We start from the raw sequence: 115,343 nt of genomic DNA on the forward strand, positions 1-115,343 counted from the left end.
GCGAAAGGACCTTCGGCTGCCAATGTTGTTGCCCTGTAAAGACAGGCAATAACGGCTAATTATCAGATTAGAAACCCCTGTTTTCTATCCGATAAGAATTGTCAAAAGAAAACCCGCCTTGTGCGGGTTTCCTGGTTTTATAGCAAATTAAATTACTTACGCGGGTTATGTATATAGCTGGAACGATAACACGTTAAGATTTTGTAGCAGAAACCAAAAATAACATTGGGCGCTCTTTTTCTTCATCCAATGCCGGCTGTTCTGCAATTTGCTGCGCCGTAGGCCCCCATTCTTCAAGGCGATGCAGAGTAAAACCGGCGTCTATCAACAGATTAATATAAGTGGCTAATGTACGATGCTGCTTAATCACTCCATTTGCCAGCCAATTGGTGACGCGGTTGCCTTCGGCCTGATAATGATTAACCGGCCATGATCTTTGGCCTTTATCATCCGTCAACCAACCCTGCTGCATTGGTGCGCTAAAAATAGGGTGCTCGGCAGAGAAAACAAATTTCCCTCCGGGTTTAAGGGAGTGAAAAATCGAATTGAACAGTGCCGATAGATTAACGATATAGTGCAAAGCTAATGAGCTGTAGACTAAATCGTAGTTATTTTCCGGTAACTTAAGCTGTTCCAAATCTTCACGGCAGTAGCTTATTTTGCTGTCGTCGGTCATTTCATTGGCTTTGGCCAGCATTTTGGCGGAAACATCAATGCCTCTCACTTCCTGAGCGCCTTGCTCGCGGGCATAACGGCAGAACCAACCGTAGCCGCAACCTAAATCAATGACGTTAAGATCGTGTAGGTCGGGCAGCATTTTGGTCATAGATGGCCATTCTGGTGCGCCGTCTAACCCCTGAGTTGAACGATTCAACTGTGCGTAGCCAGCGAAAAATGCCGGGTTATCATAAATATTCTGAGCCATATCTGCTCCAAAAGTCGTTAGGATAAACTGAAGTTTTTTATTAAGACGTTTTTTGATTCACAGGCAGTTTAACAGAAGGGGTTCATGTTATTGGGTTATGCCTGTGGGAACATAAGGATAGCGCCGAAGCAGACGGCGCTATCTAAGTAATAGGCTTATTAGGATTTCAGTAGAGGTGAAAGACGCAAACTGAAGGTTTACCAGCCAAAGCGAGCGCCACCATCAGTAGAATTGTCCTGTTGACCGCGTTGTTGAATCTGCTGCATTCGACGGTCAGCCTGGCCTCGTTCATTAATCACATGACCAGAGCTCATGTATTTTCCACGACATTCTGCCGAAGTCTTATCGTGACACTGATAGTAAGAATCAGTATCGGAAGAGCTTGAACATCCGGCAACTAATGTGGCGCAAGCCAGCACAAAAACTATTTTCAAGTCCATTCATTTACCCCTAAATTCCGTTTACGTTATTGTTGCCCAGTAAAGATAAATACATCCACAACGAGAATAATATTACCGCCAGTTTGCATTGAAATCTATGATTGATGATGAGTACCGGATTGATCTCGCGGAGCCTTACGCTATTTGAAAGCACAATCACAGTGTCCATAGGCGAAATAGGGCAATATACCTTGGTAGGACGACATTATTGAAAGGGGTGTTTATGCAGGTGAGAAAAGCCAGAGTAGAAGAAGCCGAGGCGCTATGGGCGCTAAGAAATAATGCCCTAAGAAATGGCTGTCGGAACGTTTATGATCAGGCCACGCTTGCAGCTTTTACGCCAGATGTCATGCCATCGGGATTTCCTCCGGTCATCGTGGCCAATCCATTTTTTGTTATAGATGATGAAGCGGGTATCAGCCCCGTTGGTTCAGGTTTTCTCGATCTTAAAAATCATTCTGTGGAAGCGATATTTACGCTGGATACTTATCAGGGAAAAGGCGTAGGTTCACGGATACTGGACGCTATTAAACAGGAGGCTATTGCGCGTGGTATTTATACCCTGAAACTTTCCTCAACCCCCAACGCTTTGGCATTTTACTTACGCCATGACTTTAAGTTATTGCGTGAGGGCGAGTATTTTTCACCGTCAGCTCAAAAATATTTGCAGTGTTTTGAGATGGAATGGCGGCGATAAAAATTGAATTAATCTAAAGGTTACATTTTACCCGTTGAACCGGTGTTTGAGCCGGCAAGTTAAATGCCTTGTGTGGTGTTTATCACGAAAAAAGATGTAGAGATAAAGGCATTTAACGCTGCCATATCCAAAATTTTAATTATTTTATTGTCAATTAATTAGTGCCGCTTTGGCAGCAGACTGCTTAATCAACTAATCATATTGCTTAAATAGACTATTTGGCATATACACTCACGCAATTTCATAAATTATTAAAAATTGCTGAGCGCTGAGGCTGATTGTTAAATGAAAAGTATAGGGATAGCCATATTAACCGGGATGTTGATGTTGGGAAGCGGTGCTCAGGCAACTGAAACTCAATCTTACTTCTTCGATGGCAAAGCGTTGGCTCACCCAGTTATTTATGGTGCCAGAGAAGGCACCGCCGTGATCGCCTTTATTAAGGAGGCCAATGGGGTTAACGGATATTATTGTCTGTGTGATGATGAGGCTAACCCGGATCCAACACAGCGTATGCTGGATCGTTTTGGTCATGCCAGTATTGAGTCGGTCTTTTTCTTCGATATGGATAATGGCGGTCCGCTGACTCTGGTATTAAGTAAAGCTGGCAAGGCCTATCAATTACGAGCTTATCGGTATTGGGGGAATGGACGCGGTTTTGTTAAAGTCGATAAATTGCAGTCTGCCCTCGATAAGATTATCAGCAATCAAAAAGCGCCGACGGCGGCGATGATTAAAACCGCATTAGCTAAGTTGACGCCGTTCGACCTCGCTATAACTTACCAGCCAACCGGGATTGCGGCATTTGACGCGATCGATCATTTACAGGGAAAATTGGTCAGCTACTTTAATGAAGACGAACAACCCGTACCTGACCCTAAAGATCTCTTCTCTACCGACGCGGTATTTTATAAAAAAACATACCAGCAAAAAAAAGGGCTTTTCCTGACCGTTACTTATATCCGCTGGGTATTTAGCGCGGAGGATGCGCGCCCAAGTTACCATATTGCCAGAATTAGCTGGGAAGCCGATCCTAAACAATATCGCGGTACGGAAGATGGCCCATATATTGTCTATCAAATGGGCGACATTATGACGCGCGGACAATATAAACAAGGGAAAGAAACCGGCGAATGGAGTATCAACAACGGCGAGCAGGAGCAATTATTCGGCACTTATGTAGACGGTAAACGCCACGGTAAATGGCAAATCATCGGACGTGAAGCAAGTCGCACCGGCATGATGGTGAATGACAAACGCGAAGGGCGTTGGGAAATTAGCGATGGTGAAGCCAGTGAGGACTATGGCCTGACGGGGTTCGATACTTTTGTTAACGATCGGCGCAATGGCCCAAGCGAGAGGCAGTTTAAAGGGAAAATTACTGAGCAGGGAAGCTATGTAAACGGTGAAAAAGAAGGTCATTGGCGAATGCCTGGAGCAGTCGGCAGCTATTTGCACGACCTCAGAACCGGCGATTGGCTTATTTTGACCGAAGACGGTGGTCGCGAACAGCTAGTGCTGAGCAAAGGTCAAAGAGACGGGGAATATCGTAAGTTTGATGCCCAAGGCCAACTGCGGGAATATTCTAATTATAAATCCGGTGAATTATCCGGTGATAAAGAAGTGTACAGCGAGCAGGGTAAATTGTTGTCTCGTGGTACTTATGCACACGGACAACTTAACGGACGAGAAATTGTTTATTACGAAGATGGCGTCACATTACGTGCAGATCGCGGATTTTTAAATGGAGAACTGCATGGCCCCTTCCGATATAACTTCCCTAACGGTAAGCCCCAAGAAATTGCTGATTACATTAGCGGTAGAAATACCGGTATCCGTCAGGTATTCAATGAGAAAGGCGTCTTGCTGATAGAGGCTAACATTTGCCAATTCAATAACGGTTTTGAAAAAAGCGGCTATTGCGGACATCAGCGTGAATTTAATCCCGACGGCAGTCCAGTGAGCGATAAAGATTATCTGTGGGGACGTCAGCAAACGAATAATAGCTGGTATGCAAACGGGCAGAAAAAAGATGAAACCCTGCTGGGTAAAAATGATTCGCGTATTCAGACTAGTTATTATCCGAACGGTCAGATTGAATGCCGCGTCCATCTGCAAGGCTTTGACGCTTTTGTTCTCGACGGAAAAGAGTACAAGGATAATCAGGGGGCTCATCGAGAGGGCGAGAATATCTGTTATTACCCAGACGGGCAGGTGAAAAGCCGCGGAATCTATAAACAAGGCGTTGTCGTAGGTGGTTGCGAAACAAAATTTGATGAAAATGGTAAGCAAACTTCCCCCGGCCCGCAGGGGTGTCCTAAACATACCTGGGTTTATGAAAGCTAATTATTGATGCGAAGAGCGGCGTTTTGCCCAAATTCACCTTTGGCATTTATCTTAGCGGTGACGGCTTATTGCTCGTGGCTCACCGCTAACGGATGTCGAGAACTCATTCAGATGAATGGACACTCCTTTGATTGATCAAAATTATCAGCGCTGGCTATTTACACTCTCTGCGCCTTTGGTTGCCCTGAATCAGGAACAGGGCGCGGCCTATGATTGCCCTAAATTCTATCCTTTTGATACTTCAGTAGATTTAACCGATAGCTGGGGCGTGAATAATCGCGAGGAACTGATTGCTATGGTCGTTCGGATGACCGATGACGGCCACGCGCCAAATTTGGCTGGTTATTATCATATGTGGCATCGATTTAGCCATAGTGAATGGCAGGATTACGTGGCGCAACGCACTGGGCGAGAGCAGATCTGGCTTAATCTGGTCGCTGAGACGGCGGCAATTTGCGGTGAAGGCGGAATTCAGGCCTGGGATTTGGCTCGCGTCAGTTTTTTATGCCGTATTGCGCAGCTCAATCGTTGGATTAATGAAGAGGAGAATCTGTGGTTCCATACCCAATTCGCCTCGCGCGCCAGACATTATTACGGTGATTGGGAAAGTTATTATAATGCCTTTCTGATCGGCCGAGCCTATTGGTTAACGCAAGATAACGAAACGTCGGAAACCCTGAATTTTGCCCTCAGTCAATGCAGCGGCACGGCGGCCAGCATTGAGTATGCCAGTGAATTGTATCTCACCCGAAACCCAACCTTTAAGCGCCTTCCTTGGCAAATCGAAATAATCGAAATGGAACGACCAGAATCTTTACAGGGAGTGGATCTGTGATGGAGACAAATTGCTGGGTACTGCTGGGCGTGGATCCAACGGAGGACCTGACGATTATTCAGGCGGCTTATCGTCAGCGTCTGCCTGATTTCCACCCGGAAAGCGATCCCGAAGGGTTTAAGCGGCTGCGTGCTGCCTATGATGAGGCGCGCCGCTGGGCGGAGAAACCGGTGATTTCCCGTTCCTTATGGAGCCAAGATAATGTCACCGAGAGAGAACAACGGATAAATCTCATCAATAATGAGCCAGATCCTGAAGACGGTGAGGACGACGAAGATGAGTTTATTGATGAGGCTTATCCGACGATTCAACGTCTGCTGAACGAATTCGATGAGCTATTAGTTAATCCGGCCGAGCGTTATCAGCCGGAGAGCTGGCATCATTTCATTTATCATCTTGATCAATACAGTGTGGCAATAGTCGATCGTTTACGTTGGTCGCTGTTAGGGCGTGCTTATCAGGGTTCTGCGCTCTCCGCCAACTGTGTCCGGCTGCTGGCAGAGCGCTTGCAATGGCGAAAGAGGCTAGATGAAATATCGTTACAAGCTGCGGCTGATATGGATGGATTTCTACATCATATCTATCGTGAAGATATGTTTGATTTTTCCTTGCTGTCGACGATGAGTTTGCCCGCACAGGTGGAAACCGTGGTTTATTTCCATCATGCGCGCCAGCTTTATTGGGAACAGCCTGCCGCGGCGTTACGGCGTTGGTTGTTGATGCCGGTAGCGATATTCTGGCCAGATTGTCAGCAATTACTACAGCAAATGGCTCGTTGGTTCAGTTTAGCCGAAATCCCCAGCCCGTGGCTGCGGGATCTTTGTCAGGCAAAACTGGCGGAATCTCCGCGAGATGCGGACTGGCTGTACCTCTGCGCTCGCCATGCCACTTTGCTGGGCGACGGCGAGCGAGCGATAGCTCACTGGATGGCCTTGTATCAGTTAGAGCAACATGCTGAAGCCGAGCAGGGCATATTGTCCTGGTGTCGCCGCGAGCAGCCGGAAATGTTGCCGTTGCTGATTCAGGCGTTGGATCGTCCCAGCTATCCGGCTGATACCGCGATGGAGATCGATGACGATGAGCAGCAATATCTGACGCCGACCCAATCGATTCAGACGCAGGTGCGTTGGGGAAATGCATCGCAGCTTACGTTTTCTCCGCAAGGGGAAGCGTTGGTGAAATGGAAATCGGGTGCGCATCGGTTAGAGAGTCTGTACCCGCATTTGCTGAATAATCACGGTGAGAGTGAGATCGATCGTTTGTATTGGCACGCCTGCATGTTAGCGCTGGGAAACGAAGCGTTATTACAGGATGTTCTGGATGAACCACAGCCGGATTCGCCGCTGGCATCCCTGATTTTACATGGATTACAGCGACAGGCTGCCCAGCGGTTGGATTGGCTAACTCACTCCAAAGTGATCGCCGGGTTAATTCATTGGTTGAATAGTCCGCAGGATCAACCCATGCCGTCAATATTGGGTCAGGAAACGGCGATCCGACAGTGCCAAATGTGGTTGTGGCAATGGCGTCATTTGCCTGCGTTGAATCTCGCACATTTATATGAAAGCGAGCTGTACCAGCCAAAACTGGAACCGATTAAGGATTGGCTCACATTCTTATCGGCAATGGATAAAATCGATCTTCCCGCGTCGCAAAATATTTCCCATCGTGATGATTTCCGACAGGGTATCTTGCTGATATTGATGCTGGGATTTGCTGATGATCAAATGGCGACGATCTGTCAGGCTGATTCACGCCTTCTACCGCCGCAGCATTTGGCTTTTTCGCTGTTTCGTGCGTTTAAACGAATCGATTTGACTCGGGGCGACGGGGTTGAACAGTTAAAACAGCAGTTGTGTATGGACGAGCGGCTCCACTACCTTTGCTGGACGCATTTACCGCTGACCGTGGATGATTATGTGGCTCACTATCAGTATTGCGCGCACGTTAGCGGTTGCGATTTTTATCAGGCTAAGTGGCAGTCTCTGATGGCACAATCGCCCATGCCCCATCAATCATTGCTGTGGGCTTTGTTCTCCTACCACGGCGTGCATGATTATGTGGCAGCGTTGCAAGAGCAACAGACGGAAACTCGCGATGAAGCGGCATTTAAAAAAATGATCGTGGATATCACACCACCGCATCTGGAATCTAAAACAGCGTTACTGAAGGACAATCCACGCTTATTGAGTTTGGCCACCGGTAATTTCCGTTTTTATGACAACCCGAACTATCTGCCGGAACAGTCATTGAGCGATGAATGGCTACTTTGGGCGCAAGATGAAGAGGAAGATCCGGCGCTGCGACTAACCGCCATTATGCTGGTGCAACTGGGGCGAGAGCGTTTAACCCGTTTCAAAAATGCGCCGCGTCAGGTGAGTCGTTTTTGGCAGTTCTGGCGTTTGAAAACGCGTCTGGGCCGCGGAGGATTAATTAAGCAAGTGGTGGGCGGAACCCTGCTGATTAGCTTGGTTGGCGATATAGTGCTGCTGGATACTTTGCCAAATACATTGCTGCTTGCTTTCCTGATGGTAGGGAATCTGTTTAGCGGTCTGACTCGTCGCGCCAACGATCTCAATCAGGAATCCCCGCGCCTTCAGGCTTTGGTCAGTATGCTAACAATATTCCCGTTGCTGCTGTTTTTCTTCGGTAAAAGTTACCCCGGCTTTACCCATAGCGGGCCGCCAGCGGGCAATGTCGAATAGCCGATGGGAGGCACCGTAACAGGGCACCTCCCACGTTTTAGTCTCAGCTAGCGCGGCATATGGCTTAAGTCGCAATGCGCTTACGTTAAAATCCATTAAGTCACAATCTGTATAAGTTACGATCGGTTTTAGCGATATATCTCGCTTGAGTCATGTGTGGTTTATAGCTGCATATCGTCGAGAAAATGCTCCAATCGTTGACGAATCGGCGCGATAATATCTGCATCCTGCCCGGCCAGCACTGTCTCGAACTCCCGTAACCAACTGCCAATTTGCCTACGTTGGTCACCCAACGTTTGTGCCCAAGCTTTATCAATACGCGCTAATAACGCACGATTGCGCAAACTATCACGAGGATGGATTTTCAGGCAACTGAGGCGTTGATGGCTTTCCCGACGCTGCTGCTCTGTCAGTCCGGTTGGGCTATGGTCGATGACCTTGCTAAAAGTGCCGCCGCTGTCTGGAATATTCACGTCCACCTCTAACAATCCGTTGATATCGTAACTGAAGCGCACATCGAGAGATTGCAGGCGTCCGTTAGGCTGAACCGGAACGTCAAACTCATCGATAAAGATATTGTTATCTACGTGAGGACTTTCCCCTTGATAAATGGCAATGCTGATGGCTTTTTGATTCGGATAACGAGTGGAATAAGTCTCCACCCGCGAAGTGGGTACTACGGTATTTCGTTCCAGAATCGGTGAGAAAATGCCGCTGCGTTTTTCCTCGGCGGTAGCAATACCCAGGGTATAGGGGCACACGTCCGTCAAAATCACTTCTTCGATATCTTCATTACGTAAACGACAGGCGGCCTGAGCGGCGGCACCTAACGCCACAATAGTGCTGGGATCGAGGTGCTGGTGTGGCAGCTTACCGAATAACCGGACCACGAGTTTCTGAATAATGTTCATTCGTGATGCGCCGCCGACCAGCACCAAATGATCTAACTGCTGTGGCTGCAAACGTGCATCATGTAATGCCTGTTCGATGGGCGCTCGCAGACGATTGATCAGCGGTAGCCAGATGTTTTCAATACGTAGCTCATCCAGCGCCATACACCAATGATTGTCTTGCCAGTGCCAGCTTAATTCGTAGCGCGCAGTTTGCCCATTGAACTGATATTTCAGCTGTTCGGCGTTGTGGTAGAGGCGAGACAAATCCGTTGCCGGTATCGATTCAGTAGACAATCGCCACTCTTTCAGCGCCGCGTTCATCAACGCCTGAGTGAAGTCTTCGCCCCCCAGATAATTGTCACCGGCTGAACCCTGAACTTCGATCAGCGGTAATGCGTATTCCAGAATAGTAATATCGAAGGTTCCACCGCCCAAATCGAACACTAAAGTACGCCCGTGATTCTGAGTATGCAAACCGTAAGCCATGGACGCGGCGGTTGGCTCGTTGATTAACCGAACCGCATTCAGCCCCGCCAGTTCAGCGGCAAAGCGGGTTTGCTTGCGCTGTTCATCACTGAAATAGGCCGGAACGGAAATCACAACGTCGCTGACCGGTTGGCCGAGATAGGTTTCTGCATCGGCCTTCAGGGATTTCAGCACCAGAGCCGACAGTTCGGGCGCACCGAAGTGTTGCTGAGCCAGTTTGAACGGCTTTTTACTGCCCATATAGCGTTTGAACACTGAGGCTGACCTTTCTGGATGAGTGGTCAGGCGAGAAAGCGCCGCGCGCCCCACCAGAATAGAGCCGTCCTCATCGATACTGACCACCGATGGGGTCAAAAACTCGTTTAAGGCGTTGGGAATCAGTACTGCTTGCCCATCTTGCCAGACGCTAATCAGGCTATTGGTCGTGCCTAAATCGATGCCAATGGCTAAAGGCGCGCACTGTGGTTCCATCATGTTGATCATCTCGCTGAAATATTAGCGTTAAATTCAGGGTGAAGTTTCGCTGGGCAAGACTGAATGCCCAGACGCGGTGCTGGCAAAAAGGGCCCTTCGTTAAAACGGATAAAAACTTAACGCTTTTTGAGGTACCGTATATTCTGTGCCGTTATATTTCAGCAGCATACTGTTTTTCCTCACACTAACTTCTTTATCGACACAGTTATCTTCTTTTACTAATTCGCTGCGACGGGACGTGGTGACCGAATTGATTTGCAGATCGTTAAAGCCGTGGGTCTGGGTTTTGGCGACGGAGATCGTGCGTTTATCTTCGGAGAATTCACCGGCACAGTTGCCGTCCCATTCGGCGCTATATTGATCCATCTGCAACGGCTTGGTTAATTTATTCAGTTTGCCATCCTGCAGGCTATATAAGGTTAATACGTAGTCTGCGATTGGATTAACGCGAGACGAACCGCGATGGTAAGTGCGTATGCCGAAGGCGCGGTTATCCGCCGTTAATTGATAGCGTGCGGTATCAATACTGATGTTATCGGTATAAATCGCATCATCGCTGATGGCGTTTTGATCATAGCGGTGAGCGATTAACTTGCCAGTAGTCGAATCGACCACTAATACATCGACATCATAAGTCGGTTGATCGGAGTACTGTTCGGGAATATCCGAAATCAGGGTCATCACGACAATAGTCTTATCCGGCGCATAGGGCCAGATTTTACATATGTTCAGATTTGACGGGGCTAGCGTTAATTCTGGATGTAGGGTTTTCGCCAGTTGAGGAATAAAGCTCTGACAGTCTGCCAACGAATAAGATGAAAACATAAGTGAAGAAAGAAGAAGGAAAATCCTGCGCATAGTCTGAGTCCCTGACGCTAGCCGAATAAAATAGGCAATGGAAGAAAGAGTGTGATAATTACCGACAAACGGTAACCCACTGAAATTAAGTCACTAAATGCTACCTATCTATGGATTATCACACGGATAAGGAGAGTTACCTAACGGCATAATTATGAAAGGTAAAATATTTTTAATCGAATTTTGACTGCCAGGCAGTTGGAAAGTAACAGGGTGATTTATTCACCTGAATACGTCAGATTGTGATCTGAAATTTATTAAAACGAAGGCAAGGTTGGGGCTAGTTAGAGCATTTCAGCCAGCAATAAGCTTTTTCAGTGTCAAGATGGTCTTATTCCGTGAGGAAAGACTTACGCAGAGCAGAAATCTGTATTAGTGTGATAAGCCTGCGGTTAAAGCACTGTATGGTCACATTTTAGCGCCCATTTATGGGGGTGGTATAGAATAACTAACGTGTCGGGATTACCCCAAAGCAGAATAACAATGTTGCTGTGCGAATTTTAGCATGACTTTACTTATCGGTTGGTAATGGTTTTAAGAAGGAATCTGGCGTGACGAAAATACGGGTTGGGGTCATTTTTGGTGGCAAGTCGGCTGAGCATGAAGTGTCATTGCAATCGGCTAAAAATATTGTTGACGCCATAGATACGGAAAAATTTGAAGTCACTTTGTTAGGCATTGATAAACAGGGCCAGTGGCATATTAACGACGCGTCGAGCTATCTGTTACATGCGGAAAACCCTGCGCTGATCGCCCTGAATCACTCGAATCAAAACGTCGCTTTGGTGCCGGGTCAACGACAGCATCAACTGATTGATGCGAGTAATGCCACAACGTTGACGCAACTGGATGTAGTCTTCCCGATTGTTCACGGTACGCTAGGTGAAGATGGCTCCTTGCAGGGCTTGCTTCGCATGGCGAATATTCCCTTTGTCGGATCTGGCGTAGTCGGTTCGGCAGCCAGTATGGATAAAGACGTAACCAAGCGCCTGCTGCGGGATGCCGGGCTGAACGTTGCGCCGTTTATCACTTTAACCCGCGCGAATCGTCACCAATACACTTTTGAGCAAGTGCAGGAGAAACTGGGTTTGCCACTGTTTATCAAACCGGCTAATCAGGGATCTTCCGTCGGGGTCAGTAAAGTTCGTAATGCCGTAGAATTTGCCCATGCGGTCGAGCTGGCTTTCAGTTTTGACCACAAAGTCTTGGTTGAGTCGGCTATTGTCGGCCGTGAAATAGAATGTGCGGTATTGGGGAACGATCGCCCGAAAGCCAGCTTGTGTGGCGAAGTAGTGATCAGCGATGAATTCTATTCTTACGATACCAAATATATTAGCGATAGCGGTGCCCAGGTTGTGATTCCAGCGGTTTTGGAGCCACACATCAGCGATAATATTCGCGCCGTAGCTTTGGAAGCGTTCCGGACTCTGGAGTGTTTGGGATTGGCGCGTGTGGACGTATTTCTGACGCCTGATAACCAAATTATCATCAATGAAATCAATACGCTGCCTGGTTTTACCAACATCAGTATGTATCCGAAGTTGTGGCGCGCCACGGGCATCAATTCCACCGAGCTGATTACGACCCTGATTGAGCTCGCGCTAGAACGTCATAAGCAGGATCAGGCGTTAAAAAGCTCAATTTCACTGAGTGAGCAAGCGAAATAGCATCTATTTAATTCACCTATGATTGATGTGCGATAGGTGAAATGAAACTCTGTAAAAGGCTGCCTGGTGCAGCTTTTTTTTTCCTAAAAATATGTGGACGGTCATTCCTGTGAGGTGTTGACATTTTGTCATTTGGTGACAATAATTCAAAAATGAAACTTACAGAAGATCAGCTCTTACTTCGAGAGAGCAAAAAAATTGTCGAAGCCTTAGGAAAAACTTTCGCGCCGCTGGTGGAATTCGTGCTGCACGATTTAACCCATCCGGAGCACGCTATTGTGGCAATTGCTAATAATTTGTCCGGGCGAGAAGTGGGGGAACTCGCTACAGAGCTGGGATTGAGCCGCATAGCCGATCCTAACTTTCCCGAAGTACTCCAAAACTACCCCAATCAGTTTCCCGATGGTCGTCCTGCAAAAAGTACCTCTATCGGTTTGAAAAACAGCAAAGGAGAGTTTATTGGTGCACTGTGCCTCAATATGGATATTTCTCTGTTCTCCGCCGTTAGCAGCAGTCTGGCTCAGCTGACGCAAACGTTGCCCAATGACATTCAGGAAAACCTGCAATCCCCGCGTCTGGAAACTCTGCGTGCGCGATTGGAACAATTCGCTACGGCCTTGAACACCACACCACGCGGCTTGACGCCGGCTCAGCGCCGCGAAGTGGTTCGTCAATTGGCCGAGGAAGGATTGATGGATTTGAAAAATGCGCAAACAGTCGTGGCCAGCAATTTGGGGGTCGCGCGATCCACGGTTTATACCTATCTCCCAACTGATGAAGGAAGTTGAACATGGCCCGACTCGCAATTGAATATGACGATATTGTTCAGGCACATCAACGTATTGCTGATGAAGTCGTCAAAACACCGGTATTCACTTCGGCTACGGCAGACGTCCAAACCGGAGCGTCGTTATTTTTCAAATGTGAAAATTTTCAGCACATGGGTGCCTTTAAGTTTCGCGGTGCTTATAACGCTTTGGCGCAGTTAACGCCAGAGCAGCAAGAGAGGGGCGTCGTTACTTTTTCTTCGGGCAATCATGCACAGGCCATTGCACTGGCCGCACGAAAATTGGGCATCCGCGCCACCATAATTATGCCTATTGATGCGCCAGCGGTGAAAATTGCCGCGACCAAAGGATACGGGGGCGAAGTCATTCTGTACGATCGCTATACCGAAGATCGCGATGCGATTGGAAAGCGATTGGCGGCTGAACGTGGTCTAACACTGATACCTCCTTATGATCATCCCCATGTGATGGCTGGGCAGGGTACGGCGGCGAAAGAACTGTTTGAGGAAGTGGGGGATCTGGATGTACTCATCGTTCCTTTGGGTGGCGGCGGTCTGTTATCCGGTTGTGCCACGGCTGCCAAGGCTTTGAATCCAAAGTGTTTGGTGATCGGCGCTGAGCCTGAAGCGGGTAATGACGGGCAGCAGAGCTTCCGTAGTGGGAAAATTGTGAAAATCGCTACGCCGCATACTATTGCCGACGGCGCGCAGACGCCATTTCTGGGAAACTATACTTTTCCGGTGATACAAGAACGAGTGGACGACATTCTTACTGCCAGCGACGCTGAGTTAATTACCACCATGAAATTTCTTGCTAGTCGGATGAAAATTCTGGCCGAGCCTACGGGATGTCTGGCGGCCGCGGTGGCCTTTGGGTCTGCTCTGAATCTGCGCGGTAAACGGGTCGGGGTGATTATTTCTGGTGGAAATGTCGATCTCAGCCGCTTTGCCAATTTCATTCAGCAGGAGAATTAATGTCTGATATTCAGCTGATAAATCTTAATGGAAATCCGCCGGTAGGCCATTACAGCCACGTAGCCTGCGCCGGTGGCCTGGCCTATCTCTCCGGCCAGTTGCCCATAACGGTTATAGGGGAACCGCTGACGAATCAGCCATTTGAATATCAAGTGGCACAGGTATTCGACAATATAGATCGCGTTCTGGCTAGTTGTGGATGCGATCGCCGCGCGTTGATACAGGTTCGAGTGTATCTGAACGATACCGGATTGTGGCTGCAATTCAATCAGCTATACGCTAATTGGTTAGGAGAACATCGGCCAGCGCGTTGCGTAGTACCAGTAGCCGAATTGCACTATGGATTAATGATCGAAATTGAGGCCATTGCTCAATTAGCTCACTAAATTTTGTACCGGTTAATAAATAAGATGGAGTGCCAGGCGCAGATGGCTAGGTCTGGCATTTATCTTTCTCATCATTTTATGTTATCTATCATCTGTTTTTCCTGAGTTGACAGCAAGACGACGCCCTCTCCCTTGGTCTTTATCACTAGACGCCAATCATCCGCCAATTCATAACTCATTGTAAATAATGACATATTATTTGTTTTTTTCAATGGCTGATCATAATGAAGTCAAAACCCTCTAATTTTGGCTGCCCTAAATGAAGAAAATAGTGAAAGTTTCATTAATGTAACTGAAGTGTTTTTTATGGGGTCTAATCGGAACTAAAAACATGATGCAGGTCATCTTGTACGTATTTCGCATTATTTTTCTGTTGAATTGTATTCGATACGCAAATACTGTGTATCCATACAGCGTGTCGTTGTATATATAATGAAAACTAATTCAAGGATGACTAATATGAAAACTTCAGCAAAAACACGATACCCTATTATTTTAGTACACGGCCTGTTTGGTTTTGACAAAATGTTGGGCTATCCCTACTTTTTCAAAATCCAGCCAGCGTTGGAAGCTGCCGGTGCAAAAGTGTTCACTGCGTCAGTTTCTGCAACCAATTCAAATGAAGTAAGAGGTGAGCAACTACTTGATTTTATCCAAGAGATTCTGAAGAAAACCGGAGCAAAAAAGGTGAATCTCATCGGCCATAGCCAAGGGCCTTTAGCCTGCCGTTATGCTGCCGCGATGCGTCCTGACTTGGTGGCGTCTGTCACTTCGGTGAACGGTGTCAACCACGGTTCAGAGTTTGCCGATCGGGTTCGTGAAGCCTTTGTCGAAGGTAGTCTGCCTGAATCAGTGGCTAATTTGCTTGTCTCTACATTCACAAATTTAATGTCTTTACTCAGTGGTCATCCGGAACTGCCTCAGGATGCTATTGCTTCACTGGATGCATTAACCACGAAAGGCGTTATGGAATTTAATGCCAAATATCCGCAGGGGCTGCCAGAGAAATGGGGTGGTGAAGGTAAGGAAGTTGAAAACGGCGTTCATTACTATTCATGGGGTGGATTTATCCAGGGCGGAATTCTTGAACAAGGGCTAAATACCGCCGATCCACTGCATATTGCGATGCGCGTTGGCTCACAATTCTTTATTAAAGAGACTGCGCAGAACGATGGCATGGTAGGGCGTTTCAGTATGCATTTGGGCAAAGTTATTCGTTCGGATTATTCAATGGACCACATGGATGCGGTCAACCAAACGGCTGGCGTGGTGCCAGTGCATCTTGACCCGGTAAAAATGTTCGTCGACCATGCGGTATTCTTAAAGTCTAAGTCGCTGTAGTCCACTCAGCCTGAGATGAAAAGGAGGATCGTTAATGTTGAGTCACGTAACACTAATTAGTGACGTTGTAACCTAACGGCTTAACTCTTCAACTCCCCTATAAAAGAGAGATAACAGAGACTCCCCGCGGCCGAGGCGGAGTCTCTGAAAACAATTACAGGTGTTTTTTTGCGAAGTTAACAATATCTTGCTTAAAGTCGCTGACCTTCTTCTCTGGTGATTTCTTACATAACTGAATCACCTTCGGCGTTACAACGGTATCAGTTTCTTGATAGTCAACGAAATCGCCATTTTTATATTGCGTATCGTCATTCAAAATCCAGAATACGACCGGAGTGAAGCTTTTCGGGTTCAGGTCGATAAACTCTTTACAGCTCATATCAGCTGGCGTAGTCGGGCTAGTAGCGGCAGCAAAGGACGCGGTGGCTGCGCACAGCAGTAAACCAGCCAATGGGATATTACGTAATGATTTAAATGACATGCCTATCTCCTTGCGGTTTCGGAACAATAATTTCCAATATAACTCAAGTTCTGGTTTATATTTCGAGTCTAAGCATGGACCAATAATTTAAATTAGGCCAGTAATTCACTTAAATTATCTGTTGCGCCATCCGACTACTAATCCCATGCTGTGACTATTCAACTTATGGTTATGAGGTGATATTATATTAATTCTCATGATTATTATTGTATTTATAATTTTATTTTTATTTCATAATTACCCCGGATGTCATTTTTATTTATCGGTAAGGTTTGTTACGTTATTTTCAGTATGATATTTAATTCGGATGGCCGTAATGCCGTCTTTCGGATGTTATTATTTCATCGTTTGATCTGAAGTGCGGGAAGTATGAGTGGTTAACGGAGGTTGTCAATATTAATAAACGGACTAAAGGTGAACTATGAATAAAGAAAAGCCTAATATGGCACTGATGTTTATCGTATTGTTAACAGTGAGGGTTCAGGCTGAAGATAACTACATTAATAATATTATCTCTCAGGTTGATAGCCGAGAATATTCATCATCGCGCGTATTGGAAGAAAACAACCCGGCTGTATCTCTCTATAATATCGGTAGTGGTACTTTACTCTACAGTTATGAATACAAACCAAAAAGATATCTATCTGCCGACTACGCATATAATCTTAATGGTAGGTGGAATGAGAATGCGAACTGGCATTCTATTTATAATCGGAATGGCACGGTGTCGTTTAAAAATATATACTCTGGGTTGTGCCTGCAACATTATGGAACAGAATACCAGGTAATAGAGAATACCTGTGATCCATTATTGGCGACGCAACAAATTAATCTGGAATTGGTCAGTTCTGGCGGGATGCTTATGCGGTTTAATAGTAATAATGAATGTCTTTATATTCATCCAGGGGTTAGGCATTACTATGTATACAGTGATAAATGCGAAGATATAGGTTTTTATCATTACTGGACCATCATCCCTCCACTCAATAAGTGAGTGAATGCACAGGAAGTGAATAATGAAGAGTGTTATATCCAGCATATTTGTGTTTGGAAGCCTATATTGGTCAACGTTATTATCAGCCTCAGTGACAGACTACAAATTAGCGACTTGGAATATTCAAGGGGCGGGCAGCGGTGCGGCCAGTAATTCTAAATGGGTTACTGGTATTGCCAATATGTTTTTGCGTGAAAATATCCAGATTGTTGCCATTCAGGAGGCCGGTGCTAGGCCGCCTTCGGCAAGCCCTTTAGCCATTCCGGGAACCACCGGAGGCATTGATTTACAAAGAATCGCCGGTGGGGCACAAAATAGAGTCAATCCACAACGGCGTGGTGTGGTCTCCGACGTCGAAGAATCGATCTGGCGACCCGGTGGGCGACGTGGCGGAGATATTTATATCTATCATATCAATCATGATACCAGCGCGCATCGAGTCAATATTGCAATTGCCTCGCGGATTCGGGCGGATGAAATCCTTATTATCCCTCCGTTGGAAAACGGACCTAACGCACGACCAACATTAGGGATTCGAATTGGGAATGACTATTTTTTTAGCCTACACGCTGGAGCGCATCAACATAATGAGGCGGCGATGATTGTGCAATTTATTGATAACTATATGGCCAATAGCGTATTACCGCAGCGTTCGGAGGCAACATGGATAGTCATGGGGGATTTTAATCAATCGCCGGATAGTTTACGCGCTAGCTTGTCATTGCCAGGAACTTTGATGCTGAATGCTTACCACGTTATTGATCCCAATGTGCCAACGCACCAGGGGGGGAATACATTGGATTACGCTGTGCTGGGGGCTGCAACTGGTACGGTTAGGCTGTTTGCCGTCCCGCTTATTGCTGCGATGATGACTTATATGTCCGATCATATTGCCGTTCGGTTTAATCGATAATACCGAATTAGTACATAAGGCTGTTGAGACAGGCGATTAGAATTTATGGGCTAATCTGCTTTAATATGGCGAGTAGCCCTTTTTTAAATTGAGAATTAGGGTTGTTAAAGTTAATAATGTTGGATTTACGAAACATATCACTACTGTAATTTTTAATGCTGTAATGAATACTGAAAATTCCTCAGTGATACTTATTCAAACAAGATGTAATAATAAGCGTGATGAAAAATGAGGTTAAATTAGGCCATATAAAAATGCGGCATTAGCCTGGATGTAACATATTGATTATAGCTATCATATTTATAGGTAAAAATAATCCTATTATTTTTCACAACTTACCTTGCTCCAAGCCCCCCTTTGGGTTCTATAAAAAAACGGCCACCCATGCTATCATTTACAGTAATTATCATTAATTAATTTAATGAAACGTTATTATTTTAGTTACATCTTTAAATATAGGTGAGTTAATTTTATGGGTTTACGTTATTTTTACCGAAATAGCCTGCGGCTCTTCGCCAGAAAGTTAGTGGGCAACTATCGTAAAAGTGATCGATCTCATAAGCATTCCGGTAATGTTCAACTGATTAATTTGCATTTGGAATCACTGCTTAATGCCGCAACTCAGGTAGCGATTATCACGACCGATCTGGATAATCGTATCCAGATTTTCAACGCTGGCGCAGAAAAGATGTTTGGCTATAAAAAGGAAGACGTTTTAGGCAAATTAGCGACGGAAGTTATCTATGTTGACTCCAATAAAGTCGAGCAAAGCTGCGTAAGAAATCTGTTGAAGAACCAACCTGAATCAAGCGAATGGCTTTATCGGCGCAAAGACGGTGACGCTTTTTGGGGAGATTTAAGCATACACGTTATTAATAATGAGTATAACGAGCCCATTGGTTATGTCAGCCTGATCTCCGATATTTCAGAGCGTAAAGAGCTATTGCTAAAGCTGGAAAATAGCAAAAGAATAATGGATAAGTTGACGCGAAATATCCCGGCGATGATTTATGCTTATCATCTCAGCGAAACTGGGGAGTCTTATTTCAAGTATTGTAGTGATGGTATCCATAAAGTATTCGGGTTGTCCCCTGAGCAGGTGACAAATATTCCGAGACAAAATAATCCGATATTCTCGCTGATTCATCCTGAAGATATGACCATGCTGCAAGAAGAAGTCGTGGTTTCACGCCGTGATTTATCGGTTTGGCGCTGTGATTTTAGAGTCATATTGCCGGATAGAGGAATGCGCTGGCTTCACGGCGAATCTTTTCCTACTCGCCATGATGACGGATCGACGATGTGGTATGGTTCGTTTTTCGATATAACCGAACTAAAACAGTCTGAATCTATTTTAAAAGCCTTAGCGCAGACGGATGTGCTGACCGGCGTTTCCAACCGTCGTCATTTCGATGAGGTTTACCATCAAACCTGGGAGGTCTGTCGAGTATCCGAAGAGTCTCTTTCCGTACTAATGATCGATTTTGATAATTTCAAAAGCTTTAACGATCAGTATGGTCATGCTCGCGGGGATATTTGTTTAAAACTGGTGGTGGAGACTTTGTCTTCTTCCATCAGAGAAAATACCGATATGATTGCTCGCTACGGCGGAGAGGAATTCATCGTTCTGCTATCGCCAAGCACCCATGAAGAAGCGCTTCTCGTTGCTGAACGGATGCGCGATTCTATTGAGCGGTTGGATATTCCTCATGCAATGTCGCCAAAAGGCAAGGTGACGATCAGCATCGGCGTGGCGACAATGGTTCCGATGAAGAATGGATTATCCGCCAGCGATGTGTCGGATATTGCAGATAAAGCGTTGTATCGGGCAAAACAGGCGGGTAAAAATCGGGTAGAGGCCGTGTCGCTCTGAGGTTAGCTGAAAATGCGAAACGGCTGAGAGAAAATATCGGTTTGTTTGACGGAAATAAATGGCAGAGCAACAGGGCGTGCTCTGCCCGTGGTATTAATCAGGATCCTGAGCGGCGCGCAGACGTTCCTGCTCTTCGGCAATGACCGCCTTAATTTCTTCCAGCACGGATTCGACATCTGCTGCCTGAGTACTTTCTGCAAACACGCCGGTTAGCTGAGTGTCAGGACGAAGTTTGCCATCTTCATACAGTGCCCACATTTCTTTGGCATATTTTCGCCCTAATAACTCAGGCGCATACTGCCCGTAATAGTGGGTCATGTTAGCCACATCACGTTCCAGCATAGATTTGGCATGGTTATTGGCAGCGGCGTTAACGACCTGTGGCAGATCGATGATCACCGGGCCTTCCGCATCCATTAACACGTTGAATTCAGATAAATCGCCATGAACTAACCCAGCGCACAACATACGGACCACGGATTGAATGATCAGTGCGTGATCGTGCACCGCCTGCTCAGGCGTGAGAGGGACGTCGCTGAGGCGCGGCGCGGCTAAACCGTTTTCATCGGTTACCAACTCCATCAACAATACGCCGTCCAGACAGGCATAAGGTTGAGGAACGCGTACACCGGCGTTGGCTAGCACATACAGAGCGTCAACCTCGGCGGTTTGCCAAGTTTCTTCTTGCTGCTTACGGCCAAACTTCGAGCCTTTTGCCATCGCTCTGGCATCGCGACTGTTTCTGACTTTGCGACCTTCCTGATACTGTACGGCCTGCTTGAAGCTGCGGTTTTCGGCTTCTTTATAAACTTTGGCGCAGCGAATATCAGAGCCGCAGCGAACGACATAGACGTCGGCTTCTTTACCACTTTTCAAACGGCGGATGACTTCATCAACCAAGCCGTCATCAACCAAGGGTTGGATTCGTTTTGGAATTTTCATGGCGTCCTTTTACCCTATTTAAGCCCGCGATGGAATGGCTTTGGTCGAATTTTCCTCCAGTTTACCACCCGCCATCTACCGCAGGTGGTATTTAGGGGATCAGGCCGCGTTAAATTGTGCATTGTGCAATCGGGCATAGGCACCTTGCTGTTCTAAAAGCTCCTGATGATTGCCTTGTTCAACAATGCCTTCTTTGTCTACCACGATGATTCGGTCGGCGTTTTGAATGGTGGCCAGACGGTGGGCAATCACTAACGTGGTACGACCACGAGATAGCTCAATCAGCGCTTGCTGAATTGCTTGTTCAGTGGCGGTATCCAGTGCCGAAGTTGCTTCATCCAAAATCAGAATCGGCGGATTTTTTAGGAAGATTCGCGCAATGGAAAGACGCTGCTTTTGGCCGCCAGATAGCTTGACGCCGCGTTCACCTACCAACGTGTCCAGCCCTTCGGGCAGGGCATTGATGAGTTCATCCAGCTTGGCCTGTTGGGCCGCGAGCATAATTTCGTCATCGTTGGCATCCAGTTTCCCATAGGCAATATTTTCGCGAATGGTTCCGCCAAACAGGAAGACATCTTGCTGAACAATACCAATATTATTACGCAAGGATTGTTGCGTCATCGTTTTGATATCTATGCCATCAATGGTTATCAGACCCGAATCTATCTCGTAGAAACGTGGCAGCAGAGAGCATAGGGTCGTTTTACCTGCGCCAGATGGCCCAACGAAAGCTACGGTTTCTCCTGCGTGAATATGCAGATTCAAGTCGGTAAAAATAGGACTTTGTGGCGTATAGCCGAAAGTGACGTTGCTATAACAGATATCGCCTTTTAAATGGCCCACCGGCTGTGCATCTGGGCTGTCCTGAATATCGGGCGCGGTATCAATCAACTGGGTAAAACGTTTAAAACCGGCAATCCCTTTCGGGTAGCTTTCTAATACCGAGGTGATTTTAGCCACCGGCCGGAAGAAGACTTCTACTAGTAGCAAGAATCCGACGAAACCGCCGTAGCTCAATTGCCCCTGAATGACGTACCAGGTGCCGAAAACCATCACGATTAACTGAACCAAACGAGTACTCAGATAACTGAGGGTCATGCTGGTGGTCATAATGCGGTAAGCGCGTAGCTTGGTGGTACGGTAGTTTTCGTTATCTTTAGCAAACAGTTTCTTTTCGTGAGACTCATTTGCAAAAGCCTTCACCACGCGAATTCCGCCGATGCTTTCTTCGATTCGCGCATTAAAGTTACCTACCTGTCCAAATAGTTTTCGCCATGTATCCGTCATTTGCGAACCATAGCGGCTGACCATGTAAGTCATACAGGGCACGATAACAATGGTGATGAGAGCCAGAGGCAAATGCACCATTGCCATCAGGATAAAGGCCCCGATAAAGGTCATGATTGCGATAAACAGATCTTCCGGACCGTGGTGTGCTATTTCACCGACTTCTTCTAGATCTTTAGTGACATGGGTAATGATATGGCCAGTTTTTGTATTGTCATAATAGCGGAAAGACAGTTTTTGCAGGTGGCTAAACGCTTGTCGCCGCATATCGGTTTCTATACCAACGCCCAGCGCATGACCCCAATAGTTAACGACGGCCATCAAAGCAGTATTCAGCAAATAAATTAAGAGTAAGCCGGTTGCAGCCCATAGAATCAATGACCAGTTCTGGTCTGGAAGCAGTTTATCAATGAAGGTTTTGACTGCCATAGGGAAGCCCAACTCCAGCAAACCGGCTAGAATAGCGCAACCAAAATCGAGGAGGAAAAGCCCTTTATACGGCGCGTAGTAAGTGAAAAAACGGCGGAGCATCAATGCTTCCTTAAAGTCGGAGAAAGATAAATGGGCGAGTTAGTGAATAAATGGCCCATTACCAGTTCGCAGCATAATAAATTTAAATGATTATTAATAGCATCGGTTCCCACAGAAGGCAGGTCAGACGAAAAGAGTGAGGCTGGATATGATCGCCGGGCAGACGAATCTGGGGGAATGTTGCTGAAAGTGGGGGAATACTGACGCGTAACCCGATATTATCGTGATGGTTACGCGATGGAATCATTAAGCTAAACTGTAAACAATAAATAGAATAAAAATGCTTATTTGCTTCCCACCCAGCTGTAAGGTTCGAGCTCTACGTTCAACGGCGGCTGGGCTAAGTTATTGGCAAAATTAGCCAGCGTTGCTAGGCTTACGCCGAAAATGACTTCCAACGCATTCTCCATACTGTATCCGGCTTGTAAAAATGCCTGGTATTCAGGCTCAGAGACATTTCCCCGGCTACGTATAATTGCCCGCGTAAATGCGGCAATCGCGTTTAAACGATCGTCAGCTAAATTATCGCCCTGACGTAAAGCTTGAGCAATATCTGGCGCAAGCAAATCGTTTCTATCAATAACCGCACAGTGTCCAGCAACGCAAAAATGGCATTCATGAGCCGTAGCTGAAGCTAATTTAACCACTTCGCGTTCACTTTGATTCAGGCTTGCGCTTCCATTTACTGCTGACATTTTAGTATAGGCATTCAATACCTTGGGCGCATGGGCCAAAACGCCAAATAAATTGGGAATAAACCCCAGTTCATTATTTACATGTTCAAAAATAGGGCGATTTTCTCGGCTGACGGTTTTAATGGTATAGGGCGTTAGGCGATTCATTATTGGCCTCCTGTCGTTTTTTAGATCTACTATTTTTCACATCTATTAATAGTAGATGAAGAATGCCTGTTCCCTTTTTAAATAAACCATATAAAGCATTTTTTCGGTGCTTTTCGTTATGAAGCTATTAGCTTATTAAAAGTCACCTTCCGTGATTGAATTTTGTCGGAGAAACTGTTTATTGGGATAAAGTGCAAATTAGATGACCATCGTCACGCATTGGCCCATTTTTATCCGTTGCACATTCTGACGATTATTGAGTATTGTTAATAGCTAATAATCAGGATATGAATAATGAAACTAGAATTAACCGCTGCACCCAAACCTGAAGATATTGAGGCCATTAGTGACGGTTTAAGCGTTTTTAATCGACGCTTTGTTGGTGCGCAACGCAGAAATCCACTGGCGGTATTTATTACTGATGACAGTGGCAAAAACCAGGGTGGATTGACTGGTTATACCTTAGGCCTATGGCTAAATATTGAAATGCTGTGGGTCTCCGATAGTGTGAGGCATTCTGGGATGGGCACCAGATTGATTCAAATGGCTGAAGAAGAAGCGATTAAACGAGGTTGTCAGTTTTCTCAGGTTGATACTTTTAGCTTTCAGGCGCGACCATTTTATGAAAAACAGGGCTATCAGTTACAAATGGCGTTAAAGAATTATCTGGATACCCATCATCGCTATTATCTCACTAAATCATTGTCGATTAGTCAGAGTAAATCGGTTGAGTGATCGAAATACGTTTTTGGCGTAATGAACGTGCCGACAGGGATCAAAACGATAACCATAACCATTGTGCTTCATCAGAACTTAAAGGTTATATAAGGTAAGTGATCCTGTCGGCATTAGGGTGAGATGCCGCTATTTTATCAATAGCCATGTTTGTTCGATAAGTCGTAATGCTGATTCTTAGCTAATTTAAGACTGAGGCGGCGTTTTTTCTATCATATGGAAATCGCGTAGAGCAACGTAGGGGTCCCAATATTCTTTAACGTGTTTTAATTGACCATCGGGTGAAACAGTCACGATACTGATAAAGTTCTGGTGATAAGGCTTTTTAGGACTTTTCGACTTTTTATCTTCGGATGTGGCGGAACGAATAAAACCTGAGCTGCTGTATTCGAACACATAGACTCCCGGTTTATCTGTCGCTAATTGGGTCCAGGTTTGAGGTTTGGAATAACGTAAGTCCTCCAGATAGGCACTTATTTTAGTGAAATATGCCGTCATAGCTTCGCGGCCTTTTGAACCTCGTGAAAACATCGGGAAATCATCCACCGGCGCATAAACCAATTCGAACTCTCCGGCTGGCGTAAAATATTTTGCAACGTTATCCGGTTGTTCTGACCAGCGATTCAGGCTTTGCCAAAAGAAAATGGCAACATCTTCAGTACTGTAGCCTGGGAGCAAATAGTATTTACCCTCTTTACTCACAATATGATCTGACAGTTGCTGTGCGGCCAGCGTGGTAGAACTGACTGATATTGCTGCGAAGATCAAGAAACATTTTATTAGCTTGCTCATGAGAAACCTCACTATTTTATTTAAACAGCCAGATGCTGCATTTTTATTACGGCTTTAATCGTGCTGCCAGACTGAGAATCGGCCATGGCCTGATTAATTTGATCCAGGCCGTAAAAACGTACCAATTTGTCGACAGGGAAACGACCTTGTTGAAATAGACAAGCCAATCGAGGAATAAATGACATCGGTGCGGCATCACCCATAATTGAACCTCGAACCAAACGACCACGTAATAGATGCATGATATTTAATGGTAAAGTGGCATTTTGTGCGACTACGCCGGTCAGGACGCATTGACCATTCTCTGCCAAAGCCGCAATTGCGCTTTCCATCACTGCCGGGCTACCTGCAGCCTCCACCACGTAGTCTACTCCTCGGCCATCGGTTAGCTCCTGAAGCAGCGTTGGGAGGCTATTTCGCGAGCGATCCTCTGAGGAATCGATACTGTGAGTGGCGCCAAGGCTTTTTGCCAGCGTCAACCGATGGGCTTTGATATCCACGGCGATAATTGTAGTACAGCCCGCTAAAACAGCGGCCATGACAGCGGCAAGCCCAACGGCTCCCATCCCGAAAATAGCTATCGAGGAACCCGCCTCAGGTTTCAGGCTATTTAAGACGGCACCGGCACCGGTCATCATCCCGCACGCCAGCGGCCCCAGATATTCCAGAGGAATGGTTTTATCCACGGGCACCACGCTGCGGACATTTACCGTGGCATAATTGGCAAATGACGATTGGCCAAAAAAATGGCTATGAATAGCTTCTCCACTCGTGGGATCCTGCAGAGAAACCGATTCATCGCTGCGTCTGGCGTGCCAGTTAAGTGGCCAGTGCTCACGGCAATAGGTCGGTAAACCGATATGGCATTTTTCACATTCTCCGCAGGAAGCCAGCGAAAGTACGACGTGGTCGCCCGGTTGGATATGCTGAACACCAGAGCCGACGCGTTCAACAATGCCAGCACCTTCATGACCTAAAACCGCAGGCAGAGGCACATTTATCAATTGTTGGTGCGATGCAATATCGGTATGGCATAGGCCTGTTGCAATAATTTTTACCAGAACCTCATTATCTCGCGGTTCCTCCAACCTTAATTGGCGGATCTGGAGCAAAGGGTTATTCTCAACGCTAACGGCTGCATAAATATTCATAGAGGTATTCCTAGGTCATCAGTATCTGATCAGAATTTTTCCACGTATGCCACCTTGGCGTATTTGCTCCAACGCGGCAGGGACCTGCTCTAAACCTATAGTTCGGTCAACCACGACCTGCAGCGTGTTGTTCGCCAGTTTCTCCATTAGCAGGCGTAGGTCCGATAGTTCGGGTTTCATCTCCAGATTCACCAAGCGAATATGTTGGGACATCTTGAGTGACGCAGAACCTATGGTACTAATTGCGGTACCCTGTGGCTTTAGCAGCGGAAGAAGCTGAGCAAAGGCATCTGGAGGGCTTGCAAGATCGATAATTCCGTCAATTCCTTGGGTGTAGCGTAGTAAAACTTGAGTGTTAACCGACCCCTTATGGCGATCGATAACATTGCAAGCACCGAGTTTATGTAACAAAGTTGTTGCCTCTGTAGCGGCGACAGCGATGACCTTGTAGCCGGCCTGAGCGGCAAACTGAATTGTAAAAGTGCCAACTCCACCGCTGGCTCCAACCAGAAGTACGCGGCTCCCGAAGGGAAGATTCAATGAGTTAACGGCCTGCCAGGCGGTCATTGCGGCAATCGGTAACGCTGAGGCCTGAACCAAATCGATAAGATTATTAACACGCAATAACGTCGCATCTTCCTGAATCACCTGGTATTCGGCAAAACTCCCGTGACCAATCTGTTGATGTAAAAAGTTGCCGATAACCGCATCGCCGACCAAAAACTTTGTCACGCCTTCGCCAACGGCTTCGACAATACCCGAGCCTTCCGCCCCTAAAATCAACGGAAAATGATGGGGCATTTTGCCATCCAGAAATCCTGTGGCAACGCGCCAATCTATGGGATTGAGACTAGCGGCTACCATTCGCAGCAGGATTTCACCTGCGCCAGGGGTGGGTTTATCTAGCGTGGCTAGTTTTGGTGTGTCAGAAAATGAATCAATCATGACCGCTTCCATAGCGCTCTCCTTTCGACTGTGACGAAGTTCTTTATGGTAAATGAGTATATTTGCTGGCTAATCGTGGCAGAAGAGGGGTAAATAGGAAGAACTGTCTCGATTTTAGGATAATGAAATGCAGAAACTGATGAATCTGGATTTGAACGATCTGTATTACTTCACTTGTGTCGCGGAGTTTGGCGGTTTTAGCGCCGCCAGTCGCGCTTTGGGTATTTCCAAATCCAGACTCAGCGCTCGCGTGTTAACGTTAGAAAAAAATCTTGGCGTATTGCTGTTTCAACGCACAACCCGACAGGTGCAGTTAACCGAAATTGGGCAAAACATTCTGGAAAACTGCAAAGCGCTGGTCGCAGAAGCTGAAGTGGTGCAAGGCGTAGTTTCCAATTCGCGGGCCGAGGTGGCGGGGTTGGTACGGGTCAGTTGCCCGCCGCTAGCTGCAAGACTACTGTTAGCGCCTTATCTCTCCGACTTTTTGCAGCAATACCCCAAGGTTAGGGTTCAATTGGTCACTTCAGATCAACGTTTCGATCCCATTAGCGATAATCTGGATGTATTAATTCGTCTGCGCTCTGCATCGCAAATGGACGAAGGATTGGTCTCGCGCGTGCTGGGTCACAGCCAGCGTATTCTGGTCGCCTCACCTGATTATCTCGCTCAGGCAGGTGATTTGAAGGTTCCAGAAGACCTGACCAAACACCAAACTTTAAGCCTGATTGATTCAGCGTCGGTACAACAATGGTCGCTCATTGGCCCGGATGACAAGTCGGAGAATATTCAGGTTCAACCTCGACTAATGTGCATGGAGTGGAGCGTCATGCTACAAGGCGTTTGTCAGGGATTAGGCATTGCTTTTGTGCCCGACATTGCCTGCCAAAAAGAAATTGCCAGCGGAGCTTTGGTGCGTGTATTACCGCAATGGGCATCAAATCCACTAGTGATGCATGCCGTATTTCCTACCCGACGAGGAATGCTGTTATCGGTGCGCGTATTTTTGGACTTTCTGATTGCCACTATTCCTAGGGCGCTTTCAACTGATAAGTAAGTTGTGAGGTTGCGTCGTGCGCTCTTTGACGTTACTGATATAGTTAATGATGAGGGTTCTATCAATTACGGTAGCCAGCCTTAATGCAGGTATATCTATATGTCAGCGTCGTCAATTAAAAAGCTATCTCTGTGGTCGTTAACGTCTTTGGTAGTAGGATCAATGATCGGGGCAGGTATTTTTTCGCTTCCGGCGACGTTTGGCCGAGCTACCGGCGGTTTAGGGGCAATTATTGCCTGGGTGATTGCCGGTGGCGGGATGTTAACGCTGGCCTTCGTGTTTCAAACATTGGCGCAGCGTAAGCCTGAACTGGATTCTGGCGTATATATTTATGCGCAAAAAGGTTTTGGTGATTACGCCGGATTTGCTTCCGCGATGGGTTTTTGGGCTGGGGCTTGTATTGGCAGCGTGTCCTATTTTGTACTGATAAAATCAACGCTGGGGGCTTTTTTCCCTTTGTTTGGCGATGGTAATACGCTATCGGCGGTGTTAATTGCTTCCTTAATCCTCTGGAGCTTTCATTTTATGGTGCTGCGAGGAGTGAAAGAGGCCGCCACCATTAATACCATTGCGACGTTCGCTAAAGTCATTCCTATCTTTATTTTTGTTGTGGTGCTGATTTTCGCCTTTAACAGCGATATTTTTATGCAGAATTTCTGGGGCGCGCCAGTGACGTCAATTACAGCAGATATCAGCCATTGGGATGATTACGGTTATGTCGGCCACGCGGCCACGGAAATAGACGCGTCTTCAACCTCATTATTTTCTCAAATACGCAGCACTATGTTAGTCACGGTATTTGTTTTTGTGGGAATAGAGGGAGCCAGTGTGTATTCGCGCTATGCCAAAGAACGCAGGCACGTAGGTATTGCCACCGTGCTTGGTTTTATCGGCGTACTGTGTTTATTAGTTTTGGTCACGATGTTGTCATACGGCGTGTTACTGCGCCCCGATTTAGCCAGTTTAAGGCAGCCATCAATGGCGGGCGTGCTGGAGCATATTGTTGGCCGCTGGGGCGCTATTTTTATTAGTATTGGTTTAATTATCTCGGTGATGGGAGCTTACCTTTCATGGACGTTGCTGGCTGCCGAAGCGCTGTATTCCGCAGCTAAAAGTCATATTATGCCAAAAATCTTTACCACGGAAAATAAGCATGGCGTGCCATCTGCGGCTGTGTGGATGTCGAATATTTTTATTCAATTTTTCTTAATTGTCACCCTATTCACAGAATATGCGTTCCAGTTAGCTTTAGAGTTAACCAGTTCTCTGGTGCTAATTCCTTACCTGTTGGTTGCGGCCTATGGCTTAAAACTGGCATGGCGTGGGGAAACCTATGAAAAGGATAGTCGGGAGCATAAAAAAGACTTTTTGATTGCCGCTATAGCTACGTTGTACGCCATTTTGATGGTTTATGCCGGTGGATTGAAATATGTATTACTGTCGGCCGTTATCTATGGACCGGGTACTTTATTGTTTATTTTGGCCAAGAGAGAGCAGCATCACCCGGTATTTACAGCCGTTGAGAAGGTTTTATTTGCCGTAGCCATTGCCGCAGCGGCGGGCGCAGTTTATGGATTGGTGACCGGTGCCATCAATATATAAATACAGGGCGCAAAATCTAAGATACTGCTACGTGGAGCATAGTGGTTTTTCTCGCTGCTATATCGCCTTTAGCAACTGTCCGTTATAACGACAGCCTCTGGGTGCGTTTGGAGCCTGAGTGTCACACGCATATAGCGATAGGAGAACCGCGGAATGTGTCAGATATCAACGGATAAACCGGCGCTGGGTATAGAGCTTATTCAGGATTTTTTTGTCCCACCAGAGTCTCTGGCGCAGGGGATTTCGGGGGGAAGTTGAACGTTCTCTTTACGCTCGCTTTGCTTTGGCGGTTACCTGAGCGTGCGGCCAACTGCGTTTGCAAGAGTCATCACCGATTGTGCTACCGTCGCTAATCTAGTGGATGTATCTGTATTACCTGAATTTCGCGGTCCAGGTTATAGTAAACTGCTGCTCAGTGAGGTGTTTTTTCATCCGGATTTGCAGGGGCTGCGCCGTTTTACTTTGGCTATGGCAGAGACCCATGGACTTTATGCTTAATTCGGGTTTACGGCACTGAGTTTGCCGCAGACTTTTATGCAACGTTACTCTCCCAATATTCATCGAGGGGAGCTCGCAGAGAATGGTTTGGAATGAGGAACGCATTCGCACTTAATCGGCGAGTTATGAAGAGTGAATGCATTACCATTATTAATGAGTTCCATTGTGCGCTGAATTTCGTTCCGGCAGGGGCTTGATCTGTCACCTAGACTACGACAGGATCTGTGACCATTAGGTGGTCAGCACCCGCGGGTCAATGAAAGAGGTCGTTACCACTTAAATAAAAAATGGCTGGTGAATAATACACCGGTAGGTGCTTTCTTGAAAAAACAACGAAACTCTGTCCCCACGGGTGATTACACGGGTGGAATAGGGGATGCGCAGTTTGCACTTGTCGTGTTGTTGGCGACTTCTGCGGCATTAGTGGTTGTAACGTTGGCTGTGATTTTATGGATAGTCTGAGCAATTGTTGAGTGATGGAGGATGTGTGGATAAGAGTTTGTTTGATGATAATAAAGTTATTGCCTTAGTAGGATTATTAACAGCGGCATTAATTGCCGTCAGCGTGATGTTTACTCTGACTTATATGACGGAACGCCAGCGCAATGAGGCCAAAGTTGTAGATATCCAAAACTGTTATATTCAAAACAAATAACCCCGTTTAGATGCCCGATCCATATAGCCGTTTTCTGAAGGCTGGGCTAACACCATTTCAGGGAGAATTACGCCTGTTTTTGATGGACGGTGTGTAGCGGCGGGGCAATTTTCAAATCAATGTCGGCATTTTGTCGAAAATCGTAGGGTGTAATGCCGTAACGCTTCCTGAACATATAGGTAAAGTGTGACTGCGAACCAAAACCAAAATCCAAAGCAATATCAAAAATAGGAGTGTCACTGCTTCTCAGTTGATAAACCGCGCCTGCCAGTCTTCTTTCCCGGATATATTTACCCAGAGAAATACGGGTCACTTCCTTGAATATTTTTTGCATATGCCACAGCGAATAGCCTGAGTAAGCCGCCAGCTCCTCAAGGTGGATGACTCTACCGAGGTGAGTTTCAACCCATTGGCTGAGGGCGCAGACTAACGAGAGATGGTTTTCTTGTTGCATTATTTAGTCTGTTCCGAAGATAAGTAGTGATGCAGTATACACAAGTTAAATCCAACAAGACAAAATCAGGGCATCTTCCTGATTAGCATATATGATTAAATGGCACGATTAAGTAAAAAATGTATCAGCTGCGAGAGTAAAAGGAGTAGTGTCGTTTGTGGGGGGATTTCCCCTGAGGGATTTGTTCATTCCCGTAAGAAAAAATCAAAATTGATGAGGTGATCGCATGTTGATAACGGTGATTATGACTCTGATAGCGGTAGTTGGTGTTGCGGTGTTTCTCATGATGCCAGTGATGATTTTGGATAAAGGCAAACGTGTTGGAGGTGATGAACTGTGAGAATAGGATTACTGTGATGATTTTCTTCTTCGAACCAGGCGAACTACTCATCTAGCGCCTGGTTTTTTTATGCTTTCCTTTTTATCCATCGTCAGTCTAAGGCATCCCTTTCGCAACAATGCTATTGATTTTGAGCAACCGCACGCAGGCTTAAACGCTGCGTCAAATATCCCGCTTCGAACTAATCTCAAAGGTTAACCGTGGTTAAACCCATCCAGATTATTCTGATGACGACACCCAGAATAAAGAAAAGTTGCTGCGGGCATGATATTCTTTGCTTATTGAGCAGCAAACTAGGAATTTTATTGTGTCTGAGATTTTAACAAACGATCAAGAATTGGTATCCGATCTGGTTGCCTGTCAGTTAGTCATCAAACAAATCCTTGATGTTATTGACGTTATCGCACCTACCGAAGTGCGCGATAAAATGTCTCATCAACTCAAATCCATTGATTTCTCTACCCATCCCGCAGGTGCCGATCCGGTGACTAAACGGGCAATTGAGAAAGCAATCGCGCTTATTGACCTGAAATTCACTCAAAACTGAAATAACAACCCGCAGTCTATGCGGGCTGTTAGACAATTACTCAATCACCGAGGTGGTTTTTTTCAGTAACGGGCAGTCGGTGATGCCGATAAAACCATTATCGCCATTCAGAAATTGTGCAGTAACAATACTTCTGGCTGTGAGGTACTTACACTGTAGGCCTAATCCAGCGGCGTTCTTTTCGCTGCCGATAAGGACACCATAGCCTGAAAAAAGCAGGGCCAGGTAAGCGACCAGCAAAATGAGTGCGAGTCTGAAAAGGGTCATAAAGCGCTCCATAAATTGAGATGTACTCAATCTGTTACAAGGTTGAACACAACTCTAGCTGAAAGATTAAGGTAAGTTTACGCTAAAAATCCTAAACTTGCGGAGTAGGACAAGGCGTTTAACCTGAAAAATAACATCCGTAGCCCTGGCAGGCAGAGTGATACAGAGACTGACCGTTCGGCTATGAGACTCGTTGATGCTCGCTGAAGTATAATTTATCAAAATAATTAAAAGGTGCCTGATGTGAACATTAAGAAACTTGTTGCAACGGTGGTACTGATAGCCGTTTGTTGCTTGTTTTATCTATTAGCGTTAGACAGTTACTGCGATCAAGGCGGTAATTTCTCTAATGGGATTTGTTCGATTACCTCTGTTGTCCCTTGGTAATGTTGAACTGCGAGAACGGGACAACAGAGGCATAATTATTGCCCGCTGCCGTCTTTCCTCTGAACAAGTGCACTAGGTTTCAGTATTAGTTTGTTTTCTGAACGCGCCATCGGGCACGGCGCAGTGATAAGATAGCGTTCTAGTCTCGCATGTAATAGGGTTGTCAATGTACGAAACAGGTATGGGCGCACTGAATATCGCCTCAATTGGATTCTCATCGCTGGTGGTCGTGTTCTTTTTGGTCGTCTGGTTCTTTTTAAGCCGAGCCAGCGTCCGCGCCAATGAGCAAATTCGATTGCTTCAGGAAATTGCTGAGCAGCAAAAACAACAAATTGAGTTACTCAATACGTTAGTGCGTAAGACCTCGGGAGACGGCAAGGATTTACCGGATGGTGATACGGTAGATGTGCTGGATTTTAAAGGCTTCATTCCTGAGCGTTAATGCTGTGAAGGCACTGTGACTGGGTTGCAGTGCCTGCCCGATGTGTTTGTTTTACTCCTTTTTTGTATTATCCCCCTCGCGACAAAACAATCTGTTTCGGCATTATTGTTTCTTCCATTTATACATTATTAGCTTTAATCTTAAACCGACGCTGATTGTCATAAATGTGTCTTATTCTTCCCCTAATGTAGCCGGAATATTCCAGTCCAAGGGTAAACCTAGATGATTAAATGGTATGAAGAAAGCGACACCGAAGTGAACCGAAATATTGCACTGTTGACCGGAGAGGATCCGGACAAATGGTACCCTTACGGCGGTGTAAAAGGTAAAGACTATTGCAAGAATCCCTCCGATGCCTGGCCGATTATCTGCGCCAATAAAATAGGCATTCACTCTCCTGATAATGGCAACGATAACCACTGGCAGGCGCGTATCGCCACAAGCCAAGGGGAATGGCTAGCCCGTAGCAGCAGCCCATTACGGGCGGCAATGATCTGTTTTTTATTGAGTCAAGATACTGAGAAAACCCTACTGTAGTTATCGAGTAAACCCACCAGAAAATCGGGTTGGGTGGTATGCGTTATCCATATTTTAGCCAATCATTTTCCGATGGAGCTGATCATGAAACGTATTATTAAAGGTGATATGAATTTATCCCACCTCGTTATTGCTCATACGGCGATTGATCGCCACCAACAGTCCTATGGCGATCGTCGTCAAGGCTGGCCCTCAACTTATCTCATCCGTTATAAAAATAATCGGGTCGCCGTTGAAGTTGTCACTCGTCGGCAGTCTTATGTTGCCACATTAATGATAGGTGCGCGTAATCTGAGTCGATTGTGCAATATTCCTTCGCTTCATCCTTAATTAATTGTATCAGTCACATCTTTGCCGTGGTTGATACTCAAACATCAATGGCATTGATATAACGAATTTTGCCGCCGGGGTTATCATCAATTTCAGACGGATAAACCCCAATTTCCCCCGCAATGAAATGCCTTAATCCTTGATGCTACCGGGTTTAAATGTTAAAAAGCCGCGCGGCTTCATTTACGGACAGTCAATTTTCTCGTTTAACAGGAGGAAATTGCGGCAGAGGATACAATGCAAGAGCAGTTACAAGATTCGACCCTAAAACGAGGGTTAAAAAACAGACATATTCAGCTGATTGCGCTAGGTGGCGCGATTGGTACCGGTCTGTTCCTGGGCATAGCGCAAACGATTCAAATGGCTGGGCCTTCGGTTATTTTAGGCTATGCCATTGGCGGGATTATTGCCTTTTTAATTATGCGTCAATTGGGTGAAATGGTCGTTGAAGAGCCGGTTGCCGGTTCATTTAGCCATTTTGCCTATAAATATTGGGGCGATTTTGCAGGCTTCCTGTCTGGCTGGAATTATTGGGCAATGTTCATTTTGGTGGGCATGGCTGAGCTAACGGCAGTGGGTATCTATATCCAATATTGGTGGCCGGAAATACCCACTTGGGTTTCTGCCGCAGTATTTTTTGTCGTAATCAATGCTATAAATTTAATCAACGTTCGAATGTATGGTGAAACCGAGTTCTGGTTTGCCATTATCAAAGTTGCCGCCATCATCGGAATGATTGTATTTGGCGCTTATCTGCTGGCCTCGGGCTCCGGTGGGGCGGGTGCATCCGTCACTAACCTCTGGGCACATGGCGGTTTTATGCCACATGGCATCAGCGGCCTGATTATGGCGATGGCGGTCATTATGTTTTCTTTCGGCGGGTTGGAAATGGTCGGTATTACCGCCGCTGAAGCTGAAGATCCGCGTCGCAGTATTCCTAAGGCGACAAATCAGGTGGTTTACCGGATTTTAATCTTCTACATCGGTTCTCTGTCGGTATTGCTTTCCCTGTATCCTTGGATAAAAGTGGTTGAGGGTGGCAGCCCATTTGTCATGATCTTCCATGCGTTAGACAGCAATTTGGTTGCCACTATTCTTAACGTGGTGGTACTGACTGCTGCCCTTTCGGTCTATAACAGTGGCGTTTATTGTAATAGCCGCATGTTATTTGGACTGGCAACACAAGGTAATGCACCCAAAATATTGACCAAGGTGAATCAGCGCGGCGTACCGGTGTTATCAATCGCTTTGTCTGCTTTGGCTACCTCCGCAGGCGTATTAATTAACTACATCATGCCTGGGAAAGCATTTTCTTTATTGATGGCGCTGGTGGTGTCGACCCTGGTGATTAACTGGGTCATGATCTGCCTAGCGCATTTAAAATTCCGCGCCGCTAAAGTGCGTGAAGGCGTAGAGCCAAGCTTTAAGGCGTTGTGGTATCCGTATGGTAATTATCTGTGCCTAGTGTTCCTCAGCCTGATCCTAGTAATTATGTATATGACCGAAGGTATCCGTATTTCCGTGCAGTTAATGCCTATTTGGCTTGGCGTGCTGTGGATCGGTTTTATACTGACCCGACGGAAGAAAGCCGAGGCTTAAGATGAAACCGGAAGTTTGGGTTTATTTTCCCATGTCTGCCGTGTGAATGTTTTGAAGCCTGACATAAAGCCCGCTCATTAGCGGGCTTTTTTTTGTGCGAAGTCGATAAATGGACGGTGCTGAATGCCCTTCAACGCTTTGTCACGCGGATAGGAAATAGAGACAAAGAAAGGCAACGGGAGAGGAAGAAAAGGCGTTAGAGGCGGTGCAGGAGGCTATTCCCCCTCCTTAATTTTCGATTAATTAAGGAGGAGTAAAGAATATTTTGCCGAGTATGGGGGCTAATAAGTCAGTGCACTGAGTTAGTGCGCCGCGATTTGAGAATTATTCCTGATAACGGCGTAGTTATCCATTAATAAATCTGGGGCAAATCGGTTGGAGATATTACGCCGCAACGGGAAGTATTATCTCCATATAATCAAATATGATTAGAACTGCCAACGAAGCCAGGCGAACAATACGTTACCGTTATTATAAGTCCCCGGAATGTAGGTGGCTTGCAGCGAGAGCTTATTATATTCGACGGAAACCAGCGGTAAAGGCAATGGCATCGGAATGTAATAGTACTCATGGCGCGCAGTGACGCTAAGAGTAAAGCCTGCGCCGAAACGCCACCCGTCCATTGCTCCCGGAATCCACATCTTCTGAAAGCCATAACCAATAATAGGCTCAACTTTATTGTGTGAATCCATAAAGGCCATGGCATACAGAGAGTGCCAGTCGTTATCTTCATCGTAACGATATTTGCCAAAGCCAAAGCCCCACGGATTCTCGTTATAAGAGTCTGTCTTTTCTTTGTCGTAGGTCCAGCGGTTATGCCATGTCAGCACAGGTAGGTAGAATTCACGCCCCGGCGCATCCCAGGTCCGCGAGACATTGCCCTTAAAACGCTCCCACAGACCGCCATCGTCAGCTTTAATGACATTAAGTTGATTGGCTACCGGTAATGATTCGCTGTATGCCGGAAAGGCTACAGACAACAGACTCGGCGCAAGGAGAGCAGCACCTATCGCTGCGACTTTATATTTCATAATGGAATCTCTGGTATCGATAAGTTGAAAAGGGGAGTTTCTGCCCCTTGCGCCTATCAAAGGTAAAACAAATTTTGCCGATTAGTTATTATTGAAAATAATCCGACTATTGGTCGTTTGTGATTACTTTCATAGGTGTCTTTATAGCTAATTTAATTAAGGTGTAAAATACATCGGGCTTTAAATAAAGGCGGGTATTGTACTGAAAAAAATGCTGATGAAAAGGAAGAAATATCCTATTTACCCGTTTCATTTAGCTAAGGTATAAGAATTGCTCGGTTTTTCAGGTGAGTTTACTTGATTAAATTAGCTCGATTTATGTGTATTTATGCCCCTGGTGATAACTTATTTGATTGCACCATAATGGTGCGCGTCTATTTTGAATAAATAGAATAATAAATTTACGTTAATGATTGAATGCTCGATTTCGATTAAATAGATTTCGATATCTTATTTATTATTTACATTTGTCTGTTTAAATAAATATATTTGTAGCCATTTATACATCGTAAGGTTTTTTGTGAAAACATGCGGTTTTTAGCTGTTATCGTCATCTTATTGTCATCAGCATGAGATTTCGCCAACCTGAGCATAAGTAAGGACTTAATCAACTAAAAGTTGAAGATTTCAACCAGGAGTGAGGTATGGAGGGGCTGACGGATGGCAGAGCAGACATATTCTATTTTTATATATCAAAGACCAATAGGCTTTATTAAAACAGATTTATTCCGCGTGACGTGGATAGAAAACCGACAACGCTTATGGCGTAATCGGTATTATAAAAATAGTTAGCAAGATTGTTAAAATTAAGCAAAAAAACGGGTCAAACAGTATAAAAAAATAGAGCAGAAAATACGATGACCTTCAACAAATTTCAGCATATTTAAGCAGTGTTTGTGATCGACTGGCCCAAATATGTGCGACAAGTACATCGTTGATTAAAAATGGCTTGCCAACGAATTCAGAGTATGTGATAACGCATATGGGTAAAACGAGGTACAGTTCTGTATATGTGTGGCATTTTCAGTAAAGAAGTTCTGAGTAAAGACGTTAGCGTTGAATACCGCTTCTCTGCCGATCCTTATCTTAGTGCCTCAAGCAGTAACGACTCTAGTTTGTCTATGTAACGCCTCCGGGCGAGTTAAACAATCCAAAGGAAATACTCAAGATGGCTAAGATTAAAGGTCAAGTTAAGTGGTTCAACGAGTCTAAAGGTTTCGGTTTCATCACTCCAGCTGACGGCAGCAAAGACGTGTTCGTACACTTCTCTGCAATCCAGGGTAACGGTTTCAAAACCCTGGGCGAAGGCCAGAACGTAGAGTTCGAAATCCAAGACGGTCAGAAAGGTCCGTCTGCAGTAAACGTTACTGCAATCTAATTCAGCTCTAGCTGAAAAAAACCCGCCTTAGTGCGGGTTTTTTCGTTTCTATAGCAACTCGTTTTATCACTAATTAAGGCAAGATGATTAAGCCGGAATATTGGTTTCTGCCGCTGATCCCTGGATGAGTCGGATCTATGGCTCGCTGCTGACTATTACGGCGGAAACTGGTGTATTTAAACGCAGGGACAAGCTCTTCTCGATTATCGTTGGGCAGACCGGCTGATTTAGGTGGCATGCAGTCTGCTGGTGTACAGATGGTGCAACTTCCAGTGCGGTCTATTTGATGAAAACCCAATGATTGCAATTGATGCTCAGCAATGGCGGTAAGGTTGAGATGCCGATAGCGGGGAGAAATAACTGTTTTTGGAACATCCATATTATCAATAAATCGTGCCACTAAATCTTCGGTTACCTCGTAACAGCAGGAGCGTGCCGCAGGGCCAATAGCCGCAACCCATTCATTTGTGGAATCATCTTGAGATATACGTTCAGCCATCCGAAGTAGAATGCCATCCAATAATCCGCGCCAGCCCGCATGCGCCACGGCGATAGCTTTTCCGTCGCGTCGGCTGAAAATGACCGGTAGGCAGTCCGCCGTAAGTACCGTTAACAAAATACCTGGTTGGGTGGTGTATAAACCATCGGTTTCACCGCAGGCTTGCTGGGGTTCGCGAACATCGACAATTCGCGTGCCATGTACCTGCTTTTTCTCCGGCATAGTGGTACGAAAGGGCTGTAAAGGCTCCGGCAGCAATGCGGATTTATTGCCAAAGCCATGAAGTATATGAGGAACACGGGTAAATAATCTGGATACGTCAGTCATGTGAATCACTTTGCCTCGGTGGCTGCGGAGTAGCTCAGTGTAGGCCGAATTTTCATTAGCTGGCTACTGTTGGTTGCTTTAATAACCTGAATGAGGTTCCCATTCGCGCTTTGTTGCAAAATAAGATGCCTTGTATCACTGTTTCTACCCTGTAACGACCAAGGTTCAGGTTTAATGATCGACCAGAGCGGATAATGCCTACAGGGAAACCGAATGATTTCTAAAGTAAATAATGACGCTAACAATTTTGTCCGTTGGCGTTTTAGCCTGCTGTGCGGTTGTATCCTGTTGTCACTAATAGGATTGCTTGGGAGAGTGGCTTGGCTGCAAGTGGTGGAACCGGAGCCGCTGGTAAAAGAAGAGAATATGCGTTCGGTTCGCGTGATGACTACCACGAATACTCGCGGCATGATTACCGATCGCAACGGTCATCCTTTGGCGGTAAGCGTACCGGTAGAGGCTATTTGGGCCGATCCTAAGGTTTTGCTGGAAAAAGGCGGCGTTGGGAATGATGCCCGCTGGCAGGCGTTGTCCCAAATGCTGCATGTACCGTTGACTGATATTGCCAGCCGTGTCAATCAGAATCCGGATGGGCGTTTTGTGTATTTAGCGCGACAGGTGGAGCAGGCGTCGGCTGAGTATATTCAACGGCTTAAACTGCCGGGAATCGCCCTGAGAGCGGAGTCGCGCCGGTTTTATCCTTCGGGTGCGACGGTGGCGAATCTGGTCGGTTTCACCAATATCGATGATCAGGGCATCGAAGGTATCGAAAAGAGTTTTAATCAGCTACTGAGCGGAACGGCGGGCAATCGGGTAGTGCGCAAAGATCGCTATGGCAACGTGGTGGAGGATATTTCCACCACCGATAGTCATCCTGGTCAAAATGTTCAGCTCAGTATTGATGAGCGCTTACAGGTCGAGGCTTCCCATGCTTTAACCAATGCGGTGCTGTTTAATAAGGCGGAGTCTGGATCGGCGGTATTGGTGGATGTGGGCACTGGTGAAGTGCTGGCGATGGCCAATTATCCGACCTATAACCCCAATAACCGAACCGATACGCCAAGGGAAAATTTCCGTAATCGGGCTATCAGCGATATTTTTGAACCGGGTTCGACGGTAAAACCTATGGTGGTGATGACGGCATTACAGCGCAAATTAGTGAAACCAGATAGCGTGCTAGATACGCACCCTTATACTTTGAGTGGACACCAAATTCGTGACGTCGGTTTTTACCCCGCGCTGTCTCTCACTGGCGTGTTGCAAAAATCCAGCGACATCGGCGTATCCCGCTTGGCCTTAGCGATGCCAGCCTCGGCACTGCTAAAAACTTATGGCTTATTTGGATTGGGTAAACCTACCGAATTGGGATTAACTGGAGAAAGCAGTGGGTTGATGCCGCACCGTCAACGCTGGAGCGATCTCGATCGCGCCACCTTCTCATTTGGCTACGGATTAATGGTAACCCCGCTGCAGTTGGCGCGGGTTTACGCCACTATTGGCAGTTATGGAATATATCGCCCTTTATCTATCACTAAGGTTGATCCGCCGGTGTTAGGGCAGCGAGTCATGCCAGCGGAACAGGTGGAAGAAGTGGAACATATGATGGAAAGCGTGGCGTTGCCCGGCGGCGGCGGGGTGAAAGCAGCGGTACGCGGTTATCGGGTGGCAGTTAAAACCGGTACCGCTAAGAAAATTGGCCCCAATGGACAATATATCGATAAATATGTGGCTTATACCGCTGGCGTGGCTCCTGCCAGTCAGCCGCGTTTTGCTCTGGTGGTGGTGATTAATAACCCGCAAGGAGGGAAATATTACGGTGGAGCAGTGGCAGCCCCGGTATTCAGCGAAATTATGGGGCAAATTTTGCGAACCATGAACGTGAAGCCGGATGCCGTTCTTGCCTCGCCTCTACGCCATAGCTGAGAATAGCGTCGGACAAGGCTGCCGCGGCTTGCAACCACGGAGGTGGTTCTTTAGACTAGCGCCGCCTTGCGCGTTCTCGCATTTTCCCTGCTATCTGGAAATATAACCATGTCTTATCAATGTCCTCTTTGCCATCAGCCGTTACAGCTCAATCAGAAGCAGTGGCGTTGCGAAAATAATCACCAGTTCGATTGCGCCAAAGAGGGTTATGTCAATTTGCTGCCCGTTCAGCATAAAGGCTCTAGGCAGCCGGGAGACAGCCCGGAGATGATGCAGGCGCGGCGCGCATTTCTCGATGCCGGTTACTATCAGCCACTGCAACAGCGGGTTGCTGCGCTGTTGGACGACATTTTGCCGCCGAAAGCCGGATTATTGCTAGATATAGGCTGTGGTGAGGGGTATTACACCGCGGCTATTGCTCAGCGGGTGAATCAGCGCAGAGAGATGCAGGTTTATGGCTTAGACGTCGCCAAGGTTGCGGTGCGTTATGGGGCAAAACGTTACCCTGAGGTGAGTTTCTGTGTGGCATCTAGCCACCGTTTGCCGTTTGCCAACGGGGCGTTGGACGGCGTTGTGCGTATCTATGCGCCATGTAAAGCGGAAGAATTGGCGCGAGCGGTGAAGCCGGGCGGTATTCTGGTGACGGTTGCGCCGGGCCCACGTCATTTATATCAATTGAAAGAAATGATCTATCAGCAAGTGCAGCTTCACGGGGAGAACGACGAACATTTGGAAGGATTTGATTTGGTTAGCCATGAGTCATTAGCCTACCCAATGGCATTGCCGGGATCGCAGGCTGTCAATTTATTGCAAATGACGCCTTTTGCCTGGCGAGCGTCAGTTGAAACCGGTCAGCAGTTGGCGGAGATGGATACTTTTGCCTGCGAAACAGATTTTGTTATTCGCGTGCATCAGCGCCATATCAATAAAACAGAATGTATTGCAGATTAATTTCGGTTTTTATTTTATATAGCCAGATCATTATGGCTTAAGTAATATTTCGATAAATAATCATGAGCGTCAGGGGGAAATAGGCGAACCTGACGCTCTATAACATCCAGTGAAGTAATAAATAGTGAGATAGCGATAATTAAGTCAAATCACTAGTGATAACTATCTGTAATTATTTAATGATGTTATTAATGATTTCGATTTTATCTATAAACTAATCAGATCCTCGGCAGGGGAAAGTACCAACCTAAAGATGGGCCATGAGTAGCGGGATTGGTTTTTTTACTGCTATCTGATTAAGTGTTTAAATTCAAAAGATATTACCTCTATTTTTGTGAGTTAAGATCCAAGTTTCGCCATGTGCGTCCGCCAGATTCGGTCACCAGAATCGATGGCACGAAGCGTACTTGTTCTGCCACTTTCAAGGCTAAGTCGGCAACTTCCTGCTTATTCAACGATCCGCTGCCGTAATTATATTCGCCGTCCGGTAATTTATAAACTTTGTCCCGACCTATTAATCGAGTAAAACCGGCTTCATTCATTTTTTCATTGAGCGTCTGGTAATCGCCTTCTTCGGCATTATGCAATTTAACACTCACGGTAAAGTAAGGCATAGAAATCCATTTATTTAGTGCGGGATAATATGTTGTATATCATGATGGGCGGGTTTTTATTATGACCGGGATCGAATTGCTGAGAATTAAGCAGGATGCGTTAATGTGGCTGGCGGTTATTTGTACGAATGATTACGGTGAGCAGGAAAATGCTGAAGATAAGAGAAGAACAGAGTCAGCACTGTCCCGGTGAAGTTAAAGACCAATCACCAGCCGGTGACGATCACCGTGTGTGGTCGAATAGCAGCTAATATCAGTCTGACGCCACGCCTAACCGCGGATTCGGATTGATATCATCGTAAGTAAAAGACAGGAAATTTGGCTTAAGCAATGTTATTGCGTCGAATGGTCATATTTATATTATGGTTAACTGTGCGCAAAACGAATTAGCGTCTGTTTAATTACCTATCTACATTATTGACGCGCTGTAATGGGCAGGTAGAGCAAATTTCCAACCCACTCAAACGATAGCGTAAACAGCAAAGTCGGCGCTCAATTCTTACATTGCCACTTTTCTCCGTGACCTGACGAACAGGCTGAAAAAGCGTGTTTTTGCTGCCGTCAGACAGGGTGCGTAAGCTGAGAAAATGCGCGGCAATTTGCGTATTCGCCTGCTGTTCCTGCGCCATTTTCATTCCCTGATACAGACGAATTCCCGCGTTATTCCAGAACAGGCTTTCGCCCATACCCGCCAGTTGGCTGAGGGTACGGCAAACCGGAGCCAGATGGTTTTGCACCAACTGCTGAAAACGACGTTCAGGATCTTGTTGGGTTACTTGATGACCCGAATGGGAAAGAATAAAGCTTTCAACCAGACCCGCTTCATTGAGCGTCAGGCTGATATGCTCCGGTAAAATAGGCAACTGCCAGTTGAACTGCAAATTAATCCGCATCCACGGCCCCAACAGGCGGGCAAAGTACCATTGTGACCATTTTGATACCAACGCAGTGCGATCTTCATTCGAATGAAGATTTAGCAGGGGCGAGATCAAGGTGAGAGCGTGTTCAGGCGTATATAAAGCACTGGCAGAAAAAGTCTTGCAGTGTGTTGACGCTGTAGACGGAAAGCACTGTTCAATGGCTTTCCGTCGGGCGAGGCTAAAATTTTCTGCGGTTAGCGTCATAACAATCCTATTTAAAAATCCTCTTCACATCAGACCTGGGAGCAGCGGCTGACGAGTTCAGGCCAGCATAATAGGGGATGGGAATAATAATGAGAATTGTTTTTATATCCAGGATGAGATTTCCTACCGCTGGGGGAAGGGCTGGCGTGGCTATCGCTCGGACAATTCTCTGATGGTTCAACGCCGCTACATCTGAATCTCAACCACATTATTGGGTTGGAATGCCTCTGTTCGAACGATTTTGGTGCTGGGCGTAATAGCACCGGTGGTGACAGACAAGCCGTATTTCGGCTGGAATACTGGCGACCTTATTCGTGGGCGTACTTTATCTATCTGTTACGTAAACAAATTCCGCAAAAGCATTCAAATTAATGAACATAAACGCTTGCAAAGTGTCGCACCGGCGGCATAATTCCTGAATTCTTATAATAAGCATTCGCATTTAGTTATTAACATTTAGGCATCAACCTTTAAATATTCGCATCATTGATAACATCGCAAACTTTCAGGGAACACCAAATAATGAAAAGCACAGCAATACACCGGGGCGGTAACAATCGTTTAGCGCCGCGCCTTTTGTTTGTCATGATCGGCGCAGCTTTGGGCACGCTATCTTCGCCGTTAATGGCCGCCGATGACACGGCGGTAGCAACCAAAGACGCCGCTAAGCCAGCTGCGGCAAAAAGTGGCGATACTATTACCGTCGTTGGCACGCAGGAAACTTTCCGCGCGGGCGGTAACGATCTGATTCCAACCTATTTGGACGGTCAGGTGGCGAACGGTGGCCGCATTGGTTTCCTCGGCCAGCAGGATGCTCGTAACGTTCCTTTTAACGTTATCGGTTACACCTCTAAGCTGGTGGAAGATCAACAGGCACGTACGGTAGCTGAGGTCGTGAAAAATGATGCCTCGGTACAAAACGTACGTGGTTTCGGTAATGCTTCGCAAAACTATCGTATTCGTGGTTTTAATCTGGATGGCGATGACATTTCATTCGGCGGGCTGTTCGGCGTATTGCCGCGTCAGATTGTTGACACCAGCATGATCGAACGCGTTGAAGTATTCAAAGGCCCGAACGTTTTTGTGAACGGTATTTCACCGAGCGGTAGCGGCGTTGGCGGGATGATTAACCTTGAACCTAAACGCGCCGGTGATACTCCATTGACTCGCGTTAGTCTGGATTATACTTCCTCATCCAAAGTGGGTGGAGCACTGGATGTGGGTCGTCGCTTTGGTGACAATGATCAGTTTGGCGTACGTGTGAATATGCTGCACCGCGAAGGGGAGACTGCAATCCATGACCAGAAAGAGCGTACCACTGCACTTTCTACCGGCTTGGATTATCGTGGCGATCGCGCCCGGACTTCTATCGATGTGGGTTATCAGAAACAAACCGTACACGGCATGCGCACCGATGTTGCGGTAGGCGCCGCAACCGTTATTCCTGAACCGCCGGCGGCGACTTTGAATTATGGTCAGCAGTGGGTTTATACCGACATGGCTACCACCTTTGGTATGTTGCGCAGCGAATATGACCTCAGTCATAACTGGACCGTCTATGGTTCTGTTGGGGCCAGTCGTAACGAAGAAACGGGTCAGTATGGCTCACCTACACTGACGGATAACAATGGCAACGCGACTATTAGCCGCCTCTATGTGCCTTATACCACGGATTCTATTGCCGCGTTAGGCGGGGTTCGCGGTCATTTCGATACTGGCCTGGTGACGCATAAAGTGAATATTGGTTATGCTGCCAACTATCGCAAAGCGATGTCCGCCTGGAATATGTCCGATCCAGTAGATACCAATATCTATAATCCCGGCGTGATTCCATTCCCACCGGCAACGTCAGGTAGTGCCAACCAAGACCCAACGCTGAACAGTCAGGTTCGTGCAAGCAGCATTTCTGTGTCCGATACCTTATCGGCGCTGGATGATAAGGTGCAGCTGATGCTGGGTCTGCGTCGTCAGGAATTGGTTATTCGTAACTTCAATAACGGTGTGCCGGACAGTGTCAATTCACAAGATGCAATGAAAGTGACCCCAATCTACGGCGTGTTGGTTAAGCCGTGGGAAAATGTGTCTCTGTATGCAAACCATATTGAAGCGTTGTCTCCGGGGAAAGTTGCGCCGTGGTACACGGCAAACGCAGGTAATGTGACCGGCATTGTTCACTCTAAACAAAATGAAGTGGGCGTGAAATTTGATAACAAACGTTATGGCGGTACTTTAGCGCTGTTTGAAATTACTAAACCGGCAGGTTCTATCGATCCTGTAACCAATACATACGCTCTCGGCGGTGAACAACGTAACCGAGGTATTGAGCTGAATGTGTTCGGTGAACCCGTATTTGGCACTCGCCTGTTAGGTAGCGCGGTCTGGTTAGACCCCATTCTGACTCAAGCGCAGGATAGTAAGAATAACGGTAACTACGCGGTTGGCGTTGCCCGCTATCAATTAGTGTTCGGCGGCGAATATGATATTCAGTCGGTTGAGGGGTTAACGGCAACGGGCACCGTGACTCGTTCGGGTTCTCAGTATGCTAATGATGCTAATACCTTGAAAATCAAACCGTGGACTCGTCTGGATCTGGGTATGCGTTATACCATGCCGTTGAAAGATACCAATCTGATCTGGCGTGCCAACTTGATGAACGTGACTAACGAACGTTATTGGGAATCTGTAGAAGATACGGGTACTTACATCTATCAAGGCAATCCGCGCGAGCTGAAACTGTCTGTCTCGATGGATTTCTAATCCGCTTAGGCTAATTAAAATCGATGTCACTGTCCCGCCGTTGGATTACTAACGGCGGGATTTTTTTAATCGATAATGGCTCGTTTGCCGATATTCTGCGCCAAACGCAGCAGATAGCCGTCCGGATCTTGCACTAAACATTGTCGCAGACCGATTTCGATTTCATTGGCACGATGCCAAACGTCGGCACAGGGCTGAAACAGCGGCCAGTTGGCCTGTTCCAGGCGCGCCAGAATCGGGGCGACCTCTGTCACTTCAATTTGAAAATTCACGCCGTTACCCAATGTCTTACCGAAAGGTGCTGTCAGCCAATGATCATCCTTTCCCTGATATTGCTCCAGCATAATCTGCGCGCCTTCGCGATCCAGATAGGCAAAGCCTTGTTCTGGTCGGTCGTATCTGATGTTGAAACCAATTATTTCACACCAAAAATAAATGCTTTTCTTAATGTCGCGCACCACTAATTCGGGAACCAACACCGCCCAATTATCCATTTTCTGTTATTACCTTAGTGAGTTGCGGGACAGACAGAATAGGGGAGTGAGGGTAATTCGCCAATACAAGAAGAGGAAAGTTGTGCTGTGAGTAGGATTAATAGTAAGGAAGAAAATGTTCAGGCAGCCGGTCTGGGGATAACCGGCTGCACGGGGGCTAGGCCATGTTATACAGGTGTTCGTACAAAATATTAAAGCCGATGCCGATAAGAATAACGCCACCGATAATTTCTGCTCTCTTGCCTAACAGCGGGCCAATATAGCGACCAATTAGCATACCTAGCGTTGCCATTATCATGGTGGCCATACCGATAGCCATGGCGGTATGCAGGATATTGACCTGTAAGAATGCCAGACCTACGCCGATAGCCATCGCATCCAGACTGGTGGCAATGGCGGTCATCACCAAAACCCAAAAGCCGTGACGCCTGACCTGCGCTTCGTCTGTAGAAGGCCCTTTACAGCCTTCTACAATCATTCGGCAACCTAAGATAAACAGCAGGCTAAAGGCTACCCAGTGATCCCATTCCATAATGTATTGGCTGGCAAATAAGCCAATGCCCCAGCCGATTAATGGCGTAATAGCTTCAATCACGCCGAAAATTAATCCGGTTCGAACGGCTTCACGAAAACGGGGTTTATACAGTGTGGCACCTTTGCCAATTGAGGCCGCGAATGCGTCCATTGACATGCCAAAAGCCAGAATAAGTGTTGCAGATAGATTCATGGTAAATAGTCTCGGCCGGGTGGCTCCATATACACGCAACCCACCCCCAACCAACGACGGAGTTACGTGTCTATGGTCTCGCCAACCTTACCTGGCTGCCCGCACCACGTTTCGATAAATGAAACGAGTATGTTGATACGGGCGTTTCTGAATAGCGATGTAATGCAGGATTACATGCGTCAGAAACCGGCTACTCCCCAATGAACGGCGCAACCTTACCATATTATTTTGGCATCGGACAACAATAAAAAAATAATAGCGCCAGATTTGATAATGATATTTATTACCATTATCAATTAAGAGGTAAATTAGGTGATATAAGCAGCAATAATAATGTGGGCTTAAAGCGGAAATATATTTTTTGTTGTTGGCAAATTAATCATTCAGCGGAAATTTTAATCTGCCATTAAGTTTAAGGAAATATTTTTAACCTTGATTTTCAAGGAAAAAGTTATAAATTTTTTCTAGGTCATCCAGGTGTGTCACTTGAATCAGTAACCTACGCTTTTCTAACTCGATAACCAGAATGCCATCTTCCGATAAATTCATAGTCTTTATCCGGTTATATTCTATAAAAGCATTAGCGTAGAAGAATCCAGTGGGTTTAAACAATAACTTAGGCCAACGAATATAAGATATATACAGAGCGACTAAAGCCAAACCAAACAATAAATAAGTGGTAAGTGGGGCACCGTCGGCCATCACATTATTATAAATAAGAATGGCAATTAACCCGACAAAGATCAGGCAGTCGAGTTTATTTTTACGTTTTAGCCGGATGGCCAATAACGTTTTTCCCTTCAACGTCTTCATGATGAATTCGTCGTAAATGGCGTAGAGAAGCAATAGGGCAATAAAGACAACCAAGACAATATCGGTAACCGACATGCGTTTACTCCTGAAAAAACAACCGGGGGCGAGCCCCCGGTTTGATACAGATATACAGACAGGGTGCGGAAATTATGGTGCCAGGAAGCCAATCCAGTAGCCGAAGATCCCGATGGCGAAGAAGCCCATAATAATCCACAGGGCATTAACCTTACGACGTAACAGCCACATACAGCCGAAGGTTAACAGTAGCGGTACCAGCCCCGGCATTAACTGATCCAGAATAGTTTGAACCGTCGTGACCGTGGTTTCACCGGCTTGGTTGGTAATACGGGATACCACCACCGGAATATCAACGTGCGTCCACTTGTTAACCAATGCCCCCATAACAAACAGGCCAAGAATGGACGCCCCCTCAGTCAGTTTTTGCAGGAAGCCGCCGCCCATATCGTTAACGATATTGACCCCTTTCTTATAACCATAGGCCACGCCGTAATAACGGGTTAGCAGGCGAACCAGGTTAAACAGCACGAAGAACAGGATCGGCCCGAGCAAACTGCCGCTCATGGCGATACCGGCACCCAGCGCCGCGAATACCGGACGTACGGTACCCCAGAAGATCGGGTCACCCACACCGGCCAGAGGACCCATCAAACCTACTTTGATACCGTTAATCGCAGCATCGTCAATCGGTGCGCCGTTAGCCCGTTGTTCTTCCATTGCCATAGTGACGCCCAGTACCGGTGCGGCCACATAAGGGTGGGTGTTGAAGAATTCCAAATGGCGTTTAATTGCCTGCTTGCGCTCATCGTTGTTCTCTGGATACAGGCGACGAATCACCGGTACCATAGAGAAGCAGAAGCCCAGCGCCTGCATACGTTCGAAGTTCCATGACCCTTGGAAAAGGTTAGAGCGCAAAAACACACCGCGAACGTCGCTGGCCGTGAGTTTCTTTTCACCAGTAGTTGTTGTATCAACCATTTCTCTCACCTTCGCTTAGTCTAATTCGTTATCGAGATCGTTATTGGCAGGAGCCGGACCAGACTGCACAACCTGAGATTTGTTGTATTTCGGGCTGAGCTGAATGTAGAGAACGGCCATGACGACACCAATCACACCCAAAGCAACAAGGTTGAAGTTAGTGAAGGCTGCGGTAACGAAACCTAAATAGAAGAACGGCATCAGGTAGCCAGCACGCATCATGTTAATAACCATGGCGTAACCGACCACGACGATCATACCACCTGCGATATTCAGACCGTTGGTAACGACTTCTGGGATAGAGTTAAGCAGTGACTGAACTTCCGATGTCCCGACGGATAGGGCAACGATAAGTGCAGGAATAGCAATACGCATGGCCTGTAAGAACAGGGCAGAGACGTGTAGCCAGGTAATGGCTCGCAGACTACCACGTTCCGCCGCACTGTCTGCCGCGTGCTGGAAAGCCACGGTAACGGTACGAACGATGATAGTCAGCACCTGACCGGCGGCGGCCAGCGGGATCGCCAGTGCAATACCGGCTCCGATGCTTTGACCACCGGCGATAACCAGAATGGTTGAAATGATCGATGCCAGAGCAGCATCAGGGGCAACGGCGGCGCCGATGTTCATCCAGCCCAGAGCGATCATTTCCAGCGTACCACCGATGATAATACCGGTTTTCATATCACCTAAAACGATACCGATTAAGGTACAGGCGACGAGGGGACGGTGAAATTGGAACTCATCCAGAATGGAACCCATCCCGGCGATACAGGCAACGATAAATATCAGCACAATCTGAAGAGTTGTGATCTCCATTGTACTTCTCCTATGACTAAAAAAAGCTGAGTAAAATAACCCTGTTCAAACAGAACCGGACATAACCTATCTGTGTAGTTATTTATAGAGCTAATTAGTTAAGTTTTGCGATCAGATCCATCATTTTTAAGCGACTATCCGAAGACACTTTTCGTACTTCCAGTTCGATTCCGCGCGCATTTAATTTCTTAAATGCTTCAACATCTTTCTCATCAACGGAAACCGCGTTGTTGACCTGGGTTTTACCCTGACGGAATGCCATACCACCAATGTTGACCGATTTAATATCCACACCGCCTTCTACCAGACGTAGGACGTCTGTTGGATTGGTGAATAACAGCATGACCCGATCTTTGGCATATTTAGGGTTGTTGTATACGCGAATGGCTTTTTCCACATCGACGACGTGGGCCGTTACGCCGGGAGGAGCAACCTGAGTCAGTAGGGTTTTACGCATATGGTCGGCAGCAACTTCATCACTGACAACAATAATACGATTGACGTTGGTTTCTTTGGTCCAGCGAGTGGCGACCTGACCGTGAATCAGACGGTCATCGATGCGCGCCAAACCGATCTTCATATGGTCATCGGGACCCAAAGGTGCAGCGGGCGCTGACGGCGCTTTGGCTACGGGAGCAGCTTGCTGCGTCTCGGGCTTATCACTCGTGTCTGGCGTTTTTAAGGCTTTTACACCAGTGCGACCGGTTTCTACCGCGATACTGACCAGTTCGGCGTAGGACGGATTATCATCACGCGCCATAAAGGTTTCTACTAGCATCGGAATGTTAACCCCGGTGACGACCTCATAGTTTTCTTTATCAACAACAATACGGCTGGCGGCATTAAAGGGACTGCCTCCCCAAGTATCTACCAGGAACAAGACACCTTTACTGGTATCCAGACCTGCCAATTTCCCTGTGTACTTCTCAATAAGTGTTTCGGCATTTTCACCGGGTACGAAATCGATATAAGCGACGTTTTCTTGCTCGCCTAGGATCATTTCCGCAGTACGCAGTAGCTGTTCAGCCGCTGCCCCGTGTGTGCCGATGATAATAGCTATACTCACTCGCTACCCCCTCAGTTAACTCAGGATTGAGTTCTGGCACGTCATGAAAGTTGATTTACTACCAGCGCGTCCCTGCGGTACATATTGAATCTATTATGATAGTCGCAATCACTACTACCCGCCGACGATTTGTCCTTTATCCCCATGAATCGATTCAGGTCATGGGTACGATGCCGTTGGCTGGTATTTATTTTAGTCAGTGAAAAAATAATTTATGTGACGCTGCTCATTTATTGGGACATGTTATGACTAGATTTAGTCTGGTTGGATAATTAAACAGCACTGATGTGACAAAGAGTGGTGGAAGGTTAATAATTCCCGCTATGACATTAAAAAGATTCCTGATAAAGTTAAGTTCATTTTTATTTGTAAGGAGTTAAGGGCCTCAGCTCTCCCTATGGACTGTCACCGAAGTTACTGCTTTGAAGAAGGTTATCCCCCGCCTGCGGGTAAAAATCAGGTTATTCGATCGCGTATTTATCTATCGCTCATCTTCGTACAATCTTTCACTGAATTCCGACGTGTAACCGGTTTCCGGCGTTTTGTCGTGCCTGTTAAATCACGTCTGTCCCGTCAGTCATGTTCTAATTTTTGGAGTCTTGCATGGAATTTCTAATGGACCCCTCGATTTGGGCAGGGTTACTTACGCTGGTCGTGTTGGAAATTGTACTGGGTATCGATAACTTGGTGTTTATCGCCATTTTGGCCGACAAACTGCCGCCTAAACAGCGAGACAAGGCCCGAATTATCGGCCTAGCGCTGGCGCTGATTATGCGTTTGGGACTGTTGTCGGTGATTTCATGGATGGTTACCCTCACCACACCGTTGTTTAGCGTCGCCAGTTTCAGTTTCTCCGGACGGGATTTAATCCTGTTGGTTGGCGGGCTGTTCCTGCTGTTTAAAGCTACCACCGAACTACACGAACGGCTGGAAGGCAATCAGCATGATGGCAATGCTAACCGAGGTTACGCCAGTTTTTGGGCGGTAGTCGCGCAGATTGTGGTGTTGGATGCGGTGTTCTCGCTGGATGCGGTGATTACCGCCGTCGGCATGGTGAACGATTTACCGATCATGATGACCGCAGTGATAATTGCGATGGGCGTCATGTTGCTGGCTTCTAAAACGTTAACTAACTTCGTTAACGCCCATCCCACGGTGGTGGTGCTGTGCCTTAGCTTCCTGTTAATGATCGGCTTAAGTCTGATCGCCGAAGGTTTCGGTTTCCATATTCCGAAAGGTTATCTGTACGCGGCCATCGGCTTCTCTATCCTGATTGAGCTGTTTAACCAGATTGCGCGCCGTAACTTTATCAAAAATGAATCTCGGCTGCCGCGACGCCAGCGTACCGCCGAGGCGATTATTCGCTTGATGGGCGGTCGTAATCAGGAACAAGAGCAGGGCAATACGCCTCAAAATGCGCCAGTTGAGGCCTTCGCGGAAGAAGAGCGCTACATGATTAGCGGTGTGCTGACGCTGGCTTCCCGCTCATTGCGCAGCATTATGACGCCGCGCACCGAAATCAGCTGGGTTGATTGCCATCGTTCCAAAGATGAGATTCGGATGCAGTTGTTGGATACGCCACATAGCTTGTTCCCGGTGTGCCGTGACTCGCTGGATCAGATTATCGGCGTGGTGCGAGCTAAAGATCTGCTGGTGGCGATTGAGCAAGGCCAGTCTATCTGCGAGTTTGCTGCGGCAACGCCACCCATCGTGGTGCCAGATACCATGGATGTCATCAATCTTTTGGCGGTATTGCGTAAAGCCAAAGGGCGTCTGGTGGTGGTCAATGATGAGTTCGGTGTGGTTCAGGGGCTGGTAACGCCGCTGGACGTGCTGGAAGCTATCGCCGGTGAATTCCCTGACGAAGATGAAACCCCAGATATCATCACCGACGGTAATGGCTGGCTGGTGAAGGGCGGGGCAGATTTGCACTCGCTGGAGCAAGCGCTGAACTGTCAGGAACTGGTTAGCCCGACGGAGGATTACGCATCGTTGGCGGGGATGTTACTTTCTCACTCCGGTCACATGCCATCTGCCGGTGATGTGATTGAACTGCATCAGCTACGTTTCCAAATCATTGACGTGACCGATTACCGTATTGAATTAGTTCGTATCGATAAAATCGAATCCTCAAACGACGAGTAAGCTCAGATTGTCGGTTAACCAGCCACATCCTAAGGGGGCCAATCGGCTCCCTTTTAACAATCCAGCCTCTTTATTTCCCATAGGACTGACTAGGTATGTGACGCAATGAAGTCAGAGGACAAATGAGACAGCGTGATATTTTGCAGGCAATAGATAGAGAGCCAGCAGAGTGGTTGATACCGTTTGCCTTAGTGTGAATGAAATAAAACGGGAGCCGATTTGGCTCCCGTTTGCTGATTTCTTTCCGCTTTAGCAGAAGGTATCAGTGAGTTGCATTGTAATTTAGTTACACTGCACTTTGATTGCCAGACCGCCGCGAGAAGTTTCACGGTATTTAGCATTCATATCTTTACCGGTTTCAAACATGGTTTCGATAACTTTGTCGAGAGAAACGCGCGGTTCGCTGCTACGGCGCATTGCCATGCGTGCGGAGTTAATCGCTTTTACCGAAGCGATTGCGTTACGTTCGATGCAAGGAACCTGCACTTGGCCGGCAACCGGGTCACAGGTCAGACCCAGATTGTGCTCCATACCGATTTCGGCCGCAATGCACACCTGAATCGGGCTTGCGCCCAGCAGCTCAGCTAAACCGGCAGCCGCCATAGAACAGGCTACGCCCACTTCACCCTGACAGCCTACTTCTGCACCGGAAATCGACGCATTCATTTTATACAGAATGCCGATAGCGCCGGAGGCGAGGAAGTAACGGATAAAGATTTCCGGTGTCACTGGCTCGATAAAGTGATCGTAGTAAGCCAGAACGGCTGGAACGATACCGCAGGCGCCGTTGGTGGGTGCAGTCACTACGCGTCCACCGGCGGCGTTTTCTTCGTTCACGGCCAGCGCGAACATATTCACCCAATCAATCACGTTCATTGGGTCGCTGGACAGTTTATCGGAAGAAACCAGCAGACGGCGTAACGCAGAAGCACGACGCGGAACGCGTAGCGGACCCGGCAGAACCCCTTCGGTATTCAAGCCACGATCGATACAGGCGCGCATAGTGTCCCAAATCGCCGTAAAGTAAGCATCAATCTCTTCTTTACTGTGCATGGCCAGCTCGTTCTGCATCACCATACCGGAGATGGACATCCCGGTGGTGCGGCAATGGGCCAGAATGTCTTCAGCGGAGTTAAACGGATAAGGTACGCTAATCTCGTTGACTGAAGCTTTACCGAAATGCTCTTCATCGACGATGAAGCCGCCGCCGATAGAATAGTAAGTTTTGCTGTACACTTTTTCATCGCCGGCGAAGGCGTGAATTTGCATACCATTTTCATGCAGGGGCAGGTTATCGCTACGGAAAACCATGCCGCCTTCACGTGGGAAATCAACTTCGTGCAAGCCATTGGCCAGCATCAGTTTTTCACGTTGCTCAACATCGCGAATAAAACCGGGAATGCTATCGATATCAACCGTGTCAGGCATATTGCCCGCTAACCCCATAATGATAGCGATATCAGTATGGTGGCCTTTACCGGTTAACGACAGTGAGCCGTAAACTTCCACGGCCACACGCGTGATAGAAGGCATTAGTCCCTGTGTTACCAGGTCGTCTACAAACTGTTTGCCGGCTTTCATCGGTCCAACCGTATGAGAGCTGGACGGGCCGATGCCGATCTTAAACATGTCGAAAACGCTAATCACGCTAGAACTCCTCAAAGGCATTGTGTTTAAAACCGATGTTTTATGGCCGAAGCGTTTAAAAATTACGCAGCGGGAACATCGGTATTGTAGGTTGACTCGTCAACTTTCGTGACTTTATTCGCATGAAATAAAGTAATCGCGAGCCTTAGTTTATTGTGTTTTTACTGGTGTTAGCGGTATCGATCGGATACAGCAACAGTCACGCTGTTAACCAACAACATAAGTGACTTTTTTTACGGGTTATTAACCCCACACTATTAGTGGTTTATAGTGAAGGAAGCTATTTTACAGGTATTTCATAACGCTGACAGGCCTGTTTACAGTTTTTTTAAAAACTGCGACACAGAGAACATAGGGTAAAAGTGGTAAAGGCGAGGTGATAGGGATCGTTTTATGCTGAAAATAAGAGGTTTACCGCACGATGATGTGAGGGTTATCACGAGTTTCAGCGCGGTTCGATGCTGACTTGCTGCGCCAGACGGCGAATAATGGCGGCGGTGAGTCCCCAGACGAACTGGCTTTCGTACCAAGACAGATAAATCCGGTGCTGCTCGCCCGCGCGGTGAATATCCAGTGGATAATAACGTGAAAGGCTTAACGCTTCGTATAGTGGCATTTCGAACAGACCGGCAACTTCATCTTCATTACCGTGAAAGGGGACGTCCGCAGGAATAAGCCCCACAATTGGCGTGACTTGAAAACCGGTCGAGCTATCCAGTGACCCTAGCTGGCCTAGCACGCGTACCGATTCAGGAGGAATCGCCACTTCTTCCTGCGCTTCCCGCAGAGCGGTTTCAATCAGCGAATTATCTTCTGGGTCGGCCTTGCCGCCGGGGAAAGCCACTTGCCCGGCGTGTTTACGTAAATGAGCGGATCGACGCGTTAACAGCAGCGTCGGCTCCGGGCGACAAATAATCGGCACCAGCACCGCCGCGCGATGAGTATGAGCCGACAGGCTGCCGGGCTGCGGCAACTGAAGCTGAAAACGACTGATAAATTCGGGTAAACTGATCCCACTCACGGCTGCGGGTTCTCCCCCAATAATGGCAAAATGCGCGCGATTTTATCAAAGGTTTCCTGATATTCGGCTTGCTCCTGACTGTCTGCCACTATGCCTCCTCCCGCCCAACAATAAATTTTACCCTTTTCCGTCAATAAGGTGCGGATGGTGATATTGGTATCCATGGTGCCACAGCAACTAATATAGCCAATGTTACCGCAATATCCATTACGGCGGTGAGGTTCCAGTTGCTCAATAATCTGCATGGCACGGATTTTTGGCGCGCCGGTAATCGAACCGCCGGGGAAGCAGGCTCGCAGCAATTGTGTCGGCGAACAATTCGTCGGCAGGGTGGCGGTGATGGTACTGACCAGATGATGCACTGCGGGGAAAGGTTCCACCACGAACAGCTCCGGCACCCGAACGCTGCCAGGTTCAGCGACGCGACCAATATCGTTACGCAGTAAATCCACAATCATCAGGTTTTCTGCCCGATCTTTGGGGGATGCGGCTAAGCGTTCAGCCTGCTGCCGATCGGCATCCGCCTCTTTCAGCCGTGGCAACGTGCCTTTGATTGGCCGAGTCTGGATCTGTTGATTTTCCAGCCAGACAAAACGCTCGGGGGAAACGCTGATCACCGTATGTTCCGGCAGTCGAATAAACGCGGAGAAAGGCGCGCGATTGCTGGCGCTCAGCCGTAAAAAAGCCTGCCATTCATCCCCTTGATATTTGGCGCTGAAGCGTTGCGCCAGATTGATTTGATAGCAGTCGCCACTGTGCAGATATTCCTGCACCTGACGGAATTTTTCGCCGTACTCTTCACGAGTCATGTTGGCTTGCCACGGACTTTGCAGCGCGAAAGACTGAGTCGTAGCTGGACGCTGCTGCTCTAGCCATTGATAGCGTTGCTCTACATCCCCGTGGCTAACTAGCGTCAGTTTTTGTCGTTGGTGATCGGCAATCAGCGCCCAGTCATACAAACCAATGGCCATATCAGGCAAGTGAATATCTTGCTGTGCCAGCGCAGGTAAAACCTCGATTCTGCGTCCTAAATCGTAACCAAACAGCCCTAATGCGCCGCCCAAAAAGGGTAAGTCTGGATTTGGCGAGCAGGTCAACCCCAAGTAATCCAGCTGTTGTTGTAATAAATCGAAAGGATCGATTTCTGAATATTGGGTATTCAGGGAATCGCTGATTTCCGTTTCTTTGCCTCGGGTGATCAATCGCACGCGGGGTTCAGCAACCAAAATATCAAACCTGTTGTGGGAATGTTCGGCAAAACCCGAATGCAGCAGCATCGCCCAAGGTAAGGTGGAAATCGGAGCGAAATAGTGCAACAACGCATCAGGGTGATAAGGCAAACTTTTGCAGAAAGGAGCCTTAGCTTGCAGGTTATGAGTATTTTTTTCGACTGACGACATGACAACTCGTGAAATAATTTCGGGGAAAAGATTCGGCCTCTAAGGTTATCACAGATTATGCGGGCGAGGGCAGTAGCGGCTTGACAGGGAATTCCCTATTGCGCTAAAGAAACGGGTATACTTGCCAGCTAATTCGTAGGAGACAGATAATGCTAGCGGGAATGCCCTCACTTTCTCACCAAGAGCAACAGGAAGCTGTTGAACGTATTCACCAACTGATGTCCGAAGGGATGAGCAGTGGTGAAGCCATAGGCCTGGTTGCGGAAGAAATTCGCGAGCGCCACCAAAACGATCCTCAAGCAATGGTCATCTTTGATGATGAAGACTTTGAGGAACATAACGATCCTGAGTATCGCCGCGACGATGAAAAAGACGCGGACGAGTATGAGGATGACTACGAAGGTGAGTGATCGGTATCAGTGACCAGAAGTTAAGCTATCCGAAGGCTCGTTAGCCAAAGTCAATTACCATCATGAAGGTTTCGGTAAACTTGCCTGAAACCCTCATGATATTTCGCATCACGGCCTAGGACCGTTGATTTTCAGCTGTGGCTGACCGTGATTTTCCCAGCGACATTTTTCGCCACGGCCACGGCTTGTTCTACCGTTTCGGCTACGGCCAGCGCGACGCCCATCCGCCGTCTGCCGGCAATTTCGGGTTTACCAAACAAACGCACGTCCACGTCACCCAGCAGCGCATTTTCCAAACCGCGATATACCACATTCTGACTGGTTAACTCAGGCAAAATAACCGCTGAGGCAGCGGGGCCATACTGGCGAATCTGGCTGATTGGCATGCCGAGAAATGCGCGAACATGCAGCGCAAATTCGGAAAGATTTTGAGAAATTAGCGTGACCATACCGGTATCGTGTGGGCGAGGGGAGACTTCGCTGAAAATAACGTCATCACCACAGATAAACAGCTCCACGCCGAATAAACCGTAGCCACCCAAAGTTTGGACCACTTTTGCCGCGATCGCCTGCGCGCGTTGCAACGCCAGCTCGCTCATCTGCTGTGGCTGCCAAGATTCGCGATAATCCCCCTCCTCCTGACGGTGGCCAATCGGCGCGCAGAAATGAATACCATCTGCGGCGCTGATGGTCAGCAGAGTAATTTCGAAGTCAAAATTAACCAGACCCTCCACAATCACCCGACCGCCACCGGCGCGACCACCTTGCTGCGCATAATCCCATGAGGTTTGTAGTTGATCTTCACTGCGGATCAGGCTTTGGCCTTTGCCAGAGGAACTCATCACCGGTTTCACAATGCACGGATAACCGATTTCGGCCACCGCTTGACGGAAACTGCTTTCGGTATCAGCAAAACGGTAGCTAGAAGTAGGTAATCCTAAAGTTTCTGCGGCCAAGCGACGAATGCCTTCGCGGTTCATTGTTAGGCGAGTGGCTTCGGCGCAAGGCACTACGTGTTGGCCCATGAGTTCCAGTTCCACCAGCATATCGGTGGCGATAGCTTCAATTTCCGGCACGATGTAGTGGGGTTTTTCCCGCTCCACAATTTGTTTGAGCGCAGCTCCATCCAGCATATTAATCACGTGACTGCGGTGGGCGACGTGCATAGCCGGCGCATCGGCATAGCGATCGACGGCGATCACTTCCAGCCCAAGGCGCTGACATTCAATCGCCACTTCTTTGCCCAGTTCGCCAGAGCCAAGCAGCATCACACGGGTTGCGCCGGGGCGCAGAGCAGTTCCAATGGTTAACATAATTCGATACCTACATCAGCAAGATAATATGCGAGGAAAGAAACCTCCGCAGTATATACGAAAACGATTGCGCAGGCAGCGCTTAGGGCAAAATTCGGGTTTGACTGCGGATAAATGCAGCAAAATAAGGTTTGGATCAATCAGAGGGGCAGAGATATCGAAAGGGTGATATTCGGTCCGTACCTATGGTTACAGAAGAAAAACGCAGATTTCCCCGCGCTTTTTACGCTTTAACTCAAGAAAAGGCCTCAACTCTGCTATTATCGCCGCAAATATTGCGCTTGCCTTCAGGCATCGCTTTCAATCCATTCCGTTATATAAGAGTTACCGCCGTGAGCACAACGTCCTTTTCTTCCCTAACGCTGCCTGCCGAGCAGTTGTCGAACCTTAATGAACTCGGTTATACCGAAATGACGCCGGTACAGGCAGCCGCGTTACCGGCCATTCTGAACGGGCAAGATGTGCGGGCCAAAGCCAAAACGGGCAGTGGTAAAACGGCCGCATTCGGCATTGGTTTGCTGGATAAAATCGCCGTGGGTGAGTTTGTGACTCAGGCATTGGTCCTGTGTCCAACTCGCGAACTGGCCGATCAGGTCAGTAAAGAACTGCGTCGTTTGGCGCGTTTTACTCAAAATATTAAAATTCTGACCCTGTGTGGTGGCCAGCCAATGGGGCACCAGTTAGACTCTCTGGTGCATGCGCCGCATATCGTTGTGGGCACGCCGGGACGCATTCAGGAGCATTTGCGTAAACGTACTTTGGTATTGGACGATCTGAAAGTGCTGGTGCTGGATGAAGCGGATCGCATGCTAGACATGGGCTTTACTGACGCGATCAATGACGTTATCAGCTACACGCCGCCGCAGCGTCAGACTCTTCTGTTTTCAGCGACTTATCCGGCGGGGATCGAACAGATCAGCGCGAAAGTACAGCGTGATCCGCTGAACGTAGAAGTGGCCGACGAAGGCGATGAACCCGCGATCGAACAGGTATTCTTCGAAACGACTCGTGAAAAACGTCTGCCGCTGCTGAACTCAGTATTAAGCCACTATCAGCCGGCGTCCTGCGTGGTGTTCTGCAACACAAAAAAAGACTGTCAGAGCGTTTACGATGCGCTTGAATCACGTGGAATCAGCGTATTAGCGCTGCACGGTGACTTAGAGCAGCGGGATCGCGATCAGGTGTTGGTGCGCTTCTCTAACCGCAGTTGCCGAGTGTTGGTTGCCACCGACGTCGCGGCGCGCGGTCTGGACATCAAAGATTTGGAACTGGTTGTGAACTTCGAACTGGCTTTCGATCCGGAAGTCCACGTACACCGTATTGGTCGTACCGGTCGCGCGGGCATGAGCGGGTTGGCAGTCAGTCTGTGTACGCCGTCAGAAATGGGGCGCGCGCACGCCATTGAAGATTATCTGCAAATCAAAGTGAAATGGACGCCGGCGGAGCAGGTGAGTCGCAGCGCCAATGTCATGCTGGAGCCAGAAATGGTGACGCTATGCATAGACGGGGGTCGTAAAGCCAAGATTCGCCCAGGCGATATTTTGGGGGCGTTGACCGGCGATGCGGGTTTAACGGCCGCTGACGTCGGTAAAATCGATATGTTCCCGGTTCATGCATACGTTGCTATTCGCAAGGACAGTGCGAAACGGGCGATACAGCAATTGCAGCAAGGTAAAATTAAAGGCAAAAACTGTAAGGCACGTTTGTTAAAATAATAAATAACGACTTTTACGGGGTAGCGCGTATTGCGTTGCTCCGTTTCAGCCCTTTATATTGAATGCCACTAACTGACAGATTTACTGTTTAAGTTATTGAGTTTAATTATATATTTCGTTTGTTTTAGCTGGCTGGGGTTATTGCTCCCGCTGAACGGAATGAGTATTTAACAGCATTTAATAAAGGGAGTTTATTAAATATGATACCTGTCATTAATCAGACCGCCGTATTTATCCGCCCAGCTTCTCTTTCTTCTTCCTCAGTTAACCCTAATGATTTTGCGCCCCCAGCGGGTGAGATAAAGTCCACACTGGATCAACATATTAAGGGAAAGCAGGTGCTGGTTTTTAGCGGTTTTTCCGGCATGGGGTACGACGATGTTAAAGCGTTTAAAACTTCGCTCGAATCTACATTAAGGGAGGCTAGCCTCAACCATGGTAATCATAATGTGGTGGTGGTCGCGGGGGCGACTAGCGTAGGCATTGGAGAGGTTTATTCGCTGGCAAAAAAATTTGAAATTAAAACGCTGGGGATTGTTTCTGAAAAAGCCAAAGGCGGCGGTGAAATAGCCAGTAGTTGTGACGATGTGGTTTATGTTCCCGATAAACAAGGTAGCTGGCAGGTACTTTACGATATAGATAAGGCTAAGGGATTAACGGGGTCATATATGACCTATGTTGCTTCAAAAGCATCGCCGGCCTCTGGCGGTGAGTTCTTCGCTTTTGGGGGCGGAGACGTGACGGTGAGTGAGCTCAAGGAAGCAAAAAAACTGGGGATAACTACGCGAGTTTATCCTGATTTCCAACCCAATCAGGATAAAGTAAAAGAGCGCCAGGGAAATAAGCCGGGTAGCGATATGACGCCAGTGAAAACTTATCTGACTCAGACTCTGGAATAAAACCTGACCAATTTTTCGGTAGCGGATGCAAGTCCGAGTTTGAAAGTCGCATTTACGAAAATCATGTTCGCTAAATGCGTGTTCATCAATCTGTCGTTAATGACTTCGAATAATGGGAAGCGCTGAGCCACAACGAGAGCTTCCCATTATGTTATAATTTCTCCGGTTTAAATATTCTCTGCTTATGTATCCGCCACTTATCGCTTTTAGTAATCCATATTATTGGAATGGAATTCGTTCTTTCATTTTCAGGTGAATAACGCAGCAGGGGATGATTACCATCATGTCTGAGGGTCTCTTCGGGGAGTCGCGGATATTAATACAGTTACGGGTTGGTAAAAGGACTCTAATAAATGGCCGTTGAAGTAAAATTCGTTGTAGTACGACAGGGTGAGGAAAAAATGACTTTCACAACCAAAAAAGAAGCCGATGCATACGATAAGATGTTGGATTTGGCCGATAATCTGGCCGAATGGTTATCGCAGTCTCCTCTGTCGATGGAAGAAGATCAGCGTGAAGCACTGAGTTTCTATCTTGCTGAAAATAAAGATGTTTTAGGGCAGATTTTACGCGGTACTGCCCCAGCCGCAGCGGCGGAGCCTGTGGTAAAAACCAAGACAGAGAAAGCCGGCGCCAATAAGAAAAATGACAAAACCGAAGAAATTCAAGCGGCTTAATGAGTTATCTCCCGGCAAAATGGGAAAAAAGGATCTAGAATGAATCGTGAAATCACCTTCTTCAGCCGTTTTGAGGCGGATATTCTGGCGAATTGTAAAACCATTACTATTCGTGATAGCAGCGAATCCGATTTTCAACCCGGTGAAGTTTTGCGGGTTTGCCGCAATGAGGATGGCGTGTTCTTTTGCCACATTGAAGTGAAGTCAGTGACGCCAGTGACATTGGACGCATTAACTGAACGCCATGCGCAGCAGGAAAACATGTCATTGGATGAACTGAAAAAGGTGATAAAGGAGATCTATCCCGATTTGCAGCAATTTTATGTGATCGAATTTACCCAGTGCTAGTTCTGTAACGGAATTCACTCTGTAACCTACAACTCGATCTTTTGCTGTACCTCCGGATAGAAATAATAACGATTGGAGGAGCAATGAAAAAGACGGTATTCACTTTGACTGCGATGATGATGGCGCTGGGTAGCATGGCTGTATCGGCTCAAAATCACGATCAGGAGCAACGCACCGCGAAGTTGCCCACCTGCGTGGGATTGACTCAGGCCAAGGTGGCGACTCAGGTGAAACGTGACTTTTTGCAAAATCGCATTGTCCGTTGGGAGTCGGATAAAAAGCTGCTGGGAACCGCGACGCCGGTGGCTTGGGTCAGTCCGGATGATATCAATGGGAAAGACGATATCTGGGAAGTGCCGCTGACGGTTCGCGGGACCAAAGCGAATAAAAGCTACGACGTGGTGCTGAACTGCGTTGAGGGGACGATTACCTACAGTTTGCCGCAGTAACAGGTTAGATGCAGCCTGGTTTTATTCGCTAATGTTATTTTGAAAAACAGTGTCTGGGTGCCGCTTTCTGACTGAAATCCCGATTCGCAGGAACGGCATCCGGCACTGATTATAGTTTCTCCGAATTATTCAACCAATGTTTACATTACCCCTCGATACAACCCTTATTTATCATATGGTTACCATGACATCTAATTTGATGAAAACGTGCAGGTGCTCTTGGCATCGTGTGTTAATCGTGTCACTCTGACAAACATATATTGATACGGATAATTCACAGATGAACACACCTCCAAAGGCGATCAAACGCCCTCATACCATGACCTTGCACGGCGATACTCGTGTAGATGATTATTATTGGCTCCGCGATGATGAGCGGAGCAATCCCGAAGTTTTAAGCTACCTGCAGGCGGAAAATGATTTCACCGAGGCGGTGTTACGGTCTCAACAACCGCTGCGGGAAAGCTTGTATCAGGAGATGGTGGCGCGGATCCCTCAACAGGAAGCCTCGGTTCCTTATGTGCGCAATGGATATCGTTACCAAACTCGCTATGAACCAGGCAATGAATACGCTATTTACGTTCGCCAACCTAAAGAGGCCAATGCCGAATGGCATACGTTGCTGGATGGCAATATTCGCGCGGCAGACAGCGAGTTTTATACTTTGGGCGGTTTGGAGGTGAGCCCAGACAATCAGCGGCTGGCGGTTGCGGAGGATTTTCTGTCTCGCCGTCAGTATGATCTTCGCGTTAAACAAATCAGCGACGATCGCTGGCATGACGAAGTCATCCGCAATACCTCGGGTAATTTCGAGTGGGCGAATGATTCGCAAACCCTGTATTACGTACGTAAACACGAGAAAACGCTGCTGCCTTATCAGGTGTATCGCCATCGTATCGGCACCGATCCAGAGCTGGATGAGCTGATCTATCAGGAACACGACGATACTTTTTACGTCAGCTTGGAAAAAACCACTTCGGAGCGTTTTATTCTGATTCACCTCGGCAGCACCACCACTTCGGAAATCCTGTTATTGGATGCCGATGACGCTGAGGCGACGCCGCAAATGTTTGCTCCGCGCCGTCAGGATCATGAATACGGTTTGGATCATTATCAGCAACATTTCTATATTCGCTCGAATAAAGACGGGAAGAATTTTGGTCTGTATAAGAGCCTGCAGGCTGATGAAAGCCAATGGAAAACCCTGATCGAACCACGAGATGAAGTGATGCTGGAAGGGTTCAGCCTGTTTCGTGATTGGTTAGTGGTAGAGGAACGTAGTCAGGGGCTGACGCATCTGCGGCAAATTCACTGGCGTAGCGGCGAAGAGAAAACCATTGCCTTTGACGATCCAACCTACACCACTTGGCTTGACTACAATCCAGAGCCGGATACCGCGCTGCTGCGTTACGGTTATTCCTCCATGACCACGCCAAGTTCGCTGTTTGAAGTCAATATGGATAGCGGCGAACGGGTTTTGCTGAAGCAGCAGGAAGTGAAAAATTTCACGGCAGAACATTATCGCAGTGAACGGATTTGGGTGACCGCGTCGGATGGGGCAAAAGTGCCAGTTTCGCTGGTTTATCATCGCGATCACTTTAAGCCTGGTGCCAATCCGCTCATGGTTTATGCCTACGGTTCCTACGGGAGCAGCATGGACCCAGCGTTTAGTGGTAGTCGTCTGAGTCTGTTAGATCGTGGTTTTGTCTACGCGTTGGCGCATATTCGCGGCGGCGGTGAACTGGGGCAGCAATGGTACGAGGACGGCAAGTTATTCAACAAAATGAATACCTTTAACGACTTTATTGATGTAACCAAAGCCTTAATTGAGCAAGGCTACGGCGACGCCGAACGCGTCTTTGCTATGGGAGGCAGCGCTGGCGGCTTATTGATGGGGGCGGTGATCAATCAAGCTCCTGAATTATTTAAAGGCGTAGTAGCTCAGGTACCTTTCGTTGATGTGGTCACGACTATGCTGGATGAGTCCATTCCGTTGACGACCGGCGAATACGAAGAGTGGGGCAATCCTAACGATAAGGCTTATTATGACTACATCAAACAGTACAGCCCTTACGATCAGGTGCGCGCTCAGGAGTATCCTCATTTACTGGTGACTACCGGCCTACATGATTCCCAAGTTCAATACTGGGAACCGGCAAAATGGGTAGCGAAGCTACGGGAAATGAAAACTGACGACCATCAACTGCTGTTGTTTACCGATATGGACTCCGGCCATGGCGGTAAATCTGGTCGTTTCAAAGCCTACGAGGATATCGCACTGGAATATGCGTTTATCCTCGCGCTGGCTTAATTTGCCTATGATTCCAGATAATGCGTTAGGGTATGGCGCATGTCTGGGGTCAGATCTTTCACCGATTTTAGCATCCAACGCAGATAGTCCGGATCTTGCTGGGCTATCTGTTCAATGTTTTGCCCACGATACTTGCCAAATTTCAGCGTCCGTAATAGCAGGGGAGCCTGCGTCAGCTCAACCATTTTCTCAGCGCTCCAACCGGAGTCTTTAATTATGCGTTGCAGCAGGGCAGCGGTGATGTAGCAGTCATATAATGCGCGGTGCGGATAAAGATTTTCCGGTGGCGTAACTTCCAGGCGCAGGGCATAACGCAGATATTGATTACTGTATTTAATATCCGGATACAGTGCTCGCGCCAATTTATAGGTACAAATCCACTCGCCGCCCATTTCCGGCAATACGCCTCGGTCAAACGGAGCATTGTGCGCGACATAATATGGACTGCCTTGATATCGGCCAATGGCTTTGGCAATTCGAGGTTTACCTTCCACCATTTCTTCGGTGATATGGTGAATGGCCATAGCTTCAAGACTAATTGGCCTGTCCGGGCTGATTAAATCACTCATCGGATTAACGATTTGCCCATCAATCAGATCCAACGAAGCGATTTCGACGATCCCGCCGTCTAACCCGCAAGTCTCAGTATCAATAATGCGAAAATTCATGTGTTCTCCAGAGACTGACCATTATTCGGTTTTATCTGACGATCATAATGGACTGACTAGTCCCTGCCAACTCCCCTCAGTCAGGCGGGCAATCATCAGAGCCTAGGTGTTGTCGCTAATCTGGGCGATTGCGTTGCCTTGTTGGTCCCACTCTGCGTTTTTGCCCGTCGGTTTCAGCCTAATAAATTAAATTACAGGCAATAAAAAACCCGCCTGAGCGGGTTAACTTAACGTGATGAAAAACCTTTACTCTGCGCTGGAAGAAGATGCCTTCTTCGCACGTTTCTCCGCCTTTTTTTCGGCCGGAGTTTTCAGTGGTTTTTTCTTCGCGTTCTTTTTGCTGTCCATTCCCTTACTCATGGCTTGCCTCTCTATGACCTTCGGTTAGGTTGGTACGCATCATCATTAAGGCCCTAATAGCGAATACTTGCAAGGAGATAAAGTCGAGAAAAGGTTAACACACTGTTAATCATGATAATTATTAAAATATAATACTTGGTATTAACGAGGAATAGCGACATTAACATCCTTTGCCAGTGAAACCGATGTAATGATCGGTTATGGAATCCGCTGCGCATCTCCTGATGATTGACTCATCAACGGCGATAAAAAATGCGCGATAGGGATCGTATAACCGGTATTTAAATGATTAATCAGCGTTATTTGACCTCTTTAGTCGTTGACCCTTCTTCAGGCATAGGCTTTTATAGAGATGTGATCAATAACAGAAATGGAAAATGCGATGGGACAATTACGGGGACTCTATCCGGCTTATGAGCCTTACGATAGCGGTTGGCTGGAAACCGGTGACGGGCATAGCATCTATTGGGAGTTATGCGGTAATCCGCAGGGAAAGCCAGCGGTATTTATTCACGGTGGTCCCGGTGGCGGCATTGCGCCATATCATCGTCAGTTATTCGACCCAACCCAGTATAAAGTCATGCTGTTTGACCAACGCGGCTGCGGGCAATCCAAACCACATGCCAGCCTAGACAACAATACTACGTGGCATCTAGTGGAAGATATTGAGCGTCTGCGCGAAATGGCGGGTGTAGGCCAATGGCTGGTGTTCGGCGGTTCTTGGGGCTCTACGCTGGCATTGGCTTATGCGCAGAAGCATCCAGAGCGGGTGAGTGAGATGGTACTTAGGGGGATTTTCACCCTGCGTAGAGAAGAACTGCTTTGGTACTATCAGGATGGCGCATCCCGTTTCTTCCCCGATAAATGGCAACGGGTATTATCCATTTTATCTGAAGAAGAACAAAAGGATGTGATCGCGGCTTATCGCAAACGTTTGACATCCCCGGATCGGGCTGTTCAGTTGGAAGCAGCCAAATTATGGAGCCTGTGGGAAGGGGAGACGGTAACGTTATTACCCACCAAAAGCTCGGCTTCATTCGGAGAAGATGATTTTGCCTTGGCTTTTGCCCGAATTGAAAACCATTATTTCACCCATAACGGCTTTTTGACCCATGACAACCAGCTTCTGGATGATGTTCCATTAATTCGTCATATACCGACGGTTATTGTTCACGGCCGTTACGATATGGCATGTCAGGTGAAAAATGCCTGGGATCTGGCCCACCGTTGGCCTGAGGCCAAGTTACACATAGTGGAAGGTGCCGGGCATTCATTCGATGAGCCGGGGATATTGCATCAGTTGATGATAGCTACGGACAACTTTGCCAAATGATCGGGCTCCCGCGGGCTAAACGCTGGCGGGAACCTTTCAGTCGCCTTACTTGATTTTAGGCTCATAAGGCAGACGTGAGAATTTATTCGATTCGCTCCGATAGTGAGCCAGTCGCTGCAAAAAGTAGTCTCGCAGGCTTTCCGGCTGTTCACGGGCGACCAGCTCAGGGATCACTGGCATGTTATAGCGTTCTTTAAATGCCACGCCCGATGCAGCTAAATCGACGTTCATTTTTGCCGTTTCTTCGTCAGAAAGCTCTGCCAAGTTGTAACCCATCATTTTCTCCTCTTTCGACTTAAGCGGCGGATTGTATCAAATCAGCGTTGAAAATAATGCAGGTATCACCCTATGGCAAGAAGGCATGGATAATGGTAGGGAGGAATGGAGAGACAAAAGTTCGAGTCAAATAACAAATGAGAATGATTGGCGTTTATTTTAAATAATAAATTTAAAATAAGAATGATTCCGTTTATTATTGGTGCCTTGTTGATAATCGTTATCAGAGTTATTTACTTACTTAGTTTAAAATCAATTGATTGATTTATTTTCTTATATTAAACATATAGTTAACTTTTCTTGTTGTTTTTATTTTTTTAAATGTGAATGGGGTGTTTTTATTTTGTGTTTATGTTGGCATAATACGCGGAATAACTTCCTGCCAACCTGCATGATAAAAATTAGGGACTAATTATGTTGAAGAAAGAAATGGCTCAAAAGCTTAATGAGCAACTCAATTTAGAATTCTATTCTGCCAATCTTTATTTGCAAATGAGTGCATGGTGCAGCGATAAAGGTTTTGAAGGTGCAGCCGCTTTCTTGAAAGAACATTCGCAGGAAGAGATGCAGCATATGCAGCGTTTGTTTGAATACCTGAGCGGCACAGGCTCGATGCCGATATTGGGCACCATCAGTGCGCCGCCGGTAGAGTTTGGCTCATTAGCTGATGTTTTCAAACTGACCTATGAACATGAGCAATTGATCACCACCAAGATAAATGAGCTGGCACACGTTGCCATGACCACGCAAGATTACTCGACGTTCAACTTCCTACAGTGGTACGTTTCTGAACAGCATGAAGAAGAAAAACTGTTCAAATCCGTATTGGATAAATTGGCTCTGGTGGGTAACAGTGGTAATTCTCTGTTCTTTATTGATAAAGATCTGAAGAACATGGCCGCCAGCGCACAGATTCATTCTCAAGGTTAATTCTATCTTTTACGCTATAACCGCAGTTTATCTGTTATCGACAGAGGCTGCGGTTTTTTATTTTGTGTCATCCCTGCCTGAAACCATTTCTTATCTGTGCCTGTAAGCTCGACTTCATACTCTCAACTCATTATTATTCATGGCTAACATACGGAAACAGATGACTTCAAGTGAGCATCCGGTGGCTTTTCGACCACTTATCCGATGTCGGCAGTTTATTTTGTGTGGTATCTCACATGTAGTACATCCAACTGGAAGCGATCGGGGTTTACGCCGCCAATATAGGGTAAAGTTGGTAGCAGAGATCTTTTTACCCCAATTTATTTAAGGGACTTTATGTTAATTAACAAAGTACGTTCATCTTGCCGAATGCTTTCTGCACTGGTTGTTTTGTTTGTTGGCCTTTCCAGCCAGCAGGCTTTAGCTCATGCTCATTTGAAAGTGGAAACCCCTGCCGCCGATACAACGGTAAACGCAGCTCCAGAAGCATTAACACTGAATTTTTCCGAAGGGATCGAGTTGGGTTTCAGCGGTGTAAAAGTGACAGGACCAGATAACCACGCGGTGAAAACCGGCGCGTTAAAACTTGATCCGGTGAATAACACTCAGCTAATTTTGCCGTTGGAGAATGCGCTAAGCGCAGGGAAATACAATGTTTCTTGGCATGTGGTGTCCGTTGATGGCCACAAAACCAAAGGCAATTATAGCTTCACTGTAAAATAATATGTCTTTAGCGGCCTTATTTGTCCTGTGTCGCTTTGTGCATTTTATGGCGGTGATGCTGATGTTTGGTGTCAGCGTATTCACCGCCATATTGTCATCCGACCGTTTCGCTATAACATTACAACAACGCCTCAAATCCTTGCTGGCTATCAGTACGCTAGTAGCGGCATTATCTGCCGTCGGCCTGCTCTCCATTCAGGCTGGAATTATGGGGGATGGATGGGCAGATACCTATCAGTTCCCCGTGTGGGGGTTAGTGCTGGGCACACGTTTCGGCCAGGTTTGGCAGTGGCATCTCGCACTTTCTTTCATCAGTATCCTGCTGTTGTTTTTCAATCGAAAATCCTACTATTCGGCTTTAATGGTCGCCTGCTCGTCGCTGTTACTGGCAGGCTTGGCTTTTATCGGTCATGCGGCGATGCATGATGGCATGATTGGCTGGATACATCAGTCGAATCAAATTCTGCATCTTTTTAGCGCCGGTTATTGGTTCGGTAGTCTTTTGCCTTTGCTCGTTTGCCTGCCCTATACCCGCAATAGCCAGCATAAACCCGCCGCTATCCATACTTTAATCCGTTTTTCTAGCTGGGGTCATCTCGCCGTGGTGCTGGTGGTTGTCACTGGAATTATTAATAGTTTCATTATACTGCGTGGTTGGCCTTTGGATTTCACCTCGACATATCAGAGGTTGCTTTGGTGCAAAATTGCCTTGGTCACTCTGATGATTATCATTGCGGTAATCAATAGGTATCGTGTGGTCCCAGCAATTCGCCATTTACCGGAAAAAGCGCACTATTGGCTGGTGATGAATGCTTGGTTTGAGGTGGTACTTGGGGCCGCGGTTCTACTTTTGGTGAGCACCTTTGCGACATTCGAGCCAGTATAAGCGGCTAGTGCGCTAATTAGCAGGGAGCAAGGCTTGCTTCTTTAGGGTTATATGCAGGAAAATCAGGTCAATCAGCTAATTTAGGAATAGTTAACATGAAGGGTTTCGCGCTAACGCTTTCTCTTTTGCTTCTTGCCGCTAATGCTGCGGCAGCATCAAAGATTATCACGGTCAGTAAGTTTGAATTTGGCAAGCAATGGGCATTCACACGTGAAGAAGTGATGCTGGAGTGCCGCTCAGGTAAGGCGCTGTTCGTGATTAATCCCAGTACACTAGCGCAATATCCTCTCAATGAAGCAGCAACTGAGCAGATGAAATCAGGAAAAGTATTGGCGTCATCATTAGATCCGTTGGTTTTGGAAGATAAAGATAATCCAGGCCAAAAAATGAGCTTGCAGCCTTTCCAGCAACGAGCTCAAACTCTGTGTGAAAAATAGGGCAAAAGCGGATATACCCGCCGGGATAGCGATAGTAATAACTCCATAATTACCAATGAACTAAATAAAAAGCTATTAGTTAATCTGGGTGATTATCAAGTTATTATGTCGAAAGTTGGTAAAACGTGGGTCGTCAACTACGCTTAAGTAGTACGGCTGAATAAGCCTGCATGAAATGCCAACTTTTAGCGCACGGCTCTCTCCCAAGAGCCATTTCCCTAGACCGAATATAGGAATCGTATTCGGTCTTTTTTTAATCTATTGATTTTAAAGAAGTTATTTTATAACAAACGAAAATAAACGAAATTTCCACGAAATCCTATACTCGGCCTAAATTTCTACCCACTCATTTTTACGTGAATCCAGGTATACATTCGTCATTTTCATCGACTTGTGGCCAAGCAGTTTCTGAGCAAATTCCTTACCGTATTCTGCTTCATAAAGTCGCGATGCCAGGCTGCGAATTTCATGAAAGCTGGGTGGTGATATCTCATAAACCAGATCGGTAGCCTTCAATGCCTTAACAAATGCTTTAGTGAGCGAGTCGGCATTAAGTGCACCTGGTTCCCGGCCGGCCGTTTTACTGGCTGAGCTAATCAAGAATTCACTTTTACTTTCTATTAAACATTTTTCAATGATCTCCCCTACGCTGGTATTCATTATTTCCAACCGCAGTGATAGCGATATCGCTATCTGCATCTTGGTTTTACTCTGGACTATCCAAAGCTTGCCGTCATGCACGTCGCTTCTTTTTAATTGCCTCACCAATCATTCGCCTATTTGATAACGCACGATTCGACGATATGGTTTATTACAGCATGCCGGAGGGGGGCACACAGGCCGGAGCCGGTGTGGTAAACGGCGAAGCGAAAGGCGCAGTGGCAACACGTATTAGCGAAGGGATTTATCAGGTTAGCGGCGCACAAGGTTTCGCTCTTGAAGGTTGGCAGATTGCATTACTGACCGACGATAATCGCCAACCACCAACCACCAACCACCAACCACCAACCACCAACCACTCATCTGGGCTGAACGGGAAGTGGATGAATCTGGTGTTATCACTATCCGCACTTATCACCATGAACACCCCAACTCACTACTCTTTGCTCAAAATAAACGGGACGGTTACAGCGATGGTCAGCCGGTGGATATTTCCCATGGGCTGTGGGGGGATTTGCGATTGGAGATGGGGGAGGTTAAACTTTCGCCCGTTGGATAAAAAACCGATGGAGCGTATTGGCTGATGACTACGCTTATCCGGCATAGACACTGATTTTTTAAAAGGATTTAAATGTATGGATGAGCAAGAAATAAAAGACAAATTGGTTGGTCTTGGCATTAGTCGTTTAGATGCAATTACATTGATAAAAAGAGCAAGAAATAAAAAAACCACTGTAACGCGAGTATTTATTTCAAATTATATAGGGCTATATATTGGCACGGTGGCATTGGTTGGGGTTTATTTTTTATTTGCAAGTACAATGAGTGAAAAAGAATTGATTTCATTCTCTGCTGCTTATATACCTGTGCTGTTTATAATTTATTTTTTAACTCCGTTCTTGAAGGCGTTTTTCTGGAGTTTAAGAGTTATATTCTCTTTGAAAGGAATGTAATATGAGTAACGTTACTTTTTCTGTCTTGGAAAGAAAAAATAAGAAATTAATCGTATCGCAGTAAATGTCGCATTTTTATATTTGAGTGATTTTTCTATAAGTTCAAAGCAGCGTAGTTTAGCGTTTTTTGTAACCTGTTTTTGAGTATATTGGAAAATAACGTCTTGAAATGTATGCATGTCTTAATTTGGTCTCCTTTCCTTCAGAAAACTCAGCGGTCACTGACTGAGCTGGCTCTTTACATCTTTTTTCCTACTTGCTTGAAGCTAACTTGCTGTGTCTGCAAGTTAGCCTTCTTTTTTGCCCCGCTAGTGTTATACCGACCATGCAAACTCTACCTTGTATAGATAGAATGTTCGACGTTTTCAATTCGCACAAAGCTGCCCGAGGCTATTTCACAACTGGCGGCTTTGTGCCAAGAGCGGGCGTTCTGCTAATCAATAATGAAGTGGTCAGGCTGGAGAGTACGTTTAGCCAGTTTCTTTTGCAGAAGGATAACGATAATTGGGAACCCTGATGCGGAAATTGCACATACCGCCAGCAACATGTTCACATTTTGTGGTGCCATGCCATGATCAGGTAATAGATAACCGGACAGGAAAAATGCAACGGTTGTAATCAGATACATTATTGATGTTTGTAATGAAGAGAATCCAGCTCGTTGACTATCATCAGGAAACTGAATTGTAACCGCCGAAGATGAAACCAAACGACTGTAAGATGCACCGAGAAATAAAGTAATAAATAACGCCGCATGCTGATAGCCCAGCATTGGTATTAGCAAACTCAGTATAAAAACTATGGTTGAACCTGTAGCTAGAATCAAAGCAGAAAAACGGGAGGTTAATACGCCTGTAATTTTTGTAGACAGGTAACCTGCAACTCCCCCGCAGAAAAATAGCCAAGGCAACAGGCCTTGCGAAGCGCCCAACTGCTGTGTCATTAATGGTACCAGTATAGGAATGACCAGCATTGGACTAAACTGTACAAGCGCATTACTGGAGGCGAACAGTACAGTATCCACATTGAGAGGCTGCGTGCGGAGCTTGTCGAAAGAGACTGAGTCTTGGGGTATTACGGATACAATCAGTGGCAATCCTAACAAGCAAAGTGTACTTATTAACCACAAAGCGACATGCCAACCATAATTTGTACACAAAAATAATATGGTGGGCATACCTACAATGCTAACCATCGAAAATGAAGCAATCACCGTCGCCAACATTTTTCCACGCAAGTTAGCCGGTGTGCTGTTTATCAATATACCTATACCCACACCCATTGTCGTACCTCCAACCAACCCTGCACAGAATCGTAGTGCAAGCAGTAGACTAAAATTGGAAGTGAATGTAGTCAAAAGTGTCAGTAGTCCTAACAGGGCCATATTTGCGATTAAAAAATGTTTCTTATTGAAACGACCAATCCAGTAAAAGGCGATAACTCCCGAAAGGACTGCACCCAATGTGTACATACCGGAAACATAGCCTGAGAATGATACGGGAACTGCAAAATCTGCGGCCATAAAAGCAAAAACAGGCGTTAACGCCATGTATTCCAGCGCATTAGTGAACTGGATAAAAGCCATTACAATGGCTATCCGCACGAGGGCTTTATGATTAACCGGTTGTGTGTTCAGTGGCATAGCAAGCAACCTATGGATAAAAGATACCCTGAGTTTAACCGCTATCAATGGTGTGCGTTATATGGTAGAAATGGCATTCATTATTATCAAAAATGGGATAATTGATGCGTCCGGCTCTTGATTTTAATACCCTGAAAGTGTTCATTGCTGTGGTTGAAAGTGAAAGTTTTGTTGGGGCATCGAAAGTCCTTGAGATGCCGACATCAAATGTTAGTCGTTGTATTTCTCAGTTAGAAGAAAAACTGAATCTTCAGCTCATTGAGCGCAGCACCCGACATATGAAACTCACCCAGGCGGGGCACCTGCTCTATACCCGAGCGAAGCCATTACTGGAGGCGCTCGAGCAAACTGAGACAGAATTAACGTTGCGGCAAATGCAACTTAAGGGCCCATTACGCATCTGTATTCCCAATGAAATAGGTCCTGTATTGCTAGGCTCTGTTATTGCCGATTTCGCCTGTCAGTATCCGGATCTGGAGATCAGCTGTGTCACAAATTTGTCAGGTTTCGAATCCCTGCGAGAGGATCTGGATTTAGCTATCATTATTACTCGTGGCCAGATGGATGACAGTGACTACATAGCACGTCATCTGGTGAGTATCCCATGCACTATCGTTGCCGCCCCCTCAGTCATTCAGCGTTATGGCACTCCTTCTCACATTCAGCAATTTGAAGAATTACCCTGTATTACAACGGTAAGTGCTCTGAAAGGTGCGCCTTGGCAGTTTGTCAATAAAAAGGGAGGATTCGAGACAATTAAGGTCAAAGGGCGTTATCGGGTAAACAGCGGAGAGATGGCAGGACGAGCTGCGCTAGCAGGCATCGGTTTTGCAATTTTATCGAAACAAGCCTGCCAACCCTACATTAGCGATGGACGGTTAATCGAGGTTGAGTTTGAACAATCGGCAGCCCCATTGCAATTGTTCGCACTTTATTCAGATCGGCGTTACTTGCCCGCTAAAACAAGAACGCTTATTGATTTCATGCATCAGAAATTGAGTAATATATCCTTAGCAACATAAGGTGGCATTGAGTCTCCACAGAAAGTCCAATTGGCACCTGAATCACTACTTGACACAGAACGTCCGCTTCTTGCCCGAAGCAGACGTAGCGGTTGACTAATATATGCACGAAAGCGGTATTATAACTTCCAGAGTGAAATATAAACTAAGTAATGATGTGGGAGCGATGATGAAACGAGATGAATTATTCAGCTACGCACGGGAGCATTTTAAATCTGAGCCGGAATATCTCTGGAGCAAGTTTCCGGGCTATGCAGTACTTCGGCATCACGACGGAAATAAATGGTTCGGTATCGTGATGAATGTCTCTGGCACTAAGCTGGGTCTGAATACTGATGATGAGTTAGATATACTCGAAGTGAAAGCCAGGCCCGAACACATCGGCTCATTGCGTAAAAAAGATGGCATCTTACCCGCTTATCACATGAACAAAGAGCATTGGGTTAGCGTACTTCTTTCCGGTTCGTTATCTCCGAACGAAATATACGAGCTGCTCGCAGATAGCCATGATCTGACCTCTTGTAAAAATAGATCAAAACGGCGTTAATGAAAGAGATGGGCCCATACTAAAAGCAATATACTCCCAAAATATTTATTATTTTATGGCCACTAGGGATACGAAAGTGCTTTTGTCTTCAGCGAGTACTGAACTTACGTTTTTCGCTCTTAGCCGACGGTCAGATTGAGTTACGTCCAATCATATTACAGGATCAATAATTATCTGAGGGCGTCATTCACGATGACGAACAGAGCCAATAACAGAATAAATCCGATGATACCCCAAATGACACCCGTGTTACTGTCCCTATGCATATTGCCTTTAGCTGCCAGCAGGTAAGCTGCGATAACAAATGGGATGCAAAGAGCAGGATGAATGGTGTTCATTATGGCTGCTAGTATTAGGCATACTATGAATAGAGTGGAAGTCATTTTTTCCTTAAATTGTCGCCCGAAATTCCTCGAAATCCTATACTCGGCCTAAATTTCTACCCACTCATTTTGACGTGAATCCAGGTATACATTCGTCATTTTCATCGATTTGTGTCCAAGCAATTTCTGTGCAAACCCCTTACCGTATTCCGCTTCATACAACCGCGATACTAGGCTGCGGAGTTCATGAAAACTGGGTGGCGATATCTCATAAACCAGATCGGTCGCCTTTAATGCTTTAACAAATGCTTTGGTGAGTGAATCTGCATTTAATGCGCCAAGCTCCCGTCCGGTCAGTTTTACTGGCTGAGCTAATCAAAAATTTACTTTTACTTTCCATTAAACATTTTTCAATGGTCTCCCTTACGCTGGTATCCATTATTTCCAACCACAGGGATACCGCTATCTGCAACTTGGTTTTACTCTGGATTGTCCAAAGCTTGCCATCATGCGCGTCGCTTCTATCTAATTGCTGCACATCATCACGGTGTTGGTCGGTAGTCTCGTAAATTTTGCAAAAAGCTGCATAGTCGAGCCGTTCCCGTTTAATTTTTGGTGACGGCGTGCATGTTGCTTCCACTGGATTGGTGCTAATTAAACCATCAGCTATCGCCTCTCTAAAAACATCCGATAAAACAGAGCGCAGATTTACCGCCATCGCACTTTTACCGCTCTCGACAGAGGTATTAATAAAATCAGCGATATGCTCAGTGGTAACAGCCTCGATCGGTTTATCTCCAAATTCTTGGTGGATATATCCGATTTGCAGGACTCGCATTTTCATGGTGTTCTCTGCCAACTCGCGACGGTATTAACTTCGGCTTACCCCGCGTTGCAGCGTTTGAGTGGTTGGGCACTTGTTGTGGTAAGTTTCTACAGCCCATTCTTCTAAAGGCAGTAGCTTGGTCATTGGTCTTTCCTCAGTAGGAAAGGGCGCGGCAGTGCTACGCCCTTATTTTGGTCGCTTTGTCTGGGGGAAAAGGGCTGTGAATTTTGGGGCAGCCCGAATTACTGATAGACAGTTAAATGAAATATGCCGGCGAGTAGGAGAAGAAATACGATAAACAGGCAGAGGATCGCAGACCCCAGTGAGAACTTAACGCTCAGCGCGTTAGAAATTTCAGCTCGGAGTTTCTTCATCGTTAGCCACCAGTGATTCGTAAAATGCTGTTGACAGGCCGGTATTCATACTGTTTGGGTAGTCCTTGCTGACGAACATCAGTCGCGCAATTGTTTTTGTCAGGATAAACATAACCCTGAGATTCGTATTGGCTGGGTGGGAAGGTGTCGCAGACATTTAAAAACAATCCAAACATGAGGTAGTTTGTCCTTAGCGGTTGGTTTCCGAAAATGGGAGAAATTGGCAAGGATATATTTGAGAGTGAGAGTCTAACGGAGCGAATCTCTACGCTTCGCTAACCAACCGGCAAATAATTTCTAGCTTAGCTGGCAGTACGCGATGGCAGGGTACGCAAAGTTAATCACCCGGCAGAATCGGAGGAGCAGGCTGCGCTTATTGAATGAGCAGATAAAACTATTATCGATGGTATCTGTGTCGGGAATTATCTGATTCACATTTCCAATGAGGGCAAGCGTGGGCCATAGGCGGCTAGGGATGCTTGACCTCTGGGGCTAAGGAACGGTGTGCCGGATTTGTTTCTAGTGCTGTTGCATGGCGGGTATACAGGATTGTGAATCGAGATTGTAGTGATAGAAGCGCAGGCTGAGTGGATATCTCGGCTAACGATCGTGGGATGTACGGCTAAAGCTTGTTATGGATTAAACATGCCCAAGTACAGATCCAATATCACCTATCCTAAATTAATTATAAAAATGGATGTTTAGGAATTTTTAAAAGTGTTTTATATCCGTGGCTCAACTCTAATTAATCGCAGATAGTTATTATATTTTAGACTGGAGTGAGAAGATGTCATTAATTATTTTGTGATTTCAATCATATAAAATTAATATTTAGTTACATTAGTTGATAAGATATGGCTTGAGCTGTAAATTAGCCACAAATAAAATTTCTGTAAGATAATCATGAGCAATAAACCAGCCGAGCAACAATTTTTTTGGGTTAATCACAAACAGACATTCAAGATTGCCCGTAAAGAGGGATTTATTTGGGCACCTTGTCGGGCTAAAGATGGAAAACCAAAACCAGCGTACGATACGCTCAAATTAGTCAATACTGGTGACATAATATTTTCCTATGCATTTACTAAAATAGGTGCAGTTGGTGTTGCTAAGTCCAATTGCTATGACGCTATGCAACCTCCTGCCTTCGATAGCTTTTGGGACGATCAAGGGTGGAAGGTTGATGTTGAGTTTACAACGTTAAATACTCCTATCTTTCCAAAGGAACATCTCGCGGAAATCGCACCATTATTACCTGATACTCATTCGCCAATAAAGCCGCATAATGGCAATGGTAATGAGATGTACCTTTCAAAAATCAGCCCTGAACTGGGCCATTTACTGTTAAAGATTTGCAAATCAGCCAGTTTAATGCAACAAAATGATGTTTCTGATTATCAAGAAATTGAAAAGGATATTACTGAAATTAAAGCTCGTAAGCTTGGTGACGCTACAACCACTGAAAAATTAATCCAGGCAAGGGTGGGGCAGGGTTTATTTCGCCAAGATGTACTTAGGCACTATCCTGAATGTCCAGTGACAGGCGTGTCTATGCACGAATTACTGCGAGCAAGTCATATTAAGCCTTGGAGATATTGTACTGATGAAGAGCGTTTAGACCCATATAATGGGTTGATGCTGGCTGCGCATGTAGATGTATTGTTCGATAAAGGATTTATCAGTTTTTCTAGTCAGGGGGAAATGCTTATCGGAGATAAACCATTAATTCATGAGATAATAGAAAAGCTTAATATAAAAACAGATGTAAAAATAAAGGTGAGCAACAAATCAATTAATTATCTTAAGTGGCATAGGGATATTCTATTCAATAATTATGTTTATGATAAGTGAATTTTTTATGCTTATTGTGGATGATGAGATGTTATTGGTTTTTTTTAATGAACAATGGATAGATGCTGACTGATCAAAATGACTCTAATAATTGCTGTGATTCATAGTATGAACTAAAAAATCAGTCTTTTGAGCTTAAAACACAGGACTGGCCAATGATCACAGCAATTGAACAACTCATTTAAATGCACGTTCCGCGCTGTATCAGCATTGAATCGCTGAACATTGGCCGAGGTTGTGCCGTTCTGACCACAGGCCAAATATTAAGAACTTTCGCTTCCAGCCAATGCTATTGGCTGGCTCTCTAATTAACCGGTAACGCAACTTTGCCAATTTCATGTCACTAATGTGACAAAGCCCCATAAAGTGCCATTTTGCTGAAAAGTGTCTCAATAGTGTTTATATGAGGAGAATGTAACGTCGGGATGAGACAAACAAACCCAATGAGACAAAAACACTGTCTTATTGGGTTGTCTATTTTAGATTTACTCATACAGAATAACAGCTACTCTCTCCCTAGAGTGGAGTACTCTACCTTACTAAAAAAGTAACTCTCAGGGTGAGGGAAAATAACTCTGGTAAGCTCAATATCACTCTCCTGTTATTATGTTCGAGGTAACATTCTGGCGTTTATTATATATCGGTGAGATGTTCCATATCGTTCTGGGTTGTCCATATAAGACCTTCCTTCAGGAAGGTATTGTAAAGATGTTATCTTCATCCTGTTGTATAATGGAAACGTCACCTCACCCTCTGAGGTATACAATCCTTCAGAAACACCGGCGTGTTCTGACTCAAGGTCAAAGTGCCACATAATTGTTTTACCTGACACGTAGGCCATTTTAGGATCCTTTGCTGTAGACATTATAAGGGGAGATTTTATTTCTAAATTCATTGATTTTTGTACGGTATCGCTCCCTCCTTCCGATTCGTTTATAAATTCAGCAAGCCAAGAATAACTATTAGATATTACTGGCGTGTCTCCACGGAAGGTTTCGTTTACATCGGCTGCATGATACCCAGACCATTCAGCATCAATTTTCCCCAGAGTTTTCTGAACCTCGGTAAACTTATCGTGACTAATATCTCTTGCTGCCGGCTTCATGTTGCTACCAATTTCAGCCCACTTGTTTATAAAACTGTCCATATCGATGATTGAATCATAATGGCTGATATTAAGTTTCTGTAAGGCTATGGTGAATGAAGAATAGTATGGATACTCCCCCCCTTGCTGTTTATATAAAGCAGGGTCTTCCTTAATAACCCATTTTTTCTTTGCTACATTTGGCTGCACAAGCATCAAAGGAGACGGCGGTGGCGGTGGTTTTTTTTCTACCATCGGTGGCTGTGGCTGTGGCTGTGGCTGTGGCGGTGGCGGTGGTGGCGGTGGTGACTGTGGTGGCGGCAGAATCATGGTGTTGACAGGGACTCTTCCATCATTGTCTTTCCATACCACCGGATTATTCCGCACCATCCTGTACAGATTCAGCCCATCCACCGTGCCCGCTGGGTCCGTACTTAGCCATCTGCCTACCCACGGCTGGTAGTACCGGTAGCCGTAGTAGTACAGTCCCGTCGCGTCCCGCTCCTTGCCCGAATATCTCACGATCTTGTAGTTTGCCTCCATTGTGCTGCGAGCCGTCCATATCGCTGTCCCGCCATACGGATAGTATTCCTCCATGCTGATAATTTTGCCGTCGCCGTCCAGCTCCAGCACGCTGCTGCCGGTCAGGTTATCGTAACTGTAACGTACTTGGTCGTCAGTGATGTCATCCGGCCTGCCACTCTCCCAGTGCAGCACTCGCACCTGGGCATGGCCCGCTTCACCCACCGTGATAACCTGCAGGCTTTCCGTTTCCGTATCGCCGTTTCTCGTGCTGCGCAGTTCCAGGCTCGGAAGGTACAGTGCCCGCTGCGTCTGCGCGCTGTTACCGGTTTTTTGTACACTGACCTTCAGGATGCGCTGACTGCTACCGTCGTAGCGGTAATTCTCGCTGTCATCCGTACTGCCGTCACGTACCACCGGCGTTACCTTCAGCAGCTCATGACGTACCGTCCAGGCCAGACTTAGTCCCGGCTGCAGTTGCGCCTGCTGGCCGCCTACAGTGAATAGTGCGTCCACGTCTGCGGCGTTTTCGGTCAGGGTACTAAGCACAGCTCGGTTGCTGCGGTTGCTTACGGTAATGTTGGTTGTGTAACCGCTGCGTGTTGCCGGGGAATGGCGTATCTGCGTCAGGTTGCCGGCTTCGTCGTAGGTGTAGGTGCGGGTGTAATTGGTATATGCGGAGCTGTCTGCTGGTAGGGGGACGGTAGCTGACGGTAAATGGCTGCCCTGCAGTCCGGCGTTTGCCATCTCGCGCCCGGTGGCGCTGACCAACTGGTACAGGCTGTCGTAGGTGTACGTGTTCTTTGGCACCACTTTCTGATTGCTCCAGAAGCGGGTTGCTTCAGCATCATTGGCGATTTTCAGCACGTTGCCCACAGGGTCATACTCATAGCGCAGGTCCTGCAACACCTTGGCACCCGACGCGTGGCCGGCAGGTCGCTCCGTCAGGATGCCGGTCAGGCGTTGCGTCTCTGCCTCGTAAGTGTACATGGTCACCACGCCGTTGCCATGTTCCTCGCGCAGCTTCTGCCCGGCGGCTGAGTACGTTAGGGACTTCACGATGACCTGTTCCGGACGGTCCTTCACAGTCAGCCATCTGCCTGACAACAAACCCGCCACGTCGTACGTCACGCGCTGAATGTGACCTTTCGCATCGGTGGTGGTCAGCACTGTCCCGGTGGCGTCAGTAGTGGTCAGGATGACATACTCCTCACCACTGAGCAGGTCATTCCATGCAGAGACATCGTTTCCTTGCCAGTCAGCCACGGTGTCTGGGTTATCTGTGTCCTTCAGCAGGCGTTGGGTGACGGAGAGCGATACGCCTGTCAGCGCTATACTGTCTGTCTGCACCCGTCCCGCCGTGTCGTAATGACGGACGCATAATCCCGCTAGGTTCAGGGCCTTATCTGCGTCAGTATTGCCGGCATACCCGAATCGCTCCGTGATGCGGGCGGCTTCACCGTTGATCTGCTCCATTTCGCTCAGTGGTCGGCCCGGAAGCGCAGCATCCTCATACTGCCAGGTGCGGGTCACCGCCAGGCTTTTGTCCTCAGTGCCGTCGTCGGTGGCGCTGATATGACTGAGCACGATAAACGACCGTCCGGCGGCGTCATTTAGGCTGACGGTAGTCCCGTTGTCCACACCCTGAGTACGCAGAGCGTCTCCAGCCAGGTCCGTCAGGTAGTTGAAATTTATGCGACCGGCGCCGTGCAGGCGCGAGTCGGCGCTCTGTGTCAGAAAGCCGCGGGCGTCGTACTGTTGGTATGTGATACGTTCATTTGTCACCTCAAGGGCATCAGGGTGGCGATGGTACGCGATGTCGCGCACCGCCAGGCCGCGGTTATCAAAGACCGTGACCTTTGGGGTTTTGCTGAACATCGATGTGCTCATGGTATTCTCCTGTTTATGATATGTAGCCGGTCAGGCTGCACAAGAAACGGCTCTGTTGCATTAGTGACATGCAGTTGGCAAAAGTGCGTTGCCGGTTATTTAGTGTGTGACGTGGAATGGTCAACGATAATATCGCGCTCTGCCATCATCGCTTTCAGATTGCGTAAACTCAGTGAGTAAGTCAGATACCCGCGGACACACTGAGCAATAATATCGATGGGATAATGCCGGCGACGGAAGATGTTTCGGATCAGAGAAATGGGTAGGTAATATCATAAAAAAAACAGCATATTATCTGACAATACCTTAATGTGACGGAGCCTCCGCTAGTGCATAAAATTATAATAAGAATCTGCACCTGATATTCAACTACAGGCGCAGATGTTATTTATTAAAATTTAAAAATTAAGCTAGCTGTTCAAGCCGTAAATTATTAATGACCTTATACTCCTCTGCCTCGCCCGGATAAATCATTAGAATATCCATCGGTAGATCGACGCCCGGAGCGATAACATTGCCCGTTGTACTATCAAGGAAACACCAGCCATTGACCGACTTATCTGTATTCAGCTCAATCCAACTGCTGTTTGCATTAAGCCAGTCAGCATCAACCATCGCGCCTTCTGGCAATAAGAAGGAGAGCTGCCAGCTGCGAACCTGCACGGAAGATGAAGTCAGGAGGAAATGATAGCTATACAGAAACTCTGGTTTATCCCATTGCTTACGCCAGTGAGATTTATACTCTTGTGAAACATCCAAATCGCGCTGCTCCGTTACCAGAATAGCCGAGTGAGCCTGACTGTCACCGCTATTTGTGTAGCCGTTTGGCATGGTAAGTTTTGCTGTCATCGTTGCCGTCCCTGGGTTTTCGCCCATCAGCGGAATGTTGATATTGACAGACTTACCGGCGGAAATATCAACAGTCGGTGGGAAATACCCTACCGAGACAATTGCAGAATCGGATACCGTTGCACCAACAGAAACCCCTTTAATATCAGATGGTTCATGGTTAGAGATGTTAAGTACATTGTAATAGGTTTCGTCACTGGTCAGCACCAAATTGGATGCCATAGACATCTTCAACTCAACGTTAATGGCAGTCACATTAACCCGAGTATTAATTTGGTTAGCGCCACTATTAATCAAGCCAATAGGAGTGTGCAGTTGGGCGGTTAGCGAGGTTGTGCCAATCGATTTACCCGTTAAAGGGATTGAAACCTTGACCGAGCCATTAGCGGGAATAGTGCCAATCGCGGCAACATTTCCTACAGAAACAACATTGTTGTTAGCAGAAGAAACATCCAAAGTTAACCCACTTACGGCAATATTACTTTTGTTTGCAATAGTTAATTCGGCAACATAGTCTTTGTTCAGTGCAAAACTGATATTCCCTAGGGACATCGTAAGATTAACGGTTTGTACCTGTCGTGCGACCACCGACTGAGTTGCATCATTCCAGGTTCCATTGCCCAGCGGATAGCTAACCAGTGACGGGATGCTTTCCCCGGCTGCCACCGACAGCGTTTCCCCGTCCAGATATAATCCGGAAACCAATGTGCCTTTCTGCGACATTTTGTTTACGACGCTGGAGACACCATCATGACCGCCCACATAGAAACCGTACGACTCAAGCTGCTGTCGATTAAGTTGGATATCACGTGAAATAATGAGGATATCACCCAACTCCTGCTCATTGTAATTAATATTAGTGTACAGTGCTATTTTACCCTCTGGGCACATATTTTCACCACGAGCATTTTTAATAAGCTGAATATCTGACATAATAAAATCCTTGTTCTGAATAAGTAAGCGGAAAAGGCAAAGGAATGTCAACTTTGACTACCGCAATATGATTAGGTAATAAAAATTAAAAATGGAACGTCACAATAGAACGTTACAATGGAACCAATAACATACTCGGTTCCATTAATTAATAAAGGTATTTGCGGGAAATTAACAGTAGTTAATTACTTATTTAAAGCTTGAGAGCATTTTATAAGACGTTCAATTTTTATATCATAGTTCCATATCAATTTTCTGGGTTCTGTCGCATTAAGGCTGGCGGTCAATAAACGACGGCCCACAGGGGCTGTGGTGTTCCATAGCGATCAAAGGGCGCAATATATCAGCGCACAGTTCCCGTCTTGCCAGCAGGAACTGGATGTTACAGGTAGCATGAGCCGAAAAGGTAACGGCTTGGATAATGCTGTTTCGGAAAGGTTTTTCCGCAGCCTGAAAGCTGAAAGGGTTAACCATCGTCGTTATGAAACCCGAAGTCAGGGTATCGCTGATGTTATCGATTATATCGACAGTTTTTATCATCTGAAAAGGCGGTATTATCGGCTGGGAAATATATCGCTAGATGAATATGAACGCCGACTACAGCAATGTGCCTAAACCCGTATCCAGTTTTAGTTGACCGTTACAGTTTCTATTTCTTCCAAGCCCCGTAGATAGGCTCTATTAGCCGCCTATCTACGGGGCTTAATATATCGCGTTTCATTCCCCATTCTGACATCACGGAGACACGTTGGGGTCACATAGTACGTCGTCCATTAACCATCATCTTCGACGTGCTTACACATATCATGAATTCTCGATGCAACAATTGTTGGGTCTGCATCATATTTCAAACTATATAAGTCTATATATTGGCGCGGTAATGTTGGTTGGGGTTTGTTTTATATTTGTAAGTGCAATGAGTGAAAAAGAATTGATTTCATACTCTGTTGTTTACATACCTGTACTATTTATAATTTGTTTATTAACTCCGTTCTTGAAGGTTTTTTTGGCGTTTAAAATTTTCATTCTCTTTGAAAAGAATGTGATATGAGTAGCTTTACTCTTTCTGTCTTGGAAAGAAAAAAGTAAGAAATTCATCGTATCGCAGTAAGTGTCGTATTTTTATATTTGAGTGATATAAGGCCGCGAAACGCTGAGAACCTCCCAGGAATGGGCGGGTAAAAAAAGACAGGCATAGAGTTTTATTATCTACTTATTGTTCAATAAATTCAATGAGATAACATCTATGCTTGCTCGGCAAGTATGTCAGAATTTCTTCCATAATGCTTTAGCACCCTTTCACAAATACCGACAAAATGCCCTGCTGGATGCCACCGTCGCGCTAATCAATGGTGCTTCACTGACACTGACCAGTATCGGGCGTTATTTACCCGGAGCAGCTCAGGTCAAAAATAAAATCAAACGCGTTGATCGTCTGCTGGGTCATGAATCACTTCATCGTGATATTCGATTGATTTTAAAAACATTATTTCGATGCTGACGAGCCGGTTATCTCGTATTTGACATTAGCGGAGAATATCTTACGACACTCCCCGCTAAATTTGAGGCGAACGGTGCTAAGCACCGTTCTTAACCACCTCGCCAAAACCTACCGAAATATGGTTTTGATTTATTAGCGCTGATTTATGGAGATCCCTCAGCGCCACGGCGGAATTTTTGCTTTTCGGCGATACGACAGGGGTATTCGCGAGATGCATTGCATCAGTACCCCTGTCATAGCGCCGAACTGTAAAAAAGACAAATGCCGAAACTAGCCATTAGCACGTTTTTTATTTTAATAATTGCTGGCGAATATTTAATCTTTAATTGGATTTTAAATAATTATAGTTATTAATAATATCAATTTAATTGAAAATAAAATATATCACTTAGAAAGTAATTATTTTTTATTTATTCCTCGATGCGCTAGTTAACTCGTAATTTTATATTTTTTATTGCGGTATTTTTATTTGGTGCTAGGGTTTAAGTGTATTTTGATTGGGTTTTTACGTATGTGAAGGGCTAATTTTTTACGCCCTTATCTTTTAGTGATGTAAATGGAATAATATATTATGAGACAGGTTCAAAAGATTACTGTGAATAACAAAGGTGGTTATGTATTTAATTTCTCAATTCAATGGCTTAGCAGTGATGGGCAATGGAATACTACAGACTGGAATAGCGGTAATTACCCTGTAGCACAATCCAGAACGACCCCCCCTCTCAATGAAATTGGCGTTCCAGAGAGTGCTTTAGCTGTAACTCCATATGGCCATGCAGTATTAGGTAGTTCTGGTCAAGGAACACCCTTTGTTGGTTTTTCTCAAAATGGGCAGATTGCGACTTATGAGGCGGTTGGAACAACTATCATTGGGTTTGGGATTCGCTTGATCGAATAATTGGCTGATTGTTCTATTTACCCTCAACAAGGAAAAGACTACGTTAATGCGTAGTCTCAGACTGCTGACAAAGTCCTGACCGAAAGACCGGGATTTTGTCAGCAGTCTGAACGGTGCTGAGCACTGTTCTTAATCACCTCGCCAAAACCTACCGAAATATGGTTTTGGTTTATTAGCGCTGATTCGTGGGGATCCCTCAGCGCGAAGCGGGGTTGTCAGCAGTGAAGATCAATTGGTAGATAATAACATTATTAAATTCAAACTAGGGCTATTGTCGTTCAGTGAGGTTATGCCTAACCACGATGAGCAATACAAAATGCTTGAAGATAGACATCTTGATTTAACGCATTGGTAATACCAAGTTACTGGTTATTGCCGAAAGGAAAAAAGAACAAAATTCCGCATTGAACATTATTTTGAAGAAAAAATATTTTTTGTGGTGAGTTGCAGGTAGTTGACGGGGCAGAATATGTGAATCCCGCTTGGGATTGGCAGGTCCCACATTATTTTGGTGAGGAAAATGAGACGCTATAAAAATAGCCCGAGCCAATTGAAGGTTTTTTAGAAAATAACGCTTTTCCTTTTTGGACTGAATTCCATTTTACCATCGAGATAAGGTGATAATACTCAGGTTTATTTAAGAATAATACAAGCGATTGGGTATATTTATCGCGAGGTGAAAACATAAAAATAGGTAAATCAAAATAGCAGAAACAACAAAACTACCGGTAGGCTCATTGGCCAGGTTAAACCAATAAGAAGTGCAGTAAAAACCCTGATTTTCCATGAGGGATCAACGCTGGCCATAAGGGTGATAATAGTGGAGAGGGTCATTCCAACCCAGTAGATCATTTTTAAAGCGATCCATGCAGATGACATTGTAATTCCACAGCCTTGTTAACGTATGGCGATATAGCAAATAATTAACAAAGATTTTACGCCCACCAATTTTAGATCGCCAGCCTTAATCAGGAGGAAAACGTACATTCGTATTTTTCTGATTAAAATATGCACAACTCAGATTTCCATTTCTGCACGTGTCGAAAAGTCTGTTGGGAGTCAATCTAAGTTTTGAGATAGGAATTGTTGCAATGATCGGAACAGCGTCTAAGGTGAATAGGTTATGTAAGCCGTATTCCCGATGATTTCTGACTATGGATAATCCTGTGATTACACTTTATTCCGATGCTGATTTTTTTAGCCCGTACGTGATGTCTGTTTTTGTTGCCTTAACCGAAAAACAACTTCCTTTTGAGCTACAAAAAATCAATCTTTCCGATAATGAAAATATGCAGCAGAGTTACGCTAAGCTCTCTTTAACTCGCCGAGTGCCGACTTTGATTATTGATGACTTCCGGATTTCAGAGTCGTCGGCTATTACTGAATATTTGGATGAGGCTTTTCCTGCCCCGGCTTATCAATCCTTATACCCGAACATGATGCAGCAAAGGGCTAAAGCCAGAGAGATTCAGGCGTGGTTACGCAGTGATTTATTATCCATACGATTAGAGAGACCCACAGAAGTACTGTTCAGTGGGATGAAGTGCCCGCCGTTATCGACTATTGCCAGTAACGCGGCGGATAAGCTATTCGGGGCTGCCAATTGGCTACTGGCTGATGGACGGGATAACTTGTTCGGTGAATGGTCTATTGTCGATACTGATTTAGCCTTGATGCTTAATCGTTTAGTGATGAATGGGGATGATGTACCGGCTAATTTACAGCGTTATGTATCCTATCAATGGCAACGCCCTTCAGTTCAGCAGTGGTTAAAACTGTCAAAATAGACCACTACCTATTAGTGAAATACTGAAGGATGAATTGCGTCGTTGTCAGCTACAACTATTTGATGACGAGTATTTAAACTGTAGCCGCCTGCATTCAGATCTAAGGCTGCATTTTCATGCTAGTTATTCAGGATACCTGAACCCTATAGGTTGGGTTACCGTCTTGGGTAACCTGGTAGGCAGTGATATACAGACATTCTTTAATGAGCACATTTTTATTTTTTAATCCGGTTCGAGAGATGAATGCATCTCCTCCAATACCGGACAAAATCAGTCTAGCCGATGAGCCAAACAGGTTGATTTTTGCTCGATCGTTGTTTGCCTGCGTCAGACAAGTTACTTTATTTTTATTCATTTTAACTTCGATTAATGAAAGGGTGTCGTCCGGATTTACTAAAAAGAAGTCGGGCACAATCCGCTGACCCACTGGGTTTTCAAAACGAACCTCTCGTCCCCAGCTTATAATATGTTCATTGTGGCATAAGAATAATGCCAGTTCTATTTGTAACCAGTTTTCCCAACCGGTGATATCCATATCACTAATTAGTCGTAGTTTGTGTTTAAAATCGGGATGATCAAAGAAAGTCTTAAGGGCTAGTGCGTAGCTCATTGAGTCTCCATGGCGAATAGGTTGATTATTAAGTTTGATACAGGGCTAGGAAGCATAGTGTAAATCGAATCTATCTGGCTTTATGCAGCAATTAACGCATTGTTTATCGGTGTTTTTATCAAACAGTCTGACAATCAGCGATTTGCTTTTTGAAAGTGTACCTGCAATTTTATGGCGATGAGAATCAAGGTCGAAAAATGAGAGAACATGTGGTCAGAGTGATTGAATTTGATACCGAGCGTCTGCGGCTACGACAGTGGTGCCAAGAGGACAGATCATTCTATGCCCAGCTTAATCGTGATCCTCAGGTTATGGCATATTTCCCCGCGCCTTTAAGCCGAGCAGAAAGCGATGCGATGGCTGACCGATGTGAGGCGTTTATTGCTGAAAGGGGATGGGGGTTATGGGCGGTTGAGTTAAAAGAAAGCGGGCAATTTATCGGTTCTGTTGGGTTGAATATTCCGACGGCTACATTACCTTTTACCCCTTGTGTCGAAATAGGCTGGCGTCTGGCTTTTTCTTTCTGGGGAAAGGGATTAGCTCATGAGGCGGCTACCAGAGTATTGCAAGCGGGTTTTGAACAATTAGCTTTGCCAGAGATTGTGTCTTTTACCGCGTTAATTAATTTACGTTCTCAAGCCGTGATGGAACGTTTAGGGATGGAACGGCAGAAACCCGATTTTGATCACCCCAGCGTTGCTGTAGGTCATCCATTACGTAAACATTGTTGGTATCGTTTAACGCGTGAACAGTGGATAACACGCTAAACGACTTTTCTGTCATGGTGAAAAAAGTAGTATATTGGTAGATAAAGTAGGCTAGCGTGTCAGGCGGAAATTAAAATGTTCAATCGCGTTATAACGGCACGTTTTGTTAGCTTAATTTTAGCGATCGTTTTCCTGGGCGCCTGTAGCCAATTACCACGTAATCCTTTGCCGGTCGAATTAATGGATGAAGCGGACATTCCCGGTATGCCAAATATTCGCGCTGCTGCTGGTAATATCAGTCCAATATTCGAAGCAGATTTATTGCAATCTTATAAGGATGAACGACCGGATCAATTTCTCCGGCCTGACGGTCAGCGAGTCTATCCACATTTAGCGCTATCTGGCGGTGGGCCTAACGGCGCATTTGGCGCAGGTTTTTTAAATGGCTGGAGTAAGACCGGTAAGCGGCCAGTATTTAAAGTGGTGACTGGCGTATCGACCGGCGCGTTAATTGCGCCTTTTGCATTTTTAGGCAGCGATCACGATCAGGCATTACACGATTTTTATACCACGACGACAACGCGAGATATATTTCATCTCGATAACTTATTATTCCGTCTTTTCTTCCGTGAGGCCTTAGCGGATACCAGCCCACTGTCTCAGCTTATTGATGGCCATATTACTGCGCAATTATTACGTGAAATAGCGGTGGAATATCGTCATGGACGTCGTTTGTATATCGGAACAGTGGATCTTGATTCTCAACGCTTTTTTGTCTGGAATATGGGTCTGCTCGCCACTAAAGGCACGCAGGAATCATTAATACTATTTCGCAAGATAATGCTGGCATCTTCCTCCGTGCCGGTGGCGTTTGCACCGGTCTTTTTCGACGTGGTGGCTAAGGGTAAACATTATGACGAAATGCATGTTGATGGCGGTGTCGGAGCCAGAGTGTTTTATAACGGCGGCGTATTCAGCGGCAAAGTTGTGCGCGCCAGAGCCGGTATTACGAATAGCAAAGAAGATATTTATATAATCCACAACGGCCAGCTCGGGCCACGTCCTGAACCGACACCTCGATTGGTTCGGAATATTGCCATGCGTACTTTGGATTCTTCGAGTAAAGCTACGGTGGTAGGGGACTTATACCGCATTTATGCGTTCTCCCTAGCCGAGAAAGCTGATTTTCATTGGATCACTATTCCATCAAATGTGGATATCAATGGGGCCGAAATCTTTGATCCAGTGAAAATGGAGAAACTTTATCAGGCTGGCTATGCAGAGGCGCTGCGTGGCCCTGAATGGTCATTGCGGCCACCGGGAGCGATCGAAATGGATGTACTGCTCAGCGAGGCCGCGGCGCAGCAGGCTAGCGAGATAAAATGACTTCACTGACCGATTGTGGCGGGATAACGGGAGATCGGGCAGATTTATTGTTGCTGAAAGGAGTTGTTCATGTACCAAAATTTCAGCGGTGAGCTGGCTTGGGCTGAGCGCCATATGCCACGTACGCTGGCCGCAGTGTCGGCATTACCGGATCTCAGCCAGGTGCGTCTGGCTTGTAACATGCACCTGGATTTGAAAATGGCACCGCTGGTGACCGGTTTATTGAGAAAGGGGGCTCGGGTTTATCTGACAACCTGTAACCCGACGACGGTACAAAATGACGTGGTGGAATATCTGGTATCTCAAGGTGCGCAAGCTCATGCCTGGCGAGACATGAGTGCGGAAGAATGGTCCGCTTCGTTCGATCGGGCGCTGGCATGGCAACCGACACATTTATGTGAAATGGGCGCTGATTTAACAACTCGGCTGCATCAGTCTCCTGATGGCCCTAACATTAAAGCCGGCCTGGAAGCCACGGGCTCTGGTATTAGCCGTTTACAAGGTTTGGCTCCGCGTTATCCGATTTATAACTGGGATGATTTGCCGGTGAAAGAGGGGTTGCATAACCGCCATATGGTGGGGCTGACGGCCTGGCATACTTTCTTCCAAACCACGCATCTAACTTTGCATGAGAAAAAAGTTGTGGTGATCGGCTATGGTCTGGTTGGGCAGGGCGTGGCGGCATCGGCTAAAGCTTATGGTGGTCAGGTGTCGGTGGCAGAAATTGATCCTGCGAGAGCCTTACAGGCACGTTATGACGGCTGGCCGGTTGTTGAGTTGGCTGAAGCTGTAAAAGAAGCTGACGTGATTGCTACCGCGACCGGTGCCAAAAATGTGCTTTCCGGCGTGCGTTTGGCTGATGCTAAAGATGGGGTATTTATTCTCAACGTGGGTCACGTTGCAGAAGAGATTGATACCGCTTTCTTAAAGCGGTATCCGTGCACTGAGCCGATGCAGCACGTTTTTGCCTATGCGATTGGAGAGAAAACCTTATATCTACTGGCCGATGGTTCTATGTTTAACTTGACCGCGGGTTATGGCGATAGCCTGAATGCTTTTGATGTCACACTGGCTGTGATGGCAGCGGGGATTGGGCATATTGTTGGTGCAGGGGAGTCTGCGGAGGCGGCGGTGTATTTATTACCGCAGTCAGCTTGGGGGTCAGTGCTTTAACGCACCTTGCTGATATCCACGGGGGTCGAGGATTTCGGTCGACCGACGGATTTATTGTAAAAAGAAGACGGTTGAGTTATCGATTGCTGCTGCCGTCACATAGATGATGAACAGCAGGTATAAAAAGAGATTGTTGGTCATGTTGCACCTCCATTATCCTGAATGGATAACGTCTCTGAATACTGACTGTGACATCATATGAGCGATAAGTGAACAAAAAATGAACGCTAAGTGAAAGATTAATGACAGCGAGGTGAGTATTAGCGATATTTCTAACGAAGAAATTGTTTTGACGGAGAATTATTTTGAGTGAATTGGACTATTTATCAGACACTTGGTTTAATTTAAAAACAATTTAACCAGCATATGATCAAGAGGGCAGTAATTGTGCTACACTATGCGACCGATAATCAAGGATAAATCATGAAAAAAGTCTCAATTATTGCTCAGTGTTTAGTAAATGCTAAGAGTTTCAGTGAGATGTCAGAAGCTGAATCCTCGATCAAAAAAGTATTCAATGATAGCTATAGCGATCACTCATTTGACGAATGGAATACCGAAGTTTCCGCGTTGAGTGCTAAGCGAGTTATCAGCTTGGTTGCTGGGTCATCCAAGGTTCGCGTCAGAGGTTTAATTCAGGAACTTTGGAATCACTGATCCTGCTCTGATACTTAACTCCTCTCTGATTTTTTCACTGCGTAGAGCATGCCTGTCATGCCACGTGGTGAAAAGTAGACCTTCCTGTTACAGCGGTAACTCACCACCGTTTTCTCATCTCTAGCTGGCACGATCTCTAAACTGCCTTATAAAGCACAAATTTTAACCAATGACGGCGTTGGCACAGTTTCTTTGGCGCGGTTCACGTAACTTTATGACATAGACAACCACGAGGTAAGATTATGTCATTGATCGATAGCTTCAGAAGACTGATCAGCAAGGCTCAAACAAAAGTCACTTGCCCTGAATGCGGTATGGCATCTCAGCAGGATACAGAAAAAGTGCAGAAAAATAAGGCGTTGGTTTGTCTAAAATGTGGCAGCTTATTTCTGCCCAGCGATCAAAAACGTTAACCAAATGCCATCGCTGCCCAGCGTAACAGCAGCAGAGCCAGACAAATGCATAACAGTACTAGGAACATTTTCCAGTGCTTTTTATGTAATTTTTTGGTTACCATCTTTTTCCTCTTATCTATCTGGTTCATTCACGTCAGTATAGTAACGAAAAACTATGCTGATGAGCAGATTTACTCTGTGCGCATTGCTTGAGATAAAGTGTAATATGCGTTGTATCAATAATGTCATAAATAGAATTCGAAATAAGGATAATCATGGCCACTAGCCTTCCTCAAAAATATGAAAATGCTGAGCGTTGGGCATTTGGTGATACCGAAAGCGTCGCAGATGAGCTATTGACGTTGGTATTGCAAGGCATAAAAACGGCTACTTGTGCGTCTTTAGATGAAGATGGCGTACCGCAGGTGGGCGACGTATTTGTGGTAGTGAATGGAAAAAATGTGCCGGCCTGCGCCGTTGAACTGACGGAAGTGGATCTCAAAACCTACGATCAGGTCGATGAAGCACATGCTTTTGCCGAGGGTGAAGGGGATCGTACTCTGACCTATTGGCGTAAAGAACATCAGCGTTTCTTTGAGGCTTATGATATGTTCTCACCGGATATGATGTTGATTTGCATGAAATTTAAAGTGATTGAGACGTTTTAATTTTAGTCTGAATACACAACTGTTCGGCAGGAATGAATAATTTCACGATTCGATATGAATACTGCGCGATAAGAGTTAAAGGTATTGAGGGAAAACCCGCCGTCTGTCATCTCGTGTTAATCGACGGACGGGTTTTCTTGCTAGCCAACTATGTCATCCTCATTACCCAGGCATCCTGATGCCGATCATAATGTTTCTTATACAACAACGTTTGTTTCCCATCTAAGAGCGCTGGAACGCTGGTGTGCTCATCCCAACCGTCTAATTGCGCGCAAAGGTCTGGATCTGATTTGCAGGGGATACTAAGCGTATTTTCCCCTTTGGTCTGTTGAGGGGATATTTGCGCATCATCAATCTCAAAACTGCCTATTTTTAATACTGATTTTCTCATTGAAACTCCTGAAGATCATGGTGGTAGGAGGTGTGACCAGATAGGGTCGCATTATTGAGAATAGACGAGGTTATTAAAAGCGCCAAATCAGGACGCAGAAAAATACGGGTTTTTATTTGGCCAATTTCTCGATGTTATATTGGTTGCGGCCATTATTTTTCGAGAAATACAGCGCCTTATCCGCCGCTAACAGCAGATGAGATTGATCAACTTCGGATGAGTGCACTAATGGATGATAGCAACTGGCACCAATGCTGATGGTCACTTTCTGAAATTCGCTGTCCGCATGTTTAATACCCATGATACGAATGGATTCCAAAATATGTTTAGCGACCAACGCTGCACCCGCTTCGTCGGTATCGGGCAGAATCGCGGAAAATTCTTCTCCTCCATAGCGAGCGACAATATCTGTACTGCGTTTTAGTGATTTTCTTAAGGCGCGGGCAACCAATCTCAGGCAGGCATCACCAGAAACGTGGCCGTAGCGATCATTAAAGTTTTTGAAATAATCAATATCGATCATCAATAACGCCAGTGGCGTGTCTGTTCGCTTAGCACGTAGAAATTCGTGAGACAAAACCTTCTTGAATTCCCGTCTATTCGGTAATTTGGTTAATGAGTCAGTGCGTGCTTGAATCTCCAGACGACGATTGGCTTTGACCAGTTTTAGCTCCAGCAGCTTACGCTCATGAACATCTTCCGCTGTGCCATACCAGCAAATAACTTTACCGTCAGTATCCAAGCTGGGCGTAGCGCGAATTCGCATCCAGTTCCAGCCCCTTTCAACGTGGCAAAAACGGATCTCGATATCGAGAGATTCGCCGGTGCGCAGCGAATGCTCCCAACTGACCAACGCGATATGGCGATCCTCTGTATGAATAGTTCTGACCCATTCATTTTCCAGGGCCTGTTTGCGAGTAAAACCGGTTATTTTTTCAAATCGGCTGCTGATATCGGTAATACGGCCGTCGGGTGCTGCTGTCCATGGAATTTGTGGGTTCAGCTCCACCATATTACGGTAATGTTCTTTGCTGCTGCGCAGCGCGGCTTCCATTTGTTTCAGGCAACTGATATCTATCATGGCAACGGATAATCCGGTTACCCGGCCTTGGGTATCTCTTGCCGCTTTCATGCGAATAAAAAAAATGTGTTTCTCGCCTGGCATCTGAAATTCAGCGTCCTGAATATTCTCGTTATTATAAGCCCGCAGTAGAGCCTGACGCAGAATAGGAACAATACTCGGCATGATATCAGCCACTTTTCGACCGTTAATCTCATTGGCGTGTTTACCTAATAAATTCGCCAAATAATCGTTAATGGTGACGTAGCTCAGAGTGGTATCAATAAAACATAATCCGGCGGGAGCGTTGGAGTAGATAGATTCTAATTCAAATAGACGCTTAGGGGCGTTGATAGGAAAATTCGTCAGATCGCGATCTATACCTCTATAACCTTTAAATACGCCGTGCTCATCAAATAACGGCACTCCGCTGGTTTCGAGTAAGATTTCAGAACCATCAACGCGGAGATTACGATTTTTTAAACCAGAAAAAGGGCGACGCTCGGCGCTGATTTTGCTAAAAATATCCATGAATCGCTGTGCTTCATCCTTGGGCATAAAATCACACAATGATTTACCGATAATTTCATGGGGCGCTCGGCCAAAGAACTCAAGGCATTTAGAGGATGAAAAGGTGTAGTAACCGTTAGCGTCAATTTCCCAAATCCAGTCTGAGTTATTCTCGATAATATCGCGCAACGTATTTATTTGTTGGCGTAGAGTCATCGTTAAAGACTCATTCTTATTTTCATCATCTGGCATGATGTCACTCCTGTTTGAGCACGACTTCCTTGGGTAAGAAAAACTGTCACCATATTATGGCTTGCCGATTGTATATCAGCTATGAAATGAATACAGCTTATTAGGAGTAATCTGAGTCGCTTGTGTTGAATTAATTCACTATTTTACAATGATAAAACATTAACCAGATGGAAACATTAGTAAATTTTTAGAATAATATTTTGTCAGGTTTCAATTCATCAGCATACTTGGCAGGAAAACTAAATATTTAGGCCTCAATGGGCTAATTTATTATTATAGAATAGGCTATGCCGGTATTAATGACTGCCAGTTCATCTCTGAGTTCAGATCTTGGTATGCCATTGCTTTTTACTCATTTTTTATGATGCTAAGTAAAAAATTATACTGTCCATGCTACGTATAATAGGTGACGTTGTCATTTTTTGTTATATGCAAAGTTAATCCTTTTGATGTTTTATCGGTAATATTAAGGAATCCTAGGCTAAAGGTACTCATCTAATTTAGGTATTCGCCTGGTTTTAATATAGATAATTGGTCATGAATTCTTCTATAAGAATCGGGCTTGACTGGATGCCTATGCAGACATGGTTAGGATTTTATGCCGAAAAGAAATTGATTGTTGCAGCGTCCAGACAGAAAAGACGAAATAATACTCGGTCAATATGCAGAGGAATATGGTCAGACCATAATTAGAATGGGCAATAACACCACAGGGCTTTCATCTAATTATCAATGCGTCTAACTCTAATCCTGTTTACCTCTGGTTTCCTCTTCTCCTTTTTTAACGCTATCGGATTCTTTTAAAAAAACGCCGGATGGCCACTAACGGCCTATCCGGCGAGCATATTTAAAAGCTAAAAGCTAAAAGCTAAAAGCTAGAAGCTAGAAGCTAGAAGCTAGAAGCGAGGAATCGCGGTACCCCAATTGCGCCAATCTTTAGGTTCCTCAGTATTCAGTAAGAAATGCTGATTGACCGAAGCTTTCGGTGCTAATGGCGTTGTCGGTGGCGTTGCGAAGGCGATACCGCCGCGAATAAATTGCTGGAAGGTGCCGCTTTTCACTACGCCGCCGGTCAGACCAAACTGCAGGTTATAGCCGGAAGCCAGCCAGAACACGCTGTTTTGCCGAACGAGCTGTTGGTATTTCTTACTGATTCGTAGCGAAACTTGTACTCGATCTGACATCGCACCAAGATTGAATCCGGTGACCGTACCGACCTCCATTCCGCGGAACAAGACCGGCGTGCCGATTTGTAATGAACCGGCTTCGGCGGTATCCAGCACGATGCTCAGACCGTCCAGATAGCGCGAATCAGTAATGGTGGCAGTTTGTAGTTCGAAATTACGCAATGCCTGCCCACGGCCCGGTTCCACGTTAATGTACGGCTGGAGTAGGGTGTCCAGATTATTGACGCCGGCGGCGGAAATTTCCGGTGAAACGATAGAGAAGCGGGTGCCGAAGCGGGCGAAGCTCTCCACGTATTCTGGATAAAGTACCGCTTTGGCTAGAACTTCGTTGCGCTCGGCTGACAATTTTAGCGATTCGACCTGACCAATATCGATTCCCAGATAACGAATAGGCATACCTGCCGCCAGTTTGCTGGCATCGTAAGTGCGTAGCGTAATTTGGCTACCTACGGCGCGTGCGGCGGTTTCTGTGGCATATAGGGTGCGTTTAACGCCTTTGCCCAAGGTGACGCCGTCGAGATTATCGAAGCTAATAGCACCTTTAAGTGCCCGGTTCAACGGTGAAGCTTGCACGGTGAGTCCGCTGCCGTTTAACTGTACTTTTGCTCCGCCCTCTGCCCAGAAGATACTTTTACTACTCAACAGGTTGCGGTATTCCGGTTGGATATAAACATCCACCTCAAACTCATTGGCTTTTGGACGAACATTAACGATTTCGCCGACTTGAAACTTGCGGTACAGAACCACCGAGCCAGTTTGCACGTCGGGCAAGCTGCTGGCCGTCAGCGTGAGGGTCGTCGCGGGCATGTTACCCAGAATACCGTCTTCCGCTTTTTCCCGATTGCTGTAGAGCGGATATTGGCTTTTCGGTTCGCCTTTACCACCGGCCAGCAGCTGAATACCGCCGTCAAACCATTCCTGTGCGCTGGCACCCTGAACATTGATGCCATCAATACCGATTTTGACGTCGATACGACTGTTAACCACGAACTTGCTATCTTTATGCACCAGATGACGATATTTGGCCTCAATAGCGGCGGTAAAGGTGATACCGGAATCATCCAGCGTGCGGGTAATAACCTGCCCGATTTTAATGCCATGCAGCACAATAGGTTGCCCGACATCAATGCCGTAGCTTTGCGGCGCGGTCAGGGTTAACCTCAGGACATCCGGCTGCTGTAACAGGCTTTTATTGCTATCGAGCACGATAAAGTGCTGCTGTGGTTCACCGTCTCCGGGAACCAGTTCTAGCGTATTACCGGTCAATAACTCACTTAGCTTGGTATCATTCAAGCTGATGCGTGGACTGCTCATTTCGATACGGGTGCCGGTACGCATAAGATCAACAACAGAAGGATCGATGGTCAGTTCGCCAGTGACTTTACTGTCTGGTTGCAATACCAGCTTGGTCAAAGTACCGACCTGCAATCCCTGATAAATCAGCGGGGTGCGGCCTTCAGCCAGATTATTACCATTCGGTAAATCCAAGGTTATGGCCACACCGCGGTTACTGTGGGCCAAATCGGGGTACAACTGAAACTGTTGATCGGTTTTAGCATCTTGGCTTTGCTGCGGTGAATCAAAGGCAATTGCGCCGTTGACCAAGGCTGCCAGACTCTCCATCTGGACTGACGCGCCGCTCAGGCTAAAATCGCCTTTAAAACCAGAGACATTCCAGAATCGGCTATCATTCTTCACCAGATGAGCGAAGCGGCGATCAATCAACACATCAATAGTTACACCATTGTTATCCGGTGCAATGTTGTAATCATAAACTTTGCCTACCGGAATTTTGCGGTAATACACCAGAGAACCGGTATTGAGAGAGCCGAGATCTTTGGCGTTCAAATGAATCATCAGCTCGCCGGTATTCAGGCGGAATTTGGGTTGAGTATCTAACGCGGTGAAATGGGTTTGCGGTTTACCGCTACCCGGCATCATACCGATATAGTTACCACCCACCAGTGCGTCTAGCCCAGAAACCCCGGCCAGAGAGGCTTTAGGGGTAACCAGCCAGAATTGGGTACCTTCTCGCAACGAGTCTTCCAAATCGTTTTTAATACTGGCAGTCACGACAATGCTACGTAAGTCCTTGCTAAGACTGATGGATTGCACCGTACCGACTTCAACCCCTTGATAACGAATAGGGGTACGACCGGCGACAATACCGGCGGCAGATTGAAAATCGATTGTGACTTCAGCTCCGCGATCTTGCCAGTTGGTATAAACCAGCCAGCCCGCAATCAGCAGAGCAATGAAAGGCAGCAGCCAGAAGGGTGAAATTCGGCGTTTGTGCCTAACCTGAGCCTCAGTCGGCGTATTCGGCGTTTCCTGTTGCATGTGCATCCCAAATCAATCGGCTATCCAGCCATTCAACGGCAAGAATAGTCAAAATTACCGCAGACCCAAAGTAAAAGGCAGCCGGTCCCATAGTGAATGAAAGTAGCTGATCTCTGTTGATCAGCGACATCATTAACGCAATAACGAACAAATCCAGCATTGACCAGCGGCCAATCCAGGTAATGACACGCATCAAACGCATACGGGTCTTCAAACTGTGCTGAGTTTTCAGATGAATACTTAGCAGCAAGGTAATCAGTACGATAACTTTAGTAAAAGGAACTAATACACTGGCAATAAATACCACGGCGGCAATCGGCATATTGCCGGAGGAGGCCAGGGAAACCACGCCGGAGAAAATCGTATCTTCCATGCGCACGCCGTTGGCGTAAACAATCGAGATTGGCAGTAGGTTAGCGGGCAATAGCAGTACCATAGAGGCAATCAGCGCGGCCCAGGTTTTTTGCAGACTGTGACGGCGGCGATGACGCAGCGGCGTGTGGCAGCGCGGACAGCGGCCCTTGGCGTCAGGATGGCCGGTATAGTGGCAGGAGAGGCAAACTCGCAGCGTTTCCCTTGGCCCCGGCGGCTGTTCCTGTGGGTAAAAGCGTTCCCAAAGTTGCTCCAGATTCAGGTGAATTAGCGTCAGAATGCTTAATAAGGTTAGCGCCAGATAGGCCGTAAGCCCAAGCCCTGGGGAAATGTCGGCATATTCTTTGACTTTGATACAGGCAACCGCCATACCGATCAGATAGATGTCCAACATCACCCATTCTTTTAATCTTTCTAGCATCAGTAACACCGGCCGCAAATTCATGCCAATACGGCTACCAATACGCAGATAAAGGATAGAAAGGGTCAGTGTGAGCGGCGCGCCAAAAATACAGAAAGCCACCATGCTGGCGGTTAAGGGATCGCCTTGTTTGGTCATCTGCCAGATACCTTCCAACAGGCTGGCATCGATACGGGTGCCGAGCAGACGAATGCTGATTAAGGGTTCGCTAAAGGCAAAGGGCATCAACAGGAGCATTGCTACGGCCATCGCGGTTAGGCGAGTCAGGGACCAATCACGGCCGCTGACTACCTTGGCACAACAGCGAGGGCAATAGGCGGCCTGATTACCCTGCATTGGCGGCAGGGTAAATAAAGCGTCACATTCGCAGCAGCGCTGTTCTCGCGCGGTGGAAAGAGGGCGGTAAATCGCTTCTATCTTCATAAATATCTAATCGATGGCTCCGCCGGTGATGAAAAGCCCAAAAGGGTCAGCGTTGCCAATAAGGGTAAATGCCGAACCAGGGTATAGAAAGTCGAGGTGTATAAATTTGGAGCACATTAAATTCGCAGCACATCAAAGTGTCAGCTGTACATCAAATTACGCCGTGCATGAAATATGCTGTCAATCAAATATAGTGTGCGACGGAGTTGAACCGCGGTTTTTATTCCCGAACGTGACAGCATAACCCGTTGTGTGAACCCTGAAAATCAGTCAATTCCCTATTGTAGGGAACTCTTTTGCTCAGTTAAAGATGATTAGCCTTGTGACAATGTACATTTAATGCTTACTTTAGAGAGGCTAAGCACCGGTTGCCTCTGGCTATTCTTAGGTTTGTTAATGGTTACGACATGAAAAAAGAAGAATTCTACGCGGAATTAAAACGCGATATGTGTGCATTAATTTCTGGTGAGTATAATTTTATCGCTACACTTTCCAATGTCAGTGCGCTGTTGTATGAGCGCCTCGACGGGTTGAATTGGGCCGGTTTCTATCTGATGGATGGCAATCAACTGGTGCTGGGGCCTTTCCAAGGGAAAATCGCCTGTGTGCGTATTCCTGTGGGTAAAGGCGTGTGCGGTACGGCTGTGTCACAAAATCGCGTGCAGCGGGTTGGCGATGTCCACGCTTTCCCTGGGCATATTGCCTGTGACGCCGCCAGTAATGCCGAAATTGTCCTGCCAATCGCGATAAACGGTGTTGTCATCGGGGTTTTGGATATTGACAGCACAGTTTATGATCGTTTCGATGAAGAAGACGAAAAAGGGCTGACGTCAGTCGTGGCGGGGCTTTGCGCCCATCTTGAACACTGTGATGTTGCGAAATATGTCACACAGACTGCAAGTTGATACACGGATAACGTGGCAATTGCTGGAGGCGTCATTATAATGACGCCTGTTCATGCCTGCGCTGGTTGGCAAACCCGTTGTAATCAGGAAATTTCATGGAAAATCAACCTAAGTTGAACAGTAGCAAAGAAGTCATAGCCTTTTTGGCCGAGCGATTCCCGCTTTGTTTCACCGCCGAAGGCGAAGCACGCCCATTAAAGATCGGCATTTTTCAGGATCTGGTGGAGCGAGTTCAGGGGGAAGAGAATTTAAGCAAAACGCAATTGCGTTCAGCCTTGCGTCTATACACCTCAAGCTGGCGTTATCTTTATGGGGTCAAAGTCGGAGCAGAACGTGTTGATCTGGATGGCAACCCTTGCGGTGTGCTGGAAGAGCAACATGTAGAACATGCCCGCAAACAGCTGGAAGAGGCGAAAGCCCGTGTTCAGGCACAACGTGCTGAACAACAAGCTAAAAAACGCGAAGCTGCCATTGCTGCGGGTGAAACCCCAGAGCCACGTCGCCCACGTCCGGCAGGTAAAAAACCTGCACCACGTCGTGAAGCAGGCGCTGCTCCGGAAGCTCGTCAGCCTCGTCAGCCAAATCGCCCACAGCAGGCCCGTGCTCCTCGCCCAGCGGCAGAAGAGAACCAGCCACGCCCTGTGCCGGTCACAGATATCTCGAAACTGCAAATTGGTCAAGAAATCAAAGTCAGAGCAGGCAAGAGTGCGATGGACGCAACCGTATTAGAAATCGCTAAAGATGGCGTACGGGTGCAGCTATCTTCAGGTCTGGCGATGATCGTGCGCGCAGAACACTTGCAGTTCTGATACGGAGGCCAACCTAGGCATGAACAAATTTGTCAGATTAACAGCATTAGCAGGCTTGTTACTGGCGGGGGCGAGTTACGCTGGCGATACGACGACTTATCGTATCGATCAGTTACCTCAACTGCGTCAAGAGCCTCAGCACTCGACGGTGAGTGAGCGCGTAACATCGCGCTTCACTCGCTCTCATTATCGTCAGTTCGCGCTGGACGATCAGTTTTCCGCCAAGATATTTGATCGCTATCTCAACATGTTGGACTACAGTCACAACCTGTTGCTGGCATCAGATGTGGCACAGTTTGCCAATAAAAAGAATTCACTGGATGATGAATTAAAATCCGGTCAGTTGGATACGCCTTATGCGCTATTCAACCTGGCGCAGAAACGTCGTTTCGAGCGCTATCAATACGCATTGTCGGTGTTGGAAAGACCGATGGACTTTACCGGCAATGACACCATCGATTTGGACCGCGCCAAGGCACCGTGGCCGACAAGCGAAGCTGAGCTGAATAAGCTGTGGGACGCCAAGGTCAAATACGATCAACTTAATCTGAAATTAGCCGGTAAAACGGATAAAGAGATTAAAGAAACGTTGACCAAGCGCTACCAGTCAGCCATTAAACGCCTGACGCAGAGCAACAGCGAAGACGTTTTCCAACTGATCATGAATGCTTTTGCTCATGAAATCGATCCACATACCAATTATTTGTCTCCGCGCAACACCGAGCAATTCAATACTGAGATGAGTTTATCTCTGGAAGGAATTGGCGCGGTACTGCAAATGGATGATGATTACACCCTGATTAACTCCATGGTGCCCGGTGGCCCAGCGGCCAAGAGTAAAGCGATTACCGTCGGCGATCGTGTGGTTGGCGTTGGTCAGACCGGTAAACCTATGGTCGATGTGATTGGCTGGCGTCTGGATGATGTGGTTGCGCTGATTAAAGGGCCGAAAGGCTCTAAAGTGCGTTTGGAAATCCTGCCTGCGGGCAAAGGAACCAAAGTGAAAACCGTCACCCTGACGCGCGAGCGCATCCGTCTGGAAGACCGAGCGGTTAAAATGTCGGTTAAAACCATTGGCAAAGAGAAAGTTGGAGTGTTGGACATTCCTGGTTTCTATGTCGGTTTAACCGAAGACGTGAAGGTTCAGCTGCAAAAACTGGCCAAGCAGAATGTGAGCAGTATCATTATCGATCTGCGCAGCAACGGCGGTGGCGCTTTGACCGAAGCGGTCTCTTTGTCTGGCTTATTCATCCCTAGCGGCCCGGTCGTGCAGGTGCGGGATAATAATGGCAAAGTGCGTGAAGACAGCGATACCGACGGCATTGTGTATTACAAAGGCCCGTTAGTCGTGCTGGTGGATCGTTATAGCGCTTCGGCGTCTGAAATCTTTGCGGCAGCGATGCAGGATTATGGACGTGCGCTGATTGTCGGTGAGCCGACTTTCGGTAAAGGTACGGTGCAGCAATATCGTTCTCTGAACCGGATTTACGATCAAATGCTGCGTCCAGATTGGCCTGCATTGGGTTCGGTACAGTATACCATTCAGAAATTCTATCGCGTGGACGGTGGCAGTACCCAGCGTAAAGGCGTGGTGCCAGACATTGTGATGCCAACCGGTGTCGATCCGGCGGAAACCGGTGAAAGCTTCGAAGATAACGCGTTGCCGTGGGATAGTATCAACGCCGCAACCTACACCAAGGTTGAGGATATGAAACCTTTCGAACCCGCGTTATTGAAAGATCATGCAGCCCGTATCGCTGTCGATCCTGAATTTAAGAGCATTCAGGAAGATATCGTGCGCTTTAAGGCGTTAAAAGCGAAACGCAACAATGTTTCCCTTAACTATGCGCAGCGTGAGAAAGAGAATCAGGAAGACGACGCCACCCGTTTGGCTCGCCTGAATGAACGTTTCAAACGCGAAGGTAAAAAGCCGCTGAAGTCTTTAGATGATTTACCTAAAGATTATCAAGAGCCGGATCCTTATCTGGATGAAAGCGTTCATATCGCTTTGGATCTCGCCCAGTTGGAAAAAGCACAGCAACCTGCCGCTAAATAAGCTGCCAGTGATGCAAAAATTATCCGGGGTCTCTTATGAGGCCCCGGATTTTTTTATGCTACGAGTGAGTCGTGATCGCAAAAAACGCGGTAACGGAGTATTGGAATGGCTGATGCCACGGAGGGAATAACGGGGAAAACGGCGCAGGAATACGACAGAATGTGATAAAATGTGTTCAAATTTGTAAAGTTATGTTGATTTAATCAGTTACGGCTTAACAAGCCTTGAAAATTTATTAGATGCCCATAGGATCAGGATATCTCAATAAGAATTTCGGTAAACGGCTAAACAAATAAGGAAGTAAAAATTTATGATGCGTATAGCTCTGTTCCTTCTCACTAACCTGGCGGTGATGTTGGTCTTCGGGCTGGTGCTAAGCCTGACTGGAATTCAGTCAAGTAGTGTACAGGGGCTGATGATTATGGCGCTTCTGTTCGGTTTTGGTGGTTCATTCGTCTCACTGCTGCTGTCTAAATGGATGGCGTTGCGTTCCGTTGGTGGGGAAGTGATTGAACAGCCACGTAATGAAACCGAACGTTGGTTGCTGGATACCGTGCGTCGTCAGTCTCAACAGGTTGGCATCGCAATGCCGCAGGTTGCCATTTATCAGGCTCCGGATATTAACGCCTTTGCAACCGGCGCTCGCCGTGATGCTTCGCTGGTGGCAGTGAGTACCGGTTTGCTGCAAAACATGAGTCGCGATGAAGCGGAAGCGGTTATTGCCCATGAAATCAGTCACGTAGCGAATGGTGACATGGTCACAATGACGCTGGTTCAGGGCGTGGTGAACACCTTTGTTATCTTTATTTCTCGTTTGATTGCGCAGGTTGTCGCTGGTTTTGTGTCTGGCGATCGGGAAAACGAAGGCAGTTCTTCTGGTAACCCAATGGTGTATTTCGCCGTGTCTATGGTTCTGGAATTGGTATTCGGTATTCTGGCGAGCATTATCACCATGTGGTTCTCTCGCCACCGCGAGTTCCATGCGGACGCTGGCTCCGCCAAATTGGTGGGTCGTGAGAAGATGATTGCGGCGTTACAACGCCTGAAAACCAGCTATGAGCCGCAGGAGGAAAGCAGCATGATGGCGTTTTGTATCAACGGTAAATCTAAGACTTTCAGCGAATTGCTGATGTCTCACCCACCGTTGGACAAGCGTATTGAAGCGCTGCGTACTGGCGAATATCTGAAATAAGTCAGAATCGTTTGTGGTGGAAAAGTAAAAAGCCTCGTTAATAACGGGGCTTTTTTGTGCCATTGTATTGTCGAATTTGTCATGTGCTAGCGGGTTTTAGGCGAAATGCGCAGCAGGCTAACTATCGCCGCCAGCGTGGCAAAACCGCCGGCAAGTAGCAAAGAAGCGTAAGTAGCATTATCCGCAAACTGATGGAACATTAAGGCCACTAACGCCGCCCCAGAGGTCTGCCCTAGCAGACGTGAGGTGCCTAACATGCCGCTGGCGCCGCCGCTGCGGTTGGGCGGTGCGGCAGAAATGATCGTGTGGTTATTCGGCGACTGAAATAAACCGAAGCCGATGCCACAGAGCATCATGCGCCAGATAATATTCAAATCGCTCGGATTGGTCGGAAGTGTTGCTAGCAGGAAGAGTCCGCTGGCAAAAACGGCCAGTCCAATGCCGCCCAACAGACCCGCCTGATAGCGTTCCACTAACCGACCGGCAATCGGTGCGGCCACAACCGTTGCCAGCGGCCATGGGGTGAGCAACAGCCCGGTCGCTACTTCATCCCGACCTAACACGTTTTGCAGGAAGAACGGCAGCGACACCATCGCCAGCATTTGTGCAATAAAAGAACAAATAGAGGTGCCGACGGACAGAGCAAAAATCGGGATACGTAGCAGATCGACGGGTAATAACGGGAAGGGTTGCTTGAGCTGGCGACGCACGAAGAAAAAACCAATCAGTAATAGCGCGACGATTTCACCGGCAATCAGCGTCGGGCTTTGTCCTTGGGCAAAGCCGCTAATGGCGATAATCAGCAGGCCGAAGGTCATGGCATTCATCAGGCAACTGGCAATATCGAATTTATTACCATTACTCTTGGCTACGTTAGCGGGTAAGTATTTCATGCCCAGAAACCAGGCGATCAGGCCAATCGGGACATTGATGGCAAACAGCCATTGCCAGGATGCTATCGATAGTACGGCGGCGGCGATGGTTGGGCCAGCGGCGGCAGAAAAGGCCACGATCAGGGAATTAATGCCGATACCGCGCCCAAGTTGGGCTCGCGGGTAAATGATACGAATCAGCGCCGTATTGACGCTCATCAGCGCTGCTGCACCAAACCCCTGTAATACCCGGGCGAAAGTCAAAGTCCAAAGGGAATCGGACAGGGCGCAGAATAATGATGTCAGGCTGAAAATAAGCAATCCAGCCTGATAAACCCGCCGGTAACCTATGATATCCCCGAGGGATGCCAGTGAAAGCAGTGAAATGGTGATGGCTAACTGATAGGCATTGACGATCCAAATAGAATCGGCCGGGCTGGCATTCAAATCGCGTGCGATGGTGGGTAACGCTACATTTGCAATAGTGCCATCCAGTACCGCAATAGTAATGCCCAACGCTATCACTAAAATGGCGGCGTAACGTTGGGGAACCGGCAACCCATCAGGTTGAGAAGGTGTCATAGGATTTTTATCTGCAAAAGTAATGAAATAGCTAAGTATTACAATGCTAACGGCAAAGGTGACAGATTGCATCTTTGCCGCCTGGATAATTGTCATCGTTAATTGTCAACGAATGTGTGCAGGATGCTGAGCTGGCCAAATCATCATGATAAAACAGATAAAAGCGAGAAATTATCAATGTGAGTGGTAAAAACAAAACTATGATCACGGAAAAATGAAACGTCGTTCCTATAATGGCTTTATCTCATGTTAACCAGGTGACGCTGCTGACATTTTTCATTCTCTTACGTTTTAAGGATTCCTCGGATGGCCAAAGGTAAACTCATTCCACTGACATTTCACACCTATCAGGATGCCTCTACCGGTGCTCAAATTACTCGCTTAACGCCTCCGGAAGTGACCTGTCATCGTAACTATTTCTATCAAAAGTGCTTCAGTCAGGATGGCAGTAAACTGTTATTTGGCGGCGCTTTTGACGGGCCGTGGAACTATTATCTGCTGGATTTGACTACCCAGATAGCCACTCAATTAACCGAGGGCAGCGGCGATAATACTTTTGGCGGTTTTCTGTCCCCGAACGATGACGTGCTGTATTACGTAAAAAATGGCCGTAATCTGATGCGGGTAGATTTAGACACGCTGGAAGAATCCGTGGTTTATCAGGTGCCTGACGAGTGGATGGGGTATGGCACTTGGGTGGCGAATTCAGATTGTACTAAGTTGGTTGGCATTGAAATCAAGAAGGAGGACTGGCAACCGTTAACCGATTGGAAGAAATTCCACGATTTCTATTTTACTCATCCTTGCTGTCGTTTAATGAAAGTCGATCTGAGAACTGGGCAATCAACGGTGATTCTTCAGGAAAACCAATGGCTAGGCCATCCGATCTATCGTCCTTTCGATGATGCTACCGTCGCTTTCTGTCATGAAGGCCCGCACGATTTGGTCGATGCACGTATGTGGCTGATCAATGAAGACGGCACGAATATGCGCAAAGTGAAAACCCATGCGCCGGGAGAGAGTTGCACCCACGAATTTTGGGTGCCGGACGGCTCGGCTTTGGTTTATGTCTCTTATATGAAAGGTAACCCAGACCGTTATATTTGCAGCGCCGATCCGCTCACCTTGGAAAATCGCCAGTTGACCAAAATGCCAGCCTGCTCCCATTTAATGAGCAATGATGACGGTTCTTTGATGGTAGGCGACGGTTCTGATGCGCCGGTAGATGTGCAGGACGATAGCGGCTACAAGATTGATAACGATCCTTTCCTGTACATATTCAACATGAAAACCGGCAAACAGCATCAGGTCGCGCGTCATGACACCTCATGGAAGGTATTTGAAGGTGATCGTCAGGTGACCCATCCGCATCCTTCCTTTACACCCGATAATAAACAAGTGCTGTTTACTTCAGACGTTGACGGCAAGCCTGCACTGTATTTAGCGACTTTGCCTGAAACTGTGTGGTTATAGCATCTTTGCTCTGGCCTCTGGCGTAAAAGGAGGCCAAATCCCTATTTCTCAGGGTGATATCAGATTAATTATATTGCATCATTGCGCAATCTCACCGCTTCCTCTTATAATAAAACCATTGTTCTATTTTTTTTAAAACAAAAAAACGAGTAGGGTAACGACACAATGGCTACGACTGATTTTGATAAACAGCCCGACTCAGTTTCGTCGGTTCTGAAAGTTTTCGGTATTTTGCAAGCGCTGGGTGAAGAACGGGAAATCGGTATTACCGAACTCTCGCAGCGTGTGATGATGTCCAAAAGTACGGTTTACCGGTTTCTGCAAACCCTAAAGTCTTTAGGCTATGTAGCGCAGGAAGGGGAATCTGAAAAGTATTCGCTGACGCTTAAGCTGTTTGAATTAGGCGCAAAAGCGCTGCAAAACGTCGATCTGATCCGCAGCGCAGATATTCAAATGCGAGAATTGTCGAATCTGACCCGTGAAACCATTCACTTGGGCGCTTTGGATGAAGATAGTATTGTCTATATCCATAAAATCGATTCGATGTATAACCTGCGAATGTATTCCCGAATTGGCCGCCGTAACCCGCTGCACAGTACCGCTATTGGTAAGGTACTGCTGGCGTGGCGTGATCGCGGCGAAGTGGAAGACATTTTGTCTCATATCGAGTTTACCCGTAGCACCAAACACACGCTGGACAGCGCTGCGGCACTATTGCCAGTGCTGGATCAGGTGCGTGAACAAGGTTTTGGCGAAGATATCGAAGAACAGGAAGAAGGGTTGCGTTGTATCGCCGTACCGGTTTTCGACCGTTTTGGCGTTGCTATCGCGGGTCTGAGCATTTCATTCCCGACGCTGCGTTTCTCCGAGGAACATAAGAGCGATTATGTAAAGTCATTGCATCAGGCGGCGCGTAATATCTCGGAGCAAATGGGGTATCGCGACTACCCGTTTTAACGGGCAGCGTTTAATGCTTTATTGGCAAGGTAAATCTAGCGGCTCCTGATTCAGGGGCCGTTTTTTTTGCTGGTTTGCCACAAGATGGTAAATTCTTATAGTGCAAATGATACTTATGCAGAATGTATCGTTTACATACCATTTAGTTTACATCAGTTACTGTAAACCGACTTTATCAAACGACAGGGAGTGTGAATGATGAGAAAATTGGTGCCGGCGGCGCTGTTGCTGCTTTTGGCTGGGTGTAGCAGTAGCCCGCATAAATTGATCGATCGCGGTGATTATCAGGTAGATACCACTCATCCGGCGGTGGGGCAGAACGATCGGGTGCGCTTTCTAGTTTTCCACTATACGGCGGTTGACGATGCGGAATCCCTGCGATTGCTGACTCAGGAACAGGTTAGTGCGCATTATCTGGTGACGGAACATCCGCGTAAAGCAGGTGGCAAACCGGTGGTACTGCAACTGGTTCCCGAAGATAAACGCGCTTGGCATGCTGGGGTCAGCGAATGGCAAGGGCGTACCAACCTGAATGATACCTCGATAGGCGTAGAAATCGTTAATCTGGGCTATACAGAGGCGTTGACAGGGCGTAAGTGGTATCCGTTTAACGAAAACCAGATTGAATTGATTGAGCGGCTGGGGAAGGACATTGTTGCCCGTTATAATATTGCTCCGACAGATGTCGTGGCGCATAGCGATATTGCTCCACAGAGAAAGTCCGATCCCGGCCCGTATTTCCCGTGGAAACGTTTATATGACGCTGGCATTGGCGCCTGGCCAGATGAAGAGCGGGTTCAGGAACTGATTGATGGTCGAGATAAACACGAACGGGTGCCGGTTGAGTCTATTCAAAAAGCGTTAGCCACTTATGGGTATAAAATCCCGCTAACCGGTGAACTGGATGAGGAAACCTTGAAGGTGATAGCGGCCTTCCAGATGCACTTCCGCGCCAGCGATTTCAGCGGCGTACCGGATGTGGAAACCCTGGCCATCGCACAGGCTCTGGTGGAAAAGTACCGTAGTTAATCTGGTTTGATAAAACCAAGCGAAACAGAATTGAAAAAGCCGGACAGTTTAGCTGCCCGGCTTTTTGATTGATTACGATAGTGAGACGTTTAGCGGTGCGCTAATTCCACCTCATCATCACTGTTTAGAATCTCTTTGTCAGTTTGTTTCATCAGCTGGCTGGTAATGGTTCCGGCAGTCATAGAACCGCTTACGTTCAATGCGGTACGGCCCATATCAATCAAAGGCTCAACGGAGATTAACAGTGCAACCAGCGTTACCGGCAGACCCATCGCTGGCAGCACAATCAAGGCTGCAAAGGTCGCGCCGCCACCCACACCGGCTACGCCTGCGGAACTGACGGTGACCATACCGACCAACGTTGCAATCCAAACCGGATCCAGTGGGTTAATACCCACGGTTGGAGCCACCATCACTGCCAGCATAGCCGGATACAACCCGGCACAGCCGTTTTGGCCAATAGTTGCGCCGAAGGAAGCAGAGAAGCTGGCTATAGATTCAGGGATGCCCAGACGGCGAGTTTGTGCTTCCACACTCAACGGGATGCTGGCAGCACTGGAACGGCTCGTGAAGGCAAATGTCAGCACCGGCCAAACTTTTTTGAAAAATTTCAGTGGGTTGATACCGGTAAAGGCAATCAACAGACCGTGAACCACGAACATGATAGCCAGACCAAGATACGAAGCTACGACGAAACTGCCCAGCTTGATAATATCCTGAACGTTAGAACCGGCGACAACTTTGGTCATCAATGCCAGAACGCCGTATGGGGTCAGTTTCATAACCAGGCGAACCAGTTTCATCACCCAGGATTGCAGGGTATCGATAGCAACCAGTACGCGTTTACCTTTTTCAACGTCGTCTTTCAGCAATTGCAGTGAAGCAATCCCCAGCAGAGTCGCAAAGATAACTACGCTGATAATCGAAGTTGGGTTTGCACCGGTTAAATCGGCAAACGGATTTTTCGGGATAAAGGACAGAATCAGTTGAGGCACGCTCAGATCTGAAACCTTGCCCAGATAATTGCTTTCAATCGCGCTTAGGCGAGCCGCTTCCTGAGTGCCCTGAACCAGACCTTCAGCGGTCAAACCGAACAGGTTGGTGACAAATACACCGACCAACGCCGCAATCATGGTAGTGAACAGCAGGGTGCCGATAGACAGGAAACTGATTTTCCCCAGCGATGCAGCATTATGCAGCTTAGCAACAGCACTTAAAATGGACGCAAATACCAAAGGCATCACGATCATCTGCAGTAATTGTACATAACCGTTACCGACGATATTGAACCAGGTAATAGATTCTTTCATTACCGGGTCGTCAGAGCCATACACCAAATGCAGGCCGAGGCCGAACACCACGCCTAATGCCAGTCCGGCCAGAACTTTTTTGGCCAGGCTCCACTGTTTGTGGCGGGTTTGTGCCAATAGCAACAGCAATGCGACAAAAATCGCCACATTAATTACGAGTGGTAGGTTCATCCCCAAATCTCCAAAATTCTATTATGAATACTTTTTGCGTATTCTATTTATATTGCTGACCTTAATAGGCCGCGAAGCCGACTATCCTAACAGTTACTTAGTTGGCTCACTTATATCCAAAAAGAATTTAATATAATTTTTTACGCTATTTTGTATAAAATACATGCGTTGGGGTGATAATTTCGGCAATTAATTGTGATCAGAGTCTAAAACTCTTCAATTGCTCAACATAAGATTGGACGGGAAATGAGCGGTCGCTCTGCCAGTAAACGGCGTAGCAGACTAACAGTACGCAAAACACGCGTTCTAGCTGGTTCCCTTTTTGCGAATTGAGCAGCGGTAGGCGAAAACGCCAACGGCATGGCCACAGCAGTGGTACGCCAGCAGGTGTCAGCATATCCGCCAATAAATGGCTGAAATAGCCGACGATCATTGCATGCATGACGTCAGGTGGGATAAACCAACTGCGGGGAATTTCAAGCTGAAATAGTGCGATCCCACCGAGGATCGCTAATAAACTGTGGGTAAAACCGCGATGGCCAAAAATCCGTGCAATAGGTGCGGAAATCCACTTCAAGCGTTGCCCCAGAACAGAGCGGGGATGATCAATATCAGGTAGTAGAGACGTCAAAAGGGCGCCCGGTATTATGTGCCACCAGTCCCCGTGTGTGAGCTCGGGAGTTAACCCTGCTTTTTTGGCAAAAATTGCGCAGGCGACAGAAAAAATCAAATGCCCTTCCGCGGTCATACAAACGTCCCAACTTATAACTGTTAATATATCCAGTATATGGGATTTTTCTAGGTGAAGATAGCCGTTACGCTGTAACTAAATGTCACATTAGGAGTGATTTTAAAGTGAATGTTGTTTTTTCAGACAATCCACAGCTGGCGTGTGGCGGGGCGGCGGATACTACAGGAAATGGCAGGTGAAAAAAATGGGGAAATGCGACTGGGAGTCAGATTTTCCCCAAACACGGGTAACAGGTTTGCAGCGACAGTTACTGCAATAATAATGATGAGTATTAAATCAAATCGGACATACCGAGGTTATAACGGTAATCAGGTTATAACGACGATCAGAAGGTGTACTGCACCCCCATGCGGAAACGGGTCTGGCGTTCGTCGGTCAGGCTGCTGCCAGAAACATTGCCGATAGCCACATAGGGCTTCCAGTTTTTATCCCATTTGTAGGCCAGTTTGACATCATGACTCCAATCATACTTTTCATTATTTGCCAGAATCTTGTCCTCGGATTTTTTGTAATCCAACTCATATTCGACGGAGTAATCTTTCAGGAAGCTATAGGCAAATAACAGAGTGAACTGATGGCCTTTCTCGGTATCTTTGGTGGAAGGCTGGTTACGCTTGTAATAAGGGCGATAGCGTAGAGACGTAGAGAAATCGTCAGTAAAAGCAACTTTGCCGCGCAAATATGGCCGGTAGTTATTGCTGTCTGATGAGGATTCCAGAGAGAAGCCCGGTTCCAACTGGAAGGTCTTGTTAAATTTATATACGTAGCTGGCTACCACTTCGGTACCATTACTGACCTGTTCATGAAAAGGTTTGTTTGTGGTGTTGTCTGAACTGTGTTGTCGCCATTTGCCTTCTAAAGAAAGACCAAAGCCGTTAGCGAAACGATTAGAGAAAAGCAGACGATCTTTATGATCGTTCGAACCGCTATCCAGCATTTCATGACGATAATCGATTGTTGTTGCCACAGAGCTGAAACTGATAACTGATGCCATTGCCAGAGTAATTAATTTAAATTTCATTTTTATAATCCCTGAGTGATGTATTTTTCTTTCATCAATAAAGAATACATTCTTAAAAAGAAACATCGTTTCATTTATTGTGGTTTTATATTCTATTTATAATTTAAATAATTTTTGTGATCGAGATCGTTATTGTTCCCTAATGGAATAAATACATTTTAAAGTTGTGATGATGATCTAATTGATTGTTTTTGATGATATTTCTTCTAAACAGAAAAACCCCGCCAAATAAATGGCAGGGCGAGTTTGGTGCATTTTTCTTGGATTTATCGCATGGCGCGTTTTAAAATTCTGTCACCCTGACGATTAAAGTATTCTGCAGTTTCCTCTACGGTTTTTTGACCATAATCGATGTATTGAATGGCGTCGCCGAATAAAGAAACAATTTGTGGATCATCGAAATAAGGTGAGGTTTTCATTTCGTGCGGCAAAGCTAATGCCATATTCAGGCCAGATACGGACGGATCGGTATCTTGAATAGTACCGCTGGTGCGTAACTGTTCAACCGCCGTCGCGCTAAG

The 115,343-nt window shown here is 46.6% G+C and carries 108 protein-coding genes, 2 pseudogenes and 1 riboswitch (1 of these 111 running past the window's edge); of the genes and pseudogenes, 62 read left to right on the forward strand and 48 right to left on the reverse strand.

The features are described from left to right. Window positions 1–193: 193 nt before the first annotated feature. On the reverse strand, window positions 194–925 hold the full coding sequence (locus tag AD970_RS14245; RefSeq protein ID WP_049600358.1) for a class I SAM-dependent methyltransferase: 732 nt from the start codon (window positions 923–925) through the stop codon (window positions 194–196). A gap of 197 nt (window positions 926–1,122) precedes the next feature. Further along, on the reverse strand, window positions 1,123–1,365 hold the full coding sequence (locus AD970_RS19695; RefSeq protein ID WP_157045536.1) for a hypothetical protein: 243 nt from the start codon (window positions 1,363–1,365) through the stop codon (window positions 1,123–1,125). A gap of 223 nt (window positions 1,366–1,588) precedes the next feature. On the opposite strand from AD970_RS19695, the gene AD970_RS14250 reads away from it, so the two are divergent. From AD970_RS14250 to AD970_RS14265, 4 genes are all read left to right on the forward strand, one after another. Then, window positions 1,589–2,062 carry a GNAT family N-acetyltransferase gene (locus tag AD970_RS14250; protein WP_049600361.1) on the forward strand — a complete coding sequence of 158 codons (474 nt, stop codon included), beginning with the start codon at window positions 1,589–1,591 and terminating at the stop codon, window positions 2,060–2,062. Between the two features lie 285 nt (window positions 2,063–2,347). Further along, on the forward strand, window positions 2,348–4,408 hold the full coding sequence (locus AD970_RS14255; RefSeq protein ID WP_072080659.1) for a toxin-antitoxin system YwqK family antitoxin: 2,061 nt from the start codon (window positions 2,348–2,350) through the stop codon (window positions 4,406–4,408). A 127-nt stretch (window positions 4,409–4,535) separates the two neighbouring features. Beyond that, the gene (locus AD970_RS14260; protein WP_162199329.1) at window positions 4,536–5,243 is read left to right on the forward strand and encodes a DUF1266 domain-containing protein; all 708 of its coding nucleotides are present in this window, start codon (window positions 4,536–4,538) and stop codon (window positions 5,241–5,243) included. Next, the gene (locus tag AD970_RS14265; protein WP_157045537.1) at window positions 5,240–7,948 is read left to right on the forward strand and encodes a hypothetical protein; all 2,709 of its coding nucleotides are present in this window, start codon (window positions 5,240–5,242) and stop codon (window positions 7,946–7,948) included. The genes AD970_RS14260 and AD970_RS14265 overlap by 4 nt, the downstream gene beginning before the upstream one ends. 161 nt (window positions 7,949–8,109) lie before the next feature. Here the strand turns inward: AD970_RS14265 and AD970_RS14270 are convergent, their stop codons facing one another. Together AD970_RS14270 and AD970_RS14275 are read right to left on the reverse strand one after the other, a co-directional pair. Beyond that, complete coding sequence (locus AD970_RS14270) at window positions 8,110–9,801, reverse strand: molecular chaperone HscC (RefSeq protein ID WP_157045538.1); 1,692 nt, start codon at window positions 9,799–9,801, stop codon at window positions 8,110–8,112. A gap of 99 nt (window positions 9,802–9,900) precedes the next feature. Beyond that, entirely contained in the window at window positions 9,901–10,659 is a 759-nt protein-coding gene (locus AD970_RS14275; RefSeq protein ID WP_157045539.1) for a PA3715 family protein, read from the reverse strand. Between the two features lie 551 nt (window positions 10,660–11,210). Here AD970_RS14275 and ddlA point away from each other — a divergent pair. From ddlA to AD970_RS14300, 5 genes are all read left to right on the forward strand, one after another. After that, complete coding sequence (gene ddlA / locus AD970_RS14280) at window positions 11,211–12,326, forward strand: D-alanine--D-alanine ligase (RefSeq protein ID WP_049600376.1); 1,116 nt, start codon at window positions 11,211–11,213, stop codon at window positions 12,324–12,326. Between the two features lie 152 nt (window positions 12,327–12,478). Beyond that, entirely contained in the window at window positions 12,479–13,114 is a 636-nt protein-coding gene (locus AD970_RS14285) for a helix-turn-helix transcriptional regulator (protein ID WP_049600681.1), read from the forward strand. A gap of 2 nt (window positions 13,115–13,116) precedes the next feature. After that, on the forward strand, window positions 13,117–14,088 hold the full coding sequence (locus AD970_RS14290) for a threo-3-hydroxy-L-aspartate ammonia-lyase (protein ID WP_049600379.1): 972 nt from the start codon (window positions 13,117–13,119) through the stop codon (window positions 14,086–14,088). Beyond that, entirely contained in the window at window positions 14,088–14,474 is a 387-nt protein-coding gene (locus AD970_RS14295; RefSeq protein WP_049600382.1) for a RidA family protein, read from the forward strand. Before AD970_RS14290 ends, AD970_RS14295 begins: the two co-directional genes overlap by 1 nt. A 459-nt stretch (window positions 14,475–14,933) precedes the next feature. Next, window positions 14,934–15,815 carry an esterase/lipase family protein gene (locus AD970_RS14300; RefSeq protein ID WP_049600386.1) on the forward strand — a complete coding sequence of 294 codons (882 nt, stop codon included), beginning with the start codon at window positions 14,934–14,936 and terminating at the stop codon, window positions 15,813–15,815. A gap of 154 nt (window positions 15,816–15,969) precedes the next feature. Here AD970_RS14300 and hdeB read toward each other — a convergent pair whose 3' ends face one another. After that, window positions 15,970–16,296, reverse strand: coding sequence for an acid-activated periplasmic chaperone HdeB (gene hdeB, locus AD970_RS14305; RefSeq protein ID WP_049600389.1), 327 nt, complete (start codon window positions 16,294–16,296; stop codon window positions 15,970–15,972). A 421-nt stretch (window positions 16,297–16,717) separates the two neighbouring features. Between hdeB and AD970_RS14310 the strand changes: the two genes are divergently transcribed. The 3 genes from AD970_RS14310 (at window position 16,718) to AD970_RS14320 (ending at window position 20,076) form a co-directional block, all read left to right on the forward strand. Further along, window positions 16,718–17,290, forward strand: coding sequence for an RICIN domain-containing protein (locus AD970_RS14310; protein WP_049600392.1), 573 nt, complete (start codon window positions 16,718–16,720; stop codon window positions 17,288–17,290). A gap of 22 nt (window positions 17,291–17,312) precedes the next feature. Next, complete coding sequence (locus AD970_RS14315; RefSeq protein ID WP_049600395.1) at window positions 17,313–18,203, forward strand: cytolethal distending toxin subunit B family protein; 891 nt, start codon at window positions 17,313–17,315, stop codon at window positions 18,201–18,203. 472 nt (window positions 18,204–18,675) lie between these two features. Continuing rightward, window positions 18,676–20,076, forward strand: a complete 1,401-nt coding sequence (locus AD970_RS14320) for a sensor domain-containing diguanylate cyclase (RefSeq protein WP_049600397.1) — start codon at window positions 18,676–18,678, stop codon at window positions 20,074–20,076. Between the two features lie 93 nt (window positions 20,077–20,169). Here the strand turns inward: AD970_RS14320 and AD970_RS14325 are convergent, their stop codons facing one another. The 3 genes from AD970_RS14325 to AD970_RS14335 form a co-directional block, all read right to left on the reverse strand. Further along, window positions 20,170–21,018, reverse strand: a complete 849-nt coding sequence (locus tag AD970_RS14325) for a PA4780 family RIO1-like protein kinase (RefSeq protein WP_049600400.1) — start codon at window positions 21,016–21,018, stop codon at window positions 20,170–20,172. Between the two features lie 99 nt (window positions 21,019–21,117). After that, complete coding sequence (locus tag AD970_RS14330) at window positions 21,118–22,836, reverse strand: ABC transporter ATP-binding protein (RefSeq protein WP_049600403.1); 1,719 nt, start codon at window positions 22,834–22,836, stop codon at window positions 21,118–21,120. A gap of 284 nt (window positions 22,837–23,120) precedes the next feature. Next, complete coding sequence (locus AD970_RS14335) at window positions 23,121–23,678, reverse strand: carboxymuconolactone decarboxylase family protein (RefSeq protein WP_049600404.1); 558 nt, start codon at window positions 23,676–23,678, stop codon at window positions 23,121–23,123. A 294-nt stretch (window positions 23,679–23,972) separates the two neighbouring features. Here AD970_RS14335 and AD970_RS14340 point away from each other — a divergent pair, with 294 nt between their 5' ends. Continuing rightward, window positions 23,973–24,413, forward strand: coding sequence for a GNAT family N-acetyltransferase (locus AD970_RS14340; RefSeq protein ID WP_049600407.1), 441 nt, complete (start codon window positions 23,973–23,975; stop codon window positions 24,411–24,413). 186 nt (window positions 24,414–24,599) lie between these two features. Here AD970_RS14340 and AD970_RS14345 read toward each other — a convergent pair whose 3' ends face one another. From AD970_RS14345 to AD970_RS14355, 3 genes are read right to left on the reverse strand one after another with little or no spacing between them, the layout of a single operon-like run. Then, the gene (locus AD970_RS14345) at window positions 24,600–25,205 is read right to left on the reverse strand and encodes a nuclear transport factor 2 family protein (RefSeq protein ID WP_235786940.1); all 606 of its coding nucleotides are present in this window, start codon (window positions 25,203–25,205) and stop codon (window positions 24,600–24,602) included. A gap of 20 nt (window positions 25,206–25,225) precedes the next feature. Continuing rightward, window positions 25,226–26,356 (reverse strand): NAD(P)-dependent alcohol dehydrogenase, encoded by a 1,131-nt coding sequence (locus AD970_RS14350; RefSeq protein ID WP_049600410.1) that lies wholly within the window; start codon window positions 26,354–26,356, stop codon window positions 25,226–25,228. 18 nt (window positions 26,357–26,374) lie between these two features. Continuing rightward, window positions 26,375–27,313 (reverse strand): NADP-dependent oxidoreductase, encoded by a 939-nt coding sequence (locus AD970_RS14355; RefSeq protein ID WP_049600413.1) that lies wholly within the window; start codon window positions 27,311–27,313, stop codon window positions 26,375–26,377. A gap of 115 nt (window positions 27,314–27,428) precedes the next feature. Here AD970_RS14355 and AD970_RS14360 point away from each other — a divergent pair, with 115 nt between their 5' ends. The 3 genes from AD970_RS14360 (at window position 27,429) to AD970_RS19915 (ending at window position 31,110) form a co-directional block, all read left to right on the forward strand. Further along, complete coding sequence (locus AD970_RS14360) at window positions 27,429–28,355, forward strand: LysR family transcriptional regulator (protein ID WP_049600417.1); 927 nt, start codon at window positions 27,429–27,431, stop codon at window positions 28,353–28,355. 99 nt (window positions 28,356–28,454) lie between these two features. Continuing rightward, complete coding sequence (locus AD970_RS14365) at window positions 28,455–29,957, forward strand: basic amino acid/polyamine antiporter (RefSeq protein ID WP_049600419.1); 1,503 nt, start codon at window positions 28,455–28,457, stop codon at window positions 29,955–29,957. Between the two features lie 985 nt (window positions 29,958–30,942). Further along, on the forward strand, window positions 30,943–31,110 hold the full coding sequence (locus AD970_RS19915; RefSeq protein ID WP_049600422.1) for a hypothetical protein: 168 nt from the start codon (window positions 30,943–30,945) through the stop codon (window positions 31,108–31,110). A 67-nt stretch (window positions 31,111–31,177) separates the two neighbouring features. Here AD970_RS19915 and AD970_RS14380 read toward each other — a convergent pair whose 3' ends face one another. After that, window positions 31,178–31,564, reverse strand: coding sequence for a helix-turn-helix domain-containing protein (locus AD970_RS14380; RefSeq protein WP_049600424.1), 387 nt, complete (start codon window positions 31,562–31,564; stop codon window positions 31,178–31,180). A gap of 647 nt (window positions 31,565–32,211) precedes the next feature. On the opposite strand from AD970_RS14380, the gene AD970_RS14390 reads away from it, so the two are divergent. Then, window positions 32,212–32,451 (forward strand): DUF2766 family protein, encoded by a 240-nt coding sequence (locus tag AD970_RS14390; protein ID WP_049600431.1) that lies wholly within the window; start codon window positions 32,212–32,214, stop codon window positions 32,449–32,451. A 36-nt stretch (window positions 32,452–32,487) separates the two neighbouring features. Here the strand turns inward: AD970_RS14390 and AD970_RS14395 are convergent, their stop codons facing one another. After that, window positions 32,488–32,718 carry a YobH family protein gene (locus AD970_RS14395; protein ID WP_049600433.1) on the reverse strand — a complete coding sequence of 77 codons (231 nt, stop codon included), beginning with the start codon at window positions 32,716–32,718 and terminating at the stop codon, window positions 32,488–32,490. 243 nt (window positions 32,719–32,961) lie between these two features. Here AD970_RS14395 and AD970_RS18985 point away from each other — a divergent pair, with 243 nt between their 5' ends. From AD970_RS18985 to AD970_RS14415, 5 genes are all read left to right on the forward strand, one after another. Further along, complete coding sequence (locus AD970_RS18985) at window positions 32,962–33,105, forward strand: PhoP/PhoQ regulator MgrB (RefSeq protein ID WP_072080660.1); 144 nt, start codon at window positions 32,962–32,964, stop codon at window positions 33,103–33,105. A 166-nt stretch (window positions 33,106–33,271) separates the two neighbouring features. Beyond that, window positions 33,272–33,547 carry a YebO family protein gene (locus AD970_RS14400; protein ID WP_049600437.1) on the forward strand — a complete coding sequence of 92 codons (276 nt, stop codon included), beginning with the start codon at window positions 33,272–33,274 and terminating at the stop codon, window positions 33,545–33,547. 222 nt (window positions 33,548–33,769) lie between these two features. Further along, complete coding sequence (locus AD970_RS14405; protein WP_049600439.1) at window positions 33,770–34,084, forward strand: phage protein NinX family protein; 315 nt, start codon at window positions 33,770–33,772, stop codon at window positions 34,082–34,084. 84 nt (window positions 34,085–34,168) lie between these two features. Next, window positions 34,169–34,414 carry a DUF4060 family protein gene (locus tag AD970_RS14410; RefSeq protein WP_049600441.1) on the forward strand — a complete coding sequence of 82 codons (246 nt, stop codon included), beginning with the start codon at window positions 34,169–34,171 and terminating at the stop codon, window positions 34,412–34,414. A gap of 237 nt (window positions 34,415–34,651) precedes the next feature. Further along, on the forward strand, window positions 34,652–36,013 hold the full coding sequence (locus tag AD970_RS14415; protein WP_049600443.1) for an amino acid permease: 1,362 nt from the start codon (window positions 34,652–34,654) through the stop codon (window positions 36,011–36,013). A 428-nt stretch (window positions 36,014–36,441) separates the two neighbouring features. Here the strand turns inward: AD970_RS14415 and pagP are convergent, their stop codons facing one another. Then, entirely contained in the window at window positions 36,442–37,044 is a 603-nt protein-coding gene (gene pagP, locus AD970_RS14420; protein ID WP_053215277.1) for a lipid IV(A) palmitoyltransferase PagP, read from the reverse strand. 1,010 nt (window positions 37,045–38,054) lie between these two features. Between pagP and AD970_RS18990 the strand changes: the two genes are divergently transcribed. Together AD970_RS18990 and cspE are read left to right on the forward strand one after the other, a co-directional pair. Next, window positions 38,055–38,171: a DUF2627 domain-containing protein gene (locus tag AD970_RS18990; protein WP_002211058.1), complete on the forward strand. Its 117-nt coding sequence runs from the start codon at window positions 38,055–38,057 to the stop codon at window positions 38,169–38,171. A gap of 41 nt (window positions 38,172–38,212) precedes the next feature. Then, window positions 38,213–38,422, forward strand: a complete 210-nt coding sequence (gene cspE / locus AD970_RS14425; protein ID WP_038243301.1) for a transcription antiterminator/RNA stability regulator CspE — start codon at window positions 38,213–38,215, stop codon at window positions 38,420–38,422. Window positions 38,423–38,495: 73 nt separating this feature from the next. On the opposite strand, the gene pgeF is transcribed toward cspE, so the two are convergent. Then, window positions 38,496–39,248 (reverse strand): peptidoglycan editing factor PgeF, encoded by a 753-nt coding sequence (gene pgeF, locus AD970_RS14430; protein ID WP_049600446.1) that lies wholly within the window; start codon window positions 39,246–39,248, stop codon window positions 38,496–38,498. Window positions 39,249–39,461: 213 nt separating this feature from the next. On the opposite strand from pgeF, the gene ftsI reads away from it, so the two are divergent. Further along, a complete protein-coding gene (gene ftsI / locus AD970_RS14435; RefSeq protein ID WP_049600449.1) occupies window positions 39,462–41,171 on the forward strand; it encodes a peptidoglycan glycosyltransferase FtsI in 1,710 nt (569 codons plus the stop codon). A gap of 108 nt (window positions 41,172–41,279) precedes the next feature. Next, on the forward strand, window positions 41,280–42,122 hold the full coding sequence (gene rlmA, locus AD970_RS14440; protein ID WP_049600453.1) for a 23S rRNA (guanine(745)-N(1))-methyltransferase: 843 nt from the start codon (window positions 41,280–41,282) through the stop codon (window positions 42,120–42,122). 326 nt (window positions 42,123–42,448) lie between these two features. On the opposite strand, the gene AD970_RS14445 is transcribed toward rlmA, so the two are convergent. Together AD970_RS14445 and fhuF are read right to left on the reverse strand one after the other, a co-directional pair. Continuing rightward, window positions 42,449–42,736, reverse strand: a complete 288-nt coding sequence (locus AD970_RS14445; protein ID WP_049600456.1) for a hypothetical protein — start codon at window positions 42,734–42,736, stop codon at window positions 42,449–42,451. A 401-nt stretch (window positions 42,737–43,137) separates the two neighbouring features. Beyond that, window positions 43,138–43,860 carry a siderophore-iron reductase FhuF gene (gene fhuF, locus AD970_RS14450; RefSeq protein WP_072080661.1) on the reverse strand — a complete coding sequence of 241 codons (723 nt, stop codon included), beginning with the start codon at window positions 43,858–43,860 and terminating at the stop codon, window positions 43,138–43,140. 522 nt (window positions 43,861–44,382) lie between these two features. Between fhuF and AD970_RS14455 the strand changes: the two genes are divergently transcribed. Continuing rightward, entirely contained in the window at window positions 44,383–46,617 is a 2,235-nt protein-coding gene (locus AD970_RS14455; protein WP_049600462.1) for a TonB-dependent receptor, read from the forward strand. Between the two features lie 65 nt (window positions 46,618–46,682). On the opposite strand, the gene AD970_RS14460 is transcribed toward AD970_RS14455, so the two are convergent. The 6 genes from AD970_RS14460 to manX form a co-directional block, all read right to left on the reverse strand. Beyond that, complete coding sequence (locus AD970_RS14460; RefSeq protein WP_049600464.1) at window positions 46,683–47,111, reverse strand: bleomycin resistance protein; 429 nt, start codon at window positions 47,109–47,111, stop codon at window positions 46,683–46,685. A gap of 157 nt (window positions 47,112–47,268) precedes the next feature. Beyond that, window positions 47,269–47,838 (reverse strand): manganese efflux pump MntP, encoded by a 570-nt coding sequence (gene mntP / locus AD970_RS14465; protein WP_049600466.1) that lies wholly within the window; start codon window positions 47,836–47,838, stop codon window positions 47,269–47,271. A gap of 11 nt (window positions 47,839–47,849) precedes the next feature. Beyond that, window positions 47,850–48,049, reverse strand: a riboswitch (yybP-ykoY riboswitch). A 215-nt stretch (window positions 48,050–48,264) separates the two neighbouring features. After that, window positions 48,265–48,726, reverse strand: coding sequence for a DUF986 family protein (locus AD970_RS14470; protein ID WP_049600469.1), 462 nt, complete (start codon window positions 48,724–48,726; stop codon window positions 48,265–48,267). Between the two features lie 72 nt (window positions 48,727–48,798). Continuing rightward, window positions 48,799–49,647, reverse strand: coding sequence for a PTS mannose transporter subunit IID (locus tag AD970_RS14475; RefSeq protein WP_049600472.1), 849 nt, complete (start codon window positions 49,645–49,647; stop codon window positions 48,799–48,801). Window positions 49,648–49,662: 15 nt separating this feature from the next. Continuing rightward, window positions 49,663–50,466, reverse strand: coding sequence for a PTS mannose/fructose/sorbose transporter subunit IIC (locus AD970_RS14480; RefSeq protein WP_049600476.1), 804 nt, complete (start codon window positions 50,464–50,466; stop codon window positions 49,663–49,665). A 94-nt stretch (window positions 50,467–50,560) separates the two neighbouring features. Further along, window positions 50,561–51,532, reverse strand: coding sequence for a PTS mannose transporter subunit IIAB (manX, locus tag AD970_RS14485; protein ID WP_049600480.1), 972 nt, complete (start codon window positions 51,530–51,532; stop codon window positions 50,561–50,563). A gap of 603 nt (window positions 51,533–52,135) precedes the next feature. On the opposite strand from manX, the gene AD970_RS14490 reads away from it, so the two are divergent. After that, a complete protein-coding gene (locus AD970_RS14490; RefSeq protein WP_049600483.1) occupies window positions 52,136–53,677 on the forward strand; it encodes a TerC family protein in 1,542 nt (513 codons plus the stop codon). A 282-nt stretch (window positions 53,678–53,959) separates the two neighbouring features. On the opposite strand, the gene sdaA is transcribed toward AD970_RS14490, so the two are convergent. From sdaA to pabB, 3 genes are all read right to left on the reverse strand, one after another. Continuing rightward, on the reverse strand, window positions 53,960–55,324 hold the full coding sequence (sdaA, locus tag AD970_RS14495) for an L-serine ammonia-lyase (protein WP_049600486.1): 1,365 nt from the start codon (window positions 55,322–55,324) through the stop codon (window positions 53,960–53,962). Window positions 55,325–55,769: 445 nt separating this feature from the next. After that, window positions 55,770–56,345, reverse strand: a complete 576-nt coding sequence (locus tag AD970_RS14500) for a CoA pyrophosphatase (RefSeq protein WP_408068309.1) — start codon at window positions 56,343–56,345, stop codon at window positions 55,770–55,772. Continuing rightward, the gene (pabB, locus tag AD970_RS14505; RefSeq protein WP_049600492.1) at window positions 56,342–57,745 is read right to left on the reverse strand and encodes an aminodeoxychorismate synthase component 1; all 1,404 of its coding nucleotides are present in this window, start codon (window positions 57,743–57,745) and stop codon (window positions 56,342–56,344) included. Before pabB ends, AD970_RS14500 begins: the two co-directional genes overlap by 4 nt. 149 nt (window positions 57,746–57,894) lie before the next feature. Between pabB and AD970_RS14510 the strand changes: the two genes are divergently transcribed. Continuing rightward, window positions 57,895–58,155: a YoaH family protein gene (locus tag AD970_RS14510; RefSeq protein ID WP_049600495.1), complete on the forward strand. Its 261-nt coding sequence runs from the start codon at window positions 57,895–57,897 to the stop codon at window positions 58,153–58,155. Window positions 58,156–58,286: 131 nt separating this feature from the next. Here the strand turns inward: AD970_RS14510 and purT are convergent, their stop codons facing one another. Beyond that, on the reverse strand, window positions 58,287–59,468 hold the full coding sequence (gene purT / locus AD970_RS14515; RefSeq protein ID WP_049600498.1) for a formate-dependent phosphoribosylglycinamide formyltransferase: 1,182 nt from the start codon (window positions 59,466–59,468) through the stop codon (window positions 58,287–58,289). 332 nt (window positions 59,469–59,800) lie between these two features. Between purT and dbpA the strand changes: the two genes are divergently transcribed. The 6 genes from dbpA (at window position 59,801) to AD970_RS14545 (ending at window position 65,867) form a co-directional block, all read left to right on the forward strand. After that, window positions 59,801–61,183, forward strand: coding sequence for an ATP-dependent RNA helicase DbpA (gene dbpA, locus AD970_RS14520; RefSeq protein ID WP_049600688.1), 1,383 nt, complete (start codon window positions 59,801–59,803; stop codon window positions 61,181–61,183). A 200-nt stretch (window positions 61,184–61,383) separates the two neighbouring features. Continuing rightward, on the forward strand, window positions 61,384–62,082 hold the full coding sequence (locus AD970_RS14525; protein WP_049600501.1) for a hypothetical protein: 699 nt from the start codon (window positions 61,384–61,386) through the stop codon (window positions 62,080–62,082). A gap of 353 nt (window positions 62,083–62,435) precedes the next feature. Beyond that, window positions 62,436–62,759 carry a YebG family protein gene (locus tag AD970_RS14530; RefSeq protein WP_049600503.1) on the forward strand — a complete coding sequence of 108 codons (324 nt, stop codon included), beginning with the start codon at window positions 62,436–62,438 and terminating at the stop codon, window positions 62,757–62,759. Window positions 62,760–62,798: 39 nt separating this feature from the next. Further along, window positions 62,799–63,107 carry a N(4)-acetylcytidine aminohydrolase gene (gene yqfB, locus AD970_RS14535; RefSeq protein WP_049600506.1) on the forward strand — a complete coding sequence of 103 codons (309 nt, stop codon included), beginning with the start codon at window positions 62,799–62,801 and terminating at the stop codon, window positions 63,105–63,107. 83 nt (window positions 63,108–63,190) lie between these two features. After that, entirely contained in the window at window positions 63,191–63,556 is a 366-nt protein-coding gene (gene yebF / locus AD970_RS14540) for a protein YebF (protein ID WP_049600509.1), read from the forward strand. A 280-nt stretch (window positions 63,557–63,836) separates the two neighbouring features. Then, on the forward strand, window positions 63,837–65,867 hold the full coding sequence (locus tag AD970_RS14545) for a S9 family peptidase (protein ID WP_049600511.1): 2,031 nt from the start codon (window positions 63,837–63,839) through the stop codon (window positions 65,865–65,867). Between the two features lie 5 nt (window positions 65,868–65,872). Here the strand turns inward: AD970_RS14545 and exoX are convergent, their stop codons facing one another. Continuing rightward, complete coding sequence (gene exoX, locus AD970_RS14550) at window positions 65,873–66,535, reverse strand: exodeoxyribonuclease X (protein WP_049600513.1); 663 nt, start codon at window positions 66,533–66,535, stop codon at window positions 65,873–65,875. A gap of 742 nt (window positions 66,536–67,277) precedes the next feature. Here exoX and pip point away from each other — a divergent pair. Beyond that, window positions 67,278–68,228, forward strand: coding sequence for a prolyl aminopeptidase (pip, locus tag AD970_RS14555; RefSeq protein ID WP_049600516.1), 951 nt, complete (start codon window positions 67,278–67,280; stop codon window positions 68,226–68,228). Window positions 68,229–68,273: 45 nt separating this feature from the next. On the opposite strand, the gene AD970_RS14560 is transcribed toward pip, so the two are convergent. Next, on the reverse strand, window positions 68,274–68,504 hold the full coding sequence (locus AD970_RS14560) for a DNA polymerase III subunit theta (protein ID WP_049600519.1): 231 nt from the start codon (window positions 68,502–68,504) through the stop codon (window positions 68,274–68,276). A 414-nt stretch (window positions 68,505–68,918) separates the two neighbouring features. Between AD970_RS14560 and ftnA the strand changes: the two genes are divergently transcribed. From ftnA to AD970_RS14580, 4 genes are all read left to right on the forward strand, one after another. After that, window positions 68,919–69,434 (forward strand): non-heme ferritin, encoded by a 516-nt coding sequence (gene ftnA / locus AD970_RS14565; protein WP_049600522.1) that lies wholly within the window; start codon window positions 68,919–68,921, stop codon window positions 69,432–69,434. A gap of 336 nt (window positions 69,435–69,770) precedes the next feature. After that, window positions 69,771–70,157, forward strand: coding sequence for a CopC domain-containing protein YobA (yobA, locus tag AD970_RS14570; protein ID WP_049600525.1), 387 nt, complete (start codon window positions 69,771–69,773; stop codon window positions 70,155–70,157). 1 nt (window position 70,158) lies between these two features. Beyond that, window positions 70,159–71,043, forward strand: a complete 885-nt coding sequence (gene copD / locus AD970_RS14575) for a copper homeostasis membrane protein CopD (protein ID WP_049600528.1) — start codon at window positions 70,159–70,161, stop codon at window positions 71,041–71,043. 95 nt (window positions 71,044–71,138) lie between these two features. After that, window positions 71,139–71,480, forward strand: coding sequence for a YebY family protein (locus tag AD970_RS14580; protein ID WP_049600531.1), 342 nt, complete (start codon window positions 71,139–71,141; stop codon window positions 71,478–71,480). Window positions 71,481–71,810: 330 nt separating this feature from the next. Here the strand turns inward: AD970_RS14580 and AD970_RS14585 are convergent, their stop codons facing one another. After that, window positions 71,811–72,179, reverse strand: a complete 369-nt coding sequence (locus AD970_RS14585) for a tyrosine-type recombinase/integrase (RefSeq protein ID WP_235786945.1) — start codon at window positions 72,177–72,179, stop codon at window positions 71,811–71,813. Between AD970_RS14585 and AD970_RS14590 the strand changes: the two genes are divergently transcribed. Next, window positions 72,155–72,724 (forward strand): phage tail fiber protein, encoded by a 570-nt coding sequence (locus AD970_RS14590; protein ID WP_456294429.1) that lies wholly within the window; start codon window positions 72,155–72,157, stop codon window positions 72,722–72,724. The two genes, AD970_RS14585 and AD970_RS14590, sit on opposite strands and share 25 nt — an antisense overlap. A 51-nt stretch (window positions 72,725–72,775) precedes the next feature. Further along, window positions 72,776–73,093, forward strand: coding sequence for a hypothetical protein (locus tag AD970_RS14595; protein WP_049600537.1), 318 nt, complete (start codon window positions 72,776–72,778; stop codon window positions 73,091–73,093). Between the two features lie 433 nt (window positions 73,094–73,526). Here AD970_RS14595 and AD970_RS14600 read toward each other — a convergent pair whose 3' ends face one another. Beyond that, window positions 73,527–74,735 (reverse strand): MFS transporter, encoded by a 1,209-nt coding sequence (locus AD970_RS14600; RefSeq protein WP_049600540.1) that lies wholly within the window; start codon window positions 74,733–74,735, stop codon window positions 73,527–73,529. 104 nt (window positions 74,736–74,839) lie between these two features. On the opposite strand from AD970_RS14600, the gene AD970_RS14605 reads away from it, so the two are divergent. Both AD970_RS14605 and AD970_RS14610 read left to right on the forward strand, forming a co-directional pair. After that, window positions 74,840–75,757 (forward strand): LysR family transcriptional regulator, encoded by a 918-nt coding sequence (locus AD970_RS14605; RefSeq protein WP_049600543.1) that lies wholly within the window; start codon window positions 74,840–74,842, stop codon window positions 75,755–75,757. Window positions 75,758–75,926: 169 nt separating this feature from the next. Further along, window positions 75,927–76,304, forward strand: a complete 378-nt coding sequence (locus tag AD970_RS14610) for an MmcQ/YjbR family DNA-binding protein (RefSeq protein ID WP_049600545.1) — start codon at window positions 75,927–75,929, stop codon at window positions 76,302–76,304. A 431-nt stretch (window positions 76,305–76,735) separates the two neighbouring features. Here AD970_RS14610 and AD970_RS20595 read toward each other — a convergent pair whose 3' ends face one another. Next, entirely contained in the window at window positions 76,736–76,984 is a 249-nt protein-coding gene (locus AD970_RS20595; RefSeq protein ID WP_408068310.1) for a tyrosine-type recombinase/integrase, read from the reverse strand. Next, window positions 76,926–77,471 carry a phage integrase central domain-containing protein gene (locus tag AD970_RS14620; protein ID WP_235786941.1) on the reverse strand — a complete coding sequence of 182 codons (546 nt, stop codon included), beginning with the start codon at window positions 77,469–77,471 and terminating at the stop codon, window positions 76,926–76,928. The genes AD970_RS20595 and AD970_RS14620 overlap by 59 nt, the downstream gene beginning before the upstream one ends. A 1,259-nt stretch (window positions 77,472–78,730) precedes the next feature. On the opposite strand from AD970_RS14620, the gene AD970_RS14625 reads away from it, so the two are divergent. Then, on the forward strand, window positions 78,731–79,678 hold the full coding sequence (locus AD970_RS14625) for an HNH endonuclease (protein WP_049600551.1): 948 nt from the start codon (window positions 78,731–78,733) through the stop codon (window positions 79,676–79,678). 604 nt (window positions 79,679–80,282) lie between these two features. Here AD970_RS14625 and AD970_RS14630 read toward each other — a convergent pair. The 3 genes and pseudogenes from AD970_RS14630 to AD970_RS14635 form a co-directional block, all read right to left on the reverse strand. Beyond that, a complete protein-coding gene (locus tag AD970_RS14630) occupies window positions 80,283–83,174 on the reverse strand; it encodes an RHS repeat domain-containing protein (protein WP_084728163.1) in 2,892 nt (963 codons plus the stop codon). 104 nt (window positions 83,175–83,278) lie between these two features. After that, window positions 83,279–83,434: pseudogene (locus AD970_RS18995) on the reverse strand (IS6 family transposase); the annotation flags it as partial. Window positions 83,435–83,579: 145 nt separating this feature from the next. Further along, window positions 83,580–84,956, reverse strand: a complete 1,377-nt coding sequence (locus tag AD970_RS14635; RefSeq protein ID WP_049600554.1) for a hypothetical protein — start codon at window positions 84,954–84,956, stop codon at window positions 83,580–83,582. A gap of 312 nt (window positions 84,957–85,268) precedes the next feature. On the opposite strand from AD970_RS14635, the gene AD970_RS14640 reads away from it, so the two are divergent. From AD970_RS14640 to AD970_RS14655, 3 genes and pseudogenes are all read left to right on the forward strand, one after another. Beyond that, a complete protein-coding gene (locus tag AD970_RS14640) occupies window positions 85,269–85,571 on the forward strand; it encodes an IS3 family transposase (RefSeq protein ID WP_235786942.1) in 303 nt (100 codons plus the stop codon). Between the two features lie 631 nt (window positions 85,572–86,202). Then, window positions 86,203–86,471, forward strand: a pseudogene (locus AD970_RS14650) (IS4 family transposase); the annotation flags it as partial. A 557-nt stretch (window positions 86,472–87,028) separates the two neighbouring features. After that, entirely contained in the window at window positions 87,029–87,355 is a 327-nt protein-coding gene (locus AD970_RS14655; RefSeq protein WP_049600560.1) for a hypothetical protein, read from the forward strand. A gap of 699 nt (window positions 87,356–88,054) precedes the next feature. Here the strand turns inward: AD970_RS14655 and AD970_RS14660 are convergent. Then, window positions 88,055–88,234, reverse strand: coding sequence for a GhoT/OrtT family toxin (locus tag AD970_RS14660; protein WP_049600563.1), 180 nt, complete (start codon window positions 88,232–88,234; stop codon window positions 88,055–88,057). Window positions 88,235–88,509: 275 nt separating this feature from the next. Between AD970_RS14660 and yfcF the strand changes: the two genes are divergently transcribed. After that, window positions 88,510–89,142, forward strand: coding sequence for a glutathione transferase (gene yfcF / locus AD970_RS14665; protein ID WP_049600564.1), 633 nt, complete (start codon window positions 88,510–88,512; stop codon window positions 89,140–89,142). Window positions 89,143–89,269: 127 nt separating this feature from the next. Here the strand turns inward: yfcF and AD970_RS14670 are convergent, their stop codons facing one another. After that, a complete protein-coding gene (locus tag AD970_RS14670; RefSeq protein WP_049600566.1) occupies window positions 89,270–89,752 on the reverse strand; it encodes a hypothetical protein in 483 nt (160 codons plus the stop codon). A gap of 197 nt (window positions 89,753–89,949) precedes the next feature. On the opposite strand from AD970_RS14670, the gene AD970_RS14675 reads away from it, so the two are divergent. From AD970_RS14675 to AD970_RS19920, 5 genes are all read left to right on the forward strand, one after another. Beyond that, on the forward strand, window positions 89,950–90,519 hold the full coding sequence (locus tag AD970_RS14675) for a GNAT family N-acetyltransferase (RefSeq protein WP_157045542.1): 570 nt from the start codon (window positions 89,950–89,952) through the stop codon (window positions 90,517–90,519). A 75-nt stretch (window positions 90,520–90,594) separates the two neighbouring features. Continuing rightward, a complete protein-coding gene (locus tag AD970_RS14680; RefSeq protein ID WP_049600568.1) occupies window positions 90,595–91,845 on the forward strand; it encodes a patatin-like phospholipase family protein in 1,251 nt (416 codons plus the stop codon). A 69-nt stretch (window positions 91,846–91,914) separates the two neighbouring features. Continuing rightward, window positions 91,915–93,018: an adenosylhomocysteinase gene (locus AD970_RS14685; protein WP_049600570.1), complete on the forward strand. Its 1,104-nt coding sequence runs from the start codon at window positions 91,915–91,917 to the stop codon at window positions 93,016–93,018. A gap of 423 nt (window positions 93,019–93,441) precedes the next feature. Beyond that, window positions 93,442–93,675: a hypothetical protein gene (locus AD970_RS14690; RefSeq protein ID WP_049600573.1), complete on the forward strand. Its 234-nt coding sequence runs from the start codon at window positions 93,442–93,444 to the stop codon at window positions 93,673–93,675. 242 nt (window positions 93,676–93,917) lie between these two features. Continuing rightward, a complete protein-coding gene (locus AD970_RS19920; protein ID WP_167337481.1) occupies window positions 93,918–94,088 on the forward strand; it encodes a YnfU family zinc-binding protein in 171 nt (56 codons plus the stop codon). Here the strand turns inward: AD970_RS19920 and yniD are convergent. Beyond that, entirely contained in the window at window positions 94,085–94,192 is a 108-nt protein-coding gene (gene yniD, locus AD970_RS20200; RefSeq protein ID WP_235786943.1) for a small membrane protein YniD, read from the reverse strand. The two genes, AD970_RS19920 and yniD, sit on opposite strands and share 4 nt — an antisense overlap. 153 nt (window positions 94,193–94,345) lie before the next feature. On the opposite strand from yniD, the gene AD970_RS14695 reads away from it, so the two are divergent. Continuing rightward, window positions 94,346–94,738 carry an ASCH domain-containing protein gene (locus tag AD970_RS14695; protein WP_049600576.1) on the forward strand — a complete coding sequence of 131 codons (393 nt, stop codon included), beginning with the start codon at window positions 94,346–94,348 and terminating at the stop codon, window positions 94,736–94,738. Between the two features lie 148 nt (window positions 94,739–94,886). Here AD970_RS14695 and AD970_RS14700 read toward each other — a convergent pair whose 3' ends face one another. The 4 genes from AD970_RS14700 to yebS form a co-directional block, all read right to left on the reverse strand. Next, window positions 94,887–95,129 (reverse strand): DUF1480 family protein, encoded by a 243-nt coding sequence (locus AD970_RS14700; protein ID WP_049600579.1) that lies wholly within the window; start codon window positions 95,127–95,129, stop codon window positions 94,887–94,889. A 112-nt stretch (window positions 95,130–95,241) separates the two neighbouring features. Next, entirely contained in the window at window positions 95,242–96,951 is a 1,710-nt protein-coding gene (locus AD970_RS14705; protein WP_049600581.1) for a sensor domain-containing diguanylate cyclase, read from the reverse strand. Between the two features lie 896 nt (window positions 96,952–97,847). Then, entirely contained in the window at window positions 97,848–100,478 is a 2,631-nt protein-coding gene (locus AD970_RS14710; RefSeq protein ID WP_049600584.1) for a PqiB family protein, read from the reverse strand. After that, window positions 100,447–101,694: a membrane integrity lipid transport subunit YebS gene (gene yebS / locus AD970_RS14715; RefSeq protein ID WP_049600586.1), complete on the reverse strand. Its 1,248-nt coding sequence runs from the start codon at window positions 101,692–101,694 to the stop codon at window positions 100,447–100,449. The genes AD970_RS14710 and yebS overlap by 32 nt, the downstream gene beginning before the upstream one ends. A 407-nt stretch (window positions 101,695–102,101) precedes the next feature. Between yebS and AD970_RS14720 the strand changes: the two genes are divergently transcribed. The 4 genes from AD970_RS14720 (at window position 102,102) to htpX (ending at window position 106,656) form a co-directional block, all read left to right on the forward strand. After that, window positions 102,102–102,599 (forward strand): GAF domain-containing protein, encoded by a 498-nt coding sequence (locus AD970_RS14720; RefSeq protein ID WP_049600588.1) that lies wholly within the window; start codon window positions 102,102–102,104, stop codon window positions 102,597–102,599. 95 nt (window positions 102,600–102,694) lie between these two features. Then, window positions 102,695–103,408, forward strand: coding sequence for an RNA chaperone ProQ (gene proQ / locus AD970_RS14725; protein WP_049600591.1), 714 nt, complete (start codon window positions 102,695–102,697; stop codon window positions 103,406–103,408). 19 nt (window positions 103,409–103,427) lie between these two features. Next, window positions 103,428–105,464, forward strand: coding sequence for a carboxy terminal-processing peptidase (gene prc / locus AD970_RS14730; protein WP_049600592.1), 2,037 nt, complete (start codon window positions 103,428–103,430; stop codon window positions 105,462–105,464). 310 nt (window positions 105,465–105,774) lie between these two features. Next, the gene (htpX, locus tag AD970_RS14735; protein WP_049600595.1) at window positions 105,775–106,656 is read left to right on the forward strand and encodes a protease HtpX; all 882 of its coding nucleotides are present in this window, start codon (window positions 105,775–105,777) and stop codon (window positions 106,654–106,656) included. An 86-nt stretch (window positions 106,657–106,742) separates the two neighbouring features. Here htpX and AD970_RS14740 read toward each other — a convergent pair whose 3' ends face one another. Beyond that, window positions 106,743–108,110 carry an MFS transporter gene (locus tag AD970_RS14740; protein WP_049600699.1) on the reverse strand — a complete coding sequence of 456 codons (1,368 nt, stop codon included), beginning with the start codon at window positions 108,108–108,110 and terminating at the stop codon, window positions 106,743–106,745. A gap of 306 nt (window positions 108,111–108,416) precedes the next feature. Here AD970_RS14740 and AD970_RS14745 point away from each other — a divergent pair, with 306 nt between their 5' ends. The 3 genes from AD970_RS14745 (at window position 108,417) to AD970_RS14755 (ending at window position 111,569) form a co-directional block, all read left to right on the forward strand. Beyond that, window positions 108,417–109,583, forward strand: a complete 1,167-nt coding sequence (locus tag AD970_RS14745) for an oligogalacturonate lyase family protein (protein WP_049600598.1) — start codon at window positions 108,417–108,419, stop codon at window positions 109,581–109,583. Window positions 109,584–109,748: 165 nt separating this feature from the next. Beyond that, complete coding sequence (gene kdgR / locus AD970_RS14750) at window positions 109,749–110,540, forward strand: DNA-binding transcriptional regulator KdgR (protein ID WP_049600600.1); 792 nt, start codon at window positions 109,749–109,751, stop codon at window positions 110,538–110,540. 198 nt (window positions 110,541–110,738) lie between these two features. After that, a complete protein-coding gene (locus AD970_RS14755) occupies window positions 110,739–111,569 on the forward strand; it encodes an N-acetylmuramoyl-L-alanine amidase (protein WP_049600701.1) in 831 nt (276 codons plus the stop codon). A gap of 89 nt (window positions 111,570–111,658) precedes the next feature. Here AD970_RS14755 and AD970_RS14760 read toward each other — a convergent pair whose 3' ends face one another. The 4 genes from AD970_RS14760 to AD970_RS14775 all read right to left on the reverse strand — a co-directional run. Next, window positions 111,659–113,050, reverse strand: coding sequence for an L-cystine transporter (locus AD970_RS14760; protein ID WP_049600602.1), 1,392 nt, complete (start codon window positions 113,048–113,050; stop codon window positions 111,659–111,661). Window positions 113,051–113,249: 199 nt separating this feature from the next. Continuing rightward, the gene (locus AD970_RS14765) at window positions 113,250–113,798 is read right to left on the reverse strand and encodes a metal-dependent hydrolase (protein ID WP_049600604.1); all 549 of its coding nucleotides are present in this window, start codon (window positions 113,796–113,798) and stop codon (window positions 113,250–113,252) included. A gap of 328 nt (window positions 113,799–114,126) precedes the next feature. Next, complete coding sequence (locus AD970_RS14770; protein WP_049600607.1) at window positions 114,127–114,822, reverse strand: oligogalacturonate-specific porin KdgM family protein; 696 nt, start codon at window positions 114,820–114,822, stop codon at window positions 114,127–114,129. A gap of 266 nt (window positions 114,823–115,088) precedes the next feature. After that, window positions 115,089–115,343, reverse strand: partial view of an ABC transporter substrate-binding protein gene (locus AD970_RS14775; protein WP_049600610.1) — the 3' portion only. Its footprint extends 1,035 nt past the window's final position; only the last 255 of its 1,290 coding nucleotides appear in the window; the start codon falls outside the window, past its right edge; the stop codon is at window positions 115,089–115,091.

Source organism: Yersinia nurmii (genome assembly GCF_001112925.1).
Lineage (GTDB): Bacteria > Pseudomonadota > Gammaproteobacteria > Enterobacterales > Enterobacteriaceae > Yersinia > Yersinia nurmii.

What these genes read in the sequence shown, in the direction of transcription:
- AD970_RS14355 (WP_049600413.1), bottom strand. Translation starts at nt 27,313, where the DNA reads ATGGAAGCGGTCATGATTGATTCATTTTCTGACACACCAAAACTAGCC.
- AD970_RS14345 (WP_235786940.1), bottom strand. Translation starts at nt 25,205, where the DNA reads ATGAGCAAGCTAATAAAATGTTTCTTGATCTTCGCAGCAATATCAGTC.
- pagP (WP_053215277.1), bottom strand. Translation starts at nt 37,044, where the DNA reads ATGAAATATAAAGTCGCAGCGATAGGTGCTGCTCTCCTTGCGCCGAGT.
- kdgR (WP_049600600.1), top strand. Translation starts at nt 109,749, where the DNA reads ATGGCTACGACTGATTTTGATAAACAGCCCGACTCAGTTTCGTCGGTT.
- cspE (WP_038243301.1), top strand. Translation starts at nt 38,213, where the DNA reads ATGGCTAAGATTAAAGGTCAAGTTAAGTGGTTCAACGAGTCTAAAGGT.
- mntP (WP_049600466.1), bottom strand. Translation starts at nt 47,838, where the DNA reads ATGAATCTATCTGCAACACTTATTCTGGCTTTTGGCATGTCAATGGAC.
- AD970_RS14460 (WP_049600464.1), bottom strand. Translation starts at nt 47,111, where the DNA reads ATGGATAATTGGGCGGTGTTGGTTCCCGAATTAGTGGTGCGCGACATT.
- AD970_RS14360 (WP_049600417.1), top strand. Translation starts at nt 27,429, where the DNA reads ATGCAGAAACTGATGAATCTGGATTTGAACGATCTGTATTACTTCACT.
- AD970_RS14760 (WP_049600602.1), bottom strand. Translation starts at nt 113,050, where the DNA reads ATGAACCTACCACTCGTAATTAATGTGGCGATTTTTGTCGCATTGCTG.
- AD970_RS14525 (WP_049600501.1), top strand. Translation starts at nt 61,384, where the DNA reads ATGATACCTGTCATTAATCAGACCGCCGTATTTATCCGCCCAGCTTCT.
- AD970_RS14600 (WP_049600540.1), bottom strand. Translation starts at nt 74,735, where the DNA reads ATGCCACTGAACACACAACCGGTTAATCATAAAGCCCTCGTGCGGATA.
- AD970_RS14655 (WP_049600560.1), top strand. Translation starts at nt 87,029, where the DNA reads ATGAGACAGGTTCAAAAGATTACTGTGAATAACAAAGGTGGTTATGTA.
- prc (WP_049600592.1), top strand. Translation starts at nt 103,428, where the DNA reads ATGAACAAATTTGTCAGATTAACAGCATTAGCAGGCTTGTTACTGGCG.
- AD970_RS14325 (WP_049600400.1), bottom strand. Translation starts at nt 21,018, where the DNA reads ATGAAAATTCCAAAACGAATCCAACCCTTGGTTGATGACGGCTTGGTT.
- AD970_RS14560 (WP_049600519.1), bottom strand. Translation starts at nt 68,504, where the DNA reads ATGGGTTACAACTTGGCAGAGCTTTCTGACGAAGAAACGGCAAAAATG.
- AD970_RS14755 (WP_049600701.1), top strand. Translation starts at nt 110,739, where the DNA reads ATGAGAAAATTGGTGCCGGCGGCGCTGTTGCTGCTTTTGGCTGGGTGT.
- AD970_RS14635 (WP_049600554.1), bottom strand. Translation starts at nt 84,956, where the DNA reads ATGTCAGATATTCAGCTTATTAAAAATGCTCGTGGTGAAAATATGTGC.
- AD970_RS14365 (WP_049600419.1), top strand. Translation starts at nt 28,455, where the DNA reads ATGTCAGCGTCGTCAATTAAAAAGCTATCTCTGTGGTCGTTAACGTCT.
- AD970_RS14400 (WP_049600437.1), top strand. Translation starts at nt 33,272, where the DNA reads ATGTACGAAACAGGTATGGGCGCACTGAATATCGCCTCAATTGGATTC.
- AD970_RS14380 (WP_049600424.1), bottom strand. Translation starts at nt 31,564, where the DNA reads ATGCAACAAGAAAACCATCTCTCGTTAGTCTGCGCCCTCAGCCAATGG.
- AD970_RS14700 (WP_049600579.1), bottom strand. Translation starts at nt 95,129, where the DNA reads ATGAGAAAATCAGTATTAAAAATAGGCAGTTTTGAGATTGATGATGCG.
- htpX (WP_049600595.1), top strand. Translation starts at nt 105,775, where the DNA reads ATGATGCGTATAGCTCTGTTCCTTCTCACTAACCTGGCGGTGATGTTG.
- pabB (WP_049600492.1), bottom strand. Translation starts at nt 57,745, where the DNA reads ATGTCGTCAGTCGAAAAAAATACTCATAACCTGCAAGCTAAGGCTCCT.
- AD970_RS14410 (WP_049600441.1), top strand. Translation starts at nt 34,169, where the DNA reads ATGAAACGTATTATTAAAGGTGATATGAATTTATCCCACCTCGTTATT.
- AD970_RS14720 (WP_049600588.1), top strand. Translation starts at nt 102,102, where the DNA reads ATGAAAAAAGAAGAATTCTACGCGGAATTAAAACGCGATATGTGTGCA.
- AD970_RS14335 (WP_049600404.1), bottom strand. Translation starts at nt 23,678, where the DNA reads ATGAATCGCCTAACGCCCTATACCATTAAAACCGTCAGCCGAGAAAAT.
- AD970_RS14455 (WP_049600462.1), top strand. Translation starts at nt 44,383, where the DNA reads ATGAAAAGCACAGCAATACACCGGGGCGGTAACAATCGTTTAGCGCCG.
- AD970_RS14275 (WP_157045539.1), bottom strand. Translation starts at nt 10,659, where the DNA reads ATGCGCAGGATTTTCCTTCTTCTTTCTTCACTTATGTTTTCATCTTAT.
- AD970_RS14470 (WP_049600469.1), bottom strand. Translation starts at nt 48,726, where the DNA reads ATGTCGGTTACCGATATTGTCTTGGTTGTCTTTATTGCCCTATTGCTT.
- AD970_RS14320 (WP_049600397.1), top strand. Translation starts at nt 18,676, where the DNA reads ATGGGTTTACGTTATTTTTACCGAAATAGCCTGCGGCTCTTCGCCAGA.
- AD970_RS14545 (WP_049600511.1), top strand. Translation starts at nt 63,837, where the DNA reads ATGAACACACCTCCAAAGGCGATCAAACGCCCTCATACCATGACCTTG.
- yqfB (WP_049600506.1), top strand. Translation starts at nt 62,799, where the DNA reads ATGAATCGTGAAATCACCTTCTTCAGCCGTTTTGAGGCGGATATTCTG.
- AD970_RS14585 (WP_235786945.1), bottom strand. Translation starts at nt 72,179, where the DNA reads ATGCAGATAGCGATATCGCTATCACTGCGGTTGGAAATAATGAATACC.
- AD970_RS14290 (WP_049600379.1), top strand. Translation starts at nt 13,117, where the DNA reads ATGGCCCGACTCGCAATTGAATATGACGATATTGTTCAGGCACATCAA.
- AD970_RS14695 (WP_049600576.1), top strand. Translation starts at nt 94,346, where the DNA reads ATGGCCACTAGCCTTCCTCAAAAATATGAAAATGCTGAGCGTTGGGCA.
- copD (WP_049600528.1), top strand. Translation starts at nt 70,159, where the DNA reads ATGTCTTTAGCGGCCTTATTTGTCCTGTGTCGCTTTGTGCATTTTATG.
- pgeF (WP_049600446.1), bottom strand. Translation starts at nt 39,248, where the DNA reads ATGACTGACGTATCCAGATTATTTACCCGTGTTCCTCATATACTTCAT.
- yfcF (WP_049600564.1), top strand. Translation starts at nt 88,510, where the DNA reads ATGGATAATCCTGTGATTACACTTTATTCCGATGCTGATTTTTTTAGC.
- AD970_RS14350 (WP_049600410.1), bottom strand. Translation starts at nt 26,356, where the DNA reads ATGAATATTTATGCAGCCGTTAGCGTTGAGAATAACCCTTTGCTCCAG.
- AD970_RS18990 (WP_002211058.1), top strand. Translation starts at nt 38,055, where the DNA reads ATGTGTGGCATTTTCAGTAAAGAAGTTCTGAGTAAAGACGTTAGCGTT.
- AD970_RS14770 (WP_049600607.1), bottom strand. Translation starts at nt 114,822, where the DNA reads ATGAAATTTAAATTAATTACTCTGGCAATGGCATCAGTTATCAGTTTC.
- yebS (WP_049600586.1), bottom strand. Translation starts at nt 101,694, where the DNA reads ATGAAGATAGAAGCGATTTACCGCCCTCTTTCCACCGCGCGAGAACAG.
- AD970_RS19920 (WP_167337481.1), top strand. Translation starts at nt 93,918, where the DNA reads ATGTCATTGATCGATAGCTTCAGAAGACTGATCAGCAAGGCTCAAACA.
- proQ (WP_049600591.1), top strand. Translation starts at nt 102,695, where the DNA reads ATGGAAAATCAACCTAAGTTGAACAGTAGCAAAGAAGTCATAGCCTTT.
- AD970_RS14620 (WP_235786941.1), bottom strand. Translation starts at nt 77,471, where the DNA reads ATGAAAATGCGAGTCCTGCAAATCGGATATATCCACCAAGAATTTGGA.
- AD970_RS14675 (WP_157045542.1), top strand. Translation starts at nt 89,950, where the DNA reads ATGAGAGAACATGTGGTCAGAGTGATTGAATTTGATACCGAGCGTCTG.
- AD970_RS14610 (WP_049600545.1), top strand. Translation starts at nt 75,927, where the DNA reads ATGAAACGAGATGAATTATTCAGCTACGCACGGGAGCATTTTAAATCT.
- AD970_RS14765 (WP_049600604.1), bottom strand. Translation starts at nt 113,798, where the DNA reads ATGACCGCGGAAGGGCATTTGATTTTTTCTGTCGCCTGCGCAATTTTT.
- pip (WP_049600516.1), top strand. Translation starts at nt 67,278, where the DNA reads ATGGGACAATTACGGGGACTCTATCCGGCTTATGAGCCTTACGATAGC.
- AD970_RS14255 (WP_072080659.1), top strand. Translation starts at nt 2,348, where the DNA reads ATGAAAAGTATAGGGATAGCCATATTAACCGGGATGTTGATGTTGGGA.
- AD970_RS14330 (WP_049600403.1), bottom strand. Translation starts at nt 22,836, where the DNA reads ATGCTCCGCCGTTTTTTCACTTACTACGCGCCGTATAAAGGGCTTTTC.
- AD970_RS14300 (WP_049600386.1), top strand. Translation starts at nt 14,934, where the DNA reads ATGAAAACTTCAGCAAAAACACGATACCCTATTATTTTAGTACACGGC.
- AD970_RS14405 (WP_049600439.1), top strand. Translation starts at nt 33,770, where the DNA reads ATGATTAAATGGTATGAAGAAAGCGACACCGAAGTGAACCGAAATATT.
- yebF (WP_049600509.1), top strand. Translation starts at nt 63,191, where the DNA reads ATGAAAAAGACGGTATTCACTTTGACTGCGATGATGATGGCGCTGGGT.
- AD970_RS14315 (WP_049600395.1), top strand. Translation starts at nt 17,313, where the DNA reads ATGAAGAGTGTTATATCCAGCATATTTGTGTTTGGAAGCCTATATTGG.
- AD970_RS14530 (WP_049600503.1), top strand. Translation starts at nt 62,436, where the DNA reads ATGGCCGTTGAAGTAAAATTCGTTGTAGTACGACAGGGTGAGGAAAAA.
- ftsI (WP_049600449.1), top strand. Translation starts at nt 39,462, where the DNA reads ATGATTTCTAAAGTAAATAATGACGCTAACAATTTTGTCCGTTGGCGT.
- AD970_RS14480 (WP_049600476.1), bottom strand. Translation starts at nt 50,466, where the DNA reads ATGGAGATCACAACTCTTCAGATTGTGCTGATATTTATCGTTGCCTGT.
- AD970_RS14660 (WP_049600563.1), bottom strand. Translation starts at nt 88,234, where the DNA reads ATGTCATCTGCATGGATCGCTTTAAAAATGATCTACTGGGTTGGAATG.
- yniD (WP_235786943.1), bottom strand. Translation starts at nt 94,192, where the DNA reads ATGGTAACCAAAAAATTACATAAAAAGCACTGGAAAATGTTCCTAGTA.
- AD970_RS14340 (WP_049600407.1), top strand. Translation starts at nt 23,973, where the DNA reads ATGAAACTAGAATTAACCGCTGCACCCAAACCTGAAGATATTGAGGCC.
- AD970_RS14245 (WP_049600358.1), bottom strand. Translation starts at nt 925, where the DNA reads ATGGCTCAGAATATTTATGATAACCCGGCATTTTTCGCTGGCTACGCA.
- AD970_RS14250 (WP_049600361.1), top strand. Translation starts at nt 1,589, where the DNA reads ATGCAGGTGAGAAAAGCCAGAGTAGAAGAAGCCGAGGCGCTATGGGCG.
- AD970_RS14270 (WP_157045538.1), bottom strand. Translation starts at nt 9,801, where the DNA reads ATGATGGAACCACAGTGCGCGCCTTTAGCCATTGGCATCGATTTAGGC.
- AD970_RS14670 (WP_049600566.1), bottom strand. Translation starts at nt 89,752, where the DNA reads ATGAGCTACGCACTAGCCCTTAAGACTTTCTTTGATCATCCCGATTTT.
- AD970_RS14415 (WP_049600443.1), top strand. Translation starts at nt 34,652, where the DNA reads ATGCAAGAGCAGTTACAAGATTCGACCCTAAAACGAGGGTTAAAAAAC.
- ftnA (WP_049600522.1), top strand. Translation starts at nt 68,919, where the DNA reads ATGTTGAAGAAAGAAATGGCTCAAAAGCTTAATGAGCAACTCAATTTA.
- AD970_RS14710 (WP_049600584.1), bottom strand. Translation starts at nt 100,478, where the DNA reads ATGCAACAGGAAACGCCGAATACGCCGACTGAGGCTCAGGTTAGGCAC.
- AD970_RS14595 (WP_049600537.1), top strand. Translation starts at nt 72,776, where the DNA reads ATGGATGAGCAAGAAATAAAAGACAAATTGGTTGGTCTTGGCATTAGT.
- AD970_RS14680 (WP_049600568.1), top strand. Translation starts at nt 90,595, where the DNA reads ATGTTCAATCGCGTTATAACGGCACGTTTTGTTAGCTTAATTTTAGCG.
- AD970_RS14705 (WP_049600581.1), bottom strand. Translation starts at nt 96,951, where the DNA reads ATGCCAGATGATGAAAATAAGAATGAGTCTTTAACGATGACTCTACGC.
- AD970_RS19695 (WP_157045536.1), bottom strand. Translation starts at nt 1,365, where the DNA reads ATGGACTTGAAAATAGTTTTTGTGCTGGCTTGCGCCACATTAGTTGCC.
- AD970_RS14685 (WP_049600570.1), top strand. Translation starts at nt 91,915, where the DNA reads ATGTACCAAAATTTCAGCGGTGAGCTGGCTTGGGCTGAGCGCCATATG.
- AD970_RS14295 (WP_049600382.1), top strand. Translation starts at nt 14,088, where the DNA reads ATGTCTGATATTCAGCTGATAAATCTTAATGGAAATCCGCCGGTAGGC.
- AD970_RS14310 (WP_049600392.1), top strand. Translation starts at nt 16,718, where the DNA reads ATGAATAAAGAAAAGCCTAATATGGCACTGATGTTTATCGTATTGTTA.
- AD970_RS14630 (WP_084728163.1), bottom strand. Translation starts at nt 83,174, where the DNA reads ATGAGCACATCGATGTTCAGCAAAACCCCAAAGGTCACGGTCTTTGAT.
- AD970_RS14745 (WP_049600598.1), top strand. Translation starts at nt 108,417, where the DNA reads ATGGCCAAAGGTAAACTCATTCCACTGACATTTCACACCTATCAGGAT.
- fhuF (WP_072080661.1), bottom strand. Translation starts at nt 43,860, where the DNA reads ATGACGCTAACCGCAGAAAATTTTAGCCTCGCCCGACGGAAAGCCATT.
- AD970_RS14445 (WP_049600456.1), bottom strand. Translation starts at nt 42,736, where the DNA reads ATGCCTTACTTTACCGTGAGTGTTAAATTGCATAATGCCGAAGAAGGC.
- rlmA (WP_049600453.1), top strand. Translation starts at nt 41,280, where the DNA reads ATGTCTTATCAATGTCCTCTTTGCCATCAGCCGTTACAGCTCAATCAG.
- AD970_RS14605 (WP_049600543.1), top strand. Translation starts at nt 74,840, where the DNA reads ATGCGTCCGGCTCTTGATTTTAATACCCTGAAAGTGTTCATTGCTGTG.
- AD970_RS14580 (WP_049600531.1), top strand. Translation starts at nt 71,139, where the DNA reads ATGAAGGGTTTCGCGCTAACGCTTTCTCTTTTGCTTCTTGCCGCTAAT.
- AD970_RS14740 (WP_049600699.1), bottom strand. Translation starts at nt 108,110, where the DNA reads ATGACACCTTCTCAACCTGATGGGTTGCCGGTTCCCCAACGTTACGCC.
- AD970_RS14475 (WP_049600472.1), bottom strand. Translation starts at nt 49,647, where the DNA reads ATGGTTGATACAACAACTACTGGTGAAAAGAAACTCACGGCCAGCGAC.
- AD970_RS14690 (WP_049600573.1), top strand. Translation starts at nt 93,442, where the DNA reads ATGAAAAAAGTCTCAATTATTGCTCAGTGTTTAGTAAATGCTAAGAGT.
- AD970_RS14625 (WP_049600551.1), top strand. Translation starts at nt 78,731, where the DNA reads ATGAGCAATAAACCAGCCGAGCAACAATTTTTTTGGGTTAATCACAAA.
- AD970_RS14395 (WP_049600433.1), bottom strand. Translation starts at nt 32,718, where the DNA reads ATGACCCTTTTCAGACTCGCACTCATTTTGCTGGTCGCTTACCTGGCC.
- AD970_RS14490 (WP_049600483.1), top strand. Translation starts at nt 52,136, where the DNA reads ATGGAATTTCTAATGGACCCCTCGATTTGGGCAGGGTTACTTACGCTG.
- yobA (WP_049600525.1), top strand. Translation starts at nt 69,771, where the DNA reads ATGTTAATTAACAAAGTACGTTCATCTTGCCGAATGCTTTCTGCACTG.
- AD970_RS14510 (WP_049600495.1), top strand. Translation starts at nt 57,895, where the DNA reads ATGCTAGCGGGAATGCCCTCACTTTCTCACCAAGAGCAACAGGAAGCT.
- hdeB (WP_049600389.1), bottom strand. Translation starts at nt 16,296, where the DNA reads ATGTCATTTAAATCATTACGTAATATCCCATTGGCTGGTTTACTGCTG.
- purT (WP_049600498.1), bottom strand. Translation starts at nt 59,468, where the DNA reads ATGTTAACCATTGGAACTGCTCTGCGCCCCGGCGCAACCCGTGTGATG.
- AD970_RS14285 (WP_049600681.1), top strand. Translation starts at nt 12,479, where the DNA reads ATGAAACTTACAGAAGATCAGCTCTTACTTCGAGAGAGCAAAAAAATT.
- exoX (WP_049600513.1), bottom strand. Translation starts at nt 66,535, where the DNA reads ATGAATTTTCGCATTATTGATACTGAGACTTGCGGGTTAGACGGCGGG.